The sequence below is a fragment of the Pantoea sp. X-Soil-TKNS-1279 genome (assembly GCF_059730565.1).
This window is the reverse complement of sequence record NZ_AP035948.1, coordinates 2,988,819-3,104,161: the sequence shown is the minus strand read 5'-3', so window position 1 is coordinate 3,104,161 and position 115,343 is coordinate 2,988,819. Positions and strand designations below refer to the sequence as shown.

At 55.0% G+C, this 115,343-nt stretch carries 111 protein-coding genes and 1 tRNA gene (2 of these 112 cut by a window edge); 79 read left to right on the top strand and 33 right to left on the bottom strand.

Annotated elements, in window-relative coordinates:
- On the bottom strand, positions 1-767 hold the 5' portion of the coding sequence (locus tag AC6I8N_RS14495) for an LLM class flavin-dependent oxidoreductase (RefSeq protein ID WP_497829346.1). The gene continues 322 nt to the left of window position 1, outside the view; 767 of the gene's 1,089 nt are visible here — the first part of the coding sequence; the start codon lies at positions 765-767; its stop codon lies off the left edge, out of view.
- A 192-nt stretch (positions 768-959) separates the two neighbouring features.
- Positions 960-2,150 carry a NupC/NupG family nucleoside CNT transporter gene (locus AC6I8N_RS14490; RefSeq protein WP_021186330.1) on the bottom strand — a complete coding sequence of 397 codons (1,191 nt, stop codon included), beginning with the start codon at positions 2,148-2,150 and terminating at the stop codon, positions 960-962.
- A 333-nt stretch (positions 2,151-2,483) separates the two neighbouring features.
- On the opposite strand from AC6I8N_RS14490, the gene AC6I8N_RS14485 reads away from it, so the two are divergent.
- Positions 2,484-3,764, top strand: a complete 1,281-nt coding sequence (locus AC6I8N_RS14485) for an Nramp family divalent metal transporter (protein WP_255341981.1) — start codon at positions 2,484-2,486, stop codon at positions 3,762-3,764.
- A gap of 69 nt (positions 3,765-3,833) precedes the next feature.
- On the opposite strand, the gene AC6I8N_RS14480 is transcribed toward AC6I8N_RS14485, so the two are convergent.
- Together AC6I8N_RS14480 and mgrA are read right to left on the bottom strand one after the other, a co-directional pair.
- The gene (locus AC6I8N_RS14480; protein ID WP_021186332.1) at positions 3,834-4,187 is read right to left on the bottom strand and encodes a DUF2502 domain-containing protein; all 354 of its coding nucleotides are present in this window, start codon (positions 4,185-4,187) and stop codon (positions 3,834-3,836) included.
- Positions 4,188-4,346: 159 nt separating this feature from the next.
- Positions 4,347-5,336: an L-glyceraldehyde 3-phosphate reductase gene (mgrA, locus tag AC6I8N_RS14475; protein WP_497829345.1), complete on the bottom strand. Its 990-nt coding sequence runs from the start codon at positions 5,334-5,336 to the stop codon at positions 4,347-4,349.
- Positions 5,337-5,551: 215 nt separating this feature from the next.
- On the opposite strand from mgrA, the gene AC6I8N_RS14470 reads away from it, so the two are divergent.
- On the top strand, positions 5,552-7,198 hold the full coding sequence (locus AC6I8N_RS14470) for a thiamine pyrophosphate-binding protein (protein ID WP_497829344.1): 1,647 nt from the start codon (positions 5,552-5,554) through the stop codon (positions 7,196-7,198).
- Positions 7,199-7,359: 161 nt separating this feature from the next.
- On the top strand, positions 7,360-8,325 hold the full coding sequence (gene glk, locus AC6I8N_RS14465; RefSeq protein ID WP_497829343.1) for a glucokinase: 966 nt from the start codon (positions 7,360-7,362) through the stop codon (positions 8,323-8,325).
- Positions 8,326-8,361: 36 nt separating this feature from the next.
- Here the strand turns inward: glk and AC6I8N_RS14460 are convergent, their stop codons facing one another.
- Both AC6I8N_RS14460 and AC6I8N_RS14455 read right to left on the bottom strand, forming a co-directional pair.
- Positions 8,362-9,090 (bottom strand): LytR/AlgR family response regulator transcription factor, encoded by a 729-nt coding sequence (locus tag AC6I8N_RS14460; protein WP_021186336.1) that lies wholly within the window; start codon positions 9,088-9,090, stop codon positions 8,362-8,364.
- The gene (locus AC6I8N_RS14455) at positions 9,087-10,778 is read right to left on the bottom strand and encodes a sensor histidine kinase (RefSeq protein WP_021186337.1); all 1,692 of its coding nucleotides are present in this window, start codon (positions 10,776-10,778) and stop codon (positions 9,087-9,089) included. The genes AC6I8N_RS14460 and AC6I8N_RS14455 overlap by 4 nt, the downstream gene beginning before the upstream one ends.
- A 252-nt stretch (positions 10,779-11,030) precedes the next feature.
- Here AC6I8N_RS14455 and AC6I8N_RS14450 point away from each other — a divergent pair, with 252 nt between their 5' ends.
- Both AC6I8N_RS14450 and alaC read left to right on the top strand, forming a co-directional pair.
- A complete protein-coding gene (locus tag AC6I8N_RS14450) occupies positions 11,031-11,555 on the top strand; it encodes a GNAT family N-acetyltransferase (RefSeq protein ID WP_021186338.1) in 525 nt (174 codons plus the stop codon).
- A gap of 118 nt (positions 11,556-11,673) precedes the next feature.
- Complete coding sequence (gene alaC, locus AC6I8N_RS14445) at positions 11,674-12,906, top strand: alanine transaminase (protein ID WP_497829342.1); 1,233 nt, start codon at positions 11,674-11,676, stop codon at positions 12,904-12,906.
- A 46-nt stretch (positions 12,907-12,952) separates the two neighbouring features.
- Here alaC and ypdK read toward each other — a convergent pair whose 3' ends face one another.
- From ypdK to AC6I8N_RS14430, 3 genes are all read right to left on the bottom strand, one after another.
- Entirely contained in the window at positions 12,953-13,024 is a 72-nt protein-coding gene (gene ypdK / locus AC6I8N_RS14440; RefSeq protein WP_150105822.1) for a membrane protein YpdK, read from the bottom strand.
- 201 nt (positions 13,025-13,225) lie between these two features.
- Positions 13,226-14,254: an HlyD family secretion protein gene (locus AC6I8N_RS14435; protein ID WP_021186340.1), complete on the bottom strand. Its 1,029-nt coding sequence runs from the start codon at positions 14,252-14,254 to the stop codon at positions 13,226-13,228.
- Positions 14,255-14,259: 5 nt separating this feature from the next.
- Positions 14,260-15,861, bottom strand: a complete 1,602-nt coding sequence (locus AC6I8N_RS14430; RefSeq protein ID WP_497830699.1) for an MFS transporter — start codon at positions 15,859-15,861, stop codon at positions 14,260-14,262.
- A gap of 147 nt (positions 15,862-16,008) precedes the next feature.
- Between AC6I8N_RS14430 and AC6I8N_RS14425 the strand changes: the two genes are divergently transcribed.
- The 4 genes from AC6I8N_RS14425 to AC6I8N_RS14410 all read left to right on the top strand — a co-directional run bounded on the left by AC6I8N_RS14425 (position 16,009) and on the right by AC6I8N_RS14410 (position 18,601).
- Entirely contained in the window at positions 16,009-16,794 is a 786-nt protein-coding gene (locus tag AC6I8N_RS14425; protein WP_021186342.1) for an IclR family transcriptional regulator, read from the top strand.
- Positions 16,795-16,800: 6 nt separating this feature from the next.
- Complete coding sequence (locus AC6I8N_RS14420) at positions 16,801-17,253, top strand: universal stress protein (protein WP_497829341.1); 453 nt, start codon at positions 16,801-16,803, stop codon at positions 17,251-17,253.
- Positions 17,254-17,263: 10 nt separating this feature from the next.
- On the top strand, positions 17,264-18,067 hold the full coding sequence (locus AC6I8N_RS14415) for a hypothetical protein (protein WP_208723882.1): 804 nt from the start codon (positions 17,264-17,266) through the stop codon (positions 18,065-18,067).
- A 252-nt stretch (positions 18,068-18,319) separates the two neighbouring features.
- On the top strand, positions 18,320-18,601 hold the full coding sequence (locus AC6I8N_RS14410) for a putative periplasmic lipoprotein (protein ID WP_021186345.1): 282 nt from the start codon (positions 18,320-18,322) through the stop codon (positions 18,599-18,601).
- A gap of 69 nt (positions 18,602-18,670) precedes the next feature.
- On the opposite strand, the gene AC6I8N_RS14405 is transcribed toward AC6I8N_RS14410, so the two are convergent.
- Positions 18,671-18,832, bottom strand: coding sequence for a hypothetical protein (locus AC6I8N_RS14405; RefSeq protein ID WP_200864702.1), 162 nt, complete (start codon positions 18,830-18,832; stop codon positions 18,671-18,673).
- Between the two features lie 304 nt (positions 18,833-19,136).
- On the opposite strand from AC6I8N_RS14405, the gene AC6I8N_RS14400 reads away from it, so the two are divergent.
- Positions 19,137-20,015 (top strand): SMP-30/gluconolactonase/LRE family protein, encoded by an 879-nt coding sequence (locus AC6I8N_RS14400; protein ID WP_497829340.1) that lies wholly within the window; start codon positions 19,137-19,139, stop codon positions 20,013-20,015.
- A gap of 38 nt (positions 20,016-20,053) precedes the next feature.
- Here the strand turns inward: AC6I8N_RS14400 and AC6I8N_RS14395 are convergent, their stop codons facing one another.
- Complete coding sequence (locus AC6I8N_RS14395) at positions 20,054-21,271, bottom strand: L-lactate MFS transporter (protein WP_208723884.1); 1,218 nt, start codon at positions 21,269-21,271, stop codon at positions 20,054-20,056.
- A 279-nt stretch (positions 21,272-21,550) separates the two neighbouring features.
- Between AC6I8N_RS14395 and AC6I8N_RS14390 the strand changes: the two genes are divergently transcribed.
- On the top strand, positions 21,551-21,790 hold the full coding sequence (locus tag AC6I8N_RS14390) for a hypothetical protein (protein ID WP_013509957.1): 240 nt from the start codon (positions 21,551-21,553) through the stop codon (positions 21,788-21,790).
- Positions 21,791-21,828: 38 nt separating this feature from the next.
- Here the strand turns inward: AC6I8N_RS14390 and AC6I8N_RS14385 are convergent, their stop codons facing one another.
- On the bottom strand, positions 21,829-22,728 hold the full coding sequence (locus tag AC6I8N_RS14385) for a DMT family transporter (RefSeq protein ID WP_497829339.1): 900 nt from the start codon (positions 22,726-22,728) through the stop codon (positions 21,829-21,831).
- Positions 22,729-22,907: 179 nt separating this feature from the next.
- Between AC6I8N_RS14385 and AC6I8N_RS14380 the strand changes: the two genes are divergently transcribed.
- Positions 22,908-23,777: a helix-turn-helix domain-containing protein gene (locus tag AC6I8N_RS14380; RefSeq protein ID WP_497829338.1), complete on the top strand. Its 870-nt coding sequence runs from the start codon at positions 22,908-22,910 to the stop codon at positions 23,775-23,777.
- A 190-nt stretch (positions 23,778-23,967) separates the two neighbouring features.
- The gene (locus AC6I8N_RS14375; protein WP_497829337.1) at positions 23,968-24,156 is read left to right on the top strand and encodes a hypothetical protein; all 189 of its coding nucleotides are present in this window, start codon (positions 23,968-23,970) and stop codon (positions 24,154-24,156) included.
- A 17-nt stretch (positions 24,157-24,173) separates the two neighbouring features.
- Here the strand turns inward: AC6I8N_RS14375 and AC6I8N_RS14370 are convergent.
- Positions 24,174-24,248 (bottom strand) — tRNA-Arg (locus AC6I8N_RS14370).
- A 74-nt stretch (positions 24,249-24,322) separates the two neighbouring features.
- On the bottom strand, positions 24,323-25,240 hold the full coding sequence (locus tag AC6I8N_RS14365; RefSeq protein ID WP_497829336.1) for a formate/nitrite transporter family protein: 918 nt from the start codon (positions 25,238-25,240) through the stop codon (positions 24,323-24,325).
- A 244-nt stretch (positions 25,241-25,484) separates the two neighbouring features.
- On the opposite strand from AC6I8N_RS14365, the gene ccmA reads away from it, so the two are divergent.
- Genes ccmA through mlaA form a run of 10 tightly spaced genes read left to right on the top strand, consistent with a single transcriptional unit; the run spans position 25,485 to position 33,244 of the window.
- Positions 25,485-26,099: a cytochrome c biogenesis heme-transporting ATPase CcmA gene (gene ccmA, locus AC6I8N_RS14360; protein WP_021185136.1), complete on the top strand. Its 615-nt coding sequence runs from the start codon at positions 25,485-25,487 to the stop codon at positions 26,097-26,099.
- Positions 26,099-26,758 carry a heme exporter protein CcmB gene (gene ccmB, locus AC6I8N_RS14355; RefSeq protein WP_036626878.1) on the top strand — a complete coding sequence of 220 codons (660 nt, stop codon included), beginning with the start codon at positions 26,099-26,101 and terminating at the stop codon, positions 26,756-26,758. Before ccmA ends, ccmB begins: the two co-directional genes overlap by 1 nt.
- A gap of 55 nt (positions 26,759-26,813) precedes the next feature.
- Positions 26,814-27,554 carry a heme ABC transporter permease gene (locus AC6I8N_RS14350; RefSeq protein ID WP_036626875.1) on the top strand — a complete coding sequence of 247 codons (741 nt, stop codon included), beginning with the start codon at positions 26,814-26,816 and terminating at the stop codon, positions 27,552-27,554.
- Positions 27,551-27,784: a heme exporter protein CcmD gene (gene ccmD, locus AC6I8N_RS14345; RefSeq protein ID WP_497829335.1), complete on the top strand. Its 234-nt coding sequence runs from the start codon at positions 27,551-27,553 to the stop codon at positions 27,782-27,784. Before AC6I8N_RS14350 ends, ccmD begins: the two co-directional genes overlap by 4 nt.
- Positions 27,781-28,266 carry a cytochrome c maturation protein CcmE gene (gene ccmE / locus AC6I8N_RS14340; protein WP_021185133.1) on the top strand — a complete coding sequence of 162 codons (486 nt, stop codon included), beginning with the start codon at positions 27,781-27,783 and terminating at the stop codon, positions 28,264-28,266. Before ccmD ends, ccmE begins: the two co-directional genes overlap by 4 nt.
- Entirely contained in the window at positions 28,263-30,221 is a 1,959-nt protein-coding gene (locus AC6I8N_RS14335; protein WP_021185132.1) for a heme lyase CcmF/NrfE family subunit, read from the top strand. The genes ccmE and AC6I8N_RS14335 overlap by 4 nt, the downstream gene beginning before the upstream one ends.
- A complete protein-coding gene (locus AC6I8N_RS14330; protein ID WP_013509947.1) occupies positions 30,218-30,775 on the top strand; it encodes a DsbE family thiol:disulfide interchange protein in 558 nt (185 codons plus the stop codon). Before AC6I8N_RS14335 ends, AC6I8N_RS14330 begins: the two co-directional genes overlap by 4 nt.
- Positions 30,772-31,227, top strand: a complete 456-nt coding sequence (locus AC6I8N_RS14325; RefSeq protein WP_036626831.1) for a cytochrome c-type biogenesis protein — start codon at positions 30,772-30,774, stop codon at positions 31,225-31,227. The genes AC6I8N_RS14330 and AC6I8N_RS14325 overlap by 4 nt, the downstream gene beginning before the upstream one ends.
- A complete protein-coding gene (gene ccmI / locus AC6I8N_RS14320; RefSeq protein ID WP_208723888.1) occupies positions 31,227-32,438 on the top strand; it encodes a c-type cytochrome biogenesis protein CcmI in 1,212 nt (403 codons plus the stop codon). The genes AC6I8N_RS14325 and ccmI overlap by 1 nt, the downstream gene beginning before the upstream one ends.
- 38 nt (positions 32,439-32,476) lie before the next feature.
- The gene (mlaA, locus tag AC6I8N_RS14315) at positions 32,477-33,244 is read left to right on the top strand and encodes a phospholipid-binding lipoprotein MlaA (RefSeq protein ID WP_021185130.1); all 768 of its coding nucleotides are present in this window, start codon (positions 32,477-32,479) and stop codon (positions 33,242-33,244) included.
- A gap of 100 nt (positions 33,245-33,344) precedes the next feature.
- On the opposite strand, the gene fadL is transcribed toward mlaA, so the two are convergent.
- Positions 33,345-34,625: a long-chain fatty acid transporter FadL gene (gene fadL / locus AC6I8N_RS14310; protein WP_208723889.1), complete on the bottom strand. Its 1,281-nt coding sequence runs from the start codon at positions 34,623-34,625 to the stop codon at positions 33,345-33,347.
- Between the two features lie 356 nt (positions 34,626-34,981).
- Here fadL and AC6I8N_RS14305 point away from each other — a divergent pair, with 356 nt between their 5' ends.
- The 4 genes from AC6I8N_RS14305 to sixA all read left to right on the top strand — a co-directional run bounded on the left by AC6I8N_RS14305 (position 34,982) and on the right by sixA (position 39,565).
- Positions 34,982-35,278 (top strand): YfcZ/YiiS family protein, encoded by a 297-nt coding sequence (locus tag AC6I8N_RS14305; protein ID WP_208723890.1) that lies wholly within the window; start codon positions 34,982-34,984, stop codon positions 35,276-35,278.
- 169 nt (positions 35,279-35,447) lie between these two features.
- Positions 35,448-36,758, top strand: coding sequence for an acetyl-CoA C-acyltransferase FadI (fadI, locus tag AC6I8N_RS14300; RefSeq protein WP_497829334.1), 1,311 nt, complete (start codon positions 35,448-35,450; stop codon positions 36,756-36,758).
- Entirely contained in the window at positions 36,758-38,887 is a 2,130-nt protein-coding gene (gene fadJ, locus AC6I8N_RS14295; protein WP_497829333.1) for a fatty acid oxidation complex subunit alpha FadJ, read from the top strand. Before fadI ends, fadJ begins: the two co-directional genes overlap by 1 nt.
- A gap of 195 nt (positions 38,888-39,082) precedes the next feature.
- Positions 39,083-39,565, top strand: coding sequence for a phosphohistidine phosphatase SixA (gene sixA / locus AC6I8N_RS14290; RefSeq protein WP_036626869.1), 483 nt, complete (start codon positions 39,083-39,085; stop codon positions 39,563-39,565).
- A gap of 33 nt (positions 39,566-39,598) precedes the next feature.
- Here the strand turns inward: sixA and smrB are convergent, their stop codons facing one another.
- Positions 39,599-40,147 (bottom strand): endonuclease SmrB, encoded by a 549-nt coding sequence (smrB, locus tag AC6I8N_RS14285; RefSeq protein WP_497829332.1) that lies wholly within the window; start codon positions 40,145-40,147, stop codon positions 39,599-39,601.
- Between the two features lie 159 nt (positions 40,148-40,306).
- Here smrB and prmB point away from each other — a divergent pair, with 159 nt between their 5' ends.
- The 6 genes from prmB to AC6I8N_RS14255 all read left to right on the top strand — a co-directional run bounded on the left by prmB (position 40,307) and on the right by AC6I8N_RS14255 (position 44,914).
- The gene (gene prmB, locus AC6I8N_RS14280; RefSeq protein ID WP_208723893.1) at positions 40,307-41,239 is read left to right on the top strand and encodes a 50S ribosomal protein L3 N(5)-glutamine methyltransferase; all 933 of its coding nucleotides are present in this window, start codon (positions 40,307-40,309) and stop codon (positions 41,237-41,239) included.
- 27 nt (positions 41,240-41,266) lie between these two features.
- A complete protein-coding gene (gene aroC / locus AC6I8N_RS14275; RefSeq protein ID WP_021185123.1) occupies positions 41,267-42,352 on the top strand; it encodes a chorismate synthase in 1,086 nt (361 codons plus the stop codon).
- 4 nt (positions 42,353-42,356) lie between these two features.
- Entirely contained in the window at positions 42,357-43,181 is an 825-nt protein-coding gene (mepA, locus tag AC6I8N_RS14270) for a penicillin-insensitive murein endopeptidase (protein WP_497829331.1), read from the top strand.
- 18 nt (positions 43,182-43,199) lie between these two features.
- Positions 43,200-43,997: a sulfite exporter TauE/SafE family protein gene (locus tag AC6I8N_RS14265; RefSeq protein ID WP_021185121.1), complete on the top strand. Its 798-nt coding sequence runs from the start codon at positions 43,200-43,202 to the stop codon at positions 43,995-43,997.
- Between the two features lie 67 nt (positions 43,998-44,064).
- Entirely contained in the window at positions 44,065-44,610 is a 546-nt protein-coding gene (locus AC6I8N_RS14260) for an elongation factor P hydroxylase (RefSeq protein ID WP_208723894.1), read from the top strand.
- A 22-nt stretch (positions 44,611-44,632) separates the two neighbouring features.
- Positions 44,633-44,914: a YfcL family protein gene (locus AC6I8N_RS14255; protein ID WP_036626867.1), complete on the top strand. Its 282-nt coding sequence runs from the start codon at positions 44,633-44,635 to the stop codon at positions 44,912-44,914.
- A gap of 33 nt (positions 44,915-44,947) precedes the next feature.
- On the opposite strand, the gene mnmC is transcribed toward AC6I8N_RS14255, so the two are convergent.
- On the bottom strand, positions 44,948-46,963 hold the full coding sequence (gene mnmC / locus AC6I8N_RS14250) for a bifunctional tRNA (5-methylaminomethyl-2-thiouridine)(34)-methyltransferase MnmC2/FAD-dependent 5-carboxymethylaminomethyl-2-thiouridine(34) oxidoreductase MnmC1 (RefSeq protein ID WP_497829330.1): 2,016 nt from the start codon (positions 46,961-46,963) through the stop codon (positions 44,948-44,950).
- A gap of 156 nt (positions 46,964-47,119) precedes the next feature.
- Here mnmC and fabB point away from each other — a divergent pair, with 156 nt between their 5' ends.
- Positions 47,120-48,340 (top strand): beta-ketoacyl-ACP synthase I, encoded by a 1,221-nt coding sequence (fabB, locus tag AC6I8N_RS14245; RefSeq protein ID WP_021185117.1) that lies wholly within the window; start codon positions 47,120-47,122, stop codon positions 48,338-48,340.
- A gap of 210 nt (positions 48,341-48,550) precedes the next feature.
- Positions 48,551-49,732, top strand: a complete 1,182-nt coding sequence (locus tag AC6I8N_RS14240; protein ID WP_497829329.1) for an MFS transporter — start codon at positions 48,551-48,553, stop codon at positions 49,730-49,732.
- On the opposite strand, the gene pdxR (AC6I8N_RS14235) is transcribed toward AC6I8N_RS14240, so the two are convergent.
- Entirely contained in the window at positions 49,695-51,134 is a 1,440-nt protein-coding gene (gene pdxR, locus AC6I8N_RS14235; RefSeq protein ID WP_497829328.1) for a MocR-like pyridoxine biosynthesis transcription factor PdxR, read from the bottom strand. The two genes, AC6I8N_RS14240 and pdxR (AC6I8N_RS14235), sit on opposite strands and share 38 nt — an antisense overlap.
- 86 nt (positions 51,135-51,220) lie before the next feature.
- Here pdxR (AC6I8N_RS14235) and AC6I8N_RS14230 point away from each other — a divergent pair, with 86 nt between their 5' ends.
- Positions 51,221-51,664, top strand: coding sequence for a rhodanese-like domain-containing protein (locus tag AC6I8N_RS14230; protein ID WP_497829327.1), 444 nt, complete (start codon positions 51,221-51,223; stop codon positions 51,662-51,664).
- Position 51,665: 1 nt separating this feature from the next.
- On the opposite strand, the gene flk is transcribed toward AC6I8N_RS14230, so the two are convergent.
- The 4 genes from flk to AC6I8N_RS14210 form a co-directional block, all read right to left on the bottom strand.
- Entirely contained in the window at positions 51,666-52,691 is a 1,026-nt protein-coding gene (flk, locus tag AC6I8N_RS14225; protein ID WP_497829326.1) for a flagella biosynthesis regulator Flk, read from the bottom strand.
- 106 nt (positions 52,692-52,797) lie between these two features.
- Positions 52,798-54,306: a tripartite tricarboxylate transporter permease gene (locus tag AC6I8N_RS14220; RefSeq protein WP_497830698.1), complete on the bottom strand. Its 1,509-nt coding sequence runs from the start codon at positions 54,304-54,306 to the stop codon at positions 52,798-52,800.
- Between the two features lie 12 nt (positions 54,307-54,318).
- A complete protein-coding gene (locus AC6I8N_RS14215; RefSeq protein WP_497829325.1) occupies positions 54,319-54,750 on the bottom strand; it encodes a tripartite tricarboxylate transporter TctB family protein in 432 nt (143 codons plus the stop codon).
- 9 nt (positions 54,751-54,759) lie between these two features.
- Entirely contained in the window at positions 54,760-55,737 is a 978-nt protein-coding gene (locus tag AC6I8N_RS14210; RefSeq protein ID WP_415174138.1) for a Bug family tripartite tricarboxylate transporter substrate binding protein, read from the bottom strand.
- A 120-nt stretch (positions 55,738-55,857) separates the two neighbouring features.
- On the opposite strand from AC6I8N_RS14210, the gene tctD reads away from it, so the two are divergent.
- Together tctD and AC6I8N_RS14200 are read left to right on the top strand one after the other, a co-directional pair.
- Positions 55,858-56,529 carry a transcriptional regulator TctD gene (tctD, locus tag AC6I8N_RS14205; RefSeq protein ID WP_021185110.1) on the top strand — a complete coding sequence of 224 codons (672 nt, stop codon included), beginning with the start codon at positions 55,858-55,860 and terminating at the stop codon, positions 56,527-56,529.
- Positions 56,520-57,899 (top strand): sensor histidine kinase, encoded by a 1,380-nt coding sequence (locus tag AC6I8N_RS14200; RefSeq protein ID WP_497829324.1) that lies wholly within the window; start codon positions 56,520-56,522, stop codon positions 57,897-57,899. Before tctD ends, AC6I8N_RS14200 begins: the two co-directional genes overlap by 10 nt.
- Here AC6I8N_RS14200 and AC6I8N_RS14195 read toward each other — a convergent pair.
- Complete coding sequence (locus AC6I8N_RS14195; RefSeq protein WP_208723902.1) at positions 57,886-58,791, bottom strand: DMT family transporter; 906 nt, start codon at positions 58,789-58,791, stop codon at positions 57,886-57,888. The genes AC6I8N_RS14200 and AC6I8N_RS14195 overlap by 14 nt on opposite strands.
- 95 nt (positions 58,792-58,886) lie before the next feature.
- On the opposite strand from AC6I8N_RS14195, the gene AC6I8N_RS14190 reads away from it, so the two are divergent.
- The 17 genes from AC6I8N_RS14190 (at position 58,887) to hisP (ending at position 76,521) form a co-directional block, all read left to right on the top strand.
- Entirely contained in the window at positions 58,887-59,666 is a 780-nt protein-coding gene (locus AC6I8N_RS14190; protein ID WP_497829323.1) for an AraC family transcriptional regulator, read from the top strand.
- Positions 59,667-59,718: 52 nt separating this feature from the next.
- Positions 59,719-60,852 (top strand): 4-phosphoerythronate dehydrogenase PdxB, encoded by a 1,134-nt coding sequence (pdxB, locus tag AC6I8N_RS14185; protein ID WP_415174141.1) that lies wholly within the window; start codon positions 59,719-59,721, stop codon positions 60,850-60,852.
- A gap of 86 nt (positions 60,853-60,938) precedes the next feature.
- Positions 60,939-61,949 carry an aspartate-semialdehyde dehydrogenase gene (locus AC6I8N_RS14180; protein ID WP_497829322.1) on the top strand — a complete coding sequence of 337 codons (1,011 nt, stop codon included), beginning with the start codon at positions 60,939-60,941 and terminating at the stop codon, positions 61,947-61,949.
- A complete protein-coding gene (gene truA / locus AC6I8N_RS14175; protein ID WP_021185104.1) occupies positions 61,949-62,755 on the top strand; it encodes a tRNA pseudouridine(38-40) synthase TruA in 807 nt (268 codons plus the stop codon). The genes AC6I8N_RS14180 and truA overlap by 1 nt, the downstream gene beginning before the upstream one ends.
- 33 nt (positions 62,756-62,788) lie before the next feature.
- Complete coding sequence (locus tag AC6I8N_RS14170) at positions 62,789-63,451, top strand: DedA family protein (RefSeq protein WP_021185103.1); 663 nt, start codon at positions 62,789-62,791, stop codon at positions 63,449-63,451.
- A gap of 132 nt (positions 63,452-63,583) precedes the next feature.
- Positions 63,584-64,492, top strand: a complete 909-nt coding sequence (gene accD / locus AC6I8N_RS14165; protein ID WP_013509914.1) for an acetyl-CoA carboxylase, carboxyltransferase subunit beta — start codon at positions 63,584-63,586, stop codon at positions 64,490-64,492.
- 69 nt (positions 64,493-64,561) lie between these two features.
- Positions 64,562-65,830: a bifunctional tetrahydrofolate synthase/dihydrofolate synthase gene (folC, locus tag AC6I8N_RS14160; RefSeq protein ID WP_497829321.1), complete on the top strand. Its 1,269-nt coding sequence runs from the start codon at positions 64,562-64,564 to the stop codon at positions 65,828-65,830.
- Positions 65,820-66,560: a cell division protein DedD gene (gene dedD, locus AC6I8N_RS14155; RefSeq protein WP_497829320.1), complete on the top strand. Its 741-nt coding sequence runs from the start codon at positions 65,820-65,822 to the stop codon at positions 66,558-66,560. Before folC ends, dedD begins: the two co-directional genes overlap by 11 nt.
- Positions 66,561-66,812: 252 nt before the next feature.
- A complete protein-coding gene (gene cvpA, locus AC6I8N_RS14150; RefSeq protein WP_013509911.1) occupies positions 66,813-67,298 on the top strand; it encodes a colicin V production protein in 486 nt (161 codons plus the stop codon).
- Positions 67,299-67,334: 36 nt separating this feature from the next.
- Complete coding sequence (purF, locus tag AC6I8N_RS14145) at positions 67,335-68,852, top strand: amidophosphoribosyltransferase (RefSeq protein WP_021185100.1); 1,518 nt, start codon at positions 67,335-67,337, stop codon at positions 68,850-68,852.
- A 355-nt stretch (positions 68,853-69,207) separates the two neighbouring features.
- Entirely contained in the window at positions 69,208-69,711 is a 504-nt protein-coding gene (locus AC6I8N_RS14140; protein ID WP_497830697.1) for an Ig-like domain-containing protein, read from the top strand.
- 434 nt (positions 69,712-70,145) lie between these two features.
- A complete protein-coding gene (locus AC6I8N_RS14135; protein ID WP_497829319.1) occupies positions 70,146-72,515 on the top strand; it encodes an inverse autotransporter beta domain-containing protein in 2,370 nt (789 codons plus the stop codon).
- A 121-nt stretch (positions 72,516-72,636) separates the two neighbouring features.
- Positions 72,637-73,206, top strand: a complete 570-nt coding sequence (locus tag AC6I8N_RS14130; protein WP_021185096.1) for a UbiX family flavin prenyltransferase — start codon at positions 72,637-72,639, stop codon at positions 73,204-73,206.
- A 275-nt stretch (positions 73,207-73,481) separates the two neighbouring features.
- The gene (gene argT, locus AC6I8N_RS14125) at positions 73,482-74,264 is read left to right on the top strand and encodes a lysine/arginine/ornithine ABC transporter substrate-binding protein ArgT (RefSeq protein WP_208723908.1); all 783 of its coding nucleotides are present in this window, start codon (positions 73,482-73,484) and stop codon (positions 74,262-74,264) included.
- 76 nt (positions 74,265-74,340) lie between these two features.
- Positions 74,341-75,027, top strand: a complete 687-nt coding sequence (locus AC6I8N_RS14120; RefSeq protein WP_021185094.1) for a histidine ABC transporter permease HisQ — start codon at positions 74,341-74,343, stop codon at positions 75,025-75,027.
- Positions 75,024-75,740, top strand: a complete 717-nt coding sequence (locus tag AC6I8N_RS14115) for an ABC transporter permease (RefSeq protein WP_021185093.1) — start codon at positions 75,024-75,026, stop codon at positions 75,738-75,740. Before AC6I8N_RS14120 ends, AC6I8N_RS14115 begins: the two co-directional genes overlap by 4 nt.
- 7 nt (positions 75,741-75,747) lie before the next feature.
- Positions 75,748-76,521, top strand: a complete 774-nt coding sequence (hisP, locus tag AC6I8N_RS14110; protein WP_021185092.1) for a histidine ABC transporter ATP-binding protein HisP — start codon at positions 75,748-75,750, stop codon at positions 76,519-76,521.
- A 55-nt stretch (positions 76,522-76,576) separates the two neighbouring features.
- Here hisP and AC6I8N_RS14105 read toward each other — a convergent pair whose 3' ends face one another.
- Positions 76,577-77,470, bottom strand: a complete 894-nt coding sequence (locus AC6I8N_RS14105) for a TIGR01777 family oxidoreductase (protein WP_208723909.1) — start codon at positions 77,468-77,470, stop codon at positions 76,577-76,579.
- Between the two features lie 203 nt (positions 77,471-77,673).
- On the opposite strand from AC6I8N_RS14105, the gene yfcF reads away from it, so the two are divergent.
- On the top strand, positions 77,674-78,315 hold the full coding sequence (gene yfcF / locus AC6I8N_RS14100) for a glutathione transferase (RefSeq protein WP_021185090.1): 642 nt from the start codon (positions 77,674-77,676) through the stop codon (positions 78,313-78,315).
- 111 nt (positions 78,316-78,426) lie between these two features.
- Positions 78,427-78,945, top strand: coding sequence for an NUDIX hydrolase YfcD (yfcD, locus tag AC6I8N_RS14095; protein WP_021185089.1), 519 nt, complete (start codon positions 78,427-78,429; stop codon positions 78,943-78,945).
- 29 nt (positions 78,946-78,974) lie between these two features.
- On the opposite strand, the gene AC6I8N_RS14090 is transcribed toward yfcD, so the two are convergent.
- The 4 genes from AC6I8N_RS14090 to AC6I8N_RS14075 form a co-directional block, all read right to left on the bottom strand.
- On the bottom strand, positions 78,975-79,802 hold the full coding sequence (locus AC6I8N_RS14090; protein WP_497829318.1) for an ABC transporter permease: 828 nt from the start codon (positions 79,800-79,802) through the stop codon (positions 78,975-78,977).
- 12 nt (positions 79,803-79,814) lie between these two features.
- Complete coding sequence (locus AC6I8N_RS14085) at positions 79,815-81,083, bottom strand: ABC transporter permease (RefSeq protein WP_497829317.1); 1,269 nt, start codon at positions 81,081-81,083, stop codon at positions 79,815-79,817.
- A gap of 114 nt (positions 81,084-81,197) precedes the next feature.
- On the bottom strand, positions 81,198-82,223 hold the full coding sequence (locus AC6I8N_RS14080; protein ID WP_497829316.1) for an ABC transporter substrate-binding protein: 1,026 nt from the start codon (positions 82,221-82,223) through the stop codon (positions 81,198-81,200).
- A 116-nt stretch (positions 82,224-82,339) separates the two neighbouring features.
- Positions 82,340-83,599 (bottom strand): 4-aminobutyrate--2-oxoglutarate transaminase, encoded by a 1,260-nt coding sequence (locus AC6I8N_RS14075; protein WP_208723911.1) that lies wholly within the window; start codon positions 83,597-83,599, stop codon positions 82,340-82,342.
- Positions 83,600-83,721: 122 nt separating this feature from the next.
- Between AC6I8N_RS14075 and pdxR (AC6I8N_RS14070) the strand changes: the two genes are divergently transcribed.
- Together pdxR (AC6I8N_RS14070) and AC6I8N_RS14065 are read left to right on the top strand one after the other, a co-directional pair.
- The gene (gene pdxR, locus AC6I8N_RS14070) at positions 83,722-85,218 is read left to right on the top strand and encodes a MocR-like pyridoxine biosynthesis transcription factor PdxR (protein ID WP_497829315.1); all 1,497 of its coding nucleotides are present in this window, start codon (positions 83,722-83,724) and stop codon (positions 85,216-85,218) included.
- 277 nt (positions 85,219-85,495) lie between these two features.
- Entirely contained in the window at positions 85,496-86,581 is a 1,086-nt protein-coding gene (locus AC6I8N_RS14065; RefSeq protein WP_013509895.1) for an ABC transporter ATP-binding protein, read from the top strand.
- A gap of 59 nt (positions 86,582-86,640) precedes the next feature.
- Here the strand turns inward: AC6I8N_RS14065 and pta are convergent, their stop codons facing one another.
- The gene (gene pta, locus AC6I8N_RS14060) at positions 86,641-88,785 is read right to left on the bottom strand and encodes a phosphate acetyltransferase (RefSeq protein WP_208723913.1); all 2,145 of its coding nucleotides are present in this window, start codon (positions 88,783-88,785) and stop codon (positions 86,641-86,643) included.
- Between the two features lie 69 nt (positions 88,786-88,854).
- Entirely contained in the window at positions 88,855-90,057 is a 1,203-nt protein-coding gene (ackA, locus tag AC6I8N_RS14055; RefSeq protein WP_208723914.1) for an acetate kinase, read from the bottom strand.
- A 338-nt stretch (positions 90,058-90,395) separates the two neighbouring features.
- On the opposite strand from ackA, the gene yfbV reads away from it, so the two are divergent.
- The 3 genes from yfbV to AC6I8N_RS14040 all read left to right on the top strand — a co-directional run bounded on the left by yfbV (position 90,396) and on the right by AC6I8N_RS14040 (position 92,169).
- Entirely contained in the window at positions 90,396-90,848 is a 453-nt protein-coding gene (gene yfbV / locus AC6I8N_RS14050) for a terminus macrodomain insulation protein YfbV (RefSeq protein ID WP_036626815.1), read from the top strand.
- Positions 90,849-91,000: 152 nt separating this feature from the next.
- Positions 91,001-91,495, top strand: a complete 495-nt coding sequence (locus tag AC6I8N_RS14045; protein WP_021185078.1) for a YfbU family protein — start codon at positions 91,001-91,003, stop codon at positions 91,493-91,495.
- 14 nt (positions 91,496-91,509) lie between these two features.
- Positions 91,510-92,169, top strand: coding sequence for a sugar phosphatase (locus tag AC6I8N_RS14040; protein WP_208723915.1), 660 nt, complete (start codon positions 91,510-91,512; stop codon positions 92,167-92,169).
- Positions 92,170-92,208: 39 nt separating this feature from the next.
- On the opposite strand, the gene yfbR is transcribed toward AC6I8N_RS14040, so the two are convergent.
- Both yfbR and AC6I8N_RS14030 read right to left on the bottom strand, forming a co-directional pair.
- Positions 92,209-92,808 (bottom strand): 5'-deoxynucleotidase, encoded by a 600-nt coding sequence (yfbR, locus tag AC6I8N_RS14035; RefSeq protein ID WP_021185076.1) that lies wholly within the window; start codon positions 92,806-92,808, stop codon positions 92,209-92,211.
- Positions 92,809-92,877: 69 nt separating this feature from the next.
- The gene (locus AC6I8N_RS14030; RefSeq protein ID WP_013509888.1) at positions 92,878-94,095 is read right to left on the bottom strand and encodes a pyridoxal phosphate-dependent aminotransferase; all 1,218 of its coding nucleotides are present in this window, start codon (positions 94,093-94,095) and stop codon (positions 92,878-92,880) included.
- A 966-nt stretch (positions 94,096-95,061) separates the two neighbouring features.
- On the opposite strand from AC6I8N_RS14030, the gene lrhA reads away from it, so the two are divergent.
- From lrhA to AC6I8N_RS13945, 17 genes are all read left to right on the top strand, one after another.
- Positions 95,062-95,985: a transcriptional regulator LrhA gene (lrhA, locus tag AC6I8N_RS14025; RefSeq protein WP_007889314.1), complete on the top strand. Its 924-nt coding sequence runs from the start codon at positions 95,062-95,064 to the stop codon at positions 95,983-95,985.
- A gap of 660 nt (positions 95,986-96,645) precedes the next feature.
- Positions 96,646-97,089, top strand: coding sequence for an NADH-quinone oxidoreductase subunit A (locus tag AC6I8N_RS14020; protein ID WP_021185075.1), 444 nt, complete (start codon positions 96,646-96,648; stop codon positions 97,087-97,089).
- 15 nt (positions 97,090-97,104) lie between these two features.
- Positions 97,105-97,782 (top strand): NuoB/complex I 20 kDa subunit family protein, encoded by a 678-nt coding sequence (locus AC6I8N_RS14015; RefSeq protein WP_013509885.1) that lies wholly within the window; start codon positions 97,105-97,107, stop codon positions 97,780-97,782.
- A 116-nt stretch (positions 97,783-97,898) separates the two neighbouring features.
- Positions 97,899-99,698, top strand: a complete 1,800-nt coding sequence (gene nuoC, locus AC6I8N_RS14010) for an NADH-quinone oxidoreductase subunit C/D (protein WP_021185074.1) — start codon at positions 97,899-97,901, stop codon at positions 99,696-99,698.
- Positions 99,699-99,700: 2 nt separating this feature from the next.
- Positions 99,701-100,216: an NADH-quinone oxidoreductase subunit NuoE gene (gene nuoE / locus AC6I8N_RS14005; RefSeq protein WP_497829314.1), complete on the top strand. Its 516-nt coding sequence runs from the start codon at positions 99,701-99,703 to the stop codon at positions 100,214-100,216.
- A gap of 2 nt (positions 100,217-100,218) precedes the next feature.
- Positions 100,219-101,559: an NADH-quinone oxidoreductase subunit NuoF gene (gene nuoF, locus AC6I8N_RS14000; protein ID WP_152521892.1), complete on the top strand. Its 1,341-nt coding sequence runs from the start codon at positions 100,219-100,221 to the stop codon at positions 101,557-101,559.
- 106 nt (positions 101,560-101,665) lie between these two features.
- The gene (gene nuoG / locus AC6I8N_RS13995; RefSeq protein WP_497829313.1) at positions 101,666-104,389 is read left to right on the top strand and encodes an NADH-quinone oxidoreductase subunit NuoG; all 2,724 of its coding nucleotides are present in this window, start codon (positions 101,666-101,668) and stop codon (positions 104,387-104,389) included.
- The gene (gene nuoH / locus AC6I8N_RS13990; RefSeq protein ID WP_021185071.1) at positions 104,386-105,360 is read left to right on the top strand and encodes an NADH-quinone oxidoreductase subunit NuoH; all 975 of its coding nucleotides are present in this window, start codon (positions 104,386-104,388) and stop codon (positions 105,358-105,360) included. Before nuoG ends, nuoH begins: the two co-directional genes overlap by 4 nt.
- A gap of 11 nt (positions 105,361-105,371) precedes the next feature.
- A complete protein-coding gene (gene nuoI / locus AC6I8N_RS13985; protein ID WP_013509879.1) occupies positions 105,372-105,914 on the top strand; it encodes an NADH-quinone oxidoreductase subunit NuoI in 543 nt (180 codons plus the stop codon).
- A 10-nt stretch (positions 105,915-105,924) separates the two neighbouring features.
- The gene (nuoJ, locus tag AC6I8N_RS13980) at positions 105,925-106,476 is read left to right on the top strand and encodes an NADH-quinone oxidoreductase subunit J (RefSeq protein ID WP_013509878.1); all 552 of its coding nucleotides are present in this window, start codon (positions 105,925-105,927) and stop codon (positions 106,474-106,476) included.
- Positions 106,473-106,775: an NADH-quinone oxidoreductase subunit NuoK gene (gene nuoK, locus AC6I8N_RS13975; RefSeq protein ID WP_013509877.1), complete on the top strand. Its 303-nt coding sequence runs from the start codon at positions 106,473-106,475 to the stop codon at positions 106,773-106,775. The genes nuoJ and nuoK overlap by 4 nt, the downstream gene beginning before the upstream one ends.
- Positions 106,772-108,607 (top strand): NADH-quinone oxidoreductase subunit L, encoded by a 1,836-nt coding sequence (gene nuoL, locus AC6I8N_RS13970; protein WP_021185069.1) that lies wholly within the window; start codon positions 106,772-106,774, stop codon positions 108,605-108,607. Before nuoK ends, nuoL begins: the two co-directional genes overlap by 4 nt.
- Before the next feature lie 88 nt (positions 108,608-108,695).
- Positions 108,696-110,216: an NADH-quinone oxidoreductase subunit M gene (gene nuoM / locus AC6I8N_RS13965; protein ID WP_208723919.1), complete on the top strand. Its 1,521-nt coding sequence runs from the start codon at positions 108,696-108,698 to the stop codon at positions 110,214-110,216.
- Positions 110,217-110,222: 6 nt separating this feature from the next.
- Positions 110,223-111,680, top strand: coding sequence for an NADH-quinone oxidoreductase subunit NuoN (nuoN, locus tag AC6I8N_RS13960; protein ID WP_021185067.1), 1,458 nt, complete (start codon positions 110,223-110,225; stop codon positions 111,678-111,680).
- A 122-nt stretch (positions 111,681-111,802) separates the two neighbouring features.
- Entirely contained in the window at positions 111,803-113,149 is a 1,347-nt protein-coding gene (locus AC6I8N_RS13955) for an HdeD family acid-resistance protein (protein WP_208723920.1), read from the top strand.
- A complete protein-coding gene (locus tag AC6I8N_RS13950; protein ID WP_497829312.1) occupies positions 113,146-114,258 on the top strand; it encodes an MFS transporter in 1,113 nt (370 codons plus the stop codon). Before AC6I8N_RS13955 ends, AC6I8N_RS13950 begins: the two co-directional genes overlap by 4 nt.
- Positions 114,259-114,319: 61 nt before the next feature.
- Positions 114,320-114,778: a GNAT family N-acetyltransferase gene (locus tag AC6I8N_RS13945; RefSeq protein ID WP_021185064.1), complete on the top strand. Its 459-nt coding sequence runs from the start codon at positions 114,320-114,322 to the stop codon at positions 114,776-114,778.
- 50 nt (positions 114,779-114,828) lie between these two features.
- Here AC6I8N_RS13945 and AC6I8N_RS13940 read toward each other — a convergent pair whose 3' ends face one another.
- On the bottom strand, positions 114,829-115,343 hold the final stretch of the coding sequence (locus tag AC6I8N_RS13940) for a glucan biosynthesis protein D (RefSeq protein WP_208723922.1). The gene runs 1,144 nt beyond the window's last position; the window shows 515 of its 1,659 coding nt (coding positions 1,145-1,659); its start codon lies beyond the right edge, outside the window — the gene reads right to left on this strand; it ends in the stop codon at positions 114,829-114,831.

Genomic DNA, 115,343 nt, shown 5'->3' with positions numbered 1-115,343 from the left:
CCGCTTTCCGCCAGTTGTTTCCCGGCCGTTTCGCGAATGTACTCGGCACGTTCCCAGGCCTCTTTTTCGGTGCTACCGAGGATGGGGCGGAAAGAAATGTTGAAATCAATTTCCCGCCCCTGTTTTGCGGCGGCAGCACGAACGCTGCGCACCGTCTCTTCTGCGCCTTTCAACGGTTCGCCCCACAAGGCGAACACATCGGCATGGCGTGCCGCGACATCAATCGCTTCTGCTGACGAACCGCCAAAATAGATCGGCAGCTTTTTCTGCAACGGCTTAATCGCGGAGAACGCCTGCTCGGCCTGGTAGAACGTTCCCTGGTGATTGTAGGGTTGCGTCGATTCCAGACTCTGCTTCAGCACCGTCAGAAATTCATCGGTACGCGCGTAGCGTTCGGCTTTATTGAGGAAATCACCATCGCGGCGTTGTTCACTGTCGCTGCCGCCGCTGATGATATGCACTGCCAGACGGCCATCGGTGAGGTGATCGAGCGAAGCCAGTTTGCGCGCGGCAAGGGTGGGTGCCACAAAACCTGGGCGATGGGCCAGCAGGAATTTCAGCGTCGAAGTATGGGCGGCGGCATGGGCGGTGACGAGAAAACCGTCCGGTTGATCGGACCAGTAACCGACCAGGATGCGGTCAAACCCGGCGTCTTCATGGGCGCGGGCGAAGCGGGCGATGTAGTCTTTATCAAATAACGGGCCGCTGGCTGGAATGATTTCGGAGGCGAGGCGGTGGCCAATCATGCCAAGAAACTGAATGCTCATAGTGTTCTCCTGATGTGAAGTCATGGAGAAAAGCTACGGGCGCGGGCGGTGGCAATGGAAATTCAATATTGTGCAAAGGTTTTGCGTTTTGATGTGAAGCAGCGTCGGGGGCGGAGAGCGGGGTAAAAAAAAGAGATATAACGGATAGGAATAATAAAGAAGAGAAGGGCGAGCCGAAGCCCGCCCTTAACATCAGAAGCCCAGCACCAGACCGGCAATCGCAGCGGAAAGCACGCTTACCAGGGTCGAGCCGTACAGCAGTTTCAGACCGAAGCGGGACACCACGTTGCCCTGTTCTTCGTTCAGACCTTTAATCGCTCCTGCCACAATCCCGATAGAGGAGAAGTTAGCAAAGGAGACAAGGAACACCGACAGAATACCTTCCGCGTGCGGTGACAGCTGACCGGCAATTTTTTGCAGATCCATCATCGCCACGAATTCGTTAGAAACCAGTTTGGTCGCCATGATGCTGCCAACCTGCAACGCTTCGTTGGAAGGCACGCCCATCACCCAGGCAAACGGATAGAAGACATAACCCAGCACGCCCTGGAAGCTGATGCCGAAGATCACATCAAACAGCGCATTCAGGCCGGAAATCAGGGCGATAAAACCGATCAACATCGCCGCAACGATAATCGCCACACGGAAACCGGCAAGGATGTATTCGCCCAGCATTTCGAAGAAGCTCTGACCTTTGTGCAAGTCCTGCAATTGCAGATCTTCTTCGCTATCGACGCGGTACGGGTTAATCAGCGACAGCACGATAAAGGTACTGAACATGTTCAGTACCAGCGCGGCAACCACATATTTGGGTTGCAGCATGGTCATGTAAGCGCCAACGATCGACATAGACACTGTGGACATCGCGGTAGCCGCCATGGTGTACATGCGGCGCTGTGACATTTTGCCGAGGATATCCTTATAGGCGATAAAGTTTTCTGATTGTCCCAGAATCAGAGAGCTGACGGCGTTAAAGGATTCCAGTTTGCCCATGCCATTGATTTTTGACAGTACGGTACCGATGCCACGAATCACCCACGGCAGGATGCGGAAATGTTGCAAAATACCGATCAGGGCGGAGATAAACACAATCGGGCACAGCACATTCAGGAAGAAGAAGGCGAGGCCTTTTTCATTCATATTGCCGAACACGAAGTTAGTCCCTTCGGCGGCGTACTTGAGCAGATGGTCAAACAGGCCTGCAAACCCTTTCACGAAGCCAAGACCCGCTTCAGAGTTCAGGAAGAACCAGGCCAACAGAACTTCAATCACCAGAAGCTGAACGATATAGCGGATACGGATGCTTTTACGATCGTGACTGACCAATAAGGCCAGCACGGCTACCACCACCAATGCCAAAAGAAAGTGCAAAATATGGGACATGTCGGCTCCAAATTTGAGGAGGGTTGTATTTTGCTGCGTATTCTATGTAACGCGTTACTTAAAAACGAGATCTAAACCACATTATAAGTATTAACTATCGACATATTTTTAAGATTAGTCTCAACCATCACAACTTCTTCACACACTTGTTACAACAAAAATAACCACAAAGTCATTGTCTATAAAATGAGCCGAGGGTAGATTAATTCCTGTTGCACACATTTTGGCAAAACCTGGCTTCACCGCAATGTATAGCAAAGGCTATACTTTATAGCACTATCTATTAAAGCGATAACTATAACCATATTTCACTTGCCGCGCCTGCCCCGTAACCTGTTCGGGTCAACAAGCGTTAAGACAGGGTCAAAAACTATGTCAGAAAGCCGCACCGCTGAGCGCGCCGCTCGCGGAGCCAGAAAGATAAAACTTGCCTTGCTGGGACCGGCCTTCATCGCGGCGATCGGTTATATCGATCCCGGCAATTTCGCCACCAATATTCAGGCGGGGGCTGCGTACGGCTACAAACTGCTGTGGGTGGTGGTCTGGGCGAATATCATGGCAATGCTGATTCAGCTCATGTCAGCCAAGCTGGGTATCGCTACCGGCAAAAATCTCGCGGAACATATTCGCGATCGCTTCCCACGTCCGGCGGTATGGTTTTACTGGGTACAAGCCGAAATCATCGCTATGGCGACCGACCTGGCCGAATTTATCGGTGCCGCGCTGGGCTTTAAGTTGTTGCTTGGTATCTCGCTTTTCCAGGGGGCGGTGCTGACCGGTATCGCGACCTTCCTGATTCTAATGCTGCAAAATCGTGGACAAAAGCCCCTCGAATTGGTTATTGGCGGGTTGCTGCTGTTTGTGGCCGCGGCATATATTGTTGAGTTGTTCTTCTCCCAGCCCAAGGTCAGCGAGCTGATTACCGGCATGGCGCTGCCATCCTTGCCGACGGCGGATGCGGTATTCCTTGCTGCCGGCGTACTCGGTGCCACCATTATGCCGCATGTGATTTATCTGCATTCGGCGCTGACGCAATACGGTAATCAGGGCACCAAAGGACAGCGTTACTCCTCCACCAAACTGGATGTGGCGATTGCCATGACTATTGCCGGGTTTGTTAATCTGGCAATGATGGCAACCGCAGCGGCAGCGTTTCATTTCAGTGGCCATACTGGCATTGCCGATCTGGATCAGGCGTATCTGACGCTGCAACCGTTGTTAAGCCATGCTGCGGCGACGGTATTTGGTCTGAGTCTGGTGGCAGCAGGGTTGTCTTCAACGGTGGTGGGAACCCTGGCCGGGCAGGTGGTCATGCAGGGCTTTATCCGTTTCCAGATTCCGCTGTGGCTACGTCGCGCCATTACCATGCTGCCTTCTTTTATTGTGATTTGGGCTGGCTGGGATCCGACACGCATTCTGGTGTTTAGTCAGGTGCTGCTGAGCTTCGGTATCGCACTGGCGTTAGTGCCGCTGCTGTTCTTTACCGGCAACCGTGAGCTGATGGGGGCTGAGATGGTTAACTCACGTCTGATGCAAACCGTCGGTTGGGTGATTGTCGGGTTAGTGGTGGCGCTGAATATTTATCTGCTGGTCGGGCAGGCGCTGGGATTATAAAAAAGGTGTGCAGATGCACACCTTTTTGTTGTAGCGGCGCGATTTATTGCGCAGAGGAATAAGCCGAAATTAGTAACGGTCGCGACCGTGGTCATGGCCGTGACCATGTCCATGATGGTCATGACGATGCTCATAACGCCAGCGCTCATGACGGCGACGTTCCTGCTCGCGTTTCCACGCCTCATGTCGACGCCACTCCTCATGACGCCACCAACGATGATCGTGATAACGATAGCGATCATTCCACCAACGCGGTTCGCGCCAGCGGCCTCCATCCCAGTAGTAACCTCGATGATCGCGATCGCCTAAATGCAGGGTGATGCCAGGGGCCAGATTAATGGTGGCACTACTGGCATGGGCTGTGTGTAGTGCCAGTGGGGACAGCGTTGCCAGCAAAGCGGCAAACAAAATTCCACGTTTCATAATTCTCCTTTCCGGCAGCTTATCGATTGCTACCGTTGCGCTAGTCTGCCAGATCGGACCAAAAAGTCCTTAAGACGTAGTCTGAATGCATTGAGGATAATCTGAAATAAGAGTTTTCTGCCGGAAGGGAAGCCCGGCCTTGGCCGGGCGGGAAAGCGGTTACATCAGAATCGCGTTGATGGCCTCTAACTCTGCTTCGCTCAGCGCAGGCTGGCTCAGCATGGCAACGGCATCATCAATTTGCGCAGTTTTACTGGCACCAATCAATACTGAGGTGACGCGGGTATCACGCAGCACCCAGCTCAGCGCCATCTGCGCCAGTTTCTGGTCACGCTGCTGTGCAATGCTTTGCAATGCACGGACCTTGGCCATTTTTTCCTGTGTCAGTTGGTCTTCACGCAGGAATTTGCTGCCGCTGGCCACCCTTGAATCCTCGGGAATACCTTGCAGATAACGGTCAGTCAGAACGCCGCCAGCCAGTGGTGAGAAGGCGATGCAGCCGACGCCATTGTCGCCCAATACATCCAGCAACCCTTGTTCCGGCGCGCGCTCAAACATCGAGTAGCGTGGCTGGTGAATCAGGCAGGGCGTACCGAGATCGCGTAGAATGGCAATCGCTTCAGCGGCGCGCTCTGCCGGGTAATTTGAGATGGCGGCATACAGCGCTTTGCCCTGGCGCACCACCTGATCCAGCGCCCGCATGGTTTCTTCCAGCGGGGTTTCCGGGTCCGGGCGATGGTGATAAAAGATATCCACGTATTCCAACCCCATGCGTTTCAGGCTTTGATCGAGGCTGGAAATCAGATACTTGCGCGAACCCCAGTCACCATAGGGGCCATCCCACATGGTGTAACCGGCTTTGGTGGAGATTAACAACTCATCACGATAGCCACGGAAATCCTCCCGCAGAATGCGCCCAAAATTCTCTTCAGCCGATCCCGGCGGCGGTCCGTAGTTATTTGCCAGGTCAAAATGCGTGATGCCGCAATCAAAAGCGTGGCGCAGCAGTTCGCGGCTGTTATCAACCCGGGTGCTGTCGCCAAAGTTGTGCCACAAGCCAAGCGAAATCGCTGGAAGTTTCAGGCCACTACGACCACTGCGGCGATATTGCATCTGTTGATAACGTTCGGGATGGGGAAAAACACTCATGCAGCGTTCCTGTCTCAAAAGGGGAGAAAGTGTCATCAGCATAGCAGTGTATGCGTTTACACTAATGGCAAACGCGTCGGCGATCGCAACTTACGGATTTTTCCGTCATCGTAACGTTCTGTTGCCAGATCATTCTGAGAAATGATGTTGAAAATCTAACCAATTCAGCCGCATCGCTAATACTCCAGATATAACCCACCAAGGAGTCGCTGCGCATGAAAACCCTCAAAGTTGGCGAGTTTTTGTTGATGCGTTTACAGCAAGCGGGGATCCGGCACCTGTTTGGCGTGCCGGGGGATTACAATTTACAGTTTCTCGATAGCGTCATTGCGCATCCCGATATCACCTGGGTCGGCTGCGCTAACGAGCTGAATGCGGCCTATGCGGCGGATGGTTATGGCCGTTGTAACGGCGCTGCCGCCTTGCTGACCACTTTCGGTGTTGGCGAGTTAAGTGCGATCAACGGTATCGCTGGCAGTTACGCCGAATATGTACCGGTGATTCATATCGTGGGCGCACCGGCCAGCCAGGTACAGAGCCAGGGGGATTGTGTCCATCATTCTCTGGGCGATGGCGATTTCCGTCACTTCAGCCGTATGGCGCAGGAGGTGAGTGCGGCGAGCGCGGTGCTGACCGCAGAGAATGCGGTACAGGAAATCGATCGCGTGATGGGTGAAGCCCTGTATCAGCACCGCCCTGGTTATTTGCTGTTGGCGGTCGATGTTGCTCAGGCCGAGGTCACCTTACCGCTACCATCCTCTGCCATCACGTCGCTTCCTTCCGCGGTAGATGCCTTTGCGACAGCGGCGGAAGCTATGCTGTCATCGGCTCAACATGTGGCGCTGCTGGCCGATTTCCTTGCCGCGCGCTGGCAACTGCAATCCCCCCTGGCTGCCCTGCGTCAGCTGCGTGCCATTCCTGCCGCCACCCTGTTGATGGGCAAAGGCGTGCTGGATGAGCAGCAGCCAGGCTTTGTCGGCACCTATGCCGGGGAGGGCAGTACGCCAGCGGTGCGGGCGGCCATAGAAGAAACTGACGTGACTGTCTGCGTCGGTGTTCGTTTCACCGATACCTTAACCGCCGGTTTTACCCAGCAGCTCCCCACAGAAAAACTTATCGACCTGCAACCGTTCCATGCTGTGGTTGCTGGGGAAACCTTCTCGCCCTTAAGCATGGCAGAAGCGCTGGGCGTGCTGGAATCTTTGTTCCGACGTTATGGCGAACGTTGGGCTATCGGTGGCATGGCGACACGGGAAGATACATCGGATGATGATGCTTTCATCAGTCAGCACGCCTTCTGGCAGGCAATGCAGCGTTTCCTGCTGCCAGGTGATATTATCCTTGCCGATCAAGGCACTGCCGCCTTTGGTGCCGCCGCTTTACGCCTCCCCGAGGATGCGCAATTACTGGTTCAGCCGCTCTGGGGTTCGATTGGCTATACTTTACCCGCCGCCTTTGGTGCGCAAACCGCGCAGCCGCAACGGCGGGTAATTCTCATCATCGGCGACGGTTCGGCGCAGTTAACCATCCAGGAGCTGGGATCCATGCAGCGCGATGGTCAGCAACCGATTATTTTTCTTCTCAATAATGAAGGTTATACCGTCGAACGCGCGATTCATGGCGCGCATCAGCGTTACAACGACATTGCGCAGTGGAACTGGACTGCGCTGCCGCAGGCGCTCAGTCTGACGGGAGAAGCGCAAAGCTGGCGCGTCAGCGAAACGGTGCAACTGGAGGCGGTGATGGCACGGCTGGCGAATAATCAGCGTTTGTCGCTGGTGGAAGTGGTGCTGGATAAAGAAGATATCCCACCATTGCTGCGTAAAGTGACTGCCTCGCTGCATCAGCGCAACGGCGGCTGAATTCGGACAGTTGCCTCTGTGCAGTCCAGCCACTGCATGGCAGGATGTGGTCGCACCTGAGTGATTACGCCCATCTGACGCACTGATGGGCGTTGTTGTTTTATTGGCAGGCTTTTATAGTGTCCTGCAATTATTTATGACCCAAGCGGAGCAGCAGAAGAATGACAAAATACGCCCTGGTCGGCGATGTGGGCGGCACCAATGCCCGTCTCGCCCTGTGTGAGGTGGAAACCGGTGCCATCTCCCAGGCCAAAACATTCTCAACAGCAGACTATGACAATCTCGAAGCGGTGATTCGTCACTATCTGGATGAGCAGAAGCAGGATATTAAAGATGGCTGCATCGCCATTGCCTGCCCGATCACCGGCGATTGGGTCGAAATGACCAACCATGACTGGGCTTTCTCCACGAAGCAGATGAAAGAAAGCCTGGGTTTTACTCATCTTGAGATCATCAATGATTTCACTGCCATCTCAATGGCGGTGCCGATGCTGGCGGAAAGTGATGTGATTCAGTTTGGCGGCAAAGCCCCGGTGAAAGATAAGCCGATCGCTATTTACGGCGCGGGCACCGGCCTCGGCGTAAGCCATCTGGTGCATGTCGATAAGCGCTGGGTCAGTCTGCCGGGCGAGGGCGGCCATGTTGATTTCGCGCCGAACAGCGAAGAAGAGGGCGAGATTCTGGAAGTGCTGCGCGCGGAACTGGGCCATGTTTCAGCGGAACGTGTACTGTCCGGTTCCGGGCTGGTTAATCTTTATCGCGCTATCGTCAAATCGGATCAGCGCGAGCCGGAAAATCTGAAACCTAAAGACGTGACCGAACGCGCGCTGAAAGACAGCTGCATCGATTGCCGCCGCGCATTGTCGTTGTTCTGCGTCATCATGGGACGTTTTGGCGGCAACCTTGCGCTGAATCTCGGCACCTTTGGCGGCGTGTATATCGCCGGTGGTATTGTGCCGCGTTTCCTCGACTTCTTTAAAGCCTCCGGCTTCCGCGCCGCGTTTGAAGATAAGGGCCGCTTTCGCGACTATCTGATTGATATCCCCGTGTTTATGATTACGCACGATCAGCCGGGCTTGCTTGGTGCAGGTGCGCATCTGCGTCAGACACTGGGTCGCGTGCTGTAATTTCCCGCCGGCGAGTGGCCTCCAGCGCTGCTCGCCTTATAAGCGCATCAGTTGCCGAAACGCTTTCACCTTGCTACGACTCACCGGCACCTGCGCATCCAAATCGCGTAATTTCACCAGATAAGTATTGTTAAACCAGGGTTCTATCTCGCGGATTTTACTCAGGTTGACGCAGTATGAACGGTGGCAGCGAAAGAAAGCTGTCTCGGGTAAGCGGCTGCAAAACTCGCTGATGGTCATCGACATCACATACGCTTCGCGTCGCGTATACACGAACGTCAGTTTCTCGTGGGCTTCGACATAATAAATATCGTTAATATCGGTGACGATGATGCGCTCATCCTTCACCAGATTTACCGTCTGCGGGGCAATAGCCTGCGGGCTGCTGGCGGGGGACTGCTGCTGTTGCCAGCTCGCCTCCAGCTTGTTAAGCATGGTGATGATGCGTGATTCGTGATACGGCTTCAGAATGTAGTCAAAAGCCTCCAGCTCGAAGGCTTCTACCGCATGCTCTTTCCACGCGGTAATAAACACAATTAACGGCTTATGGGCGAATTGATTGATGTTTTGCGCCAACAACATGCCATCCAGCGAGGGGATATTGATGTCGAGGAAAATGACATCGACCCGATGGTTTTGCAGATACTTCAGGACTTCCAGTCCGTCATCAAAACAGGCTTCGATGGTGATCTGGCTGTGATGCTGAATCATCCAGCTCAGTTCCTGCTGTGCCAGAAACTCGTCTTCGACAATAATGGCTTTCACGCTGAAGTCTCCGTCACGCTGGCCTGTGTTGCTGGTAGTCGATGGCCATGTTTGCTGAGAGTAAAGGAGATTTCGGTGCCAGGTTGATGGCGCTCTATGGTCAATCCCTGGCCGGAGAGCAACTTCACCCGATGATGTACATTCAACAGGCCGATTTTATTACCGGGCATCTCATCCCGCGCCACGCGTGCCATTACCTCTTCACTGATTCCGGCTCCGGTATCACGTACCGCCACCCGCACCCGATCACCGAGATCTTTGACGCTGAGAGTCACCACGCCTTTGCCGCGACAGGGCTGGATGCCGTGCACGATGGCATTCTCGACCAGCGGCTGAATCAGCAGACTGGGCAAGGTAAAATGCAGGTCTTCGTCGATGTCATAGATCATCGATAGCTTGTCACCAAAGCGTGCCTGTTCGATGGCAATGTAATCCTTCACCTGCCACAGCTCTTTTTTGATATCGATTGGCTCGTCGTCATTCAGTTCCAGGTTGTAACGCAAATAGCGCGACAGATTAATTACCAACTGGCGTGCGGTATCCGGGTTCATTCGAATCGATGCTGAAATGGCGTTCAGGGCGTTAAACAGGAAATGTGGATTGATCTTGCTTTGTAAGGCACGCAGTTCAGCTTTGTTTGCCATCTCACGCAGTTGCTCGGCGCGGGACACTTCCAACTGGGTAGAGATGATTTGCGACAGCCCCACGGCCATCTCTTTTAGCGATCCGGTGATCCGGTGGGCGCGGCGATAATAGATTTTTAGCGTGCCGGTGACTTCCCCTTTTTCCCAAAGGGGAATAACCAGCATCGAGTGAATATCCTTGGTACGGTGCGCTTCGTCATTATTCTTGATGATGATTTTACCGCTGGTGATCGCCTGCGCGGTGGTCGGGCTGAGGCCGTCGTCGCCATTCTGATAGTTTTGCGCACCGTAGCCGACGTAGGCGAGAATCTGTTTGGTATTGGTGATCGCCACGGCGTCAGCATTGATTTCACAACGAATGATGTCGCATACCTGATGCAACGAGTGGCTGTTAATCTGGCGGAACAACGGCAGCGTCTTGTTGGCAATTTCCAGCGCCAGCTTGGCCTGTCGCGCGGCAATCGCCTCTTTTTCACCTTCGACACTCTGCACCAGCAACACAATCAAACCGATGCTGGAAGCGCCGAGGATCATCGGCAGCGCAATCTCGGAAACAATATCCAGGCCGAGTGACATCGGTCTTGCCCACAGCACAATCAGCAGCATGGTGAGGGTTTCACATAACATGCCGCCGAGAATACCGGCGCGCCAACGCTGTTCCTTGCTCACCCGACGATTAATCGCCCCCGAGGCGATACCGGCAATGATGCTGGTAATCAGGCAGGGAATCGAGGTAATGCCATGAATATCAATCAGAAAACGATGCAGTCCGGCAATCACCCCGGTGGCGATGCCGACCCACGGGCCAAACAAAATGCCACCTGACATTACGGCAATCACGCGCACGTTAAGCAGTGAACCATCGACATCAATACCTGACCAGGTGCTGAACAGGGCAAACAGCGAAAAAATCGCGGTCACCACCACTTTTTCCTGACGCGAGTGTTCATCTTTCTGTAGTAACTGGCGAAATGCGCGCGTCCGGGTGAGAAAGAACAGGCAAATCAGCATCAGCGCGGCGCGGTCAAATACCGCCAGCAGCATGTCAAAGTGAGAAGGCACAGGCATCTCGTCAGTAACCAGAGGGTAGGGTTATGATAAAAAATGTGATCGCGATCCGCCAGCGTCCTGACCGGCCTCAGACACTTCTTATGGCCAGGATCAATTTTTATCGTGTAAAACGCAAAAAGAGGAAAAGTTGAGTAGTAAAAAGAGGATTAGCTTTTCCCTGCGCTGAGACTGGTTGTCACCGGTGCGGTTTGTTATGTTGGCCTAAGCCTTTTTCGGAGCGCAGCCATGCAATTAGTCACAGCCCGTTTGACCCTCAACCGCCTCCAGCCGGAAGACTGGCAGATTTTCAAAGCGGTACATGAAGATGCCGCAACCATGACCTGGGTAAGTGAAATCCCCGATGAAGAGGATATCCGTCAGCGGTTTACGGAACGCCTTGCTCCCTGGCAGGTCAGCAGTTTTCACATGTTGTGCATGGTGGCCCGTTTGCGTGAAACCGGCGAAGCGATAGGCCTGTTTGGTTGCAACCCGGAGTGGGAACCCTATCGCCAGGCCGAGGTCGGCTACATGATGCTGCATCGTTTTACCGGACAGGGGTATGGCAGCGAGGCGCTGGGTGCGCTTTGTACGTTTTTGCTGCAAGCCGAATTTCATAAGCTGAAAGCACTGGTGGTGGAGGGGAATTGGCCATCAAGACGCATTCTGGAGAAGAATGATTTTGTGCTGGAGGGGACGCTACGGGATAATTATCTGTTAAACGGCCAATGGGTGAACGATTGGGTGCTGGGGCGTCTGAATCAGCAAAAATAAAAATATTATCTTCGGCTCTCGACAATCCTGTTATCACCGCGTTATGTTCTTGGTTCGGTCACAGCAGTGACCCACGTCGCTCGGACGGTCCGGGCGCTAACGTACTCCAGAGGACATCATGGCTGATAACAGCACACCCCGTCGTTTTTCTCGTATTGACCGCCTTCCCCCTTACGTTTTTAACATCACCGCTGAATTGAAGATGGCTGCGCGTCGGCGCGGCGAAGACATCATCGATTTTTCGATGGGGAACCCGGATGGCGCGACGCCGCCGCATATCGTAGAAAAACTGTGCCAGGTGGCCCAACGCGAGGACACTCACGGCTACTCCACCTCGAAAGGGATCCCGCGCCTGCGTCGCGCGATTTCACGCTGGTATGCTGACCGTTATCAGGTGGATATCGATCCTGAATCTGAAGCCATTGTCACTATCGGTTCGAAAGAGGGACTGGCGCATTTGATGCTGGCAACCCTCGACCACGGCGACACCGTGTTGGTGCCTAACCCCAGCTACCCTATTCATATTTACGGCGCGGTGATTGCCGGGGCGCAGGTCCGTTCTGTGCCGCTGGTGGCGGGCGTCGATTTCTTTAACGAGCTGGAACGCGCCATTCGTGAAAGCTACCCGAAACCGAAGATGATGATCCTCGGTTTCCCGTCCAACCCGACTGCGCAATGCGTGGAACTGGATTTCTTCGAACGCGTGATTGCGCTGGCGAAGCAGTACAACGTGTTGGTGATCCACGACCTGGCCTATGCCGACATTGTCTACGATGGCTGGAAAGCGCCGTCGATCATGCAGGTGCCGGGTGCACGCGATGTCGCGGTTGAGTTTTTCACCCTGTCGAAAAGCTACAACATGGCGGGCTGGCGTATCGGTTTTATGGTCGGCAATAAAGAGTTGGTTTCGGCGCTGGCGCGTATCAAGAGTTACCACGATTACGGCACCTTTACGCCGTTGCAGGTGGCAGCAATCGCTGCGCTGGAAGGGGATCAGCAATGTGTACGCGATATCGCCGAGCAGTACAAACGTCGTCGTGATGTGCTGGTGAAAGGGCTGCACGAAGCGGGATGGATGGTCGAGATGCCCAAAGCCTCGATGTACGTCTGGGCGAAAATTCCTGACCATTACGCGCATCTTGGTTCGCTGGAGTTTGCCAAACGTTTATTGCAGGAGGCCAAAGTGTGCGTGTCGCCAGGTATCGGCTTTGGTGACTACGGTGACACCCATGTGCGTTTTGCGCTGATTGAGAACAGCGATCGTATTCGTCAGGCGGTGCGGGGAATTAAAGCGATGTTCCGTACCGACGGGATTTTGCCCGGAACCGTGAAAACCACAGAAGAAGAATAGCCTTCCGTTTCAGGGGCGACAATCCCGTCGCCCCTTCCTGGTGATACTAGAGCATCAGCATGAAGGTGCCGACCCAGATTAACAGGAAAAAAGAGATTCCCATCAAAGCGTATTTCACACTACAACTCCTCTGAGCGTTTACGACGATGGTGATCCCAGACCAGCGTAACGCGACAGAATAAGAGAAAGGTGGAGTTCATCACCGCTACACGCTTTCATCTCAGGTCGTTCAGAGCAAACTCAGAACAGGATCGAACGCTAATTTACGCGTAATTTTTCCGAAAAGAAATAGATCCATTCTGAGATATTTATCACGTTTTTAGTGCACTTCAATTTCCGGGATCGCCGACATGCCAACGCGTAATTGCGCCAGATCGGCCTGGTTGGGATCCAGCACGATTTTCACCGGCAGGCGTTGCACCACCTTGGTGTAGTTGCCTGTCGCGTTATCGGGTGAAATGGCGGAAAAGGTCGCTCCCGTGGCGGGCGCAATACTGTCAACATGGCCGGAAAATGTCTTGCCCGGCAGGGCATCCACCCGCACCAACACCTTTTGCCCCTCACGCACATCCGTCAACTGCGTTTCCAGATAGTTGGCGGTGATATAGGTTTGCTGCAACGGTACCACCGCCAGCAAACGGGTTCCCGCCGTAACATAGGCCCCGAGTCGCACCGAACGTTGTCCCACCATGCCATCGACCGGGGCGACGATACGGGTGTAGGACAGATTAAGCTGTGCCTGATCGACGCTGGCTTGTGCGGCGGTGACATCCGCTTCTGCCTGACGCAATGCTGCCTGCAAAACACCAACTTCCTTCACGGCGGCAGCCAGCGCCGCTTCGCTCTGGCGTACGGTGGCGGCAGCGGAGCGCTGAGTAGATGTGGCTTTTTGCTGCTCATCAGCGGCGATGGTGCCACTTTTATACAGGCTGTCGTAACGCGCCGCACTCTGACCGGCATACTGAGCTGAAGCCTGGCTGGCGGCCAGTGTCGCTTTTGCCTGGTCAATGGTGGATTGCTGTTGCTCCAGTTGCGCCTGGCTGCTCAGACGCTTGGCTTCACTGACCTGTAAATTGGCTTTGGCGGTTTCCAGCGCGACGCGATAGTCACGGTCGTCGAGCGTCGCCAGCAGTTCACCCGCTTTGACGCGCTGGTTATCCTGCACATTAACGCTGGCGATATAGCCGGAGACTTTCGGCGCAACCAGCGTGTAATCCGCATTGACGTAAGCATCATCCGTTCGGTGATCATTGCCGGTCATCGACGACCAGACGAAAAAGGCCATGATCAGCAACACCAGCAGTAAGGCGCTCAGCAGCACCGTTCTTTTCAGAGCAAAAGCACGCATATCAGTTATCTCGACGTGTTTGTAACAGGTTGAATCAGAGTTTGTGGCGGCCAGACACGTTTTGGCAGCCAGGCGGTGAGCAGCAGAAGCAGTGCGGCGAAACCGATCAGCATCACATAGCTATCACTCAAACTGAGCACCATCGCCTGATGCTTCAGCAACGTGGCGAAACCGCTCAGGTTTTCACTGCTGCTGGCGCTGCCATCCGGCAAAAGCGGGAAGCTGCTGCTCGCCTGTGCACTGGTGGGTGCGGTCATCAACCACGAACGGCTGGCGGCGTTACCCACCAGGATATTGGAATGAAACTGTTCGCGGTGGCTGATAAACCACTCCACCAGCGTACTGGCGGCGACGCTGGAGAAGCCGCGCACGGTATTAAACATCGCGGAGGCAAAAGGACCTTCCGGCGGGGCAACGACGCTGGTGGCGCTCATTAACACCGGCAAAATCACCATTGGCTGACCAAAAGCCTGCAAAATTTGTATCAGCCAGAAATTTTGTCGCCCCCAGTCGGTGGTGATTTGCATCCCGAGCAGGCAGGAGGTCACCAGCAATGCCACGCCTGCGGTCAGCATCCAGCGGCAGTCAATCCAGCGGATATTCAGCAGCGCGGCAATCAACGGTGCGATTAACAACTGTGGTAAACCCACCGTCAGTGCCAGCGGGGCAAATTGCAGGGTACGGAAACCCTCGATCTGGCCAAAGTAAGCCGAAGGTAGAGCTGAACCGGAAAGCGACAGAATCAGTACCCCGGCCAGTGCCAGCAGACCGTGCGCGAGGTTGTGGCGTTGCAGCATCTGCAACTTGAACAATGGCAACGGGTGAAACCATTCATTAATAAAGAACACAATCAGCAATGCCGCGGCGCTAAATAATAGCGCGACGATTAATGGCGAGCTGAGCCAGTCCAATCGTTCACCCTGTGTCAGTGCGAGGATCAGCAACGCGATACCGCTGCAACCGGTCAGCATGCCGAACAGATCCATTTGCTGGAAACGCTCGAAACGCAGTGGGTCCTGGGGCAGGCCCCAGCTAATCAGCAGCATGGCTACCAGCATAGCGGGCACCACTTGCCAGAACACGAACATCCAACTGACGTCGTCGGTCCAGAAAGCAGCCAATGAGGCGGCAAGATTGGGGCCGAAGGTTGCCGTCAGCGCGTAAGCGCCTAGGCCATAAAGTTTGATCGGCGGAGGCAAGAAACGTAACGCGACCGTCATCAGTAACGGGGGCAGAGCGCCACCAAACAGCCCCTGGATAACGCGCAGAGTGATAAATAAGGTGGCATTGGGCAGCAGCGGCAGCAGAATGCCGGTGATCATGAAGCCTGCCGAGACGGTAAGCGCAAAACGGCGCAGCGAGAAGGTGACGGCAAACCAGGGCGCAATCATCATGGCGGCCACTTCGGCGGCCTGGTAAGCAGAAATGATCCAGCTACCCTGATCGTAACTGATGCCAATGGCCGCACGGATATCCGCCAGAGCAATATCGGTGACGCGATCGTTTAAACCGGCGGTCAGGGCGGCAATCAGCACACCCACCAGACCGAGCGCAAGGCGCAGGGTAAAAGGATGGGGTGCCGGGGCCGCTGCGGGCTGGGCATTCATAGCAGGTTTCTCGTTATGTTGATGCAGTGTATTGCGATGTGATACAGCTCGCATATTACATCCCGGTATGTTGTATTGCAATGTGATACAGGGTGTAAAAGTGCGGTTAATCGCGCTAAAGTAGGGCAGGCCACAAAGGATCGCACTATGGTTGAACTTCCCTCCTGCCGTGAGGATGAAAAAGCGGGCGGCATTCAGGTCATTGCCCGCGCGGCAAAAATTCTAAATGCATTGGGTGAGCATCCCGGCGGTATGAGCCTGGGGGAGATTGCTCAGGCGGTGGATTTACCCCGTTCGACGGTGCAACGTATTGTCGCCGCGTTGGATAATGCGCAACTGGTACGCAGCAGTGGCGCAGGCGGATTACGCCTCGGTCCGGCGCTGCTGAAGCTGATCTCCAGCGTGCACAGTGACGTGGTTGAAGTGGTGCGTCCTTTTCTTGAACGACTTTCCGCAGAGACGAATGAAACTGTCTCACTGGCACGCGCCAGTGGTACGCAACTGGCTATCGTCCATTATGTGGTGGCGTCACGCGAACTGCGTGTGGTGCCGCGCATGGGGCTGAATCTGCCGCTCTACAGCACCTCGGGCGGTCGCGCCTTACTGGCGCTGGAGAGCGATGAAGATGTCAGGGTAATTGTCGGCGAAGCCTATAAAGAGCTGACGGAGATGACCATCAAAACGCTGCCGCAGTTGCTGGAGTTGATTGGTGAAGTGCGCAAAACCGGCTTCTCCTACGATCGTGGTGAGACGCTGGAGGGCATCTCAACCATGGCGGTGGCGATCGACACTTTATTTGGCCGCTTCTCTATTTCACTGCTGGTGCCGACAGCGCGTTTTCGTAAACACGAGGCGCGTTATTGTGAGGAAATCCTGAAGTGTAAAGAGGCGCTGACCCGCGAAATTGGCAAAATGACCGCTGTTGAAGGATAACCGCAGATGAAAACCTTGTTGATGGCCATTGATAACTCTCCAGTGGCGGAAAAAGTGATCGCTCTGACGATTGAACAGGCGCTTGCGCACCAGGCGCAGGTAGTGGTGCTGTGTTGCATCGACCCGGCCTATTCTTCCTGCAACCAGCCGATTGAGATTGATGCCGGTGAAGATCCGGATGATTTTCTGGTGGCAAAGGATGAACAAAATACCGCTGAAATGGTGGTGCGCCATGCGCTGGCACCGATTATACGCGCCGGAGTGACAGCAAAAGGGGTGATTCTGGCCGGGGAAGCGGCGGAAACCATTGTTGCCCAGTCGGCTGCCGTGCAGGCCAGCATGATTATCATGGGACGACGCCATCTTTCGCCGTTCAACCGCCTGCTGAAAGGCTCGGTCAGCGCCGCCGTGATTGAACGCGCCAACTGTCCGGTTCTGATTGACGTACGCAAGGATTAATAACCGCTCCATGCTCTCGCTTTTCATTATTACGCTGGTGGCATTCGGGCTGCTGGCGCTGATCATTATTGTGCTGTTGCGTACCACCGCATTGCGTCTCTGGCAGGGTGTGCTGCTATTTCTGTTACCGGTGTTGCTGGCCAATCTGCTGTGGTTTAGCTGGCTGCATCCACGCCAGCAGCGGCAGGCGCTGGCGACTGAAGTCGCTAATCAACTCAGCGAGGCACCGGGTTATCGGCTGTTGAAAACCCAGGAACCCGTGTTGTGGCAGCTCCTGAATCGTGAGTTGTTGCATAAACGTCTGGCCGGGGTGCCACCGGAAGAAGCGTTGGGCGAGATGCGTGGCTGGCTATTCGATTTAGTGAATCAACGTCTGGTCCGTGCCAGTGATACCGCCATCCTCAATTACATTCGCGTTTCCGTCGAGGAGATGCAGGCGCTGCAACAACAGAATGCACAAAGCTGCTTCCGGTTTCTTTACCCGCAGGTGAATGGCGGTGTCAATTTACAGCAATTGCTGCCACCTCAACTGAATCAGCGTGATGCGCAGGCATTGGACGAATTGCTGGCGCAAAGTACCGGAGATGAGCAACCGCTGGATAATCAGGCGGCGCAGCGTGATTTGCAGAAAGTGGTGGAGACGTTGTACAGCAAATGGGGTGACCGTCTGCAACAACTTAATATGCCTGCGGATACCACGGTCGATCGTTCGGCGATGTGCGCGATGTCGATTGACCTCTACAACGGCATTCTCGCATTGCCTGACAAACAAGCGGCTAATCTTCTGCGTAAAATGGTCAGTCTTACCGGATAGCGGGCAAAAAAAAGCCCGCTCAGCACGGGCAATAAGGTCACAATCAGTCAGTCTCTTACGTTATTCACCTGGTGTGGCGGGGACTTCGTTTTGTCTGAGAAAAGTATGTCACTGCAGAAGTGATAAGAATAGCCGTTTGGTTTTATCAATTTAATTGGTAAAATCTTTTTTTGTTCAGATATTTCGTTCCCCATTCCTATAGCCAGACGCAGCGCTGCTTTTTACACTGCGGTGCTAAATGAGGACATCACAATGAAAAATGGGTTAATGGGTGCCATCGCGCTGTTATTATTGTCTGGCTGTAGTGTCAGTCACCCAGGAGGATTTGAGCGTGTAGATGAAGATCCCAGCTCAAATACTGTTCAGTATCGTTACGATCCGCAGACATTTAATAAAGATGCCATGGCAGTAGATTTGGCTGAATATTGCAGCAAGCGTGGATTTGATAAAGTTGAAGCGTTACCCGCCCAGGATAGTCATATTCCAGGATTAAAGAAAGCCTGGTATCAATGCAATTACGCAGTGAAAAGTTAAAAAAGAAGGGCGGGAAATTTTCCCGCCCTTTTTCTTTTTTATTATTTGCTGTGTGTTAGCTTTGCCCGCTTACCAGTGTCTGCCTGGTCCTGGCCCATGATGCCAGCCACCGTGCCAGCCCCCATGTGGCGGTCCCCAGCCAGGTCCACGTCCGTGACCACCATCAATAATACAACCACTCAGCATGGCAACGACGGCAACGACAGACGCAACTTTAATTAGTTTTTTCATGGAGAGTCCTCCTCTTTTCCAATGAGGCCAGATTACAGTGGAAAAGTGGAGCGAAGATGCAGCGAATGTAGAGTTATTTTTGGATCTATTTCTGAATATTTCAATTTGCAGAGAGGATTGTCAGGAAGGAATATAAACCAATCGGAATAAGCTGAATGCCTGATGATAATAACGCGATTAGTCTGAAAAGCAAGTCTAAATAATATCTGTTCTCAGTTAAAATAGATGACGTTAGCGGTGCGATTTATCGCGCAGGTTTCTGAAATACAGGTTACAGTCGGGACAGCATAAATAAGGAGCAATCATGGCGCGTGAAGTGAGAAATGTACTGGCCTTGCAGGCAGAGTTGGCTGAGTGTCCTTTATGGTCAACACGCGAACAGGTGCTGTGGTGTGTGGATATTCTGGCACCTGCCATTCATCGTTTCGATCCCGTCAGTGGTGAGTTGCATACGTTTCCTCAACAGGAAGAGGTGGGTTGTATCGGGCTGCGTGAGCAGGGCGGCTTAATTGCGGCGCTGCGCAGTGGCGTCTGGCTGCTGGATCAACAGGGTAAAGCCCAGCGTAAGCTGGCAGATAATCCGGGGATTGCAGCGAAGAGTCGCTTCAACGACGGGCGTGTCGACCCCTGGGGGAATTTCTGGTGCGGCAGCCTGTGGGAGCCACAGGATAAAAATGGTGGGCTACTGTGCCGCGTTACCCCTGATGGTGTATTAGCGGTGATGGCTGAGGACGTGAAAATTTCCAACGGTCTGGCGTTCTCACCGGATCGCCAATGGATGTATCACAGCGATACCCCCAATGAAGTGCTGTATCGCTACCCACTGAATGTCCAAAACGGCGAACCTGGCGAGCGTCAGCGTTTTCGTCAGTTTGATGCCAAAGGGGGATTGCCGGATGGTGCTGCGGTGGACAGCGAAGGTTACTACTGGTCTGCGCTATTTGACGGTGGTCGGGTGGTGCGTATTGATCCGCTGACAGCGGAGATCGTCGATGAGATTACGTTGCCGGTGCGCTGGCCGACGATGGTCGCGTTTGGCGGTGCTGATTTGAAAACCCTGTATATCACCTCATCGCGTGAACATCGAACCGCCGAGGAGCTGACACGTTATCCGCAGTCGGGCGATATTTTTGCTGTGGAGGTGGACGTGGCGGGAATAGCGGAGCCGTTATTTAAAGGATAAAAACATGCCGTGCCCGAAAGCACGGCATGGCCTGGAACTTAACTGCGATGTAGTACCGGCTCCTGTACATTGTGGCGTTGCGGCAGGCGGATGCTGAGTGACAGGAACAATGAAATCACCAGCAAGGTCATAATCAGGCTGAAGGTGATAGTGAAGCCACCAAACACCGATGCCACCAGTGATCCCAGCACGCTACCGATACCAAAACCCAGATAAATCAGGCCGTAATTTTTGGTCAGGTTGTTCAGGCCGAAGAAATCGCTGACCAGTGACGGGAAGACGGTGATGGTGCCGCCAAAGCTGAATGCCACGCAGGCCAGGGAAATAAAGAAGGTGGATTCATTCATGTGGGTGAAAAGCAAAATGCTCATCCCTGCCAGTGAAACCACCTGTGCCAGCGAAATCACCCGGATACGCGCCATTTTATCGGACAGCACACCCAACACCAGACGACCACTCAGGTTAGCGATAGCAATCACCGTCACCGCATTCGCCGCAGTTTGTGTGCTGAGATGAACCAGACCCTCGCCAATATCTTTCGCCACGCCAATCACATACAAACCGCTCATGCAGGCAGTGAGGAACATCAGCGCCAGCATCCAGTATTGTGGTAAACGGATGGACTGCGCCAGCGTGTAATCTTTGCTTTGCACGGCGGAGGTGCTGCTGCTCTGCTGGACCGGTGCATCACGCATCAGCAGTGCGCCGAGGATGATCATGGTCATTGCCAGCACCCCCCAAATCACGAAGGTGTTTTCCAGCCCCTGGCTGTTGAGCAGCGCACCGCAGATAAATTTAAAGCCCAGGCTACCCAAACCGTAGGCACCGATGGCACAGGCGGAGATCACCCCTTTACGTTCCGGGAACCATTTTACGCAGTTGGATAAGGTCATCAGATAACCGGCACCATCAGCCAGCCCGACCAGTACCCCTGCGCTGAGGTACAGCATCATCAGGTTATCCGCATGGGCGGTTAACCAGAAACCCAGCGCCATCAATACACCGGCACCAATGGTGACATTACGTACGCCGAAGCGTTCCTGTAATTTACCGGCCAGCGATGAAGCAATCGCCAGGCCGAGGCTCAGTAAACCAAACGAGAACGCGACCTGACTGACCGGGGCATCAAGCTTATGCGCCAGTTGGCCGTTAAACAGGCTCCAGGTGTAGACCGAACCTAACGCAAATTGAGTCAAAATGGTGCCAGCCAGGGTGAGCCAGCGGGTGCGTTGATAATTTGATGTGGTGGTTTGCATATTTTTCTCTCCCATCCGGGAATTCGGAAACTGAAGCGATGGTAATCCGCTCGCGCGTAGGCGTGGGGAGAAAGGGCGTGAGAGGCTGTAGCGACGGAATGAAATGCAGTGAAACCGGTATGAATGGCATTGCGCTACTTGCTAGCACGTATTGCGTGTCAGCGCGTGAAAGATTGTTGCATCAGGTGGTGATATGTAACCAGATGCGTCTCAGGCCGTGTATGGGCTGCAAACTAAGAAAATTTTGCCATGCTTAAAGCTCACCAAACAGGAGGAAATATGAAAGACCGAGCATATGAATCCGCGTCGAGTGAGGATGAAGTTTGCTGCATCATCGGTCAGGCGGTGATCGAGTTAAGCGATGAACATCAACCAGTGAATAAATCCACGCTGTCGTTGAAACTACTGGCAATGGCCGATCGCGACAGAGACGATGAGCGCATACTGCTTTACTGGATCGCCAGAAAAGCGATCAATCAACCTCACCAGCTCAATATCGGCGTGCAGGGCTGGCGCTAAGAGGACCAGAGAGCGGGCGCAATGCCCGCTCTCGTGCATCAGGCCAGACGCAGGCGTTTTGCGGTCGGCCAGCGTAGGAACATCACCATATTTCCCGCCAGAATCATCACCAGGCCGACAATCGCGTTGCTATGCCATTGATAACCTTCATACAGGGTGGATAACGTTAACGCCACCAGCGGGAACAGTAGCGTGCTGTAGGCGGCCTGACTGGCCCCGATTCGTCCCACCAGGGTGAAATACGCACCAAATCCCAGTACCGAACCAAAAATCGCCAGATAGCTCATGGAACCCAACCATTGCAGATTGAGTGCCGGGGCCAGTGAATCACCGTTTAGCGTGGCCAGCACCGCCATGATCAGCGCGCCATAAAGCATTGCATAGCTATTGGTGGTCAGAACATCACGCTGACGACGCTGGTGGCGCGTCGAAATCATATTGCCAAAGGAGAACCCCAGCGTGCCAAGCGCGCTCAAACCCACACCCCACAACAATTGTGGCGCTGGATGCGCAGCGCGGATATCGCCCCAGAATAGCGCAACGATGCCACCTAACCCGAGAATCGCGGCAGGTAACAGACGAAAGGGGGGACGCTGACGGAAGAAGAACCAGCTATTCAGGGCATTATAAAGCACCGCCATCGAAAAAATCACCGACTCCAGACCACTGCTAATCCATGCTGCGGCATGATAAAAACAGACGAAATTGAAGCCAAACACACAACAACCCTGCAAAACACAGAACAGGTGATCCTGCGCATCCAGTTTTTTCAGGCGACGAATCAGTTTCAATACCACCAGCATCACCAGCGAAGCCAGCAAAAAGCGCCAGAACACCGCCACCAGGACCGGCGTATCAGCGGCTTCCTGCTGTAAAAAAATTGCTATCCAGGTGGTGCCCCAGATTAAAACCACCGCCAGATATAACACCAGGTTCATATGCTCTCTCCACAACAGATTTGCGGCGAGTGTGACGTCCTTTGTGGTGGTTGGCTTGCATTCTCTTGCGCCACAATTGCAAAATCTTGCGCTTTTTACCTCTGCGTCCCAATGTGGCCTGTTTTCTGTCCGTCTGAATCCGTAAACTAAGCGCTATTGCCCAGCGAGTGATGTTGACCATGCCTGATTACCAGACTTTTACTATGCTTCAGCGCCATAAAGCGCAGCTGCGTGACAGCGTGCGGCTGAGCAGCGGCATCAAGCTGGCAGCCTGGTTCAACAGCGGCGATCGCGTGACCAATCTGAGTAATCACCACACCCTCAGCCTCTACACTGCGGATGGTTATGATACCTGGCACAAAACCCAGCATGGTTGGCGTAATGGCGGTGGCCCTGATCGTTTTTGTCTGATGCCTTCCGGCACCGAATCGGTGTGGGATATTCGTGCAGACCTGTCGTTTGTGCATCTTTACTGCACCGATCAACACCTGCGGCAGATGGCTGAACAAATCTGGGATCGCAGTCCGGCCCGACTTAATTTGCATGAGAAGGTATTCTCGGCGGATGATCGCATCACTCAACTTTATCGTCATTTCCTGCTCAGCACCGACTGGCAACAACCAGCCAACCAGTTGATGCTCAGCAGCGCATCAACATTATTAATGACGCATTTGTTGCAGCATTACAGCGATGTGCAATGGCAAGCACCGCAGGTACGTGGTGGGCTGGCCCCGGTAGTGCTACGTCGTATTCTGGCTTATATCGATGCGCATCTGGATCAACCGCTCACGCTGGCACACCTCGCGGCTGAGGCGGTGTTGAGTGAGTTCCATTTCGCGCGCATGTTCCGTGCCAGCGTCGGGGAGGCACCACACCAATATGTGATGCGCCGACGCATGGACGAAGCCCTGACCTTGCTCAGGCACACGGCGTTACCGCTGACCGAGATTGCACTGCGCTGTGGTTTCCACTCCTCCAGTCACTTCAGTAACCGGTTTCGCCAGTTACATGGGGTGACGCCTTCGGCGTGGCGGCAGACGCAGGGGTGAGATCTGTCACCCGTTGAGATCGTTCTGCAACGTCATGCAATGCCCTGCTTTTCCTGAGAGACCCTACGCATTTTGTGATTCTGGTCAGTGAATTAGCATGATTTTCAATGCTGAGTAGTTAAAATGGTTTTGCTAACATGGTGTGATTATCACTTATTTCACAGTAAGTTCTTATGCGAGGAAGCCCAATATGGAAATTCGTGTGTCAAAGTTGGAACAGGATCTGAGCGAAATGAAAACCGATCTGGCGGTTATTAAGTCAAACCACACAACGCGTAGTGATCTTCTTGAGGAAATCGGTAAACAAACAAAATGGTTAATGGCGAGCATGGCTGCGATTGCCGGAGTGTCTCTGGCGCTGGCGCGTTGGTTGTTTTGAAGGGGTAACACCAGACATGGCGTTCCCTGCAGGGATCGAACCTGCAACTAGCCCTTAGGAGGGGCTCGTTATATCCATTTAACTAAGGGAACGTCGGCGCGCAGTATACCCCAGCAGCTACGCAAATTTAACCGCCTGTTTCCCGTTTGCTTAATATCTCAACAAATTAGCGTGATTTCTCACACTTCGCCTGGCGTTTTTGCTCGGCACGGGCTTTGGCTTTTGCCGCCTCGCTCATATCGTTGCGAATCTGCGCATGGCTGATCAAAGCAAAAATCAGCGTTCCGCCGGTAATATTGCCAAGCAACGTCGGCAGGGCGAATGGCCAGAGGAATTCATGCCAGGGAATACGGCCGGCAAACACCAGATACAGCACCTCCACTGAACCAACCACGATGTGGGCTAAGTCACCGAGTGCCACCAGCCAGGTCATCATCACGATCACCACGATTTTCGCGGCACCGGCATAGGGAAACATCCATACCATGGTGGCAATGATCCAGCCGGAAATCACCGCATTAGCGAACATCTCTCCCGGCGGGTTTGCCATTACTTTTTCACTGATCACGGTGAAAGCCTGACGGGTTGCCTCATCAAAGATCGGCATATAATTAAACGCCAGCGCACCCAGTGCCGTCCCGATCAAATTACCCGACAGCACCAGCCCCCAGAAGCGCAGTAGCAGCAAAATATTCCCTGACGTGGGTTTGTGCATCACGGGCAGCACAGCTGTCACGGTGTTTTCAGTGAACAACTGCTGACGCGCCATAATTACGATAACAAAACCAAAGGTATAGCCAAGATTTTCCAGTAAAAATCCTCCAGGTACGCCCTCCAGATGGACCTGGAAAATCCCCTTCGCCATCAGAGAGGCGCCCATCGACATCCCAGCTGCAATCGCTGACCACAGCAGCGCCATACCGTCACGCTCTAGTTCCTTTTCCCCGTCCTGACGTATCTCTTCATGGATGGCAGCGGCTCGTGAGGGTAACGCCTCCTCATCGACTTCAATCTCTGTGCCTTGCGTTTTTTCTTCGCTTTCAACGTCATTACTCTCTTGAGAAACCGATGGCGAACGCTTCATATTTTCCTCCGGTGATAATGCCATTGCGTAATAAGCGTAGCCGTTTTGCGCAAGCTTGATTTGTTACGTGGATTCAATTTAAGAGTAACAAGATTTTAACTGTGGTGGTTTTTTGAGCGATTTATTGATCTGAACCACCCGTTTACCCCGTTTGGGGTAGGTGTGACATGGCTCACAGACTACGGCCCACAGATTCATTGTGGTATTATCCCGGCCTAATTTCATTGCCGCGATTCCCCCTTTTATGCTCGAAGTCATTAATCTCGCATGCGTTCGCGATGAGCGTACCCTGTTCAACGGGCTGAGCTTTCGTGTCGAAGCAGGCGACATCGTGCAAATTGAGGGGCCAAATGGCGCAGGTAAAACTTCACTATTGCGCTTACTGGCCGGATTGAGCCGGGCGGAAGAGGGTGACGTGCTGTGGCAGGCGCAGCCGATTCGTCAGCAGCGGGAAATATGGCATCAAAATCTGCTTTATCTGGGCCATCACCCGGGAGTGAAATCGGTACTCTCACCATTAGAGAATTTGCATTTCTGGCATGGCGACAGCCACAGTGACGCGATTTTCCAGGCTCTGGAGCAGGTTGATTTGCTGGGATATGAAGAGGTACCAGTGGCACAGCTTTCTGCTGGTCAGCAGCGACGCGTCGCATTGGCTCGCCTGTGGCTCAGTCCGGCAACCTTGTGGATTCTTGATGAGCCGTTGACGGCCATCGACAAAGCTGGCGTGGAAAAATTGATGGCGCGTTTTGCGCAGCATGCCGATAACGGAGGCGCGGTGATTTTAACCACCCATCAGGATTTGCCAGACAGCGCAGAGCGGGTTCGTAAAATTCGTCTGGTATCGGAGTGGGCATGATGCTGGGCCGTGTGATTCAGCGTGAGCTGAAAATTGCCTTCCGCAGTGGTGCGGAAGTGATTAACCCGCTGTGGTTTTTCCTGATTGTCATTACGCTGTTCCCGCTGGGTATTGGCCCTGATCCGCAGCAACTGGCACGCATTGCCCCCGGTATCGCCTGGGTGGCTGCGTTGCTGGCGTCGTTACTGGCGCTGGAGCGTCTGTTTCGCGATGACTTTCTGGACGGTTCGCTGGAGCAGCTGTTGTTACTGCCAACGCCATTGCCAGTCACGGTTCTGGGCAAAGTGATCGCTCACTGGCTGATTACCGGACTGCCGTTGATTTTATTGTCGCCGCTGGCGGCACTGCTGTTGTCGCTCGACTTTGCCGGGTGGCGGGCAATGGCGCTGACCCTGTTGCTGGGAACGCCAACCCTGAGTTTTCTTGGGGCTATCGGCACCGGCCTGACCGTGGGTTTGCGGCGCGGCGGGGTGTTATTGAGTTTGCTGGTATTGCCATTGGCGATCCCGGTGTTGATTTTTGCCAGCGCAGCGATTGATGCCGCCGGACAGGGCCTGCCGATTGGCGGTTATCTGGCGATCCTCGGTGCCATGCTGGCAGGCAGCGCTACGCTGTCCCCGTTTGCTACGGCGGCGGCGCTGCGTATTAGTCTGCATTAAATCGTGCATCCACAGAGATGCCGAAATCTCTCTTCTTATATTGTGAGCTATGCAAATGTGGAAATGGTTACACCAGTGGGCAAAGCCTGAAAAGCTGTATCGGCTTTGTGGTCGCTTAATTCCCTGGTTCGCGGTACTTGGGGTCGCCACCTTGTTGTTGGGTTGGGTGTGGGGCTTTGGTTTTGCGCCAGCGGATTATCAGCAGGGCGATAGCTTCCGCATCATGTACATCCATGTACCGGCAGCAATGTGGTCAATGGGCGTCTATGCCTCGATGGCGATTGCCGCGTTTATCGGTCTGGTGTGGCAGATGAAAATGGCTGACCTGGTATCGGCAGCGATGGCACCGGTTGGCGCTGTGTTCACCTTTATCGCGCTGGTCACGGGTTCCGCCTGGGGCAAGCCGATGTGGGGCACCTGGTGGATTTGGGATGCCCGCCTGACGTCTGAACTGGTATTGCTGTTCCTTTATATGGGTGTCATCGCCCTCTATCACGCCTTTGATGACCGTCGCACTGCCGGTCGTGCTGCTGGAATTTTAATTCTGGTTGGTGTGATTAACCTGCCGATTATTCACTTCTCGGTGCAGTGGTGGAACACCCTGCATCAGGGGTCGTCCGGCATTCTGCAACAGGCGATTGCGCCGAGCATGCGTACCCCGCTGCGTTGGGCGATCCTCGGTTATCTACTGGTATTCATCTCGCTGACGCTGATGCGTCTGCGCAATATGATTTTGTTTACTGAACGTCATCGTCCCTGGGCGATTGAGGTCGCACAGGGAGGGCGCAAATCATGATGCCAGCTTTCTCTTCCTGGCAGGATTTCTTTGCCATGGGCGGCTATGCCTTTTATGTCTGGCTCGCCGTGGTCTTCACGCTGATTCCGCTGATCGGTCTGGTGCTGCACACCGTGCTGTTCCGCCGTCGCCTGCTGGCGGAAATTCGCCAGCGTCAATCCAGGGAGCGTCGCATCCGTGCGGCTAAATCGAAAAAAGCCGCCAGTGAAGCGGCAGGAGAATCTGTGTGAATATCCGTCGTCGTAACCGCCTCTATGTGGTGGTAGCGGTGTTGGTGGGCTTGGGCCTTGCCACTACGCTGGTGATGTATGCGCTGCGTTCCAACATCGATCTGTTCTACACCCCGAGCGAAATTCTGTACGGCAAGGGCGAAAATCACCAGAAACCCGAGCCAGGCCAGCGTTTGCGCGTTGGTGGCATGGTGATGCCGGGAAGCGTCAAGCGCGATCCCAAAACCCTCGCTGTCTCATTCAAACTGTATGACGCCAACGGCGTGGTGAGCGTCAGCTATGAAGGCATTCTGCCGGACCTGTTCCGCGAAGGGCAGGGTGTGGTGGCACAAGGGGTGCTGGAGGACGGCAACCTGGTGAATGCCAAAGAAGTGCTGGCGAAGCACGATGAAAAATATACGCCGCCGGAAATTCAGGACGCGATGAAGAAAAATCACACAGGACCTGCGGCCAACTATCAGCAGGCAGGTGCCCAATCATGATGCCAGAAATTGGCAGTTTTCTGCTCTGCCTGGCGCTGGGACTGGCGCTGCTGTTAAGTATTTATCCGCTATGGGGCGCGGTGCGTCAGGATGCACGTTTAATGGCGTTGGCGCGCCCGCTGACGGTCGGGATGTTTGCCTGTATCGCAGCGGCGTTTTTGCTGTTGGTGCACGCGTTTATCGTGAACGATTTTACCGTGGCTTACGTCGCAACCAACTCCAACACCTTGCTGCCGGTTTATTATCGCATCGCCGCGACATGGGGCGCACACGAAGGGTCGCTGCTGTTGTGGGTGCTGCTGTTGAGTAGCTGGACGTTGGCGGTGGCGATTTTCAGTCGCGGCATGCCGCAGGATGCGCTGGCGCGCGTGCTGTCGGTGATGGGGATGATTAACCTCGGCTTCCTACTGTTTATCACCCTGACATCGAACCCGTTTACCCGTACCTTGCCTAACTTCCCGATAGACGGCAGTGACCTCAATCCGATGTTGCAGGATATCGGCCTGATCTTCCATCCGCCGCTACTGTATATGGGTTATGTCGGCTTCTCCGTTGCCTTTGCGTTTGCCATCGCCTCACTGATGGCGGGGCGTCTCGATACCGCATGGGCGCGCTGGTCACGTCCGTGGACTACGGCCGCCTGGGTGTTTCTGACCATCGGCATCGTGCTGGGTTCGGCCTGGGCATATTACGAACTCGGCTGGGGCGGCTGGTGGTTCTGGGACCCGGTCGAAAATGCTTCCTTTATGCCGTGGCTGGCAGGCACAGCGTTGATGCACTCGCTGGCGGTAACGGAAAAGCGCGGCAGCTTTAAATCCTGGACGGTGCTGCTGGCGATTACCGCATTCTCGCTGAGCTTGCTCGGCACCTTCCTCGTGCGTTCCGGCGTGCTGGTATCGGTGCACTCGTTTGCCTCCGATCCGGCGCGCGGCATGTTTATTCTCGCTTTCCTGGTGATCGTGATTGGTAGCTCGCTGTTGCTGTACGCAATTAAAGGCGGTCAGGTACGCAGCCGGGTGCAAAACGAAGCCTGGTCACGCGAATCGTTCCTGCTGGGTAACAACGTACTGTTGATTGCCGCCATGCTGGTGGTTCTGCTGGGTACCCTGCTGCCGCTGGTGCATAAGCAACTGGGGCTGGGCAGCATTTCGGTCGGCGAACCTTTCTTTAATACCATGTTCACCTGGCTGATGGCGCCGTTCGCGCTGATGCTCGGCATCGGCCCGTTGGTGCGCTGGCGACGTGATGAGCCGCAGAAACTGTGGAAACGTCTCGGCATCGCCTTACTGGTGACGCTGATCCTCTCCATCGCGCTGCCGTGGTTGTTGCAAGATCGTATTGAAGCGATGACGGTGATTGGCTTGCTGATGTCGATCTGGGTGATCCTGCTGACATTAATGGAGCTGCACGAACGCGCCACCCATCGTCATACTTTCTTCAAAGGTTTGCGCCATCTGACGCGCAGCCATTGGGGTATGGTGCTTGGTCATCTCGGTGTGGCAGTGACGGTGATTGGTATCGCCTTCAGTACCCAGTACAGCGTCGAGCGCGATGTGCGGATGAAGTCGGGCGATAATATTGATATCCACAATTACCACTTCATCTTCCGTGACGTGCATAACCTGCAAGGGCCGAACTACAGCGGTGGCGTGGCGATTATCGACGTGACACGCAACGGTAAGCCGGAAGCGGTGCTGCACGCGGAGAAACGCTTCTATACCGCCGCGCGTACCATGATGACCGAAGCGGCGATCAGCGGTGGCTTTACCCGCGATCTCTATGCGGCGTTGGGCGAAGAGCTGGATGACGGCTCCTGGGCAGTGCGGATTTACTACAAACCTTTCGTGCGCTGGATCTGGTTCGGCGGCGTGTTTATGGCGGTGGGTGGCCTGCTGTGTCTGCTCGACCCGCGTTATCGTTCGCGCAAAAAAGCGCAACGGGAGGAGCAGGCATGAACAAGAAAATTCTTTTTATCCCGCTGGTGTTGTTTCTGCTGCTGGCGGCGGCGCTGCTGTGGCAGTTGACGCGCAATGCCAATGGCGACGATCCGACGTTGCTGGAGTCGGCGCTGATTGGCAAACCGGTGCCGGTGTTCAAACTCGAAGCGCTCGACAAACCAGGCAAAATATACGACCAACAGGTGCTGACCGATGGCAAACCGATTTTGCTGAACGTCTGGGCCACCTGGTGTCCGACCTGCCGCGCGGAGCACGAATATCTCAACACGCTGGCGGAAAAAGGCATTCGCGTGGTGGGCCTCAACTATAAAGACGATCGCACCAAAGCGGTGACCTGGCTGAATACGCTGGGGAATCCTTATGCGCTGAGCCTGTATGACGGTGATGGCATGCTGGGTCTGGATCTCGGCGTCTACGGTGCGCCAGAAACCTTCCTGATTGATGGCAAAGGCATTATTCGTTATCGCCATGCCGGTGATATGAACGAGCGTGTCTGGCAGCAGGAAGTGAAACCGCTGTGGGATAAATACAGCAAGGGGGCAGGGGCGTGAAACGGCTGCTTCTTTTGCTCGCAGGCGTGTTGTTGAGCACCAGCCTGTGGGCGGCGATTGATACTTACCAGTTCGATTCGGTGCAGCAGGAGGAGCAGTATCGCGATCTGACCGGTTCGCTACGCTGCCCGAAATGCCAGAACAACAGCATCGCTGACTCCAACGCGATGATTGCTGCGGATATGCGTCTCAAAGTTTATGAACTGATGAAGCAGGGGCAGAGCCGCCAGCAAATTATTGATTATATGGTGGCGCGTTATGGCAATTTCGTCACTTACGAACCGCCGGTGACGCCATCAACCCTGATCCTGTGGGTCGGCCCGGCTCTGTTTGTGGTGCTCGGTGGCCTGATCATTATCCTGCGCAGTCGCCAGCGTAAAACGCGCAGCGAACTGGATGACAACGAACAACAACGCCTTGCGGCGATTCTGAAGCGTGACGGGAAGCCGTAATGAGTGGATTCTGGATTACCCTGATAATTTTACTGGCGGCAGCCACGGTGCTGTTTCTGAGCGCAGGCTGGCGTCAGCGTGTGGCGAGTAATGGCGATCGCGATCGCCTGAACACCGACTTTTATCAGCAGCGCCTGCGCGAGCTGGAGCGTGATGAAGATGAAGGTGTGGTGGCAGAGCGACCCGAGATGGTACGCGAGCTGCAACAAACGTTGCTGACCGATGTGCCGCAACAGGATGAGGTGCGCAGCCATCAAAGCAGCCGCTGGGTCCTGCTCCCCGGTGTCGGTTTGTTGATCGTGGTTTCACTCGGCATGTACCTGAAAACCGGTGGATTGGCGCAACTGGCGGGCTGGACCTCGGTACAACAAGAATATCCGGCGTTACGTGCGCGCGTGATGGATCCGCAGGCGAAACCGTTGACGATGGAAGAACTGGCGCGTCTGCAACTTGGGCTGCGTACCTCGCTGCAATCCGATCCGCAAAACCTCAATGACTGGACCATGTTGGGCCGACTTGGCATGGTGCTGAATAACGCCACCGATGCCAGTCAGGCATTCGAACGTGCGTTGCAACTGGCTCCGAATAATCTGGAACTGCAACAGGATTACGCAGAAGTGCTGACGCGCTCCAGCGATCCACAGGATAATCGTCAGGCCAGCATGTTGCTGCGTGACCTGCTGAAGCGCGATCACAGCAATGTCCGTACCCTGAGTTTGCTGGCGTTCAACGCTTTTGAGCAGCAGCAATATGATGAGGCGATTGGTGCCTGGCAGACAATGCTGAAATTGTTACCGGCGGGGGACCATCGTATTGCGATGATCGAGCGCAGCATTGAACAAGCAAAAACCGATGCGGGACAGCAAAATAGCCACCTGGCATTGGCGGTAAGTTTAACGCCCCAGGCAGAAAAAATGTTACCGCAAGGCGGAGTGTTGTATATTTCTGTGACTGACGGTGTATCACCGGTGCCTGTGGCAGTGAAGCGTTTACCGCTCAGCCACTTCCCGTTATCGCTCACGCTGGATGACAGTAACGCTATGATGCCAGACCGTTTATTGTCGGCGCAGCATCAGGTGCAGGTCCGGGTGCGTGTCTCGCGCGATGGTAGCGCCAATCCGCAGTCTGGAGACTGGTTTGGTTTAAGCGCAGTGACGCCCTGGGACGGTCATCAGCAACTGGCTGTAGAGATTAATCAGCAGCAGCCCTGAAGCGATACACCCTAAAACTGCACGCACAGGGAGAGAATATGAATTACCGCCTGACCGGTCTGGCGCTGGCCAGTGTATTGCTGGTGGGATGCGCCAGCTCCAAACCGGCTGACAACGATCAACCTGCGCAGCGCAGCGATCCGTTTGAAGGCTTTAACCGCACGATGTTTAATTTCAACTACAACGTGCTGGATCCGTATGTCGTGCGTCCGGTGGCGGTGGCCTGGCGCGATTATGTGCCGGTGCCTGCGCGCACTGGGATCAGCAATGTGCTCAGTAACCTTGATGAACCGGCGAGTATGGTCAACGCCTTCCTGACCGGCGAGCCGCGTCGTGCGATGATCCATTTCACCCGTTTCTTCCTGAACTCGACGTTAGGATTGGGTGGTTTTATCGACGTAGCGGGCAAAGCTAACCCTGAGCTGGCGCGTGAAGAGCCGCACCGTTTTGGTAGTACGCTGGGCCGTTATGGCGTCGGTTATGGACCTTATGTGGAACTGCCTGCTTACGGTAGTTTTACCCTGCGTCAGGATGGCGGGGACTATGTTGATACCCTCTATCCAGTGCTGGGTTGGCTGACCTGGCCAATGTCGATAGGTAAATGGACGCTGGAAGGGGTGGAAACCCGTGCGCAGTTGCTGGATAGCGATGCTATTCTGCGTCAGCAACAGGATCCTTATGCGTTTATCCGCAACGCTTATTTCCAGCGTAATGATTTCCTGGCCCGTGGCGGTAAGCTGAAGCCAGAAGAAAACCCGAATGCTAAAGCGATTCAGGGCGATCTCAACGAGATTGATGCGGAATAAATGAAAAGAAGGCGGCTGATTTAGCCGCCTTCTTATTTGTAACGGCGCGATTTATCGCGCCGCTACGAACGGGGTGCACAACAATGTACACCCGTATTCATCAGAACTTATAGTTAAAGCCTGCTGCATAAAGCATCGCTTTCCCTTCCGATCTAAAGGTGTAGTCACCTTCTTTAATCGTTACGTTCTGGCCGTGCATGTAGGAAATACCAATATCCACTGACGCATCCTTGTTGAACGCATAGGACGCACCGGCGCTCAGCCACAGACGGTCCTGGTCCGGGATCGAGATAGAACGTTTATCTGCCGGTACCGGGCTGTCATCAAAGGCGATACCGCCACGGAAGGTCCAGTTATCGTCGTAGAAATAGGTGGTACCCAGCGCGATACGATAGGCGTCGTGGAAGCCTTCATCTTTATAGAACAGGGTCTGACCATTGTTGGTGGCTTTCAGCTCCTGGAACTGGCTCCAGCTGGTGTAGGTCAGGCTATAGTGCACCGCCCATTGTGGCGCAACTTTATGCCAGCCAGACACTTCCCACATTTCCGGCAGATTGAGTGTCAGCGAACCTGGGATCGTCGATCCCCCAGTGGCATACGGCAGACCTAAACCCATCGCCTGGTTAATGGCGTTAACAGAGGTCGGCAGGTCACTTTTGTAATCGCCATCAAAGTCGATTTTCACTTCAGAACGATAGGTAAAGCCAAAGCGGTTGTTTTTATCCACTTCATACAGGATACCAGCGTTCCAGCCATAGCCCCATTCGTCGCCTTTCAGATGGGCAATTTGGGTATTAGCCGGAAGACCCAGCGCAGCACCTGATTCACCGGCGTAACGTTCGATTTTCGCTTTGGCATACACCGCATCAAAACCGATACCAAAACTGAAATGTTCATTCAGACGATAAGCGGTGCTGATATTAAAATTACCGGTGGTTAAATCGGTAGTACCGCCGTAAGCGCCTGCGGTGTAACCGTTATTAAATTCTGTCGCCAGGCCATAGTTAGAGGTGACCGAAGCCCCCACCCACCACTGATCGTTAATCGGGTGCACATAGTGGATATTGGGAATCCACTGGTTCGGGGCGATGTTTTTGGCGTCGAGGCTACGGCCCGTTGGGCTGGTGCCGCTAATATTCACATCCGGGTCGATATACACCGCACCAATTGAAAACTCGGGGCGGTCCATCAACGCCATGGTTGCAGGGTTGCGGCTGGCGGAGGCGGCGGTATCACCCATTGCGCCTTCACCTGAATAGGCACGGCCTAATCCGATTGCTGAAAATTCATTAAGTTGAAAGCCAGCAGCGTAAACATGAGAAGAGACGAGCGCGACTGCAGCTGCCACAGCTGACTTTGCAAACAGGTTCTTATGGTTCATGACCACAACCTCATCAATTATTATTAAACGTTGTTACATCGCGTAACAAGGGACGGCGGATTGTAGGGACTGACGACAGAGACACATATCAGACCAGTGCGACGAGTATAGGTCGGACCTGTGTATTTGTTGCAATAATGTTTTTAAAATATTTCCAATTTGATCGATAAAATCAGATCTGCTTAACAAAATCCTTGCCGTTACGTTCCAGCATAGCGAGTCAAATTTGTTTTGGATCAATTTTTAGTGTGATATTCGTCACTTAGCAGGTTGAGCGTGGCGACGGTAAGGCTTCAGGCGTAAACTTTGTGGCAGAAAAAATTCCTTTTTGTCTGTTTTATCGTCAGGAGAAAGCCATGACTGATGCCATTAATAAATGCAGCGCCAACGAAACCGCAGCCTGCTGCTGCGTTGATGTGGGGACTGTTGTCGACAACACCGATTGCACTGCCAGCTGGTCTGGATTGTTTGCCGACCGCCATGCGGCTGAAGCGATGCTGAAGCACCTGAGTGAGCGGGCGCGTCAGGTTGAATCCGAGCCGTGCGATATCCGCCCACAACTGGAGAATGAAGCCGAAGGCGTGCGCCTGAATATCGACTTCATCTTCGCCTGTCAGGCAGAATCCCTGATCTTCCAGCTCGGTCTGCGCTAATCCCCCCAACTGCCGGACTTGGTTCCGGCAGTGTTTGTTAATTTCGTGTTTCTCCTCGCACTTTTTTCCTCTGCATATTGGCGACTTACGCGCTCCTGGTTAACACTGATGATCAGGTCAGACCTCTTTGGGCAATGACGCCCCGGTCGAATAGCACAGGTGACAGGCAATGAGCAAAGCGCAGCCGCTGCTGACGCGTCAGGGCGAACGCATCGCCATAACCCACGGACTCCGTACCCCGTTTGCCCGCCAGGCGAGTGATTTTCATGGTATCCCGGCGCTGGAGTTGGGACGGATGGTGGTGAGCGAATTAATGGCCCGCAGCGAATTGCCGGTGGAGGTTATCGACCAACTGGTGTTCGGCCAGGTGGTGCAAATGCCGGAAGCACCCAATATCGCCCGTGAAATCGTGTTGAGTAGTGGATTGAGCGTGCATACCGATGCGTACAGCGTCAGCCGGGCCTGTGCCACCAGTTTTCAGGCAGTGGCAAATGTGGCGGAAAGTCTGATGGCGGGTAGCATTGATGCCGGTATCGCTGGCGGCGCGGATTCCTCTTCGGTATTGCCGATTGGCGTCAGTAAAACCCTGGCGCGCGCGCTGGTTGATCTGAACAAAGCGCGTCGCTTCAGCCAGAAACTGCAAATTTTACGTCGCCTGCGCCCGCGTGACCTGTTGCCGGTGCCACCGGCGGTGGCTGAGTATTCCACCGGACTGCGCATGGGGGACACCGCCGAGCAGATGGCGAAAACGCACGGCATCACCCGCGAGCAGCAGGATGCGTTAGCCCTGCGTTCACACCAGCGTGCGGCGCGTGCCTGGCAATCTGGTGTGCTGGCGCAGGAAGTGATGCCTGCCTTTGTGCCGCCGTGGAAAGCCCCGATCGAGCAGGATAACAACGTCCGTTTTAACGCCAGCGCTGCTGACTATGCGCGGCTGCGTCCGGCGTTTGACCGTCAGCATGGCACAGTAACCGCCGCCAACAGCACGCCGCTCACCGACGGTGCAGCCGCCGTGATTCTGATGCGTGAAGGGCGTGCGCGTGAGTTGGGGATCACTCCGCTTGGGTATCTGCGCAGCTATGCGTTTAGCGCCATTGATGTCTGGCAGGATATGTTGCTGGGACCGGCCTATGCCTCGCCGCTGGCGCTGGAGCGTGCCGGTATTGGCCTCAACGACCTGACCCTGATTGATATGCATGAAGCTTTCGCCGCACAAACCCTGGCAAATTTGAAAATGTTTAATGATGAACGCTTTGCGCGCGAGGTGTTAAACCGTCCGCATGCGCTAGGTGAGGTGAATGAAGAACGTTTTAACGTGTTGGGGGGATCGATCGCCTATGGTCATCCCTTCGCCGCGACCGGCGCGCGGATGATCACCCAGACGTTACAGGAATTACGGCGACGCGGTGGCGGGATGGGACTGGTGACCGCCTGTGCAGCGGGTGGCTTAGGCACCGCAATGGTACTGGAGGCCGAATAATGCATGATTCTGCATTCCACCTGCATATGCGCCTCGATCACATTGGCGTGATCACCATTGATGTACCGGGCGAGAAGATGAACACCCTGAAAGCTGAATTTGTGCCGCAAATTCAGGCGGTGCTGGCAGAAGCCCGCCGCGATCCCGAGCTGGTCGGGCTGGTGTTGATCTCCGGTAAACGTGACAATTTTATCGCTGGCGCCGATATCAGCATGATTGACCGCTGTCAGACGGCGGATGACGCCGAAGCGCTGGCTCGGCAGGGACAAGAAGTGATGGCGGCTATTGCGGCGCTGCCGTTTCCTGTCGTGGCGGCGATTCACGGTGCCTGCCTGGGGGGCGGACTGGAGTTGGCGCTGGCGTGTGACGCACGTATCTGCTCGCTGGATGACAAAACCCGTTTGGGTCTGCCGGAAGTTCAGTTGGGATTGCTGCCCGGTTCTGGCGGTACGCAACGTTTGCCACGGTTAATGGGTCTTCAGCAGGCACTGCCGTTGATCCTGACCGGGAAACAACTGCGGGCGAAGCAGGCGTTAAAGCTGGGGCTGGTTGATGACGCGGTCCCGCAATCCATTCTGCTGGAAACCGCCATTGCGCGAGTGCTGAAGGGGAAAAAGACGCTGCGAACGCTGCCATGCCGTGATCGACTGTTGCAAGGGCCAATTGCTCGACAAGTGGTGTTCGCGCTGGCAAAACGTCAGACCGACAGCAAAACCCACGGCAACTATCCGGCTGTCGAGCGTATTTTACAGGTGGTGCGTACCGGGCTGGAGCAAGGTAGCAGCGCCGGTCATGAAGCAGAAGCGCGTGCCTTTGGACAACTGGCGATGACCCGCGAATCGGTCGCGCTGCGCAGTTTATTCTTTGCCTCCACGGCGATAAAGAAAGAAGCCTTTGCTGATGCTGAACCGCGCGAGCTTCAGCATATCGGCGTGCTCGGTGGCGGGCTGATGGGCGGTGGTATCGCCAGCGTCACGGCGTTGAATGCCGGATTGCCGGTACGTATTCGCGATATTAACCTCAGCGGCATTAATCATGCGTTGCAATATAGCTGGGATCGCCTGACGCAGCGCCTGAAACGCCGCCAGATCAAGGCGGCTCAACGTCAGCAACAGATGGCGTTAATTAGCGGAACGCAGGATTATCAGGGATTTGCCCGGCGAGACCTGGTGATTGAGGCGGTATTTGAAGATCTGGCGTTGAAGCAGCAGATGGTGGCAGAAATTGAAAGCCATTGTCAGCCGTATACCATTTTTGCTTCCAACACCTCATCGCTGCCGATTGGCGACATTGCTGCCAAAGCCCAGCGCCCGGAGAACGTGATCGGTCTGCATTTTTTCAGTCCGGTAGACAAAATGCCGCTGGTGGAGGTGATCCCGCATGCAACCACCTCGGCAGCAACCCTGGCGACTACCGTGCAGCTGGCGCGCCAGCAGGGTAAAACCGCCGTGGTGGTGGCGGATAAACCGGGCTTCTACGTCAACCGTATTCTGGCACCCTATATAAATGAAGCGATGCGTTGTCTGCTGGAAGGCGAACCAATTGAACATATTGATCAAGCGCTGGTGAAGTTCGGCTTTCCGGTGGGGCCGTTGCAGTTGCTGGATGAGGTGGGGATTGACGTTGGCAGCAAAATCAGCCCGATTCTGCAACAGGCATATGGCGATCGTTTTAGCGCGCCGGAGGCCGTCGCGGCGATTCTGGCTGACGATCGCAAAGGACGTAAAAACGGCAAAGGCTTCTATTTATATCAGCGCGCACGTTTCCCGATGAAACGCAAAGCCGATCCGTCGCTTTACACGCTGCTCGGCATCAAACCGCAGGCCAGGCAAAGTGAAGGGCAAATCGCCACGCGCTGCGTCATGATGATGCTGAATGAGGCCGCTCGCTGTCTGAACGAAGCGGTGATTCGCAGCGCGCGTGATGGCGACATTGCCGCTGTGTTTGGCATTGGTTTTCCGCCGTTCCTGGGCGGCCCCTTCCGTTATATGGACACGCTGGGTGCCCCAGAAATGGTCAATACATTAAACGCCTTAATGCAGCAGCACGGTGATCGTTTCGCACCTTGTGACACCCTGATGACAGCGGTACAAGAGCAAACGAAATTTTACACTTCTGCACAAATCTGAATAGGCTTACAGATTCAGCGGGTTAGAAAGACGGTTCGGATAAGGCTTATGCGGTAGCATTCTGAGATATGCTTATTTAATAAACAACCGGTTGACTATACTGAAGCCATTGCGGTAAAACACAGCGTTCATTCGCAGAATGAAGCGTCTGGTGCTGTGGTACCGGATGATATCGACAAACAACAGCGGTGCTTTATGCAAGTTTTTATCATGCGTCATGGCGATGCGGCTCTGGAAGCAGCAAGTGATTCAGTCAGACCACTTACGCTTTGCGGATGTGACGAATCACGCCAGATGGCGAGCTGGCTCAACGGCCAGGCGCTGGATATCGAACGGGTGCTGGTCAGCCCCTATCTGCGTGCCGGGCAAACCCTGGCAACGGTACGCGAAGCCCTGACGCTGCCGGAAGGGCAGGACGTGTTGCCAGAGTTGACGCCGGGTGGCGATCCGGGGCTGGTGGCCTGCTATTTACAGGCGCTGGCGAACGAAGGGGTGAAATCGGTACTGGTGATTTCGCATCTGCCGCTGGTGGGTTATCTGGTTTCCGAGTTGTGCCCGCAGGAAACGCCACCGATGTTCGCAACCTCCGCCATTGCCTGCGTCAATTTTGACCCGGCAACCTGCGAAGGTAAGCTGGAGTGGCAGGTCAGTCCCTCGAAACTGGCCAAAGCGATGTAATCCCGCTATGGGCCGCTGCGGCGGCCCCATCCCTCAAGGCAATTCTGGTGGTTGCCACTCTTCCACTTCAATCAATACCAGCAAGGCTGCATCGCCACCGAACAATTTTGGTGCCTGATGAAACGCCATCACCCACGGATGTTGTGCCAGCCACAGCGGCGTTTGCTGCTTGAGGATGTGTTTGCCGTGCCCGGTCATCACGCTGGCGCAAAACAGGTGCTCGCGCCGACAGGCGGCGATTAGCGCACCCAGCTCCTGCTTGGCTTGCATCTGGGTTAAGCCGTGCAGATCGAGAAAGATCTCCGGGGTGTAGTCGCCACGCCGCAGTTTTTTCAACTCATAATGGCTGACATCGGCGCGCACGTAACGCACCGGCCCGTCGCTGGACAGCAGCGGCTGAAACTCGTCGGAGAAATAATGGCTATTATCGGCCTGTTCGGAAAGCAGCCTTTTCAGCGGAACTTCACGCGTTTTCGCCACCGGTTTATGCACGATGGTGTCCTGTTTCAGCTTGCGTGTTCCGGTCATTAACTGGCGGAACAGCGCCTGATCGTCCTGGCTTAGCGGCGTCTTTTTACTCATGTCTCAATTGGTATCTTCAGGAATGGCGGGGGGTTCTGAGGTCCTACCTTACCTTTAAGTGTTAACAAATGTCAGCTTTTTCGCCTCGCCGCGCTGAATTCTGCCCGGCTTCGTGGCAAACTATCGGCCGATTGATTTTATGGCCTGCTGGAGGGCTACGTGGACAAAATTTTCGTCGATGAGGCAGTCAACGAACTGCACACCATTCAGGATATGCTGCGCTGGGCCGTCAGCCGTTTTTCTGCGGCCGGTATCTGGTACGGTCACGGCACAGACAACCCCTGGGACGAAGCGGTACAACTGGTCCTGCCCACCCTCTGGCTGCCGCTGGATATCCCGGAAGATATGCGCCATGCGCGCCTGACTGCCAGCGAGCGTCATCGTATCGTTGAACGCGTAATTCGCCGCGTTAACGAGCGCATTCCGGTGGCCTACCTCACTAACAAAGCCTGGTTCTGCGGCCATGAATTTTACGTTGACGAGCGCGTGCTGGTGCCACGTTCGCCGATTGGCGAATTGATTGACAACCGTTTTGCCGGATTGATCGCCGAAAACCCAAACCATATCCTTGATATGTGTACCGGTAGCGGTTGTATCGCCATTGCCTGCGCTTATGCTTTCCCGGAAGCCGAGGTGGATGCCGTTGATATCTCCACCGATGCACTGGCGGTCGCAGAGCAGAATATCGAAGAACATGGTTTGCTGAACCACGTCACCCCGATTCGTGCCGACCTGTTCCGTGGCCTGCCAGAGGTGAAATACGATCTGATCGTCACCAACCCGCCTTACGTCGATGCCGAAGATATGGATGACTTGCCGGGTGAATATCGTCACGAACCGGAACTGGGGCTGGCCGCAGGTAGCGATGGCCTGAAGCTGGTGCGTCGTATCCTCGCCTGTGCGCCAAATTACCTGAGCGAGCAGGGCGTGCTGATTTGCGAAGTGGGCAACAGCATGGTGCATATGATCGAACAGTATCCCGATGTGCCTTTCACCTGGCTGGAGTTCGACAACGGTGGCGACGGCGTATTTATGCTGACTCGTCAGCAAATCGTTGACGCGCAGCATCATTTCTCATTCTTTAAAGACTAAAAGCGAACAACGCAACAAGGATTCAGCATGGCCGGAAACAGCATCGGACAATTTTTTCGAGTAACCACGTTTGGCGAGTCGCACGGTATTGCGTTGGGCTGTATTGTCGATGGCGTACCGCCGGGCATCCCTCTGACCGAAGCCGATATTCAACACGATCTCGATCGTCGTCGTCCTGGCACCTCGCGTTATACCACCCAACGCCGCGAGCCGGATCAGGTGAAAATTTTGTCAGGCGTGTTTGAAGGTGTGACCACCGGCACTTCAATTGGCCTGCTGATTGAGAACACCGACCAGCGTTCCCAGGATTACAGCGCCATCAAAGATCTGTTCCGTCCCGGCCATGCAGATTACACCTACGAGCAAAAATACGGCCTGCGTGATTACCGTGGTGGTGGCCGTTCCTCGGCACGCGAAACTGCGATGCGCGTGGCGGCGGGTGCCATCGCCAAAAAATATCTACAGATGAAACACGGCATTCAGGTGCGTGGTTATCTGGCGCAGATTGGCGATGTGGCTTGTGAGCTGAAGGATTGGAGCATTGTCGAAGAAAACCCGTTTTTCTGCCCGGATGCTGACAAGCTGGAAGCGCTGGATGAACTGATGCGTGCGCTGAAAAAAGAGGGTGACTCCATTGGTGCCAAAGTGACGGTGATGGCAGAGAATGTCCCACCGGGCCTCGGTGAGCCAGTGTTTGACCGCCTCGATGCTGACCTGGCCCATGCGCTGATGAGCATCAACGCCGTGAAAGGCGTTGAGATTGGCGACGGTTTTGCGGTAGTGAACCAGCGTGGCAGCCAGCATCGCGATGAAATCCGTGCTAACGGTTTCCAGAGCAACCATGCGGGCGGTATTCTCGGCGGTATCAGCAGCGGCCAGACCATCAGCGCGAATCTGGCGATGAAACCGACTTCGAGCATCACCGTACCGGGTAAAACCATCACCCGTGACGGCGAAGAAGTTGAGATGATCACCAAAGGTCGTCACGATCCCTGCGTCGGTATCCGCGCGGTGCCGATCGCTGAAGCGATGATGGCGATCGTGCTGATGGATCATCTGCTGCGCCAGCGTGCGCAGTGTGCTGACGTTAACTCCACTGTTCCACGCTGGTAAATCGATGCGTCGTCTGCTGCTTACCCTTGCCGCGCTGCTGTGTACCGCCGCCGTCAATGCTGCCACACCGTGGCAGCAAATTTATCAACCGATTAGCGGTGCGCCACAGTCAATTGGCAGTTTTGCCAATGGCTGCATCGTGGGTGCCCAACAACTGCCGTTGAACTCGCCCGATTACCAGGTGATGCGTCAGGACCAGCGCCGCTATTTTGGTCATCCTGATTTGATCGCCTTTATTCAGCGTCTCAGCAACCAGGTGCATCAACTGCAACTGGGGCAGGTGTTGATTGGGGATATGGGTATGGCGGCAGGTGGACGTTTTAGCAGCGGTCACGCCAGCCACCAAACCGGGCTGGATGTCGATATCTGGCTGCAACTGCCACGCAATCGCTGGACGGCGCAGCAATTGTTAAAACCACAACCTCTCGACCTGGTCGCCCCGGATGGCAAGCAGGTGGTGGCACGTCATTGGCAGCCGCAGATCGATAGCCTGATCAAACTGGCGGCGAAAGATGATGAAGTGACACGTATCTTCGTCAATCCGGCGATCAAAAAGCAGCTTTGCGCCGATGCAGGAAGCGATCGCGGCTGGCTGAATAAAGTGCGTCCGTGGTTTGCGCATCGCGCACATATGCATGTCCGACTGCGCTGCCCGCCGGGGAGTCTGGAGTGTCAGGATCAACCTGCGCCGCCTCCGGGAGACGGTTGTGGTGCGGAACTGGAAAGCTGGTTCCTGCCGAAACAGCCAGGCACCACGGCCCCGGTCAAAAAAGAACCGCCACCGCTGCCCGCTTCGTGTCAGGCATTGTTGGATAACCATCTGTTATAACAGGGATGTAACAATATTATGGAATGGTTTGTAGCCAGCCCTCTGGTGCTGGTGGTGTTATTTGGTGTCTCGGTGCTGGCGGCTTTTATTGATTCCATTGCCGGTGGGGGGGGCCTGTTGACCCTGCCGTCACTGCTGGCGGCCGGACTTTCCCCGGCCCAGGCGTTAGCCACCAATAAGCTGCAATCGGTCGGCGGCTCTTTCTCCGCCAGCCTGTACTTTGTGCGTCGTGGGGTAATTAACCTTCGAGCGCAGCGGTTGAATATCGCCATGACCTTTATTGGCGCGATTTGCGGTGCGGTGCTGATCCAGCATATCAAGGCCGATATTCTGCGCCAGGTACTGCCGCTACTGTTGATCAGCATTGGCCTATGGTTCCTGCTGATGCCGCGTATTGGTGAGCAGGATCGTGCGCAGCGTCTGCACGGTTTGGCTTATGCGCTGGTGGGCGGGGGCTGTGTCGGTTTTTACGATGGCTTCTTCGGTCCCGGTGCCGGTTCCTTTTACGCGCTGGCTTTCGTCACCCTGTGTGGTTTTAATCTGGCTAAAGCGACCGCGCACGCCAAAATCCTCAATTTCACCTCCAACTTCGGCAGCCTGCTGTTCTTCATGTTTGGTGGCAAGGTGGTGTGGGGCACCGGCCTGATTATGCTGCTGGGTGCATTTTGCGGTGCCAGACTCGGCGCGCGTCTGGTGCTGAGCCGTGGTCAGAAACTGATCCGCCCGATGGTGGTGACGGTCTCTGCGGTGATGAGCGCCAAACTGTTATGGGATAGTCACGGCAGCGCATTGCTGGCATGGATGGCCACCCTGTGATCAAACACTCGTCAATACCGGCAGCCGATGCGACAATGACGCCGGTTTTCAACAGAACAATGACATCATGAGTACAACACACCATTACGAGCAGCTGATTAGCGTGTTCGATAGCTGCTTTCAGGACGAGTTTCAGACGCGTCTGGTTAAAGGCGACGACGAACCCATTTATCTTCCGGCAGATGAAACCTCACCGTGGCATCGCATCGTCTTTGCGCACGGTTTTTACGCCAGCGGCATGCATGAAATTTCCCACTGGTGTATCGCCGGTGAGGCGCGGCGTAAACTGGTGGATTTCGGTTACTGGTATTGCCCGGACGGGCGTGATGCGCAGACGCAAAACCAGTTTGAATCGGTGGAGATTAAGCCGCAGGCGCTGGAGTGGATGTTTTGTATGGCGGCAGGCTTTCCCTTCAACGTAAGTTGTGACAATCTCGAAGGAGATTGTGAGCCAGATCGCATTGCGTTTCAGCGGAAGGTGCATACCCAGGTGATGACCTACCTTGAGCAAGGCATTCCGGCGCGCCCGGCACGGTTTATTCAGGCATTACGAGATTATTACGGCACCCCTGCGCTGACTGCGGCACAGTTTCCCTGGCCGGAAGATCTGTGACCATTAATGAAGGAAAATTGAGATGATCGTAGAATTTGAGTCACGCATTCTGGCGCTGATTGACGATATGGTGGATCACGCCAGTGACGACGAATTGTTTGCTGGCGGTTATCTGCGTGGACACCTGACGTTGGCGGTGGCCGAAATTGAACAAAGTGGCGAGCACACGCCGGAAGCGCTACAGATTCAGGTCACTAACAGCCTACAAAAAGCCATCGCCGCCGGTGAGCTGTCACCACGCGACCAGGCGCTGGTAGTGGGTATGTGGGAAAACTTGTTTAACCAGGCGCGTCAGACCGTCTAAGCCGCTTCCGTAACAGCGCGATAAATCGTGCTGTTACGGGCGTCCTGCCTTCTTCCCTTTCAGCAGTTTCCTCACCCAGTAGCGATTCGGATTCAATGCCGCCAGGGTAGTAACATCCAGCGGCTGCGGCTCGCCACTCATTTGTGCCGCCAGCACTTCTGCGGCCAGCGGTGCGCTGCACAAACCGCGCGACCCCAACGCCCCCAGTACAAACAATCCCGGGTACAACGGCGCGGTGGCGATAGTTTCCCCGCGTGCCCGCTGTTCTGCCAGCGTGGCGTACTGCGTTAGGGTGGCGTCATAGTCCGGCGCGCTACCGACCATCGGCAGATGGTCACGCGTGGCACATCGAACGCCGATACGCGCCTCGCTGCCGCTGACGTCGACTTTTTCAGGCCAGTCGGCGCCAGGCAGGCAATTGATCAGTCGCTGACGATTCTCCAACTGGTCATCGGCACGGTAATCCGTCGCGGTATCGCCACGATGGTAGCTGGCTCCGATACAGTGGGTCGCATAATTTGGACTGACCGGCGTGAGATAACCGTCATAGCACAACACGCTGCGTAATGCGCCTAACGCCGGGTGGCTCGGCACATGGCTGACCTGGCCCGCCACCGGATATACCGGTAGATCCTGGCTCTGCTCGATATCCAGCAACGCGTGACCATTTGCCAGCACCACCTGTTGATGCCGGACATCGTGCTGTTCAGCAAAACTCAGTGTCCAGCCGTCACCCTGCGATGTCAGCCGGGTCACACGATGCAGCCAGTGCACGCGTAATCCCAGCGTTTGCGCGTATTCAAGCAGGTTGCTGGTCAATTCTGACGGCGACAGCCAGCCACCGAGTGGGTAGTAAATGCCGCCCATTCCCAGCTCAACGCCTGCCAGCGCTTCTGCTGCTTCTTTATTAACACCGTAAGCGATGTCGTGCGGTAGCCCCATACTCAGCATCTGAGCGATTTTGTCAGCGCTTTTCTCGTCCCAACCGAGTTGCAGCACGCCGCTCCAGTCATGTTCGAACGCCACCGGCAGTGCATCATAGATACGGCGGGCAAAGCTGAATGCAGCGGGGAAAAAGTTAGCCAGCGCCGGATCATGCTGATTGAGCAGCGGATACAGCGCTCCCTGACGATTACCCGATGCACCCAGCGCGGCCGCGGCATCGGCACAATAAAGGGTGACGTGCCAGCCACGGCGCAACAGCGCCAGCGCCAGTACCGCGCTGGCGACGCCACCGCCAATCAACGCCACCTCCTGGCCCGCCGCCTGCGGGCGTGCATACCAGGGCTGGCGCTGGGGCAGGGCGGGGGCATCAGGGAGTTGGCCGGTCAGCATCTCGCGTTTATGACCAAAACCTTTGCGTTTGCTGACGTGAAAACCCGCTTCCTGCAAACCGCGACGCACAAAACCGGCCGAGGTGAAGGTCGCCAGCGTACCGCCAGGACGTGCCATGCGTGCCATCGCGGCAAATAATCCTGCTGTCCACATCTCCGGATTCTTCGCCGGGGCGAAGCCATCGAGGAACCACGCATCTACCTGACGATGCAGACTGTCATCAAAGGTATCAATTAGCGCGTTAATATCGCCTAACCACAGGTCCAGGGTGACCTCACCGCCGCCAAACAGCAGACGCTGGCAACCCGGCAATGGCGCGGGCCATTGCTGCTGCAACAGTTCGGCCCAGGGGTGAAGTTCTGGCCAGTGCGCATGCGCTGCGACCAGATCCTGCTGCGTCAGCGGGAATTTCTCACAGCTGATAAAGTGCAGGCGTTTCAGGCGGGCTGTTGGGTGCTGGCGGCGAAAATGGTCGAAGGCTTGCCATAAGGTCAGGAAGTTAAGCCCGGTGCCAAAGCCGCTTTCCGCCACGATAAACAGGTCGCGGTCGTGATCGTGGAAGCGTTTCGGCAGGCCATTGCCATCGAGAAACACATAGCGTGTCTCCTCCAGACCATTGTCGTTGGAGAAATAAACGTCGTCGAAGGCTTGCGAAACAGGTGTACCCTGTTCGTTCCAGTTCAGTTGTGCGTGTTCAACCGGGGATAACTTCAAGAGAAAGGCTCATTTTTCAGGCAGTGGCGTGATTTTAGCGAGTGCCGTCACATGACGCAAATTTACAAAAGGAAATGGCTGATCGGACTTGTTCGGCTTACAACTGTAAGCTAGAGTGCACGTCAATCCAAAAGAAGTGGAATGAGGACTATTTGAATGAAACGTGCAGTGATTACTGGCCTGGGTATCGTTTCCAGCATTGGTAATAACCAGCAAGAGGTGCTGGCATCTCTGCGTGAAGGCCGTTCTGGCATTACTTTCTCCGAAGAGATGAAAGAAGCCGGTATGCGCAGCCACGTATGGGGTAATGTAAAACTGGATACGAACGGGCTTATCGATCGCAAAATCGTGCGTTTTATGAGTGATGCCTCTATTTACGCTTACCTTTCTATGGCCGAAGCGATCAAAGATTCTGGCCTGACCGAAGAGCAGTATCAGAGCAACCCACGCGTGGGCCTGATCGCCGGTTCTGGCGGCGGTTCTCCGCGTTTCCAGGTCTTCGGTGCTGACGCGATGCGTAGCCCGCGTGGCCTGAAAGCCGTTGGCCCGTACGTGGTGACCAAAGCGATGGCCTCTGGCGTTTCCGCTTGTCTGGCAACACCGTTCAAAATCCACGGCGTTAACTACTCAATCAGCTCCGCCTGTGCTACCTCGGCACACTGCATCGGTAACGCGGTTGAGCAGATTCAATTGGGCAAACAGGATGTGGTATTTGCTGGCGGCGGCGAAGAACTGAGCTGGGAAATGGCCTGTGAGTTCGATGCGATGGGCGCACTCTCCACCAAATACAACGAAACCCCGGAAAAAGCCTCTCGTACTTATGATGCGAACCGTGATGGTTTCGTTATCGCTGGCGGCGGCGGTATGGTGGTGGTTGAAGAGCTGGAGCACGCACTGGCGCGTGGCGCGCATATCTATGCCGAAATCGTTGGCTACGGCGCAACCTCCGATGGCGCGGATATGGTCGCACCGTCAGGTGAAGGCGCAGTGCGCTGCATGAAGATGGCGATGCAGGGTCTTGATACCCCGATCGACTACCTCAACAGCCACGGTACTTCTACCCCGGTTGGTGATGTGAAAGAGCTGGGTGCGATTCGCGAAGTGTTCGGTGATAACACGCCGTACATCTCCGCTACCAAAGCCATGACCGGTCACTCACTGGGTGCGGCGGGCGTACAGGAAGCGATCTACACCCTGCTGATGCTGGAGCACAGCTTCATCGCACCAAGCATTAACGTGGAAGAGCTGGATGACGCGGCGAAAGGCATGAACATCGTTACTCAGCCGACGGAAAAAGCGTTGACCACCGTGATGTCCAACAGCTTCGGCTTTGGTGGCACCAACGCCACCCTGACGATGCGTAAATATCACGCATAAGATTCAGTACCAGAATTCCACGAGGGCCGGTTAATCCGGCCCTCGTTGTTTTGACATTCTCCGTTTCGCTTGCCACAATCTCTCCCCTCATCGCGTAATACGTAAGCGTTCACGTTAACCAACGCACCCGTTTCTGTTAATCACAGAAGGCGTGCGTGTGTCTGGTTTTCGCCTGCATGGCACGTCTCAGAACAAGGAGTTACGTCCATTATGTCTACTGCTGCCGATGCGCAGACGCAATCTGTGTTTCCTTTAGCCTGCACCTCCTTTGCGGTGTTTCTCACTTATCTGACGGCGGGGCTCGCGCTGCCGGTCATCCCGCTTTTTGTCCACCAGGAGCTGGGCATGAACAACGTCATGGTTGGTGTGGCGGTGGGGATTCAGTTCTTTGCCACCTTGCTGACACGCAGTTTTGCCGGACGGCGGGCCGATCAGCACGGTGCTAAGCTCACTACCCAACATGGCATGATCGCCATTGCGCTGGTCGGCGTGGCCTATCTGGCGGCAGCGCTGTTGCCGGTGTCGCCGTGGGCAAAGTTTGGCCTGTTGGCGATTGGCCGTCTGCTTCTCGGTTTTGGTGAAAGCCTGCTGCTGACGGGAAATCTCACCTGGGGCATGGGGTTGGTTGGCAGTCGGCGATCCGGACTGGTGATGTCGTGGAATGGTATGGCGATTTATGGGTCGCTGGCCGCCGGTGCGCCGCTTGGGTTGCTGGTTCATCAATACGCCGGATTTGCTGCCCTGGGGGGGGTGGCGCTGTTGTTGCCGTTACTGGCGCTGGCATTAAATAGCTGGATCGCCCCAGTACCGGTAATGGGCGGTGAACGACCTTCGCTGTTTAGTGTGGTGAAAACCATCTTTCAGCCTGGCCTGGCGCTGGCGTTGCAGGGCACCGGCTTTGCGGTGATCGGCACCTTTACCTCGTTGTACTTTGCCGCCCAGCAGTGGGGCAATGCCGGTCTGGCACTCACCGCTTTTGGTTGTGCTTTTGTGCTGGTACGGGTGTTCTTTGGCGGCCTGCCGGACCGCCACGGCGGAACGCGGGTGGCGATGGTTTCGCTGTTGGTTGAAGCCGCGGGTCTGACGCTGTTGGCACTGGCCGGACAGGGCTGGGTAGCCCTGCTGGGCGCTGCGTTAACTGGCAGCGGTTGTTCGCTGATCTTCCCGGCACTGGGTGTTGAGGTGATAAAACGCGTCTCACCGCAGATTCGCGGTACCGCGCTGGGTGGTTTCTCTGCGTTCCAGGATATCGCTTACGGGGCCAGCGGTCCGTTGACCGGTTTGCTGGCAACGGCGCTGGGCTATGGCTCGGTCTATGCGGCGGGTGCCTGTTGTGCGGTGCTGGGTATCGTGGTCACCTGGCGTTTTGCCCGCAGCGCGACAGCAGCGTAACCAGCTTGTCACAGGCGCTGACGATCTCACCGGGCGTCAGCGCGGCAAAACCCAATATCCAACCCGGCTGCCGTGTCTGTCCGGCATAGAGCGGGGACAGGCGCGGCAGCAACAATCCCTGTGCTTGTCCCTGAGCGGTTAATGCTGCTTCATCCCCCTGCAATAACCGCACCGTCAGTTGTAAACCGCCCGCTGCTGGCAACGGTGTCAGCCAGGGGGCGCAGCGTGTGGTGAGTTGTTGCAACAGCACATCACGACGGCTGTGGTACAACTGACGCATCAGGCGCAAATGGCTGGCGAAATGTCCCTGCTGGATAAATTCGGCGGTGATCGCCTGCGGCAGCAACGCGCTGTGTCCATCCAATACGCTACGCGCGCGGCCCAGCGCATCCACCAATGCAGGAGGCACCACCATCCACGCCAGACGCAGCGAAGGAAACAAGGTTTTGGAAAAGGTGCCAAGGCTGATTACCCGGCTATCCGCTTCCAGCCCCTGTAACGCGGGCTGAGGGCGTTCGTCGTAGTGAAATTCGCTGTCATAATCATCCTCAATCAACCAGCTATCCTGCTGACGCGCCCAGGCCAGCCATGCAAGGCGACGCGCCAGACTCATCGGTGTCCCGGTCGGATAATGGTGTGACGGGGTGAGATAGACCAGCTTTGCGCTGCCCTCGAGTGGCACGGCTCCGGCTTCATCCAACGGCATCGCCCGACAGCGGGCTCCGGCAGCGAGAAACGCATTCCGAGCACCGGGATAGCCCGGCTCCTCCAGCCAGACATCGTCGCCGCTATCCAGAAACATCAATGCCAGCAGTTGCAGCGCCTGTTGTGAGCTGGTCAGAATCAACACCTGTTCGGCGCTACAGCGTACTCCGCGTGACAGCGCCAGATAATCGGCCAGTGCCTGCCGCAGAGGCGCATAACCGCAGGGATCGCCATAGCTCATGACTTTGCTGGCGAGTGAACGTTGCACGCTGGCGCTGATACGCCGCCACTGCGTATGCGGAAAGGCGCGTAATTCCGGTGAACCAGCGGCAAAAGCGTGGGGAAAGGGCGGGTCCTGACAACCCCCGGTCGCCAGCACCTGGTTGCCGCGCGCCGAGAAACGCAGGCCGTTGCGCGGCTGGACGGTCGGTGCGCGCTGTGGCATGGCAATCGCGACAAACGTACCGCGTCCACTATGGCGTTGCAGATAACCTTCACTCTCCAGTTGGGCATAGGCGGCTTCGACCGTCACCCTGGAGAGGCCGAGGTCAGTAGCGAGCTGGCGGCTGGAAGGGACTTTCTGGCCATAGCGCAGATGACCGCTGGCAATTGCCTGACGCAGCGTGCCACATAACCGGTCGCGCAGACCGCCCTGGCTTTGATAGCTGAACAGGGTCAGCAAAGGTGAAGAGGTCATTGTGGTCTTATCATCTGATGAAAAGTGGTATCAATATGCAGACCACTTTGCCTTACACTGAAGGAAATTCAAAGCAGGAGAATACGATGTCATCTGTCTTAGCCTTCCCCCCGGCCAGCCCCTCTGCCAGCCTGGCGTATCTGCAACATAAGCTGGCGTATTACACCGACGCCTGGGACTTAGCCGAAGATATGGCGAATGGTTGTGAGGCGATCGTGGTGCTTGATGCCCGATCGGATGCGGTGTATCAGGCCGGACATCTTTGTGGCGCGATCTCGTTCCCGCACCGCACGATCAACGCCGCCACCACCGCGCATCTGGATCGGCAAAAAGTCTACATCACCTATTGCGACGGCATTGGCTGCAATGGCTCGACCAGGGCGGCGCTGAAGCTCGCGGCATTAGGCTTTCAGGTGAAGGAACTGATTGGCGGGCTGGATTTCTGGAAGCGTGATGGTCACCCGATGGCATGGGGCAGTGCGCCGGGCGAATGGCCTGCGGCGGCACCGGCTGCATCGTGCGGCTGTTAAATCACAGAAAAACCCATAGCAGGAAAATAAACACCACCAGCGCCAGGCTCAGGGTCAACGCTGGGCGCTGCGCCAGCGGCGCAGGCAGTTGGCTAACCCACGGCGCCCAGATCGGTTGAGGGCGCAGTTCGCTGCCAGCCAGCGGCAGTTCCAGGTTTTTCTCGGCGCGACGGCTGAACAGCAGGTTCAGTAAGTCCTGTGTTTGCGCTGGGGTCAGTACCATCTGCGGTGTGGCCTGGAAACGTTGTTGGCTGTAATCCTCCAGCAGGCGTTGTTCGCTGGGGGTTAACGGCTGTTTGAGCGAGCTTTCCAGCATGTGCAGCGTTGGCGCGCTCTGTTGGCTCAACGTTTGCCGCACCTGTAAATATTGCGTCAGCAGTGGGAAGTGACGTGACGGGATCGGGTCGCCACTCTTCAGATTCACCAGCTTCAGCACGTCTTCCAGCACTTTAACCGGCGATTCGCCGGTACTGGCGGCAAGACGCGTTACTTGCTGATTCAGCGCCTGATGCTCAGCCGGCAGCAGGGTGCGATCGCTGCTGCGCGTTTGTTGCGGCTGCGGGATGGCCATCTGACCGTTTTGCAACATGGTCAGCACCTGACGCAATTGATCCGGCGACAACGCACTCAGCACCGTCTGATTAAACTGCTGGCGGATAAAGTCGCTCACCGCCTGACGGTTATTACCCTGCGGCAGTTTTTCCAGCAATTGCTGCAACAGCTGGCGTGTGGCGTGGCTGTCCTGCACTTGCGTCAGGCGGCTGTTGAGATGCTGCTCAGCAGCGGGAAAATGGCGCGATTGCAGTTCCGCATCATTCTTTACGCCAACTTCATGCCGGACGCCAGCCCACAGTTCCGGGGCTTTCAGGGTGCTGAGCGACATGATACGCACAATCAGACGTTCCAGTGTGGTGCGCTGGGCAGGGCTTAATGGCTGCTCGCCAGCAGGGCCACCGGGACGGCCAGTTGCGTTGGTGAGAGGGGAACGATCGCCCGCGGGCACACCGGGACCGCTAATAGGTTGCATGGCGGAATCCTTGAAAACCGAGTCAGATCCGGGTGCGCCGGAAAAACGAGGCCATATGATAGCAAATGCCCCCGGGAAATCCACGGGGGCAGCAGAGGGCAGGGAATTATTTTACCTCGACCAGTTTCACACGTTTACGTCTCCAGCGTTTCCAGATGGGGGGAACGATCAGCACCGCCACGGCCAACACCAGCAGCACTTTGCAGATCAGGCTTTCCCACAGAATCGGCAGGTTGCCGTTGCTGATCGACAACGCGCGTCGCAGGTTTTGCTCCAGCATCTCCCCCAGCACAAAGCCAAGGATCAACGGTGACATCGGGAAATCCATCTTGCGCAGGATGTAACCAAAAATCCCCAGCCCCACCATCAACAGTAAGTCAAAGGTGGTACTGTGCACCGCATAGACGCCCACCGCGGAAATCGCCGCAATCGTCGGTACCAAAAACCACAGCGGAATGGTCAGCATACGCGCGAACAGGTTAATCATCGGGATGTTCATAATCAGCAACATCACGTTGCCAATCAGCAGCGCGGCGATCAATCCCCAGACAATATCCGGCTGCTCGGTGAACATCGCCGGACCGGGGGTGATGTTGTACAACGTCAGCGCGCCGACCATCACCGCCGTGGTGCCGGAACCGGGAATGCCCAGCGTCAGCATCGGGATAAACGAACCGCAGGCCGAGGCGTTATTGGCCGCTTCCGGGGCGGCCACGCCGCGAATGTCCCCTTTACCAAACTGATCGCTGCCGCTGATCTTTTTCTCGGTCATGTAGGCGATGGCGCTGGCAATGGTTGCTCCGGCACCGGGTAACACGCCGACAAAGAAGCCGATAAAAGAGGCACGCAGGGTCGCTCCGGTCGACATCGCCGCCTCTTTCATGTTGAACAGCATCCGGCCGCTGGCGCGCACCATCTTCTGACCGCTGCTGGTGGATTCCAGCATTAGCAGAATTTCGCTCACCGAGAACAGGCCAATCACCACCACCACGAACTGAATACCGTCGGAGAGATGCACGCTGTCGAAGGTGAAGCGATAGACGCCGGTGTTGGCATCAACACCCACCGTTGCCATTCCCAATCCCATCAACGCGGCGAGGAACGACTTCAGTGGGTTGTGGCTCATCATGCTGCCGAGGCAGGCGATAGCGAACACCATCAAGGCGAAATACTCCGCCGGACCAAAGGCCAGCGACCAGTTTGCCAGCAAAGGGGCGAACAGGATGATGCCGATGATGGCGATGGTGGAGCCAATAAACGAACTGACGGCCGAAATCGACAGCGCCACCCCGGCTTTGCCCTGTTGTGCCATGGGATAGCCATCCAGCGCGGTCATAATCGCTCCGGCATCGCCCGGCACATTTAGCAGAATCGACGAAATGCGACCGCCGTATTCACAGCCGATATACACCGTCGCCAGCAGGATCAGCGCCGATTCCGCCGGTAAGTGCAGGGCAAATGCCAATGGCATCAGAATTGCCACGCCGTTAATTGGCCCAAGTCCCGGCAGCAGTCCGACAATGGTGCCGATAAAGCAGCCGAACAGGGCGATCATCAGGTTTTCCGGCGTCATGGCGACGGCGAAACCCTGCATCAGAAAAGACCAGGTATCCATCATAATCTCCCGTTAACTGAACCAACTGCCGACCGGCAGCGTGACATCCAGCAGATGATCGAAGGCGTAAAACAGTGCGATGCCCATCACGCCACCAGAAATCACCGCTGCCCACCAGCGTGCGCCAAACAGCAGACCGATGCCGAAGGTCAATAGGGTGGTGCAGAGGGCAAACCCCATACGTTCAAACAGCCAGCCATACAGCATCAACATCAGGCACAACACGATAAGTTTTCTCAGTGTGGCTGGCGCGGGCCAATGTATGGCATCCGGTTGGCGCAACAGCATCAACACCGAACAAAAGGCCATCAGGCCAAGCAGCAGCATCGGGAAGGGGCGGGGCCCGACCGGTTCGTAGCTGTATTCGCTTTGAATCTGCCAGGCGATAAACAGCCCGGCGATACACAGCAACAGCCAGACGGAGGCAAAAATACGATCGCTCATATTGCCCCCTTACTTCGCCAGACCGAACGATTTAGCCTGTTCACGATAGGTGGCGACCTGTTTTTTTACATACGCGTCTAACTCGCTGCCAAACATGTTGAACTCAAACAGGCCGCGCATATCACGCTGCTGCTGGAACTCTTTGGTGGTCACCAGCTTTTTGAACGCATCCTCCCACCATTGATAATCGGCATCGCTCACTTTTGGCCCCAGGTAGTAACCACGGATAATCGGCCATTCAACGTTGAAGCCCTGTTCTTTGGCGGTGGGGATTTGCGCCAGTTCGCCCGGCAAACGTTTGTCAGCCATCACGGCCAGAACACGCATTTTTCCCCCCTGCAAATGGGGTACCATTTCGCTCATATCGCCGGAGACCACCTGGATATGGTTGCCGAGCAACGCCGTAACGGGTTCACCGCCGCCTTCAAAAGCGACATAACGCATTTTGCGGGGATCGATACCAGCTTCACGCGCCAGCAGCGCGGTTTTCATCCAGTCCTGGCTACCAATGGAGGCACCAGCGCCTACCACCACTTTGGTAGGGTCCTGTTTCATTGCTTCCATCAATTCACCGAGGGTTTTCCACGGCGCATCGTCGCGCACTGCGACCATGCCGTAATCAGTGCCAATCGCCGCCAACCATTTCACGTCGTCCACCGAATAACGACCAAACTTGCCTTGTGACAGGTTAAGCAGAGAACCCCCTGAGTAGGCGACAAGGGTGCCCGCTTCTGCCGGACGCTGGGCAATGATGGCATTGTAGGCGACGGCACCCACGCCACCAGGCATATAGGTCACGCGCATCGGTGTGGTGATTTGCCCGGTTTCTTGCAGGGACACCTGCAACAATTTGCAGGTCAGATCAAAACCACCACCCGGTTTCGCGGGGGCGATACATTCAGTGCGTTCTGGTGCAGCGGCAAAAACTGACGACATTGACAAGACCAGCAGGCCTGCGGTGAGGCTGGTGCGAATAGTATTTTTCATTGGTCGCTCCATAGTAAGTTTCAGAGTGTGATACCCGCCGAAGAATCGCGGTTAATGAATTGTTAAGGCCCGAGCCTTTCATTTACCTTTCATTCATCGGGAAAAATGGCGGGGTGTGACATGCGTCTCTTACTGGTGGAAGACACGGTTGAGCTGGCGGGTTGGTTGCAAAAAGCGCTGACGCAAAAAGGATTTGCGGTTGATTGGGTCGCCGATGGCGTGGCGGCAGATCATGTTCTGCAAACCGAAGAGTATGCGTTGGTGGTGCTGGATGTGACGTTGCCGCGGATGAATGGTCTGGAAGTCCTGGCGCGTTTGCGTCGACGTGAGCAGAAAGTGCCGGTTCTGCTGCTGACTGCCCGTAGCGCGTTGGCGCAACGGGTTCAGGGTTTGAATGCCGGTGCAGATGATTATCTCACCAAACCTTTTGAGCTGGATGAGCTGGAGGCGCGCTTGCGCGCTTTGCTGCGGCGCGGCCAGGGGCAGTTAGCGCAATCACAGGTGATTGGTCAGTTGGAGCGGGATAACCAGGGCTGCTTCATGTTGAACCGTAAACCGCTACGCCTGACGCCGCGCGAAGCGAGTGTGCTTACGACCCTGATGCGCCGACCGGGTCATCCGGTATCCCGCCAACATCTGTATGAACAGACCTTTACGCTGTGTGATGAAGCCAGTCAGGAGTCGATTGAGTTATATGTCCATCGGGTACGAAAAAAACTGGCGGGCAGCGATGTGGCGATCGTGACGCTGCGCGGATTAGGTTACAGCCTTGAGTGCCAGCAATGCGGTTGATCCACTCGTTACGCGGCGAGTTGTTGTTGTGGCTGGGGGTCCCGCTGTTGCTGCTGTGGGGATTATCGGTCTACACCCATTATCAAAGCGCGTTGCATGCTGCGAATCAGGCTTACGACCGATCCCTGCTGGCCTCGGCACGGACCGTTGCGGAACGCTTGGAAGTGCGGGAAAAGCGTATTCGCGTCGATGTCCCCTGGGTGGTGCTGGATAGCTTTGAACGCAATATGAATGACCAGTTGTTCTATCAGGTGATCTCGCCAGAGGGGGAGACGCTGTCCGGTTACGATGATCTACCCCCGTTACCCGCGACGGCCCCGCGATCGGACGCCTTTCCGGCGTTGGTGCATTTCTATGACGCGCGTTATCACCTGCAACCGATTCGTGTTGCTGCCCTGTGGCAACCGGTTAGTGACGAGGGCGTGCAGGGCATGGCGCTGGTGCTGGTGGCGGAGACGCTCAATTCACGCCATGCCTTTGCGGAAGGCTTGCTACGTACGGCGTTGATCAGCCAAAGTATTCTGGTGCTGATAACCTTGCTGTTGGCGGGGTGGCTGCTGCGCAAAGTGTTGCGGCCGCTGCGGCGCTTGTCGCGACTGGTGTTGCGGCGTGCTCCCGGTGAACTGACGCCGCTGCCGTCGCTGCTGCCGTGGTCGGAGCTACAACCGCTAATCATCGCCTTCAACCGTCATCTGGAGCGTTTACGCGGCCTGCTGGCACGCCAGGAACGCTTCAGCGCTGATGTTTCACACCAATTACGCACCCCGCTGACCATTCTGAAAACGCAGTTGGGGGTGGCGTTGAACAGTGACGATCCACAGCAATGGCGCGAAAGCCTGCAAGGCATGCGGCACACGCTGGATGACACCGTTCAGTTAACCGACCGGTTGTTGCAACTGGCGCAGATCAAGGCGCGCCACGGTGAAGATAAAGCGATGGCGCGTGTTGATCTGGCGGCGATTGTGCAGCAGGCGTGTTTTAGCGGCTATGCGGCGGCGCGGCATAAACAGATCGATCTGGGGTATGAAGGGGCCAGTCAGCTCGAGGTACAGGGCGACGTGTTGCTGCTGGCGGAGTTGTGCGCCAATTTACTGGATAATGCCATCAAGTACACACCGGCGCACGGCACCGTCACGGCAAGAATCAGTGCGATGGGGCTGGAGATTGAAGACAGCGGTCCGGGGATTGAGGAAGCGTATCAGCAGCAGGCGCTGCAACCGTTTTCCCGGTTGGATCATGGTCAGCAGCAGCCTGGTGCGGGGATCGGGCTGGCGCTGGTGAAGGATATCTGCACCTGGCACGGGGCGCAGTTGACTCTGGATCGTAGCCCGCAGTTGGGCGGGCTACGGGTGACCATCAGTTTCCGCTGACGGGGGGCGTAACGGCGCGGGCGCGGCGCAGTGGCGTACGCAGGCGTTGTGCCAGAATCACCCCCACCAGCGTCATGCCGCCGCCAATCCAGTGATACGCATGCAGTTGTTCATGCAGGAACAACACGGCAATGATGGCGGTAAACACCGGCACAAAATTCATAAAGATGCTGGTGGTACTGGCGCCCAGACGCTGCACGCCGAGGATCCACAGGAAGGGGGCGATGATCGACGCGAACAGCCCGGCAAACAGCACCAGTGGGATATTGTGCGTGTTGAGTGACACATCGGGCGCGCGCAGAAAACCGGGCAACAGCAACAACACACCAAAGAAAATCTGCACATACAGGCTTTGCCAGGTGGGCAACGGGATTGCCCAACGTTTGGTGAGCACACCGTACAACGCGTATGAGGTTGACGCCGCCAGCATCATTAACTCCCCGTTGCCGAGGCGCTGATTCAGCAGTTGCGCCGGATTTCCGGCGCTTACCAGCCACACCAGACCGACAAACGACAACAGCCCGCCAAACAAAATGCCGCGCGTCGGTGCCAGGCGCAACACCACCAGGCTGAGCAGAATGGTCAGCAGTGGAATAGTCGCGCCCAGAATCCCCATCATGACCGCCGACACGCTGTGCGCCGCATAATAGGCAAGGCTTTGATACAGCACCATGCCGAGCAGGCCGAGGATCAGTAAACGCCCGCTACTGGCAACAATCTGGCGACGATGACGCCAGACCCCCGGTAGCGCAAACGGGGTCAACACCGCCAGCGCCAGAATCCAGCGATAAAACGAGATCGCGGCAGGATCGATGCTACCGGCGGAGAGTTTGCTCACGATGGTGTTGATTGACCAAATCAACACCGCCACCAGCGGAAACAGAAAGTTCATCGTACAGCTCCTGAAAGTAAACGCGAACAGTTTACGTTTGACCGGTTTAGAACAGATAACTAAAATCGGACAAAAATCATTAATGACCGGACAGAATGAATTTACAGGTTGAGTATCAGCCACCCGTCGATGCCTCGCAGCTGCGCTACTTTATGCGTTTCGAACAGGCCAATGCTAAAACCGAATATCTGCCGCACGCCCACGCCTGGGGACAGGTGATTTTCGTTAAAAGCCATGTACTGGAGATGGAGGTGGAAGGGGAACGCCTGCTGACGCCAGCAGATATGCCGATCTGGATCCCTTCGGGCCAGCGCCACAGCAGCTATAACCATCGTCAGTCGCTGTTCCGCACCTTCAATCTGGCGGCGGATTTGTGCGACGGCTTACCCCAACAGGCCTGCCTGCTCAATGTTGATGCCATTGTTCATGCCATTATGGACGAGTTTGCCCGGCGTGAGCTGGAGCAGCCGCACAGTGCAGCAGACTGGCGTTTGTGTGAGGTTTTAGTGGATCGGCTACGTCTTGCGCCGGTACATAATAGTTACCTGCCTGGCTCGAATGACAAACTGCTCGCCCCGATCCTGCACGCCTTGCAGGCACACCCCGGTGATAACACCACGCTGGCACAATGGGCGAAGCGCGTGTTTACCACCGAGCGTACGCTGGCGCGACGTTGTCAGCAGCAGCTGAATATGTCGTTTAGCGAGTGGCGGCAGCGCCTGCGTTTTTTACGCACTATCACCCTGCTGGAGCAGGGCATCAGCGTGCAGGCCATCGCCCATGAGCTGGGCTACAGCTCCGCTTCGGCGCTGATTGTGATGTTTCAGCATCAGGCGGGCACAACACCGGATCGCTATCGCAGCCGGTTAGGTTAATCAAAGGCTTTGTGCCAGAATATGGCCCTTGCGAATTTACAGGACAGCCGTGGTGAAAATTCTCGTCGATGAAAATATGCCGTACGCCCGTGAACTCTTTAGCCGCACCGGTGAGGTGCTGGCGGTGCCGGGGCGTCCGTTACCGGAAGCCGAACTGGCGGATGCCAGCGGGTTGATGGTGCGCTCGGTCACGAAAGTTAATGCCGCGCTGCTGGCAGGAACACCGGTGAAATTTGTTGGCACTGCGACGGCAGGCACCGACCATATCGATGAGGCCTCACTGGCTGATGCAGGAATCGCGTTCTCGGCAGCACCGGGCTGCAACGCCATCGCGGTGGTGGAATATGTCTTCTCCTCGCTGTTGTTGCTGGCGGAACGTGATGGTTTTGCGCTGCGCGATCGTACCGTGGGGATTGTCGGTGTCGGTAATGTCGGTGGCCGCCTGCACAAACGTTTACAGGCCTGGGGGGTGAAAACCCTGTTGTGCGATCCGCCGCGTGCCGATCGTGGCGATGCGGAAGATTTTTGCTCGCTGGATGAGGTGGTGGCACAGGCGGATATCCTGACCTTCCACACGCCATTGTTTAAAGACGGTCCGTATAAAAGCTGGCATCTGGCCGATACTGCGCTATTGATGGCGCTGAAACCCAACACCATCCTGATCAATGCCTGCCGTGGTCCGGTGGTGGATAACGCCGCGCTGCTGGAAGTATTGAAAGTACGCCAGGATCTCAGCGTGGTGCTGGATGTGTGGGAGCCGGAACCGGAGCTGTCGCTGGACCTGCTGGATAAAGTTGATATCGCCACCGCCCATATCGCCGGTTATACCCTGGAAGGGAAGGCACGCGGTACCACGCAGGTGTTTGAAGCCTGGTGCGCATTCCTCGGTCAGCCGCAACAGGTGCCGTTGGATAGCCTGCTGCCTGCGCCAGAGTTTGGTCGCATTACCTTACATGGCAAGCTCGATCAGCCGACGCTGAAACGTCTGGTGCACCTGGTGTATGATGTGCGCCGCGATGATGCGCCGCTGCGTAAAGTGGCTGCGCTACCAGGTGAGTTTGACCGCCTGCGTAAGCAATATGAGGAGCGCCGCGAATGGTCGTCGTTGCAGGTGATCTGCGATGATGCAGAGGCGGCAGCGATGCTGAATCAACTCGGTTTCCGTGCCAGTTTGCAGCACAGTTAACCTGACCCTGGCGGGATAAATCTTAATTCCTGGGCGGTGAAGATCACCGCCTTCTGTTTTTATGTCATTGTCTGGAGTAAACCAACATGTCTGACGGCTGGAATATTGCGCTATTGGGCGCGACAGGCGCAGTAGGGAACGCTGTACTGGAACTGCTGGCGGAACGCCAGTTCCCGGTTGGTGAGATATATCTGCTGGCGAGCGAGAACAGCGCAGGCGAAACTCTGCGTTTCGCGGGGCGTTCGGTGCGGGTACAAGATGCGGCGGAATTTGACTGGTCGCAGGCGCAACTGGCCTTTTTCGCTGCCGGTCGCAGCGCCTCGGCGCGTTACGCCGAAGAAGCCGCCAGCCAGGGCTGTCTGGTGATCGACAGCAGCGATCTGTTCGCGCTGGAGCCGGATGTGCCATTGGTGGTGCCGGATGTGAATCCCCAGGTGCTGGCGGATTACCGCAACCGCAACATCATCTGTGTGGCGGATAGCCTGGTCAGCCAGCTGTTAAGCGCCATCAAACCGCTGGTGGATGCTGCCGGTCTGGGGCGTTTGCAGGTAACAAACCTGATGTCAGTCTCCAGCGATGGTAAGAGCGCGGTGGATGCGCTGGCGGGCGAGAGCGCGCGTTTGCTGAACGGCGTACCGGCGGATGAACATTATTATGGTCGTCAGCTGGCGTTTAACCTGCTGCCACAGCAGGTGGACAGCAACGGCAGCGTGGAGAGCGAACGTCGTCTGGTGGATCAGGTGCGCAAAGTGTTACAGGACGAAGGCTTACCGATTGCGGTGAGCAGCGTGCAAGCCCCGGTATTTTACGGCAATGCGCAGATCGTCCATGTGGAAAATCTGCGCCCCTTGTCTGCTGAAGAAGCGCGAGATGAACTGGCGCGTGCCGAGGATATCCGTCTGAGCGACGAAGGCGATTATCCGACTCAGGTGCAGGATGCGTCCGGCAACGGCGAATTGAGCGTTGGCTGCGTGCGTAACGATTACGGTATCCCTGAGCTGCTGCAATTCTGGTCAGTGGCTGACAACATCCGCTTTGGCGGCGCGCTGATGGCGGTCAAAACCGCTGAGAAGCTGGTGCAGGAGTATTTGTATTAATGTTGTCTGAAGGTAACACGCATAAGCTGGCGCTGGGTATTGAGTACGACGGCAGCCGTTATTATGGCTGGCAGCGGCAGCAGGAAGTGCGCAGCGTGCAGGAAAAGCTGGAAAAAGCGCTGTCGAAAGTCGCTAACCATCCGGTTAGCGTGTTTTGCGCCGGACGTACCGATGCTGGGGTACATGGCACCGGGCAGGTGGTGCATTTTGAAACCACTTCTCAGCGTGCCGAGGGTGCCTGGACGTTGGGCGTCAATGCCAACCTGCCGCCGGATATCGCCGTGCGTTGGGTTAAAGCGGTGCCGGATGAGTTTCATGCTCGTTTCAGCGCTACAGCGCGTCGCTACCGTTATGTTATTTATAACCAGCGGCTGCGTCCGGCGATTTTGGGCAGCGGCGTGACGCACTTTTATCATCCGCTGGATGCAGAAAAAATGCAGCGCGCCGGACAATGCCTGCTGGGCGAAAATGATTTCACCTCATTTCGCGCCGTGCAGTGTCAGTCACGTACCCCGTGGCGTAATGTGATGCATCTTAACGTTACGCGTCAGGGACCGTACGTGATTGTGGATATCAAAGCGAATGCGTTTGTACACCATATGGTGCGCAACATCGTTGGCAGCCTGATGGAAATTGGCTGCGGTAATCAGCCTGAAACCTGGATGGCAACGTTGTTGGCCGCGAAAGATCGCACCCTTGCCGCAGCGACCGCCAGAGCCGAGGGGTTGTATCTGGTGGCGGTGGATTATCCGTCCCACTTTGCGTTACCTCAGCCTGCGCTGGGACCACTGTTCCTCGCGGATTAATTGTTACTCGAAGGATGTAAGGAGCCTGGCTTTATGGAGTTCATCCATTTTATCGTCGATTTTATTCTGCATATTGATGTGCATTTGGCCGAACTGGTGGCGCAGTACGGTATCTGGATTTATGCCATTTTGTTCCTGATTCTGTTCTGCGAAACTGGTCTGGTGGTCACGCCGTTCCTGCCGGGTGATTCTTTGCTGTTTGTTGCTGGCGCATTGGCGGCACTGCCGAGTAATGACCTCAATGTGCATATGATGGTGGCCCTGATGGTGATTGCGGCCATTCTCGGAGATGCCGTTAACTACACCATTGGTCGTCTGTTTGGCGAGAAGCTGTTCAGCAATCCCAATTCAAAGATTTTCCGCCGCAGCTATCTGGATAAGACCCATGCGTTCTACGAGCGCCACGGTGGTAAAACCATAATACTTGCGCGCTTTGTACCAATCGTGCGAACCTTTGCCCCCTTTGTGGCAGGGATGGGACACATGTCCTATCGTCACTTCGCGCTCTTTAACGTTGCGGGTGCGCTGCTGTGGGTGTTGTTGTTCTCTTACGCCGGTTACCTGTTTGGTGATTTGCCGGTGGTGCAGGAGAACCTGAAACTGCTGATCGTCGCGATTATCGTGGTGTCGATCCTGCCAGGCGTGATTGAAGTCTGGCGTCATCGTCGTCAGGCACGTCAGCAGAAATCCCAGTAAGCCCAAAACCAGATTTTTATCCACAGCGAGAAGCGGTTGTGGTTTAATGAGCGACATTTACGGCCTGCTGAAGGTGATTTCAGCAGCAATGAGAAGACTGGACCAGGTCGGTTTTAAACAGAAAGGTCATCAATGAGCTGGATTGAACGCATACTTAACAAAAGCAATATTACGCCGACGCGCCGCGCCAACATCCCGGAAGGGGTCTGGACCAAGTGCGACAGCTGTGGCCAGGTGCTGTATCGCGCCGAGCTGGAGCGTAATCTTGAGGTCTGCCCGAAGTGCGACCATCACATGCGCATGCACGCCCGTGAGCGCCTGCATAGCCTGCTGGATGAAGGAACGCTGGTAGAATTAGGTAGCGAGCTGGAACCCAAGGATCTGTTGAAGTTCCGTGACTCGAAGAAGTACAAAGATCGTCTGGCGGCGGCTCAGAAAGAGACCGACGAGAAAGACGCTCTGATCGTCATGAAAGGCCAACTGCACGGTATGCCGATCGTGGCTGCGGCGTTTGAGTTCTCCTTTATGGGCGGCTCAATGGGTTCAGTGGTTGGTGCGCGTTTTGTGCGTGCGGTTGAGCAGGCGCTGGAAGATAATTGCCCGCTGATCTGCTTCTCCGCCAGTGGCGGTGCGCGTATGCAGGAAGCGCTGATGTCACTGATGCAGATGGCGAAAACCAGTGCCGCACTGGCGAAAATGCAGGAACGCGGTCTGCCGTATATCTCGGTACTGACTGACCCGACCATGGGTGGCGTTTCTGCCAGCTTCGCGATGCTGGGCGATCTCAACGTGGCGGAACCGAAAGCGTTGATCGGTTTTGCCGGTCCGCGTGTTATCGAACAAACCGTGCGTGAAAAACTGCCGCCGGGCTTCCAGCGCAGTGAATTCCTGATCGAAAAAGGCGCGATCGATATGATCATCCGTCGTCCGGAGATGCGCTTTAAGCTGGCCAGCCTGCTGGCGAAAATGATGAACCTGCCAGCGCCGCTGCAGGATGGTGATCAGCCGATTGCGGCTGAGCCGGAGAGCAACGAGGCCTGACAGGCAACGGAAAGGCGCAGAAATGCGCCTTTTCACCAATGCACCGTATAAAGTTAGTTAACGGGACACATGGACACTCTTCACCTTCCCCAAGCCACGTCGCCTTTAGCTACGTGGCTTCATTATCTTGAACACCTGCATTCTCAGCCCATTGAACTGGGGCTGGATCGTATTCAACGCGTCGCTTCACGTCTTGACCTGCTCAAACCCGCGCCATTTGTTTTCACCGTTGCCGGGACTAACGGCAAAGGCACCACCTGCCGTACGCTGGAAACCCTGTTGATGGCGGCGGGATACCGCGTGGGCGTCTACAGCTCACCGCATCTGGTGCGCTACACCGAGCGGGTGCGCGTCCAGGGCGCGGAGCTGGATGAAGCGTTACACAGCGCCAGCTTTGCCGAGATTGAAGCCGGACGTGGCGATATTTCCCTGACCTACTTCGAATTCGGTACCTTATCGGCACTTAATCTGTTTCGTGCTGCCGGGCTTGATGTGGTGATCCTTGAAGTCGGTCTCGGTGGGCGACTGGATGCCACCAATATCGTTGATGCGGATGTCGCCGTTATCACCAGCATCGCACTGGATCATACCGACTGGTTGGGACCGGACCGCGAAAGCATTGGCCGCGAGAAAGCAGGCGTGTTTCGTGGTGGGAAACCCGCAGTGGTGGGTGAGCCCGATATGCCGCACACCATTGCCGAGGTTGCAGCAGAGAAGGGCGCGCTGTTGTTGCAGCGTAACCGTGACTGGCAATGGCAGCAGCAGGGCGAGAGCTGGAGTTTGCAGGATGCGCAGGGCGAATTGCGCGATCTTCCCCTGCCACAGGTGCCGCTCCCCAATGCCGCCACCGCGCTTATTGCGTTGCGCGCCTCGGGTTTATCGGTAAGCGAAGCGATCATTCGCCAGCATCTGCCGCTGGCGATTTTACCAGGTCGTTTTCAGACGGTGAGCACCTCGCCGCGTGTGATCCTCGATGTGGCGCATAATCCCCATGCCGCTTATTATCTGGCCTCACGTCTGGCTGAATTGCCGCGTACCGGTAAGGTTCATGCAGTGGTCGGGATGCTGCATGATAAAGATATCGCCGGGACACTGGCGGCGCTGGCACCACAGGTGGATAGCTGGTACTGCGCACCGCTTGACGGCCCGCGTGGTGCGACGGCGGAGCAGTTGATTGCTCACCTGGCAAGCGGTGAGGCATTTGCGACCGTAGACTCAGCATGGCAGGCTGCGCGTCAGCAGGCTCGGCCCGAGGATGTGATTCTGGTGTGTGGTTCTTTCCACACCGTAGCACAGGTAATGGAATCGATGGCAGCGGAGAACGGCAGTGGCAAGTAAGTTTCAGAACCGTTTAGTGGGCACGGTAATCCTGGTGGCGGTTGGCGTCATCGTGTTACCAGGCCTGCTGGATGGCAAGAAAAAGCACTACAAAGAGGAATTCGCTGCAATTCCGCTGGTGCCAAAACCGGATGATCAGCAGGACAGTGAGATGGTGCCCCCGGTGACGCAGTCGCTGCCAGCCCAGCCGCCGGAAGGCGCAGGTGCGGCGCAAAGCGAAGCCAGTGGTAAAACCACCACCCCGGTCGAGTCTGGCAGCGCGCAGCCAGTGGAGAACAACGAACCCGCGGTAGTGACACCTCCGCCAGTGCACCAGAGTGCGCCGGTGCAGACTGCGAAACCGAAACCGGTCGAGCAACCTAAGCCGAAACCGGTGGAGCAGCCGAAACCAAAACCGGTTGAACCGAAGCCGGTCGAGCAGCCGAAGCCAGTAGAAACCGCTAAACCGGTTGAAACGCCGAAGCAGAGCGAAGCGGCAGCCCCGGCGGGCCAGGCTTATGTGGTCCAGCTCGGTGCGTTGAAAAACGCGGCTAAAGTGAATGAGATCGTCGCGCAGTTGCGTCTGTCGGGATATCGCGCATTTACCGTGCCATCCACGCCGGTTCAGGGGCAAATTACCCGCATTTACGTCGGGCCTGATGCCTCAAAAGCGAAGATGCAAGCCGCGCTGGGTGAACTGAAAAACCTCTCCGGACTCGGTGGAGTGGTGAAACCCTACAGCACGCGCTAAACCGTTGATAAGCCGCGCCGATGGCTGAAAAAGGCGCGGCATAGCACGGAGTGTTCACCGTGTTGTTGGCTTAAAAATTACTATATTTCAGTGGATTACAGCACTGAATTGTCTCAGGGCGAGGAAAGTTTTTTTCATCGCCCTTTTTATGGATGCAGAACCGGAAAACCCTACGCAAACGTTTTCTTTTTCTGTTAGAATGCGCCCCGAACTGGATGCAGGGGTGCAATCGCGCTGGCGCTGGAAGAGTTCATGATCTGGATTGATTACGTCATTATTGCGGTAGTTGGTTTTTCGGCCCTGGTCAGCCTGGTTCGTGGGTTTGTCCGGGAAGCCTTATCTCTCGTTACCTGGGGATGCGCGTTTTTTGTCGCCAGTCACTACTACGCCTACCTTGCAGTCTGGTTTACAGGTTTTGACGACGAACTGGTTCGCAACGGTATCGCTATCGCGGTGCTCTTCGTTGCCACCCTGATTGTGGGTGCCATCGTGAACTATGTGATCGGCACGCTGGTTGAAAAGACCGGTCTGTCGGGAACCGACAGGGTGTTGGGGGTCTGTTTCGGGGCGTTGCGTGGCGTGCTGATCGTTGCCGCTATTCTCTTCTTCCTCGATACATTCACCGGCTTCTCGAAAAGCCCGGACTGGCAGCAGTCCCAACTCATTCCCCAGTTCAGTTACATCATCAGGTGGTTCTTCGACTATCTGAAAAGCACGTCCAGTTTTTTACCCCGGTGACGCCATCGGGAGTGCGGCTAATGAGGAAATGACAACATGTGCGGTATTGTTGGTATCACCGGTTTTATGCCAGTAAACCAGTCGATCTATGACGCGTTAACGGTGCTACAGCACCGCGGGCAGGATGCCGCCGGCATTTGTACCATCGATGCGCTGAACTGCTTTCGTCTGCGCAAAGCCAACGGGCTGGTGAGCGATGTCTTCGAAGCACGCCACATGCAGCGTTTGCAGGGCAACATCGGGATTGGTCATGTACGCTACCCGACAGCAGGCAGCTCCAGCGCCTCTGAAGCGCAGCCTTTCTATGTGAACTCCCCTTACGGCATTACACTGGCGCACAACGGCAACCTGACTAACGCACACGAGCTGCGTAAACAGCTGTTCGAAGTGGGTCGCCGTCACGTCAACACCACCTCAGATTCCGAAATCCTGCTGAACATTTTTGCGCAGGAGCTGGACCGTTTTCAGCATTACCCGCTGGAAGCTGACAACATTTTTGCCGCAGTGGCTGCGGTGCACCAGCAGGTGCGCGGGGCTTACGCGGTAGTTTCGATGATTATCGGTCACGGTATGGTGGCCTTCCGCGACCCGAACGGTATCCGTCCGTTGGTACTGGGTAAACGCGTGATTGCTGATGGTCGCACCGAGTATATGGTCGCGTCCGAGAGCGTCGCGCTGGATACGCTGGGCTTTGAATTTATTCGTGACGTAGCGCCGGGCGAAGCGGTGTACATCACCGAGCAGGGCCAACTCTCGACCCGCCAGTGTGCTGAGAACCCGAAAAGTAATCCGTGTCTGTTCGAGTACGTTTACTTTGCGCGTCCGGATTCCTTCCTTGATAAGATCTCGGTCTACAGCGCGCGCGTCCGTATGGGCACCAAGCTGGGTGAGAAAATTGCGCGTGAATGGGAAGATCTCGACATCGACGTGGTGATTCCGATTCCGGAAACCTCAACCGATGTGGCGTTGGAAATCGCCCGTATTCTCGACAAACCGTATCGCCAGGGTTTTGTGAAAAACCGTTACGTGGGCCGTACCTTTATTATGCCGGGTCAGCATCTGCGCCGTAGCGCGGTGCGTCGTAAGCTGAACGCCAACCGTGCCGAGTTCCGTGACAAAAACGTGTTGCTGGTGGATGACTCCATCGTGCGCGGTACCACCTCTGAGCAGATTATCGAGATGGCGCGTGAAGCGGGTGCCAAGCGTGTCTATCTGGCTTCAGCCGCACCGGAAATTCGTTTCCCGAACGTCTACGGTATCGACATGCCGAGCGCAACTGAGCTTATCGCTCACGGTCGTGAAGTGGAAGAGATTCGCCAGCTGATCAAAGCTGACGCGCTGATTTTCCAGGATTTGGACGATTTGATTGAAGCGGTTCGCGAAGAAAACCCGGATATCGCTCAGTTCGAGTGTTCGGTGTTTAACGGTGTTTATGTCACCAAAGACGTTGACCAACGTTATCTGGACTACCTCCAGTCACTGCGTAACGACGATGCAAAAGCCATTGCACGTCAGACTGAGGTTGAAGGTCTGGAACTGCATAACGAAGGTTAAGTTTTATTGCCCGTTTTTAATTGATGATTAAAAACGGGCATATTCTGCAAATAATTTCACTGCTAACATTTCTCACCGCTCTCCCGGGCGTTTAGTTGCCGCCTGTCCGACTATTTATTCTTAATTGCAGTAGTAAAAAACTGATAAGCCTTGATTGGGAAGTGACTAATTCCTGATTATTCTTTTTTCTTGCCCTGATTTTTAGTGATTGATTTAATTGAAAAGCATACATTAATTTAAACATGTCATTTTCATATTGTTAATAACTCAGAAGGAAACAGGTTTTATTTTCAGTTTCTTATCAGGGTTGTTATGCCTTGTACAGGTACAAATCACGGTAGAAAAAACGGAGTAGATTCCTGAGCTGCCGGGCCAGCCGGATGCCGGACAGACCACTTTGACCCTCATCAATGGGCAACTTGTGGCCAATGGTACAAGTAAAACCGAGTTGGTGGTCGAGCTGAAAGATAAAGACGGCAAGCTTATTAGTGGCAATGCCGGTAATTTGCGTCTGGACGCGCAGATGCAGAATAAACTGACCTGTGCAGCTAATAGCGGTGTGACTGTCGGCAAATTCCGTGAAGAAGGTATAGGGCGTTACGTGGTGGATCTGACCGCAGGTACTGAAGCCGGTGTAGTAATGCTGACGATGTATCATGGCAGCACGCAATTGGGTCAGCTGGAACTGACGTTGAAGGCGAAAAGATCTGAGACGGGAGATGTTGCACAAATTAACTTCACTTCTATTGAAAACTTCTCCTTTAAGGCAACCACTCCGGTGCTTGCCTTTTTTCTGTTAAGTAGCAATGAGGATATCCTGATTTTTGTTATTATTTTATTAATGAAAAAGAAAAAATAAAATTATCGCCCATTGCATTATTATCAGCCTCGAAAAGTTAATTTTATTGTGACCTGTTGGCGACTTCTTGTAGTAGATCATTTTTCCACTGGTTTTTTTCTTGATAAATATATTAATGGTTCAGGTTTCAGGAGTGTGATATCGGGAAATCAGGAAATGAATTTCAGGATGAACTCATCATGAATTTCTGTGAAAAATCTCATTACCGTTTTTTGTGAGTTGAATAGAGAATGCCCGGCGAAAAAAGCACAGGAGGAAATTATTTTGCCCCTTGCTTAATGATTACAAGCGTCTTCACTTTGCTGGGTTATTTATAAATGAGATTTAAGAAGTTCAAGCATTCCGCTATTTATACGGCGATTTTTTTGCAACTCGCGGTTTCAACTGTTGGTGTCACCGGAGTTGCTCATGCAAGGAGCACGCAATATCAGGATATGGCGGTTGAATCTACCGTACTCCAGCCTGGTGAGAGCGTGGCGGATATTGCCCGCAAAAATAACCTGATGGTTGATCATCTCTGGGAAATTAACTCCTTTGAATGGAGTGACAAAGCGGCTTTCCTGGCGGCAGGTGCCGGTCAAACCATCTGGATTCCGGCAGCTCCGGCCGTAAAAGCCTCCACGTTGCCGCTGGCGCACGCCACCGTACAGGCACCAAAAACCGATAAGGCGGATGTCAAAGCCAACGACAGAACCACCGATGCCCGCCAGTTCGGCCAGGACCAACTGAACTCGTTGGCCAGCAAACAGGCGGAAGCGTGGCTCAATGGCTTTGGCGGCTCTTCTCGTGTCGCCATCAGCTCGGCGAAAAATTTTGCAAAATACAACTATGCCGGTGATGTGCTGCTGCCGCTGTGGAACAGTCGTGAAGATTTCATGATTTTCAGCCAGTTAGGTGTGCGTCACGCGGATGACCGCACCACCGGCAACGTCGGTGTTGGCGCGCGTTATTTTGCTGATGGCTGGATGCTGGGTAATAACGTCTTTTTTGATAACGATTTCAGCGGCAATAACCGCCGTATCGGTATCGGTGCTGAAGTCGGGACTGATGCCATGCGGCTGAACGCCAACGGCTATTTCAAACTCAATGGCTGGCATGATTCGCGGTTTATCGCCGACCATGACGAACGTCCAGCCAATGGCTGGGATATTGAGCTGTCCAGTTGGTTGCCGGTCTATCCGCAGCTCGGTGCGAAAGTAAAATATGAACAATATTATGGTGATAATGTTGCACTGATCAGCCGTGATCGTCTCCAGCGTAATCCATCGGTCGCGACTGTCGGGGTAAACTGGACACCGGTTCCGTTGGTCACGATTGATGCGGGACATCGCATGAGTATGCAGCGCGGAGAGGACACCACCTTAGGGCTGAACCTGAACTGGAATTTTGGCCGCTCTCTGGACTGGCATCTGTCACCAGAAGCCGTAGCCGCACAGCGCAGTCTGGCCGGTTCGCGCTACGATCTGGTGTCGCGTAATAACCAGATCGTGATGGACTATCGCGAGCAGACGGTGATCACCTTCTCGCTGGCAAGTGCGATTCAGGGCGTTGAAGGCACGCAACATTCTCTTGGCGTGAGCGTCTGGGCTAAGCATGGTCTGGACAAAATTGTCTGGGATGACGCGGTCTTGGTCGCAGCGGGCGGAAAAGTTGTCGGTACTGGCGCCAATTCGGCGCTGGTGTTGCCAGCTTATAAGGAGGGTGCGGATAACCACTATACCCTGAGCGCTATCGCTTATGACAGCAAAGGGAAAGCCTCGCCACGCGCCCAGGTACAGATTACGGTAGAAAAAGCGGAGCAAACTCAGCCTGAACAGCCCGATGCGTTAAGATCCACCCTGAAACTGGGTGCTGATGAGTTGATTGCTAACGGTACTGACCACACCCATGCGGTGGTTGATCTGAAAGACAAAAATGGCAATCCGGTCAGTAACGAAACGGGTAATCTGCGTCTGGAAGCCACGTTGCTGGATACAAAAATGCGTGCCAGTTCCCGTGTGACCATCGGCCAGTTCCGTGAATTAGGTAAGGTGCAGGGCAACTACGTGGTGGATCTGACCGCAGGTCATGAAGACGGTATCGTGACGTTGACGTTGTATCACGGCAACCAACAGTTGGGACAACCGCAAACCCTGAAGTTAAAGGCCAAAGAAGCGGAAGTGGTTAAGGTGACCAACCTGGCATTTGTCAGCAAGGAAAACAAATTTGTCGCAGGCAGCAATGCCACCTTTACGGTGAAAGCCACGGATATTAATGGCAAACCGGTTAAGGATGCGATCATCACCTTCACTGACCAAAATGGCAAAACTATCGCTGCGGCGAATGACGGGAAAACTGATGCACAGGGTAACGTGTCAGCAACGCTGGTAGAGAAAAAAGCGGGTAACTACAGCGTAACCGTGCGTGTTGCGGGTGAGAAAAAACCGGTAGCAATGAAGCGTTTTACCGTCATAGCCGATGTCAATTCGGCTCAGATTTGGAAAAGCCAAACCACAGACGGAAAAATTAAAGCCGGGTCGGTTCAGATGAGTAAACCGGCTGGCTTTACCATCACGCTGCGCGATCGCTTCGAAAACCCGATTATTGGCGAGAAAGTGTCTGTGCTGGCGGTAGAAGATACCGCAGGGAAATTGGTCAATATCCAACTTCTCAACCAGAACAAGACCGATATAAAAGGTAACGTAAGCGGCTCTGCGGCGATTGCTACTCCGCACTATAAAACAACCACTTATACATTGAAGGTGATGATCAATGGCAAACGTGTTGACGGTCCGAAACCTAAAATTATGTTTGTTCGCTGTTAATCAGCCCACGTCATTAAAGATGTTTTGATCCTGCAAGGTAATCGCTTCGGCGATTACCTTTTTTTGTTTTCTTTTCTCGCTGCGGGTTATGATTAGGGTTTACCTGCATAGCAAGATCATTATGAAACGACTCATCATTGGTATTTCCGGTGCCAGCGGCGCCATCTACGGCGTGCGACTGTTACAGGTGCTGCAACCGCTGGCAGAGGTGGAAACCCATCTGGTGATGAGCCAGGCGGCACGGCAGACGCTGGCGCTGGAAACAGATTTTAATCTGCGCGATGTGCAGGCGCTGGCCAATGTGGTGCATGATGTGCGCGATATCGCCGCCAGTATCTCGTCCGGTTCTTTCAAGACCCTTGGCATGGCGATTCTGCCGTGTTCAATGAAAACCCTGTCCGGCATTGTGCACAGCTACAGCGATAGCCTGCTGACGCGTGCCGCCGATGTGGTGCTGAAAGAACAGCGCAAACTGGTGCTGTGTGTGCGTGAAACACCGCTCCATGTTGGACATTTGCGTATGATGACCACCGCCGCAGAACTGGGTGCGGTGATTATGCCACCGGTACCGGCTTTTTATCATCGTCCACAAAATATCGGAGAACTGGTGGATCAAACGGTCAACCGTGTGCTGGATCAGTTCGATATTGAGTTGCCACAGGATCTGTTTACCCGCTGGCAAGGCGCTTAAATGGTGCAGTTGCGCACAAAATTGGTGCAAAATATCGCGTCCGATCACTCTTCGTGCATTTCATGCACCAAAAGTTAACAATGTCGCTTTTTCCTGCTCACTTCGCTGTTATATTTCCCTCACAAACTAAGTGCTTGCGCCCCTGGTGGACGCAGTATTTAGTGCGCCTGTACAGCGTTTCGCCAATTTGCATAACTGGCATGAAACATGCACATTAATCAGCGCAAACACATCACGCAGCACATAACAAAAAGCACTTCACTTGAGGGTTACCTATGAAAAAGCGAGTTCTGGCTCTTTCTCTGATGCTGGCCATGTCCAGCGCCGCGAGCGTGTTCGCGGCGGTACCGCATACGCTACGCATCGGGACTGACCCGACTTACCCGCCGTTTGAATCAAAAAACGCGCAAGGACAGTTAGTGGGTTTTGATATTGATTTGGCTAACGAAATCTGTAAACGCATCAAAACCAAATGTACCTATGTAGAAAGTGATTTCGATGCACTGATCCCGTCGCTGAAAGCGAAGAAGATTGATGCCATCATCTCTTCTCTCTCCATTACTGAAAAACGACAGGAAGAGATTGCTTTCTCTGAAAAACTCTATGCGGCCAACGCCCGTCTGGTGGCACCGAAAGGTTCAACCATTCAGCCGACGGTTGAATCGCTGAAAGGCAAAAACATCGGCCTGTTGCAGGGCACCACCCAGGAAACCTACGCTAACGAATATTGGCGCCCGAAAGGTGTAACGGTCACGCCGTACGCCAACCAGGACCTGGTCTACCAGGACCTGAACGCGGGTCGCATTGATGCGGCGTTCCAGGATGAAGTGCAGGCGAGCGAAGGCTTCCTGAAGCAGCCGGTTGGTAAAAACTACGCGTTTGCTGGCCCGGCAGTAAAAGATGACAAAATCTTTGGTGTTGGCACCGGTATGGGCCTGCGTAAAGATGATGCAGACCTGAAAGCCGCTATCGATAAAGCCTTCGATGCGATGCGTAAAGACGGTACTTACGACAAGATTGCGAAGAAATATTTTGATTTTAATGTTTACGGTGACTGAGTAAAACCTGTCGACCAGACTGCCCGCCGCGTGCGGGCAGTGCTTCGTTAATTACCCCCACGACAGGATCAAATTCATGCTGTATGGCTATTCTGACGTCATTCTGAAAGGCACCCTGGTCACGCTGGAACTGGCGCTCAGTTCAGTGTTGCTGGCCGTTGTGCTCGGTTTAATTGGCGCTGGCGCCAAACTTTCCCGCAGCCGCCCTCTGGCGATGCTGTTCGAAGGCTACACCACGTTGATCCGTGGCGTGCCGGATCTGGTGCTGATGCTGCTGATTTTCTACGGTTTGCAGATCGCCCTGAATGCCCTGACTGATGCGCTGGGTGTGGCGCAGTTCGATATCGACCCGATGGTGGCCGGTATAATCACGCTGGGCTTTATCTACGGTGCCTATTTCACCGAAACCTTTCGTGGTGCCTTCCTCGCAGTGCCGAAAGGGCAGATTGAGGCCGCTACCGCCTTTGGCTTTACCGGTTCGCAAACCTTCCGCCGCATTCTGTTTCCGGCGATGATGCGCTTTGCGCTGCCGGGTATTGGCAACAACTGGCAGGTAATCCTGAAGGCGACGGCGCTGGTGTCGCTGCTGGGCCTGGAAGATGTGGTGAAAGCCACCCAATTGGCCGGTAAAAGTACCTGGCAACCGTTCTACTTCGCGATTGTTGCCGGAGTGATTTATCTGGTGTTTACCACGCTGTCGAATGGCGTGTTGTGGTGGCTTGAACGCCGCTACTCGGTAGGTGTGAAAAGGGCAGAGCTATGATCGATATTATTCACGAGTATTGGAAATCCCTGCTCTGGACCGATGGTTACCGTTTTACCGGTGTCGCCATTACCCTGTGGCTGTTGATTATTTCGGTGGCGATCGGCGGTTGCCTTGCGGTGCTGCTGGCAATTGCCCGCGTGTCGCCTAATCGCTTCGTCTCCACCCCGGTGTGGTTGTTCACTTACATCTTCCGTGGTACGCCGCTGTATGTGCAGCTGCTGGTGTTCTACTCCGGTATGTATACGTTGGAAGTGGTGAAGGGCACCGAATTGCTTAATGCTTTTTTCCGCAGCGGTCTTAACTGTACTTTGCTGGCGTTTACCCTCAACACCTGTGCTTATACCACCGAGATTTTTGCCGGCGCGATTCGTGCCGTGCCGCACGGAGAAATTGAAGCGGCGCGTGCCTATGGCTTCTCCACCTTTAAATTGTATCGTTGCATCATTCTGCCGTCGGCGCTGCGCACTGCGCTGCCTGCGTATAGCAATGAAGTGATCCTGATGCTGCACTCCACCGCGCTGGCGTTCACCGCCACGGTGCCCGATCTGTTGAAAATCGCGCGTGATATTAACTCGGCGACCTATCAGCCGTTTGTTGCGTTTGGCATTGCCGCAGTGCTGTATCTGATTATCTCTTACGTGCTGATTAGCTTGTTCCGTATGGCGGAGCGCCGCTGGCTAGCGCATGTGAAACCCTCTTCATCGCATTGAGTAACCTATGTCTGAAAATAAATTAAGCGTTACCGAACTGCATAAGCGTTACGGTGAACATGAAGTCCTGAAAGGTGTGTCATTACAGGCAGATGCCGGGGACGTTATCAGTATTATTGGCTCGTCAGGTTCCGGGAAAAGTACTTTTCTGCGCTGCATTAACTTCCTCGAAAAACCGAGTGAAGGCACCATTGCCGTCAATAATGAGCAGATCAATCTGGTACGCGATACCGATGGTCAGTTAAAGGTGTCGAACAAAGAGCAGCTGCGTTCCTTGCGTACCCGCCTGACTATGGTGTTCCAGCACTTCAACCTGTGGAGCCATATGACGGTGCTGGAAAACGTCATGGAAGCACCGATCCAGGTTTTAGGATTGAGCAAAGCAGAAGCGCGTGAACGTGCCATTAAGTATCTCGATAAAGTCGGTATTGACGAGCGCGCCCGTGCGAAATACCCAGTGCATCTTTCTGGCGGTCAGCAGCAGCGTGTGTCCATCGCCCGTGCGCTGGCAATGGAACCTGAAGTGTTGTTGTTTGACGAACCAACCTCAGCCCTCGATCCTGAGCTGGTTGGCGAAGTGCTGCGCATCATGCAGAAGCTGGCTGAAGAGGGTAAAACCATGGTGGTGGTGACGCACGAAATGGAGTTTGCCCGTCATGTCTCCAGCCATGTGATTTTCCTGCATCAGGGTAAAATTGAGGAACAGGGCGCGCCGGATGAGGTGTTTAACAATCCGAAAAGCCCACGCCTGCAACAATTCCTGAAGGGTTCATTGAAATAATCGATCCCCCTGGTAGCTGCGCGATAAATCGCGCCGCTACCAGGGGTTATTATCTTTACGCCGCCGTATCCTCCAGCGCCTCCTGCAAGTCATACCAACGGAAGCCAAATCCCGACTCTTCCAGTCGTTTCGGCAACACATGCTGGCCGCCCAGTACCAAAACCGCAGACTCGCCCATCATTAGTTTGATGGCGCTGGCAGGCGTGCGCATAAAAGCGGGGCGATGCATCACATGACCCAGCGTGGCGGCAAACTGTTCGTTGCGCACAGCGTAGGGGGAGACCAGGTTAAAGGGGCCCTGTAACGGATTATCAATCAGCCACCAGATAGCGTTGACCAAATCATCAATATGAATCCACGGCAGATACTGCTTACCGCTACCAATCGGGCCGCCAACGCCGAGTTTAAACGGCAACTTCATCTTCGCCAGTGCACCGCCTTCTTTCGCCAGCACCACGCCAGTTCGCAGCAGGCATACTCGGGTACGTTCACTCTGAGCTGCCTGGGCCAGTTGTTCCCAGCGGGCACACAGTGTATGCGTGAATTCTTCGTGTCCTGGATCATCCTCTGTAAGTACCAGATCGCCGGTATCACCATAGAATCCGGTTGCTGAACCGGAGATCAAAAATTTCGGTGGCTGGCTGCTGGCATTGATGAGAGCGACGATTCGTTCAGTAATCTGCCAGCGACTTTCACACAGCCGCTGTTTTTGTTCGGCGGTCCAGCGTTTATCAGCAATGGGTTCACCGGCAAGGTTAATCACGCCATCCACCCCATTTAAATCCTGCTGTTGCGCCAGACCGGACCAGATAGCGACGCGCGGATCCAGCTTTTCGCGCGCGGCGGCGACGTCGCGCGTGACCACGCTGACCTGCTGACCCAGTTGCAGCAGACGCGGGATCAGATGGCGACCAATTAAACCGGTGCCGCCAGTAATAAGCAGATGCATGTTGAGCCTCCTGGTGCTTGTTATGTGCTCAGTTTCAGCATAGAAGAGAAGCGTATAACTGGCGTGACCGCGCCGACGCTTACGATGAAAAATCCGCAGTCTTAACTGGTCTTACCGCCCCAGCAACTGGCCTGACTGCCATTGCCTAATGCGCGAAAAATCGGTAAACATGAAGCACTCCTGATGCATATCCGAGGCAGCCGATGAATTACCCGAACATGACGTTGTGGTCCGATGCTTCTTTCTTTAGCCCTTATGCCATGTCGGTCTACGTAGCACTGACCGAAAAGGGCATCCCGTTCACCCTGAAACGCGTTGACCTGTCGCGTAATGCGCAATGGGATGATGAGTATCGTGCGTTGTCACTTACCTGCCGGGTGCCAACCTTGCAGATTGACGATTTGATCCTGAATGAGTCCTCGGCGATTGCCGAATATCTTGAGGAGCGTTTTCCGGCACCGGAATATGAACGCCTGTACCCGCGCGATCGTGAAAAGCGCGCCCATGCGCGTGAGATTCAGGCGTGGTTGCGCAGCGATTTCATGGCGCTGCGTCAGGAACGTCCGACCGAAGTGTTATTTGCGGGCGAACGTTTTGCGCCGCTGACACCGGCGGGTGAGCAGGCAGCCGAAAAGCTGATCAGCGCGGTGCTGCGTCTGTTGCCGGATGGGCAGCAGAATCTGTTTGGTGAATGGTCAATTGCCGATACCGATCTGGCGGTGATGATTAACCGTCTGGCACTGCACGGCGATCCATTACCGGTGAAGTTACAGCACTATGCCGAGTTCCAATGGCAGCGCGCTTCCGTGCAGCTGTGGCTGGCTGAATCAGGTAAACAGCGCTAAGCACGAAGAGGTCTTGCGATGGGGAAAAGAACCCTTTACCTTACCGCTCACTCTAATAAAGAACAGTAAACAGGCGCGTGCCCGGCACGCCTAAACAGAAAAGGGTTACGGATGGTGGATCAACCTGCAGCTGACGGTATCGAATGGGTAGATATCGTTAACGAAGAGAATGAAGTGATTGCACAGGCCAGCCGCGCACAGATGCGTGCACAATGCCTGCGTCATCGCGCCACCTATATCGTGGTGCACGACGGCATGGGAAAAATTCTGGTGCAACGTCGTACTGAAATCAAAGACTTCATGCCAGGCAAGCTTGATGCTACCGCGGGTGGCGTGGTGCAGAGTGGTGAGGATATGCTGGAATCGGCGCGGCGCGAAGCGGAAGAAGAGCTGGGTATCGCTGCGGTCCCGTTTGCTGAGCACGGCAAATTCTACTTCGAAGATGAACATTGCCGCGTCTGGGGCGGTTTGTTTAGCTGCGTCTCGCACGGTCCTTTTGCTATGCAGGAAGAGGAAGTGGATGAAGTATTCTGGATGACGCCGGAAGAGATCACCGCGCGTTGTGACGAGTTCACCGATGATTCACTGAAAGCCTTGTCGTTGTGGCTAAGTCGCAACAGCGACGCATAAAATAAAGGCGCCAACTGGCGCCTTTTGCATTAATGGGCTGGATGCGACTGACGCATCCGCTCACCCCGTCGCCGTAAGATCTCCATGACAATCAGCAGCACCAGCGACGCTCCAATCATCAGCGTTGCCGCTGCGGCAATGGTTGGATCAAGGTTTTCACGGATCCCCGCGAACATCTGAATCGGTAGCGTGCGCTGGCTTGGACTGGCGAGGAACAGTGTCACCACCACTTCATCGAATGAGGCGGCAAAGGCAAACAGCGCCCCCGAAAATACCCCCGGCGCAATCAGCGGCAGGGTGACTTTGCGAAAAGTCAGCAGCGGTGATGCCCCAAGGCTGGCAGCCGCGCGTGACAGATTGGTGTCATAGCTTTTCAGCACCGCGACCACGGTAATCACTACAAAGGGCACGCCGAGCAAAGTATGCGCCAGTACCAGACCGAGATAGCTGTTCAGCAATGACAGTCGGGCAAAGAAGAAAAACATCCCCACCGCGATGATTACCACGGGCGCCACCATCGGCGAAATGATGATCGCCATGACCAGACCTTTACCACGAAACTCACCCCTCACCAGACCCATCGATGCCAGCACGCCAAGGACGGTGGCGAGTAACGTCGCCAGCGGCGCTATCAACAAACTGTTACCCAGCGCGCCCAGCCACTCCTGTGAATGGAAGAAGGTTTGATACCAGCGCAGAGAAAAGCCGCTCAGTGGATAGCTGAGGAACGAGCTGGTATTAAACGACAGCGGCACAATCACCAGAATCGGCAGGATCAAAAACAGCAACACCGCCGCGCCATAGAAGTTGAAGAATGCGCCCCACAGGCGCAGCAGAGTAGAACCTTGTTGTTTCATCTTCGCCACTCCTTAACGCGCCGCCGCTTCAGCGGGGGTACGGGTAACACGAACATAGACGATGTACAGCAGCATCACGATGATCAGCAACTGGCTGCCGAGTGCAGCGGCCATGCCCCAGTTCATGGTGCTGTTCGTAAAGAAGGCCACAAAGTAGCTGACCATCTGGTCGTCGGGACCGCCGAGTAGCGCCGGGGTAACGTAATAACCAATCGCCATCATAAATACCAGCAGCGCACCGGCGGTGATACCCGCGAAGGTTTGCGGCACATACACGCGCCAGAAAGCGAGAAACGGATGCGCCCCAAGGGAGATGGCGGCACGCATATAACTGGGTGAAATGCCTTTCATCACTGCATACAGCGGCAGCACAATAAACGGCAGCAGAATATGGGTCATCGAGATATAGACACCGAGGCGGTTAAACACCAGCGTCAGCGGATGATCGATCAGGCCAACCCCCATCAGCGCCCGGTTGATCAGCCCGCCCGATTGCAGCAGCACAATCCAACTGGCGGTACGGACAATCAGCGAGGTCCAGAACGGCAGCAGCACCAGAATCATCAACAGGTTGGCACGGCCTGACGGCTGCTTCGCCAGCCAGTAAGCGAGGGGATAGCCGATACCGACACACAACAGGGTCACCACCGTCGCCATCCATAAGGTGCGCAGCAGTACATTTACGTACAGCGCCTGGTCAGCGGGTTGGCTGACGATAGCACCGGTTTTGGCATCGACTTTACGGTCAAAGGCCGACAGCAGATACAGGCTGGTCAGAGGTTTGGCGGCACGTTGCAGCGTGCGCCAGGTGGTGATATCTCCCCACAGCGGCTGTTTGGCAATCAGGGTGTTCTTCACATCAACACCATCGGCCGGTGCCTGACGTGGAACGGCCAGGATCAGGCGACGATAGCTGGCATCTTCGTAGCTGAGACGCTTCGCCACACTGGCGATTTGTCCCTGATCGCGCGCGGCGATTAACTCTTTCGCCAGCAGGGCATAAAGGTGCTCGTCCGGTAATGCATCCCCCGACCATGCCTGTAAGGCTTTGCTGGTTTGCGGCAACGCCTCTGGCAGTTCCGGGTTATTGATGCTTTGGCTGAGGATCGAACCAATCGGGAAGAGGAAGCAGACCACCACGAACACCAGCAACGGCGCAATAAGCAGCAGCGAACGCCGGGTTTTGGCAAACTCACTGCGGTTCAGGCGCTGGCGCAGTGTCGGTTCGTGCGCGTTGGGCGCCGATTGTGCTGGGGTATCCAACACGGGATTTTGGCTCATGGCCGGACTCCTTACTGATATTTCTGCACTCATTCGTAGCGGCGCGATTTATCGCGCAATGCTGTGCGTCGTGCCGGAAAAAACGCGCGATAAATCGCGCCGCTACGGGACTACTTACTTCGCGGCCCAGCTGTTAAAACGCTGTTCCAGCTCTTCGCCATGCTCCAGCCAGAAATTGGCATCTACCTGTACCGATTTCGCCAGGTTATCCGGCGCGGTTGGCAGTTGCTTCAGACGGGCAGGTTCCAGCAGCGATCCGGCTTTAATATTGGTCGGACCGTAAGGGATATTTTCGGCGTAGACTTTCTGGTTTTCCGGCTGGTTAGCAAAGGCGATAAACTTTTCCGCCAGTGCCTTATGTTGCGAACCTTTGACGATGGCCCAGTTGTCCAGGTCATACAGGCCGCCGTCCCAGACGATTTTGAAGTTGTGACCTTCAGCCTGCGCGGTCCCAACGCGGCCGTTGTAAGCGGAAGCCATCACCACGTCGCCCGATACCAGCCATTGCAACGGCTGCGCACCGGATTCCCACCACTGAATATTCGGTTTCAGCTCATCCAGTTTTTTGAAGGCACGATCAACACCGGCCGGGGTCGCCAGCACTTTGTAGACATCTTCACGCTTCACGCCATCGGCCATCAGCGCGATTTCAAGGGTATATTTGGCGCTCTTACGTAGCGCGCGTTTACCCGGGAATTTCTTCACATCCCAGAAGTCAGCCCAGCTGGTCGGCGCGGTTTTCAGTTTGTCGGCGTCATAGGTCAGTACGGTCGACCAGACAAAAATCCCGGCACCGCATTCGCTTACGCTCCCGGGAATAAAATCACTTTTTTTCCCTAGCTTGTTCCAGTCGAGAGTTTCGAACAGCCCTTCCTCGCAACCGCGCAGCACTTCCGGCGTTTCCAGCTCCACCACATCCCAGCCAACCTGTTTGGTTTCAACCATCGCGCGGATACGTGCCATCTCGCCGTTGTACTCGCCCGCGTCAATGGTGCCAAGGCCAGCGGCTGTGAACGGTTTATAGAATGCTTTGTCCTGGGCGTCTTTATTGGTGCCACCAAAAGAGATCACAGTCAGGGTTTCTGCCTGTGCTTGCAGTGCTATGGTAGCGAAAATGAGTACAGCTAACTTTTTAACCATCCCACAACTCCTGAATTATTATTGATGTGCAGGCGAACCTGCGTGGTGTTTGCAATGCAGCTTTTATGCCAGGTAACCGGCGCAGCGCTGGAACGGAGCGATGCGCCGGGGGAGACTTAGTGTTTTGCCAGAATGCCGGTCAGCAGTTGCAAGGCGCTGTCGAACTGCGCGTCCGGAATGGTGAGCGGATAGAGGAAGCGGATCACGTTGCCGTATACACCGCAGGTCAGCAGAATCAACCCCTGAGCCAGCGCCTGTTGCTGGATGGAACGAGCGATATCGGCAGACGGCTTGCCAGCCGCATCGTTAAATTCTGCGGCGATCATCGAACCACGGCCACGTACGTCAACCAGTGCGCGACAACCGGCACCCTGTAAGGTTTCGGTAAGTTTTGCGCCGAGCTGATTGGCACGCTGGCACAGCTGTTCTTCATCGATAACGTCGAGCACCGCGTGTGCCGCAGCAATCGCTGGTGGGCTGCCGGCGTAGGTGCCGCCCAGGCCACCCGGTTGCGGGGCATCCATCACTTCGGCGCGACCGGCCACCGCTGACAGCGGCATGCCGCCTGCCAGGCTCTTCGCCATGGTGATCAGGTCGGGTTTGACGTCGTAGTATTCACAGGCGAACAGTTTACCGGTGCGAGCAAACCCACTCTGAATCTCGTCGGCAATCAGCAGAATTCCGTGCTGGTCACACAGCTTGCGCAGCGCGCTGACAAACTCTGGCGGCGCGACGTTGAAGCCGCCTTCGCCCTGAATCGGTTCGAAAATAATTGCCGCTACCTGCTGTGGGCTGATATCGCATTTGAAAATCGCTTCGAGGCTTTCCAGTGCTGCGGCAACGCTGTGGCCATGCAGTGCGTTGGGATAGCGGGCGTGGAATACCGAGCTGGCAAACGGGCCGAAACCGGTTTTGTAAGGCACCACTTTGCCGGTCAGGGTCATGGTCATATGGGTACGTCCATGAAACGCACCGGTGAAGGCGATGATACCCGGACGTCCGGTGGCAGCGCGGGCAATCTTCACCGCGTTTTCCACCGCTTCTGCGCCGGTGGAGAAGAATGTGGTTTTGGCCGGACCGGCCACCGGTACACGTTCGTTCAAACGCTCGGCCAGACTGATGTAATTCTCGTACGGGATGACCTGGAATGCGGTGTGAGTGAAGCAATCCAGTTGCTGCTTCACTGCTGCCATCACTTTAGGATGGCGGTGACCGGTGTTCAGCACCGCGATGCCAGCGCTGAAATCGGTGTATTCGCGGCCCTGATGATCCCAGAGCGTGGCGTTTTCCGCTTTCACGGCATAGAAATCGCACATCACACCGACCCCACGCGGGGTGGCGTTTAAACGACGTGCCTGTAATTCGCTGTTACTCATAGCTCAACCTCATCATGTGATTCGCCGGCTGATTTCACGCCGGAAAACTGCCCTGCTTGCTTTTTAGCGTTTTCAGGGTTTTATAATCCAGAGCCAGTTTTTTTTATTTTGAGGTACCAATTTTGCGCAGCTTACTGGGTGACCTGCTGTTTCAGCGTTTAAATCAGCTTTCCGGCGGCCCGTTGGCGAAGCGCCTGTACGATGTTTTGCAGGGGGCGATTCAGGAAGGGGCCATTGCCACCGGCGTGCGTTTACCCGCCAGCCGTGACCTGGCGCGCGAGCTGTCGGTATCACGTAATACCGTGCTGGCGGCCTATGAAAAACTGCAATCTGAAGGGTATCTGGAGACGCGAACCGGAAGTGGTACCTTCGTCACCCTTGTGTTGCCTGAAGAGAGCCCGGAAGTGGCACCTGCACCCGCCATCAAACCGCGTGCGATGAGCAACATCCGCTTGTCACGGCGCGGTACGCGGCTGCTGTCGCAAAGTGGGGCCGGGGCGTTCCAGTGGGGGGCGTTTATGCCGGGGGTGCCGGATGTCAGCTACATGCCACACGACATCTGGCGCAAAATCCAGTTGCGTATCAGCCGTCGTTTGCCGGTGGAATCCCTGAGCTACGCCAACCACGGTGGTTGCGTTGAGCTGCAACAGGCGTTGGCTGAGTACCTGCGGGTGATCCGTTCGGTCAACTGCACGGCAGAGCAGGTGCTGGTGACAGCCGGGACGCATCAGTCGCTCGATTTGCTGGCGAAGATGCTGTGCGATCCCGGCGATAGCGCGCTGGTGGAAGAACCGGGCTATTGGGGCATTCGCAATGTGCTGGCGGTTAACGGTATCGAGCTGATCCCCACCGAGGTGGACGAGCAGGGGTTGGTGCTGCCGCCGGAGCAGAGTGACCGACCTGCTCCGCGCCTGATTTGCGTGACGCCATCGCACCAGTATCCGCTTGGGGCGGTGATGAGCCTGCAACGCCGGCATGAGTTATTAAATCGCGCCAAAAGTACCGGTAGCTGGGTGGTTGAGGATGATTACGACGGCGAGTTTCGCTTTGCGGGTAGCCCGATTCCTGCGCTTCAGGGGTTGTCCCCGGATGCGCCGGTGATTTATCTCGGTACTTTCAGCAAGACGCTCTATCCGGGTATCCGCCTGAGTTACATGGTGGTCCCTAAACCGCTGGCGGCCCGCATGAAAATGGCCCATTCGGAGTTGTATCGTGGCGGCTACGGTCTGGTGCAACTGACGCTGGCGGAGTTTATTCGCGAAGGGCATTACGCTGCGCACGTCAGGCGCATGCGGCAGATTTACAGTCGCCGCCGCGCGGCGCTGGTGGCGTTGATCAGCGAAACGCTGGGCGCGTCCTGGGTGGTGCATCACAGCAACGCCGGACTGCACCTGATTCTCGGATTGCCGGAAAGTATCGACGATGTGGCCTTCAGCGCGGAGTTGGAGCAGAACGGCGTGTTAACGCGCCCGTTGTCGTCGTATTACCAGCGCGGCACGCTGCGTCGCGGGTTGCTGCTGGGCTACGCCTGTGTTGACGAAACGCAGATGGCCACCGCCTTCGCGCCGATTCTGCAACGGTTGCAACATCACCTTAAAACCACGCCTGTTGCTCAGTGATCCGATGTTGCCCTGACACGGTGCAGGGCACGTTATCAGTGCAGTTGAGTTATTTTTAACATTTTCGCAACTTTCATTTTAAAAAGACAATAGAAAACAATAGCCTGCGATTTTTGATTCAGGCTAATTTTGTAGTTGAATTGTCAAATTTCTCTTGTGTTCCTGAAATGCGATGTGGTAGTGCTAAAAAAAGAGCCGCCAGCATGTGCATTTTCAATTTGTTCATGCAGGAACCGTGCCTGGATTACATTTCCTTCACGCATTACGAGAGAACGTCATGAGAAATTTCGTTAGTTTCAGGAACATAAAAAAGAGTTACGACGGCGATAAGCTGGTGGTGCGTAACCTCAATCTTGACGTGGAGGAAGGGGAGTTTCTCACGCTGCTTGGTCCATCCGGTTCGGGTAAAACCACCAGTCTGATGATGCTGGCGGGGTTTGAAACGCCGACTGATGGCGAGATTCTGTTGCGTGATAAACCGTTGCATACGTTGCCGCCGCACCAGCGCGATATTGGTATGGTGTTCCAGAATTATGCGCTGTTCCCGCATATGACCGTGGCGGAGAACCTCGCGTTTCCGCTGTCAATCCGGCGTATGAACAAAGCGGATATCAAATCCCGTGTGGATCGCATCCTTGACATGATCAAGCTCACCTCGCTGGCGGATCGTTACCCGGCGCAAATGTCCGGTGGACAACAGCAACGCGTGGCCCTGGCGCGCGCCCTGGTGTTTGAGCCGAAGCTGGTGTTGATGGATGAACCCCTCGGTGCGCTGGACAAACAATTGCGTGAACATATGCAGATGGAGATCAAACAGTTACACGATATGCTCGGCCTGACGATCGTCTATGTGACGCACGATCAAAGCGAAGCAATGACCATGTCCGATCGGGTAGCGGTGTTTAACGACGGTATGATCCAGCAGATGGACAGCCCGGATAAACTTTACGAGCAGCCGGAGAACGCCTTCGTTGCACAGTTTATCGGCGAAAACAACAGCTTGCTGGCAACGCAGGTGGCGCAGAACGGTGATTTCTATCAGGTTAAACTGGATGACGGTACACAACTGGATGCGTTAAAAGTGCGTCCCAGTTCACCGGGTAAAAAGATCCAGCTCAGCATTCGTCCGGAGCGCGTCAACGTCAATGCACCGGAGCAGGGCGATCAGATCGTGCAGGCGCAGATCCAGCAGTTTATTTATCTTGGCGACCATGTGCGGATGTTGACCAGCGTAGCAGGTCAGGGGAATTTTATGGTGAAACTGTCGCCATCGAAGATGGACAAGAGTTGGCAGCCGGGTGCACAGGTGACGCTGTCGTGGCAGCCGCAGCATCTGCGTGCGCTGGATGTGATGTTGCAATAATGCAGTAATGCGCGATTTATCGCGCAAAAAAAGGCGTCCCACGGGACGCCTTTAGCGTTTTAACCTTCAGCCTGCTGTGACTGAATCGCCGTCAGCGCGATGGTGTAGACGATATCATCTACCAGCGCACCGCGTGACAGGTCGTTCACCGGCTTACGCATCCCCTGCAACATCGGCCCGATGGAGATCAGGTCAGCGGAACGCTGTACCGCTTTGTAGGTGGTGTTACCGGTGTTGAGATCCGGGAAGATAAACACAGTCGCACGGCCCGCAACTTGCGAGTTCGGCGCTTTGGATTTCGCCACGTCTTCCATGATGGCGGCGTCATACTGCAACGGACCGTCGATCACCAGATCCGGACGTTTTTCCTGCGCGATACGGGTCGCTTCACGCACTTTCTCTACATCGCTGCCGGCACCAGAGTTACCGGTGGAGTAGGAGATCATTGCCACGCGCGGATCGATACCGAAGGCTTTGGCCGAGTCGGCAGACTGAATCGCGATTTCTGCCAGCTGTTCCGGGTTCGGATCCGGGTTGATAGCGCAGTCGCCATACACCAGCACCTGCTCCGGCAACAGCATAAAGAACACCGAGGAAACCAGTGAGCTGTTCGGCGCGGTTTTGATCAACTGCAACGGCGGACGGATGGTGTTAGCGGTGGTGTGTACGGCACCGGATACCAGGCCGTCGACTTCGCCACTTTCCAGCATCATGGTGCCGAGCACCACGTTATCTTCCAGTTGCTCCTGCGCGACCACTTCGGTCATGCCTTTGCTCTTACGCAGTTCGACCAGGCGTGGCACGTAGTTCCCACGGACCACTTCCGGATCAACAATCTCGATACCTTTACCCAGTTCAACACCCTGTGCCGCAGCAACGCGTTGGATCTCGTCAGGATTACCCAGCAGCACGCAGGTGGCGATGCCTCGTTCGGCACAGATTGCGGCCGCTTTCACGGTACGCGGTTCGTCGCCTTCCGGCAGTACGATGCGTTTGCCCGCTTTGCGTGCCAGCTCGGTCAACTGGTAGCGGAATGCTGGCGGTGACAGACGACGGCTGCGCTCTGACGTCGCCGTCAGCGACTCGATCCAGTCGTTGTTGATGTAGCTGGCAACGTACTCCTGAACTTTTTCGATGCGCTGGGTATCGTCAGCCGGAACCTCAAGGTTAAAGCTTTGCAGGCTGAGCGAGGTTTGCCAGGTGTTGGTTTTCACCATAAAGACCGGCAGGCCAGTCTGGAAGGCGCGTTCGCACAGACGACCAATACGTTCATCGATCTGATAACCGCCGGTCAGCAGAATGGCACCGATTTCTACGCCATTCATCGCGGCCAGGCAGGCTGCAACCAGCACATCCGGGCGGTCTGCCGAGGTCACCAGCAGGGAGCCCGGACGGAAATGTTCCAGCATATGCGGGATGCTGCGGGCGCAGAAGGTGACGGATTTCACCCGACGGGTGTGGATGTCGCCTTCATTGATGATGTCAGCGTTCAGGTGACGGGACATATCAATTGCACGCGTAGCGATCAGATCAAAGCTCCACGGCACGCAACCCAACACCGGTAGCGGGCTGTCAGCAAACAGCTGCTTCGGATCGATGTTGGCGATGCTGGCTTTGGAGGAGTCGTCAAAGATCTCTGACAGGTCAGGACGCGTACGGCCTTGTTCATCGACCGGGGCGTTCAGTTTATTGATGATCACGCCAGTGATGTTTTTGTTCTTGCTGCCGCCAAAGCTGCTTTGCGTCAGTTCGATACGTTCTTTCAGCTGCGCCGGTGAATCGTTGCCCAGTGCGGTCACAAACACGATTTCCGCATTCAGGGTCTTGGCGATTTCATAGTTCAGCGCAGAGGCAAACTGATGTTTGCGCGTCGGCACCAGACCTTCAACCAGCACCACTTCCGCGTCTTTGGTGTTTTCATGGTAGCGGGCGATGATCTCTTCCATCAGCACATCCTGCTGGTTAGAACCGAGCAGCGACTCAACGCGTGACATCAGCAGCGGTTCGGCGGCTGGGATGGCGGAGTTCTTACGAATGATGGTGGTGGTCTGGTCTGGCGTATCGCCGCCAGCGCGCGGCTGGGCGATAGGCTTAAATACGCTCAGGCGCACGCCTTTGCGTTCCATCGCACGGATCACGCCGAGGCTGACGCTGGTCAGGCCGACGCTGGTGCCGGTAGGAATGAGCATAATTGTACGAGACACGTTATATCCTCTCTGGTATTGCAATGGCTCAAAACAACTCCGTCAGCCTGAGCTGACGGAGAGAAGCATTTATGCGGTAAGACGCGCAGCGTCCTGGGCGATGACCAACTCTTCGTTGGTCGGGATGACCAGTGCCGGGCGAGTCCCTTCTTTGTTAATGAAGCCAGACTTGCCGAAACGCGCGGCCAGGTTACGTTCGTGATCCACTTCGAAGCCGATCAACCCCAGTTTCTGCAATGACAGTTCGCGTACCATCGCGGCATTCTCACCGATACCGCCGGTGAACACCACGGCGTCGAGGCGGCCTTCCATCAGGGAGGTGTAGCCACCGATATACTTCGCCAGACGATGACAGAACACGTCCATAGCGCGTTTAGCATCTTCTTTGGTGGTGTAGTTATCTTCGACATAACGGCAGTCGCTGGTGACTTCGGTCAGACCCAGCAGGCCGGACTCTTTGGTCAGCAGTTTGTTGATGGCATCCACGCTCATGCCGAGGGTGTCGTGCAGGAAGAATACGATCGCCGGATCGATGTCACCGCTACGGGTACCCATCACCAGACCTTCCAGCGGCGTCAGACCCATTGAGGTATCAACGCACACGCCGTTGCGAATGGCCGAAACAGAACCGCCATTGCCAAGGTGGCAAGTGATCACATTCAGTTCTGTTACCGGTTTATCCAGCATTTTGGCCGCTTCCTGAGTCACATAATAATGACTGGTACCATGCGCGCCATAACGACGTACGCCGTGCTCTTTATACAGTTTGTAGGGCAGGGCGTAGAGATAAGATTCTTCAGGCATTGTCTGATGGAAAGCTGTATCAAAAACCGCCACATTCTTGTCAGACAGATGCGGGAAGTTTTTCATCGCTTCGTCGATACCAATCAGGTGTGCCGGATTGTGCAGCGGAGCAAAGGAAGAAGCGTCTTTGATCCCCTGGATTACGGATTCATCAATCACAACGGATTGGGTCAGCTGTTCGCCGCCATGCACGATGCGATGACCGATTGCAGCGATTTGTGCCGACAGCTCTGGTTTTTGTGCCAGAATAGTTTTAACAATGAAGTTGAGGGCTTCGCTATGCGCGGCACCCGCACCCAGAGGGGCTTCCTGTTTGCTACCTTCCAGTTTCCACTTAATGCGTGCTTCGGGCAGATGGAAGCATTCAGCCAGACCGGAGAGATATTCGTCGCCGCTGGCGGGGTTGAGGATGGCAAACTTGAGTGAGGAGCTGCCGCAGTTCAGAACCAGAACTAACTTCGTCGACATGGAAGTACCTATTGGTTAAATAGTGGCGAAAAATAACGCGATCAGACTAACAGCGTAGCCCATGAAAGCTGGTAAATTAATGATTAACATCATGCGGTAGTCAAAAAGAGACCGTTCCGCAAAAAATTTTGGTAATTTTACGCGAATTTTTGAAATCCGCTTAGCGAAACATGGCTCTAAACTGTTCTTTAATTGAGCAGTAGCTTCCGGTAATGTTGCTAAAACGGCGTCAGAATACTCAGTGTCACCCTTAAAGACAAAAACTTTTGAAGGATGTCACGTAAAGTTGTGTAGTTATCAGTTTATTTTAAATGTTGTAAGAATAGTTGAGGTCTATCATGGCGAATGACACGGGCAATCCTGGCTGGTTCGGCTTATTTCAGCGCGGACAGCATTACATGAAGACCTGGCCGGCTGATAAACGCCTGGCACCTGTTTTTCCTGAAAATCGGGTAGTGACGGCAACGCGTTTTTCTATTCGTTTTATGCCGCCATTGGCTATCTTCACCCTGACCTGGCAAATCGCGATGGGTGGGCAACTGGGACCAGCCGTTGCGACAGCATTATTCGCCTGTAGCCTGCCAATGCAGGGGCTGTGGTGGCTGGGCAAACGTTCGATGACACCGCTTCCGCCAACCTTACTGCAATGGTTCCATGAAGTGCGCGCCAAACTGGAAGAGGCCGGACAGGCGATTGCCCCGGTGGAAGGAAAGCCGACCTATCAGGCGCTGGCGGATGTGTTAAAACGCGCGTTCAAGCAACTCGATCGTACCTTTCTTGACGATCTTTGATCGCAGCGTCTTTTTAACTGCGACAGAATTTGCCGCTTATCCGGGGTCAAATCAAAGAAAAGTGGTGCGGACATACCCGCATTACTTCCGTTGTGCAATCATTTCTCCATTGGTTTAAATTTTAAACGGTCGCAATGACCCCGGAGAACATCATGGAAATGACCCACGCACAGCGGCTTATCCTGTCGAATCAATACAAAATGATGGCGATGCTTGAGCCGGATAATGCCGAGCGCTATCGTCGTTATCAAACCATCATCGAACGCGGCTATGGCCTGCAACTGCGCGAACTGGATAAAGAGTTTGGCGAGCTGAGTGAAGCAACTTGCCGCACCCTGATCGATATCATGGAGATGCACCATGCGTTGCATGTCTCCTGGTCCAATCTCAAAGAGGGGGCACAGATCGAGGAGCGTCGCCTTGCCTTTCTTGGCTTTGATGCCGCGACGGAAGCGCGCTATCTCGGCTATGTGCGTTTTATGGTTAACACCGAAGGGCGTTATACCCATTTCGATTCCGGTACCCACGGTTTTAATGCGCAAACGCCGATGTGGGAAAAATATCAACGGATGTTGGCGTTGTGGCACACTTGCCCCCGCCAGTACCATTTAAGCGCGAATGAGATTGCGCAAATTCTCAATGCCTGAAGAAGGAGTAGCGAGTGACGTACAGAGGTTTTCTGTTTGATTTGGATGGCACGCTGGTGGATTCACTGCCTGCCGTAGAGCGTGCGTGGACACAATGGGGCGCACGTCATGGGTTTACGGCAGACGTCATTCTGAACTTCATTCATGGCAAACAGGCAATAACGTCGTTACGTCATTTTATGGCGGGCCAGAGCGAGGAAGCGATTCAGGCGGAGTTTTTGCGTCTGGAAAGCATTGAAGCGTCAGATACTGATGGCGTTCAAGCCTTACCTGGCGCGCAGGTGCTACTGGCAACGCTGAACGAGCTGCAAATTCCGTGGGCAATCGTGACTTCGGGTTCGATTCCGGTTGCTCATGCGCGCCACAAAGCCGCCGGTCTGCCTGCGCCCGCGGTCTTTATCACGGCTGAGAATGTTAAACGCGGCAAGCCGGAGCCGGACGCCTATCTGCTGGGAGCTGAGAAACTGGGGTTGAGCGCGCGTGAATGCGTAGTAGTGGAAGATGCGCCTGCGGGCGTGCTGGCGGGACTGAATGCCGGAAGCGCGGTGATCGCCGTGAATGCCCCAGCCGATACTCCACGTCTCAGCGATGTAACTTTTTCGCTGACTACGCTGGAAGCGTTGGTGGTCACCGGTGATGGGAAGGGCGGTTTTACCCTGTCGCTGAAAGCATAATTCGCAACGGCGCGATTTACCGCGCCGTGAATCACGCCGCTACAGCGGCGTTTCCTGCGAAATCTCGTCCAGTGACAGGCTAAAGCTGGGAATGAACACCTCGACAAAGTAATCCATTTCTGGCGAACGGCGTTGCGCCAGGGTTTTTTCAAGACGCGCTTTTGCCAGCAGGAATTCGTTGTTCCCGGCTGACAACTCCTCAAGACACTTCACGTACGCGCACAAGGCATCGGCTTGCTTCACCACCGCCTGTTCCGCTTCGCTGTGCAGATGTTCGTCCAGTAATGGGCGGTAAGCATCCTGCAATTCAGGAGGCAGCATCTCAATCAGCTTTTGCTGTGCAATTTTCTCTATCTTCTTATATTCATGAGCGATTTGCGCGTTGTAGTACTTCACTGGAGTTGGCAGATCACCGGTCAGCACTTCACTGGCATCATGATAAAGCGCCAGCATCGCAATGCGTTCAGCATTGAGATTACCGTTAAATTTTTTGTTCTTAATGATCGCCAGCGCATGAGCAACCATCGCCACCTGAAGGCTGTGTTCAGAGACGTTTTCAGTGCGCACGTTGCGCATCAGCGGCCAGCGGTTGATCAGTTTGAGACGGGAGAGATGGGCGAAAAAATGGCTTCGGGTCATGAGCGGTTCCTGTCGTACAACGGGGAGAGAGGACTCTCCCCGAAATACCACAACTATACGCGTCTGCGGTTACTGACGATACCCTTGCAGGAAGCGACCAAACTTGCTGATGGCCATTTCCAGATCGTCAACGCGTGGCAGGGTCACGATACGCACATGATCCGGCCACGGCCAGTTGAACGCAGTACCCTGAACCAACAGTACTTTTTCCTGTAGCAGGAAATCGAGCACCATTTTCTGGTCGTCGAACAGGTTGAACTTTTTCGCATCAATACGCGGGAACATATAAAGCGCACCCTGCGGTTTCACACAGCTGACGCCGGGAATGTCATTGATTAATTCCCAGGCGCGCTGACGCTGTTCATATAACCGTCCACCTGGTGCGATAAACTCACTGATGCTCTGGTAGCCACCCAACGCCGTCTGGATTGCGTGTTGCGCCGGTACGTTGGCACACAGGCGCATTGACGCCAGCATCTCCAGACCTTCGATATAGCCTTTGGCATGCTTTTTGGGGCCGTTCAGCACCATCCAGCCCTGACGGAAACCGGCAACGCGATAGGTTTTTGACAGGCCGTTAAAGGTAACGGTCAGCAGGTCCGGTGCCAGCGCAGCAATAGAATGATGCTGGGCTTCGTCGTACAAAATCTTGTCGTAGATCTCATCGGCAAAGATGATCAAATTATGCTGACGCGCAATCTCGACAATCTCCAGCAGCAGTTCTTTGCTGTAGACCGCACCGGTCGGGTTGTTCGGGTTGATGATCACAATACCACGCGTGCGCGGCGTGATTTTGCTGCGGATATCATCCAGGTCCGGGAACCAATCCGAAGACTCGTCACACAGATAATGAACCGCTTTACCACTGGAAAGCGAAACCGCTGCTGTCCATAACGGGTAATCAGGTGCGGGCACCAGCATTTCATCGCCGCTGTTCAGCAATGCCTGCATGGCTTGCACGATCAGTTCCGAAACGCCATTACCTATATAGATATCTTCAACGGTCATATCGCGCATTTCGCGCGCCTGGTAATGCTGCATGATCGCTTTGCGCGCCGAGTAGAGACCTTTGGAGTCACAATACCCTTGTGCGCTGGGCAGGTTGCGGATCACATCAACCAGGATTTCATCGGGGGCTTCAAAACCAAACGGGGCAGGATTGCCAATGTTGAGTTTGAGAACTTTGTTGCCTTCTTCTTCGAGACGTTTCGCCTCTTTCAGTACCGGCCCACGGATGTCATAGCAGACATTATCCAGCTTACCGGATTTATCAATTTGAAAATTCATCGCTACCGCCTTAACGGGCAGAGTCCATTTAACCTGCCACAAAAAACAAACCCGCCCAATTTACTCCTCTCCCCGTAACAAAAGAAGGGTCACCTCAGGTTTTGGCGTGTTTGGCAATTTTTCGAGCTAGTCCTGGGGGAAAAGATATCTTAGACTAATTAAGGTGGTTAAATTGTCCAACAAAGTAAAGAAAGTTGAAATTTAATGCTGGTTGCGTTGAGGTGGTCTGTAAACACCTTAATCCAGATGATGAGGGTGTGATTAAAAAAAATTTATTCACAACTGCGGGATTGGATTATTAGCGACAGGATGAAATAGTTAAAAAATATTTGTCAGAAGATGAATAGTTAACCGTTATTGGCCCATCCTCTGCTGGCGTTAGAAAATGCACCTCATTCTCATCGAGTTTCAGTGGGCTAATTCAAAGATGGGCCTGGTTCAGATAGCCGCTGGCGGCCTGCGATAAAGAGCATTTACGCTGAAACTTAAGCTTTCCCTGACAAGTTTAGGAACCAGGAGGGCTTAAAAAATGAGCAGCATTGTGGCAGGATGTGCTGGAAAGGGGTTTTGGTCAAAAATTACAAGGTTTCTGATAAAAACATTTCCCTTTCTGGTGCAAAAATGATTAAGTATAATTTATTATTTGATGCAGTTTACCTCTTCGCATCATCATAACACGCAGTTATCATTTTTTGATCCGCAGCTCCTTTTTGCGGAAAACCAGGCAACTACACAGCTTCCTGCATTTGCGCGATTTACGCTTTCGGCCCGAGAAGTTGTTCTGTCTTATTGACGCCGCTGCTCTGTTTTCAGAGTGACGTAATCGTTGGTATCCGCCTGACACAGTTTTTCATGACAGTCTCCACACAGGGCTGTCATTAAGCACCATTACCTCTTATCCCAATGATGAGTAAGGTAATACACCAGGGTAGTAGTTTGTAAAAAATCTTATAAGTGAAGAAAAACATGACTAATGCAAATCGTCCGATACTGAATCTCGACCTCGATCTGCTGAGAACTTTCGTCGCCGTTGCTGACCTGAACACCTTTGCAGCTGCGGCTGCGGCGGTGTGCAGAACGCAATCAGCAGTAAGCCAGCAGATGCAGCGTCTGGAACAATTGGTAGGTAAAGAGCTGTTTGCCAGACATGGACGTAATAAATTGCTGACGGAGCATGGCATCCAACTGCTGGGCTACGCCAGAAAGATCCTTCGTTTCAACGACGAAGCTTGTACCTCTCTGATGTACAGCAATATTCAGGGCGTGCTGACCATTGGCGCTTCTGATGATACTTCCGACACCATCCTGCCATTCCTGCTTAATCGCGTAACCTCGGTCTATCCGAAACTGGCGATTGATGTTCGCGTGAAGCGCAATCCATTTATGATGGAAATGCTGAACCAGGGCGAAGTAGATTTGGTGGTGACCACCTCCAGTCCGGGTAACTTCACCCATCAGGTACTGCGCACGTCGCCGACCTTGTGGTATTGCGCGGCTGACTACATCTTCCAGCGCGGCGAAGCGATTCCTCTGGTGCTGTTGGATGAGCCCAGCCCGTATCGCGATATGGCGATTGACCATCTGAACGAAGCGGGTATCCCGTGGCGTATCTCTTACGTCGCTTCCACTCTGGCTGCGGTCCGTGCTGCGGTTAAAGCCGGGCTTGGGGTCACGGCGCGTCCGGTTGAGATGATGAGTCCGGAGCTGCGCGTGATGGGAGCGGCTGAAGGTTTGCCCGTGTTGCCGGATACGCAATATCTGCTGTGCCGTAACCCGGACAGCGATAACGAGTTGGCGCTGGCGATTTTCAATGCTATGCAATCCACTAACGATCCGTACAACCTGAGTGCGAATCCGGATGGTACGCTGCTGCTGGATGATGAAGAGTAATAACAATTTGAGCCGATAATCGTTCTCAAATAGAACATCGGCCAATTGTTAAAACATCGATAAATAAGCCTTAGCCTGGTTTTTACCGGCTAAGGCTTTTTTTGTGTCATTTTTGTTGGGTATATCAGACGAAATTAGCACCAAATTATTCCCAGTCTTCCAAAAAAATGAAATGCATTCCATTTTTATGTTAAGTGGAACGCTTTTATCATTTCGTGCCATCTTCTCCTGGGCGTTTGCCTGTCCCTTTTGCCGATTTTTACAGCAAAAAGCACTGTTATGTGTTCTGGATCAAAAAAATAGCCCTGAAAAGGACAAGGAAATCCGGTTAATTCCTGTCAAAATATGATTGTTAAATGCACGATCCATGCATGTGAATTCCCGCTACACTGAAATTAACCTCACAAACTGAAGCGATTTAGCTGGCGCAACGGGCCTTGTATGTTAATAATATGCTGCGGATGTAAAATAATGTTTGGATACTTTTGTCAAAGTTGACAAAAGGTTATAGAAAGGAGTAAAAAACCCCATAAAATTGCTGCTTAATTGATAATGACAGCAAAGTTTATAAGGTTTTTTATCCTTCCCTTGAATCGATGTGGTGTGTTTGCTGCGACAGTGCAGGATGCCAGCGCCACTTTTGATGAGTAAGCAAAGAGTATGTCGACAACCACTGAAGTGATCGCTCATCACTGGGCATTTATTGTATTTATTGTTATCGCGTTCGGTCTTTGTGCCTTCATGTTGACCGGTGGCTGGTTGTTAGGTGGACGTGCCCGGGCGCGCTACAAAAACACCCCGTTTGAATCGGGTATCGACTCGGTCGGTGACACCCATATTCGCCTCTCCGCAAAATTCTATCTGGTTGCGATGTTCTTCGTAATTTTCGACGTCGAAGCCCTCTTTTTATACGCATGGTCGACCTCCATCCGCGAAAGCGGCTGGGTCGGCTTTGTCGAAGCCGCAATTTTCATTTTGGTGCTGCTGGCAGGCCTGGTTTACCTGGTTCGCATCGGTGCGCTGGATTGGGCGCCTGCGCGTCGTCGCGTTGTCGTCAAATCAATCCCGATCAGTCACAGCCACACCAATCCTCATAAGCAGTAAAAGCGAGGCAATAAGATGGACTACACGCTGACACGCGTAGACCCAAACGGGGGCGATAACGATCGCTATCCGCTGCAAAAACAGGAGATTGTCGCCGATCCTCTGGAGCAGCATGTTCACCGCAGCGTCTACATGGGCAAACTTGAGCATGCCCTGCACGACATGGTGAACTGGGGACGTAAAAACTCTCTCTGGCCGTATAACTTCGGCCTTTCCTGTTGCTACGTGGAAATGACCACGTCATTTACTGCGGTGCATGACGTGGCGCGTTTTGGTGCGGAAGTTATGCGTGCCTCCCCGCGTCAGGCTGACTTCATGGTGATTGCCGGTACGCCCTTTACCAAGATGGCACCCGTGATTCAGCGTTTGTATGACCAGATGCTGGAACCCAAATGGGTGATCTCGATGGGAGCCTGTGCCAACTCCGGCGGCATGTATGACATCTATTCAGTGGTGCAGGGCGTGGATAAATTCCTGCCGGTGGATGTGTACATTCCGGGCTGCCCGCCGCGTCCGGAAGCTTACATGCAGGCGCTGCTGCTGTTACGCGAGTCCATCGGTAAAGAGCGTCGTCCTCTCTCGTGGGTGGTGGGTGATCAGGGTGTGTATCGCGCCAATATGCAGTCGGAACGCGAAAGAAAACGCGGTGAACGCATTGCCGTCACCAACCTGAGAACACCCGACGAAGTTTAAGCTACCCGTACACGGATGGAGCCACGGCCGCAGCAGAACACCACAATTTAATGTGTGCCGCCATCCTGACGCCTTCTTTTGAGTGCCTGATTACAGGCCGGAATGGTGAGTAACGTATGACAGATTTAACCACGCAAGATCTCGCTCAGCCTGCATGGCAAACCCGGGATCACCTGGACGACCCGGTGATCGGCGAGCTGCGTAACCGTTTTGGGCCGGACGCCTTTACCGTTCAGGCTACCCGCACCGGCATCCCGGTGGTTTGGGTGAAGCGTGAACAATTGCTGGAAATTGTTGAATTCCTTCGTAAGCTGCCGAAGCCTTACGTCATGCTTTATGATTTGCATGGCATGGATGAGCGTTTACGTACCAACCGCGCTGGGTTACCTGCCGCGGATTTTTCCGTTTTCTATCATCTGCTATCTATTGAACGCAATCGCGACATCATGCTCAAGGTCGCGTTGTCTGAAAACGATATGCATTTGCCAACCATCACCAAAATTTTCCCGAATGCCAACTGGTATGAGCGCGAAACCTGGGAAATGTTTGGTATGACTTTTGATGGTCACCCGCACCTGACGCGCATCATGATGCCGCAGACGTGGGAAGGGCACCCGCTGCGTAAGGACTATCCGGCGCGCGCGACTGAGTTTGACCCCTTCACGCTGACCAAGCAAAAAGAAGACCTTGAGATGGAGTCGCTGACCTTCAAGCCAGAAGAGTGGGGCATGAAGCGCAGCACCGCCAATGAGGACTTCATGTTCCTCAACCTGGGTCCGAACCACCCGTCTGCACACGGTGCGTTCCGCATCATTCTGCAACTCGACGGTGAAGAGATTGTCGATTGCGTCCCGGATGTCGGTTATCACCACCGTGGTGCCGAGAAGATGGGTGAGCGTCAGTCCTGGCACAGCTATATTCCGTACACCGACCGTATCGAATACCTCGGCGGTTGCGTTAATGAAATGCCGTATGTGCTGGCGGTCGAAAAACTGGCGGGTATCACCGTGCCGGATCGCGTCAATGTGATTCGCGTGATGCTGTCAGAGCTGTTCCGCATCAACAGCCACCTGCTCTATATCTCGACCTTTATTCAGGACGTCGGCGCGATGACGCCGGTGTTCTTTGCCTTTACCGACCGTCAGAAAATCTATGACGTGGTGGAAGCCATCACCGGTTTCCGTATGCACCCGGCATGGTTCCGTATTGGTGGTGTAGCGCACGATCTGCCGAAAGGTTGGGAACGTCTGCTGCGTGACTTCCTCGACTGGATGCCTAAGCGTCTGAAAGAGTACGACAAAGCCGCGCTGCGTAACCGCGTGTTGATGGGGCGTTCACAGGGCGTTGCCGCGTACAACATGGATGAAGCGTTGGCCTGGGGCACCACCGGTGCGGGTCTGCGCGCGACCGGTCTTGATTTTGACGTGCGTAAATGGCGCCCCTATTCAGGTTATGAACACTTCGATTTTGAGATTCCGGTCGGTGCGGGCATCAGCGATGCCTACACCCGCGTGATGCTGAAAATGGAAGAAATGTGGCAGTCGCTGCGTATTCTGGAGCAATGCCTGAAAAATATGCCGGAAGGGCCGTTCAAGGCGGATCACCCGCTGACCACGCCGCCGCCAAAAGAGCGCACGCTACAACACATTGAAACCCTGATTACTCACTTCCTACAGGTTTCCTGGGGGCCGGTAATGCCGGCCAACGAATCCTTCCAGATGATCGAGGCGACCAAAGGGATCAACAGTTACTACCTGACCAGCGACGGCAGCACCATGAGCTACCGCACCCGTGTGCGTACGCCGAGCTTCCCGCATCTGCAACAGATCCCGTCGGTGATCCGTGGCAGCTTGGTATCCGACCTGATCGTTTACCTCGGTAGTATCGATTTTGTTATGTCAGACGTGGACCGCTAATTATGCACGATCAAAAAATTGCCATCCAAACGATCGACCCTAATGAGGTCTTTGTGCTGAGCGAGGCAGAACACCACGCGATTGAGCACGAAAAATACCATTACGAAGATGCGCGCGCGGCTTCGATTGAAGCCCTGAAGATCGTGCAGAAACAGCGTGGCTGGGTCCCCGATGGCGCGATTAACGCCATTGCTGAAGTGCTGGGAATTCCGGCCAGTGACGTGGAAGGTGTCGCGACCTTCTACAGCCAGATTTATCGCCAGCCAGTGGGCCGTCATGTGATTCGCTACTGCGACAGCGTGGTGTGCCATATCACCGGTTATCAGGGTATTCAGGCCGCTTTAGAACAAAACCTGCATATCAAACCGGGCCAGACTACGCCGGACGGTCGCTTTACGCTGCTGCCGACTTGCTGCCTGGGTAACTGTGATAAAGGCCCAACCATGATGGTGGATGAAGACACCCACGTTCATCTGACGCCGGAAGGTATCGCCACTTTACTGGAGCAGTATCAATGACCATCAAACAGATCATTCGTACTGCGGAAACGCATCCTCTGACCTGGCGTCTGCGTGATGACAAACAGCCGGTGTGGATTGATGAATATCGCAGCAAAAACGGTTACGTCGGTGCCGAAAAAGCGCTGAAAGGTATGAGCCAGGACGAAATCGTCGCAGCCGTAAAAGACTCCGGTCTGAAAGGTCGCGGCGGTGCAGGTTTTAACACCGGTCTGAAATGGAGCCTGATGCCGAAAGACGAATCCATGAACATCCGTTACTTGCTGTGTAACGCCGATGAAATGGAGCCGGGCACCTATAAAGACCGCCTGCTGATGGAACAAATGCCGCACCAGTTGGTGGAAGGTATGTTGATCAGCGCCTTTGCGTTGAAAGCTTACCGTGGCTACATCTTCCTGCGTGGTGAATACATCGAAGCAGCGGCTAACCTGCGTAAAGCGATTGCCGAAGCCACCGAAGCGGGCTTTATCGGTAAAAACATCCTCGGCACCGGCTTTGATTTCGAGCTGTTCGTGCATACCGGGGCAGGCCGCTACATTTGTGGTGAAGAGACAGCGTTAATCAACTCACTGGAAGGACGTCGCGCTAACCCGCGTTCCAAGCCACCGTTCCCGGCCAGCGCCGGTGTGTGGGGCAAACCGACCTGTGTTAACAACGTTGAGACGCTGTCAAACGTGCCTGCCATCTTCCTCAATGGGGTGGATTGGTACAAGAACATCTCAAAAAGTGAAGATACCGGCACCAAAATGATGGGCTTCTCAGGCCGCGTGAAAAATCCGGGTGTCTGGGAATTGCCGTTCGGTACTACCGCGCGTGAAATCCTCGAAGACTATGCAGGTGGCATGCGCGATGGCCTGAAGTTCAAAGCCTGGCAGCCAGGTGGCGCAGGGACCGACTTCCTCACTGATCAGCATCTCGACCTGCCGATGGAATTTGCCAGCATTGGTAAAGCCGGTAGTCGTCTGGGAACCGCGCTGGCGATGGCGGTGGATCATGAGATCAACATGGTCTCGCTGGTGCGCAATCTGGAAGAGTTCTTTGCTCGCGAATCCTGCGGCTGGTGTACGCCATGCCGTGATGGTTTGCCGTGGAGCGTGAAGATCCTGCGTGCACTGGAGCAAAAGCAAGGCCAGCCGGGTGATATCGAAACCCTGCAACAACTTTGCCGTCAGCTTGGCCCAGGTAAAACCTTCTGTGCGCATGCGCCGGGTGCCGTCGAGCCGCTGCAAAGCGCGATTAAATATTTCCGTGAAGAGTTTGAAGCCGGCATTGCGCCGCAGGTGTTTGGCAATACCCGCGCTATTGGCGGTATTCAGCCCAACCTGCTGAAAGCGCGCTGGTAATCAGCCGCCGTACACGGATAACCCTGTGGCGAGAGCATCGCGGCGGGGGAAAGAAAGAGATGTTTAACGCTCGTCTCAGGACGGGCCTTACGGAAGCATATTCACTATGGCTACAATCCATGTAGACGGTAAAGAGTATGATGTGAACGGGGCGGACAACCTGCTACAGGCTTGTCTCTCCCTGGGCCTTGATATTCCTTATTTTTGCTGGCATCCCGCGCTGGGAAGCGTAGGTGCCTGCCGCCAGTGTGCGGTAAAGCAATTCCAGAATGCCGAAGATACTCGCGGCCGCCTTGTTATGTCCTGCATGACACCGGCGTCGGACGGCACTTTTATTTCCATCGACGATGGCGAAGCGAAAGAGTTTCGTGAAAGCGTGGTGGAATGGCTGATGACCAACCACCCGCATGACTGCCCGGTGTGTGAAGAGGGGGGTAACTGCCACCTTCAGGATATGACGGTGATGACGGGCCATAGCTTCCGTCGCTATCGCTTCACCAAACGCACCCACCAAAATCAGGATCTCGGCCCGTTCATTTCGCATGAAATGAACCGCTGTATCGCCTGTTACCGCTGCGTGCGTTACTACAAAGATTATGCCGACGGCAAAGACCTTGGTGTCTACGGCGCACACGACAACGTCTACTTCGGTCGCCCGGAAGATGGCACGCTGGAGAGCGAATTCTCCGGTAACCTGGTCGAAATTTGTCCGACCGGGGTGTTCACCGATAAAACTCACTCCGAACGCTACAACCGTAAATGGGACATGCAGTTTGCTCCGAGCATCTGCCAGCAGTGCAGCGTCGGTTGTAACACCAGCCCGGGTGAACGTTATGGTGAATTGCGTCGCATTGAAAACCGTTACAACGGCACGGTAAACCATTATTTTCTGTGTGACCGTGGTCGTTTTGGTTATGGCTACGTCAACCGCAAAGATCGTCCTCGTCATCCGGTACAGTTGCGCGGTAATGACTGGGTCACGCTGAATGCCGAACAGGCGGTGAACGCGGCGGCAGATGTGCTGCGTCAGGCGAAAAAAGTCATTGGTATTGGTTCACCGCGCGCCAGCATTGAAAGCAACTTTGCGCTGCGTGAGCTGGTGGGTGCAGAAAACTTCTCCACCGGTATGCCCGCTGGTGAGCAGACGCGTCTTGAGCTGATGCTGAAAGTGCTGCGTGAAGGCGGCATCTACACTCCGTCTCTGCGTGAAATTGAAAGCTACGATGCGGTGCTGGTGCTGGGTGAAGATCTCACTCAGGTAGGTGCGCGTGTCGCACTGTCCGTGCGTCAGGCAGTTAAAGGTAAAGCCCGCGAAATGGCGGCGGCGCAGAAAGTCGCTGACTGGCAGATTGCGGCGATCCTGAACATTGGTCAGCACGCCAAACATCCGTTGTTTGTGACCAACGTTGATGAAACCCGTCTGGATGATATCGCGGCATGGAGCTACCGTGCACCGGTGGAAGACCAGGCGCGTCTTGGTTTTGCTATCGCGCATGCGCTGGACGAATCCGCGCCAGCCCCAGGCAACTTTGACAAAGCTCTCGACGGCAAGCTGGACGTCGTGGTACAGGCGCTGGCAGGGGCGAAAAAGCCGCTGATTATCTCCGGTACCCACTCGGGCAGCACCGCCATGATTGAAGCGGCGGCTAACGTCGCGAAAGCGCTAAAAGCGCGCGGCGCGGATGTCGGCATTACCTTGCTGGCGTCAGCGGCAAACAGCATCGGTCTTGGATTGATGGGGGGTGCATCGCTGGACAGCGCGCTGGATCAACTGAGCAAAGGCGAAGCGGACACTCTGGTGGTGCTGGAAAACGACCTTTACCGCCACGCGCCAAAAGCGACGGTGGACGCCGCGCTGGCTCAGGCAGCCAACGTGATTGTGGTCGATCATCAACGCACCAGCACGCTGGAAAAAGCCAACCTGGTGTTCTCTGGTGCCAGCTTTGCGGAAAGCGACGGCACCTCGATCAACCACGAAGGCCGCGCACAGCGTTTCTTCCAGGTTTTCGATCCGGCCTACTACGACAACAGCGTGGTGATGCTGGAGAGCTGGCGCTGGCTGCACTCGCTGCACAGCACGGTTGAAAGCCGTCAGATTGACTGGACGCTGCTTGATCATGTGATTGATGCTGCGGTGGCTGCTCTGCCTCAACTGAAAGGTATCAAGGACGCGGCACCGGATGCCAGCTTCCGTATTCGTGGACAAAAACTGGCGCGTTCACCGCATCGTTACAGCGGCCGTACCGCCGCGCGTGCCAACATCAGCGTGCACGAACCGCGTCAGCCGCAAGATAAAGACACCATGTTCGCCTTCTCGATGGAGGGTAACAACCAGCCGGGAGCGGCCCGTTCGCAGATCCCGTTTGCCTGGGCGCCAGGCTGGAACTCCCCGCAGGCATGGAACAAATTCCAGGCCGAAGTGGGCGGTAAGCTGCGTAATGGTGATCCGGGTGTGCGTCTGTTTGAAGCTACTGAAGGTGCATTGCCGTGGTTCAGCGCGATTCCGGACAGCTTCGTTAGTGGCAGCCAGTGGCGTGTCGCCCCTTACTATCAACTGTTTGGTAGCGAGGAGATGACCCAGCGTTCTCCTGTGTTCCAGAAACGTATGGCTCCGGCCACGCTGGTCATTAACCCGGCCGATGCGGAAAAACTGGGCGTCAACAATGGTGCCGCCGTTGAGCTGGTGTGTGCCGGTGAAACGCTGCGTCTGCCGGTGCGCTTCTCCAGTGCGTTGCAGGCGGGGCAGGTAGGTCTGCCGCTGGGTATGCCGGGCGTGCCGCCGTTCCTCTCCGGTGCGCAAATTGACAAATTGCAGGAGGCGGCGCAATGAGCTGGCTGACACCGGACGTTATTGACATCCTGATTAGCATCGTCAAAGCCATCGTCATCTTGCTGGTGGTGGTGGCCTGCGGTGCCTTTATGAGTTTTGCCGAGCGTCGTCTGCTCGGCCTCTGGCAGAACCGTTACGGACCAAACCGCGTAGGTTGGGGCGGTTCGCTGCAATTAGCAGCGGATATGCTGAAAATGTTCTTTAAAGAGGACTGGGTTCCGCCCTTTACCGACCGCTTTATCTTTACTCTGGCCCCGGTGATTGCGTTTGTTTCGCTGCTGTTGGCTTTCGCCATCGTACCGGTATCGCCTACCTGGATGGTCACCGACCTGAACATCGGTCTATTGTTCTTCCTGATGATGGCCGGTCTGGCGGTGTATGCGGTGCTGTTCGCGGGCTGGTCGAGTAACAACAAATACTCGCTGCTCGGCGCGATGCGTGCTTCCGCGCAGACCCTGAGCTACGAAGTGTTCCTCGGCCTGTCGCTGATGGGCGTGGTGGCACAGGCAGGTTCCTTCAATCTGAACGCTATCGTCGAAAGTCAGGCGCATTTGTGGAACATCATTCCGCAATTCTTTGGCTTCCTGACCTTCTGTATCGCGGGCGTTGCGGTGTGTCACCGTCACCCGTTTGACCAGCCGGAAGCAGAACAGGAACTGGCCGATGGTTACCACATCGAATACGCCGGGATGAAGTTCGGTCTGTTTTTCGTGGGTGAATACGTGGCGATCACCACCGTATCAGCGCTGATTGTGACGCTGTTCTTCGGTGGCTGGCACGGACCGTTCCTGCCGCCGTTCATCTGGTTCGCTATTAAGACCGCGTTCTTCATGATGATGTTTATCCTGATTCGTGCTGCGCTTCCGCGTCCACGCTATGACCAGGTGCTGTCGTTCGGCTGGAAAGTGTGTCTGCCGTTGACGCTGTTGAACCTGCTGGCGACCGCCGCAGTGATTCTGTCTGCGCAGTAAGGGGTTTTGAGATGACTTTAAAAGATATTGTCGTTGGCTTCGGCACGACAGTGCGCAGTATCTGGATGATAGGCATGCATGCCTTCGCCAAACGCGAAACCCAGATGTACCCGGAAGAGCCGGTCTACCTGCCGCCGCGCTACCGTGGTCGTATCGTGCTGACGCGCGACCCGGACGGTGAAGAGCGTTGCGTTGCCTGTAACCTGTGTGCGGTAGCTTGTCCGGTAGGCTGTATTTCGCTGCAAAAAGCCGAAATGCAGGATGGTCGCTGGTATCCGGAATTCTTCCGCATCAACTTTTCACGCTGCATCTTCTGTGGTCTGTGCGAAGAAGCCTGTCCGACCACCGCTATCCAGCTGACCCCGGATTTCGAACTGGGTGAGTTTAAGCGTCAGGATCTGGTGTACGAAAAACAGGATCTGTTGATCTCCGGTCCGGGTAAATATCCGGAGTACAACTTCTACCGCATGGCGGGTATGGCAATTGACGGCAAAGGCAAAGGCGACGCGGAAAACGAAGCCAAACCGATCGACGTCAAAGGCTTGTTACCTTAAGGAGCCAGCTATGGAATTTGCGTTTTATCTTTGCGGTCTGGTGGCGGTGTTGACGACGCTACGCGTCATCACCCACACCAACCCGGTGCATGCACTGCTGTACCTGATTGTTTCGTTGCTGTCGATTGCTGGCGTGTTCTTCTCAATGGGCGCGTACTTTGCCGGGGCGCTGGAAATTATCGTCTACGCCGGTGCCATTATGGTGCTGTTCGTGTTCGTGGTGATGATGCTGAACCTTGGCAAATCCCAGCAGGATCAGGAGCGTGAGTGGCTGAAGCCGTCGCTGTGGATTGGTCCTGGCATCGTATCTCTGCTGCTGCTGGTGGTGATGATTTATGCCATCAGCACCGCGCACGATCAGGGCATTGATGGCACTGTCATTGACGCCAAAGCCGTGGGTATCAGCCTGTTTGGTCCTTACGTACTGGCGGTGGAGCTGGCATCCATGTTGCTGCTGGCCGGTCTGGTTGTTGCCTTCCATATTGGACGTGAAGAGCGTCAGGGCGAGGTGCTCAGCAATCGCCCGGCTGAGGCGCAAGGGAATAAGGAGGAGCACGCATGATCCCGTTACAACACGGCCTGATTCTGGCTGCTGTGCTGTTTGTTCTCGGCCTGACCTCACTGGTGCTGCGCCGTAACCTGCTGTTTATGTTGATTGGTCTGGAGATCATGATCAACGCCGCCGCGCTGGCGCTGGTGGTCGCAGGGAGCTACTGGGGGCAAGCCGACGGCCAGGTGATGTATATCCTGGCAATCAGCCTCGCGGCGGCGGAAGCCAGTATCGGTCTGGCGCTGCTGCTCCAGCTCTATCGTCGTCGTCAGACGCTGAACATTGACACTGTGAGCGAGATGCGCGGATGAATCTTCTCTACTTAACTGTTTTATTTCCGCTGATTGGCTTCCTGCTGTTGGCATTTTCCCGTGGTCGCTGGTCGGAGAACCTGTCTGCCGCTGTGGGGATGGGATCAGTCGGTCTGGCTGCCCTGACCACGATTTTTGTCGGCATGGATTTCTTCAGCCAGGGACAGCAACCGTTCACTCAGGCGCTGTGGACCTGGATGCAGGTTGGTCACTTTGACATCAAGGTCAATCTGGTGCTGGATGGCCTGTCGCTGACCATGCTGTCAGTGGTGACCGGTGTGGGTTTCTTCATCCACATGTTCGCGTCCTGGTACATGCGTGGTGAAGAGGGCTACTCACGCTTCTTCGCCTACACCAACCTGTTTATCGCCAGCATGGTGGTTCTGGTACTGGCCGATAACCTGATGCTGATGTACCTCGGCTGGGAAGGGGTGGGGCTGTGTTCCTACCTGCTGATTGGTTTCTACTACAGCAACCCGGAAAACGGCAAAGCGGCGATGAAAGCCTTCATCATTACCCGTGTGGGTGATGTGTTCCTCGCGCTGGCGTTGTTCATTCTCTACAACGAACTTGGCACGCTGAACTTCCGCGAGCTGATGGAGTTGGCTCCGGCGCACTTCGCCGCCGACAACCATATGCTGCAATGGGCAACCTTGCTGCTGCTGGGTGGTGCGGTTGGTAAATCTGCCCAGTTGCCGTTGCAAACGTGGCTGGCGGATGCGATGGCCGGTCCGACGCCGGTTTCAGCGCTGATCCACGCCGCGACGATGGTTACTGCGGGTGTCTACCTGATTGCCCGTACGCATGGCCTGTTCCTGCTGACGCCTGACGTGCTGCATCTGGTCGGTATTGTGGGTGCCATCACCCTGGTGCTGGCGGGCTTTGCTGCGCTGGTGCAAACCGACATCAAACGCGTGCTGGCATACTCTACCATGAGCCAGATTGGCTACATGTTCCTGGCGCTTGGCGTACAGGCGTGGGATGCGGCGATTTTCCACCTGATGACCCACGCGTTCTTCAAAGCGTTGCTGTTCCTGTCATCCGGTTCGGTAATTCTGGCCTGCCATCACGAACAGAACATCTTCAAGATGGGCGGCCTGCGTAAGAGCATCCCGCTGGTGTATACCTGCTTCCTCGTGGGGGGGGCCGCACTGGCTGCGCTGCCGCTGATTACCGCAGGTTTCTACAGTAAAGATGAAATCCTGTTTGGTGCGCTGGCGAATGGTCACATCAATCTGATGGTGGCGGGTCTGGTGGGTGCGTTCCTGACCTCAATCTATACGTTCCGCATGATTTTCATCGTGTTCCACGGTGAAGAGAAAATCCATGCTCATGCCGGTAAAGGTATTACTCATCATCTGCCGCTGATTGTGCTGCTGGTGTTGTCCACCTTCATTGGTGCGTTGATTACACCGCCGCTGGCGGGAGTGTTGCCGCAGAACGAATTTGGTGAAGGCGGCAAAGTGGCACTGGAAATCACCTCTGGCGTGGTGGCGATCGTCGGCATTCTGATTGCTGCTGCGTTGTGGCTGGGCAAACGTCAGCTGGTTACCAGCGTTGCCAACAGTGCGCCGGGCCGTTTCTTCGGCACCTGGTGGTTTGCCGCCTGGGGCTTCGATTGGTTATACGACAAAGTGTTCGTTAAACCTTTCCTCGGCATTGCGTGGCTACTGCATCGTGATCCGCTGAACTCGCTGATGAATTTGCCAGCCCTGATTTCGCGCATTGGCAACAAAGGTCTGGTGGTCAGCGAAAACGGTTATCTGCGCTGGTACGTGGCGTCGATGAGCGTCGGTGCCGTGGTAGTGCTGGCGCTGCTGCTGGTGATCTAACAAGATTGATGGGCGGGGTGAGGGTTTCTTCACCCCAGTCGAGAAAGTAAAAATTGCCTGATAAAGGCAGAAAAAAGGGAAGTATGCCGTGTTATTACCTTGGCTAATAATCATACCTTTTCTCGGTGGCTTGCTGTGCTGGCTGGCTGAGCGCCTTGGCGCGAAGGTGCCGCGTTGGATAGCCCTGATCACTATGGCACTGACGCTGGTGATTTCGTTGCAACTCTGGTTGCAGGGTGGCTATTCACTGACGCAGGCGGCTGGCATGCCGCAGTGGCAATCCACCTTCTCCGTACCGTGGATTCCGCGTTTTGGCATCAATTTCCATCTGGCGATTGATGGTCTGTCGCTGCTGATGGTGGTGCTGACCGGTCTGCTCGGCCTGATGGCGGTGCTCTGTTCGTGGAATGAAATTGAGAAGTATCAGGGCTTTTTCCACCTCAACCTGATGTGGATCCTCGGTGGCGTGATTGGTGTGTTCCTCTCCATCGACATGTTCCTGTTCTTCTTCTTCTGGGAAATGATGCTGGTGCCGATGTACTTCCTCATCGCGCTCTGGGGTCACAAAGCGTCAGACGGTAAAACCCGTATCACGGCAGCGACCAAGTTCTTCATCTACACCCAGGCATCCGGTCTGGTGATGCTGATTGCTATCCTGGCGCTGGTGTTTGTGCACTACAACGCGACCGGCGTCTGGACCTTCAGCTACGAAGAGCTGCTGAAAACCCCGATGTCCCACACCGTGGAATATCTGCTGATGCTGGGCTTCTTTATCGCCTTCGCCGTCAAAATGCCGGTGGTGCCGTTACACGGCTGGCTGCCAGATGCGCACAGCCAGGCACCTACCGCAGGTTCGGTTGACCTCGCCGGGATTCTGTTGAAAACCGCAGCCTATGGTCTGCTGCGTTTCAGCCTGCCGTTGTTCCCGCACGCGTCGGCAGAATTTGCTCCGATTGCCATGTGGCTCGGCGTGATTGGTATCTTTTACGGTGCCTGGATGGCGTTCGCGCAGACCGATATCAAACGTCTGATCGCTTATACCTCCATTTCGCACATGGGCTTTGTGCTGATTGCCATCTACACCGGCAGCCAGTTGGCGTTCCAGGGTGCGGTGGTACAGATGATTGCCCACGGCCTGTCCGCCGCGGCGCTGTTTATCCTGTGCGGCCAACTTTATGAACGCCTGCATACCCGTGATATGCGTCAGATGGGTGGCCTGTGGTCACGTATCAAATGGATTCCGGGCCTGTCGTTGTTCTTTGCCGTGGCTAACCTCGGGATGCCGGGCACCGGTAACTTTGCCGGGGAATTTATGATTCTGACTGGCAGCTTCCAGGTGGTGCCGGTGATTATCGTGATTGCCACCTTTGGTCTGGTATTTGCCTCGGTGTACTCGCTGGTGATGATGCAGCGCGCGTACTACGGCGAAGCCAAATCACAGGCCCCACTGCCAGGGATGTCACCGCGTGAGTTCATTATGATTATGGTTTTGGTGGTGTTGCTGGTTCTGCTGGGGGTTTATCCGCAGCCGATTCTTGATACCTCCCATGCTGCAATGAGCAATATTCAGCAGTGGTTTACCGCTTCAATTTCAACTACAAGGCCGTAATTCGCCATGACAATAACTCCTCAACAATTGATCGCGTTACTGCCGCTGTTGATCGTCGGATTGACGGTGGTGGTTGTGATGCTGTCCATTGCATGGCGACGCAACCATTTTGTAAATGCCACGCTGACGGTCATTGGTCTTAACCTGGCGCTGCTTTCTCTGTGGTTTGTTGCCCATGTCGGGGCAATGGATGTGACGCCGATGCTGCGCGTTGATGGTTACTCCATCTTCTACACCGGACTGGTGATGCTGGCGAGTCTGGCGACTTGTACTTTCGCCTACCCGTGGCTGGCCGGTTTCCCGGACAACAAGGATGAGTTCTATCTGCTGGTGCTGATTGCCGCGCTGGGCGGTATTGTGCTGGCCAGCGCTAACCATCTGTCGGCGCTGTTCATCGGTATTGAACTGCTGTCTCTGCCGCTGTTTGGTTTGATTGGTTACGCCTTCCGCCAGAAACGTTCGCTGGAAGCGGCACTGAAATACACCATCCTGTCAGCCGCAGCCTCATCGTTCCTGTTGTTTGGTATCGCATTGATTTACGCGGATTCCGGCAGCCTGAGCTTTGTGCAGTTGGGTAAAAGCTTGAATGACAGCATGATGCAGCAGCCGCTGCTGCTGGTCGGCCTCGGGATGATGATTATCGGTCTTGGCTTCAAACTGTCGCTGGTGCCGTTCCATCTGTGGACGCCGGATGTCTATCAAGGCGCACCCGCTCCGGTATCCACTTTCCTTGCGACTGCCAGCAAAATCGCTATCTTTGGCGTGATCATGCGTCTGTTCATGTACGCGCCGGTGACCGACAGCGAAGCGGTACGTACCGTGTTGGGTGTGATTGCCTTTGTTTCGATTCTGTTCGGTAACCTGATGGCGATTTCGCAGAGCAACATCAAACGTCTGCTCGGTTACTCCTCCATCGCTCACCTCGGTTATCTGCTGGTGGCGTTGATTGCGGTGAAAACGCATCAGCTGTCGCTGGAAACCGCTGGCGTCTATCTGGCCGGTTACCTGTTCAGCAGCCTTGGCGCGTTCGGTGTGGTCAGCCTGATGTCCAGCCCTTACCGTGGCCCGGATGCCGATACTCTGTACTCCTACCGTGGCCTGTTCTGGCATCGTCCGATTCTGTCGGCGGTGATGACCATCATGATGCTGTCACTGGCCGGTATCCCGATGACACTGGGCTTTATTGGTAAGTTCTACGTGATCGCTTCCGGTGTGAACGCCCATCTGTGGTGGCTGACGGGTGCGGTGGTGGCAGGTAGCGCCATCGGCCTGTACTACTATCTGCGCGTGACTGTCAGCCTGTACCTCAGCCCGCCAGAGCTGCATACCCGCGATACGCCAGCGAATTGGGCATTCACCGCCGGTGGTGTGGTGGTACTGATTTCCGCGATTCTGGTGTTGCTGCTGGGGGTTTATCCGCAGCCGCTAATCACGCTGGTACAGATGGCTCAGCCGCTGATGTAACCTTCGTGTTGTTGCTTCAGACAAATCAGGCCTGCGGGCCTGATTTTTTTTGCCCGCTATCTGACAATTTTGCCGCGTATTGCTAGTTTTTAAGCAGTGTTCACTCGTCGCGCAGAGGCCTTGTGATCAAGTTGATATTTTTGCTCACCGGTGCTCAGGTGATCCGCAGACGCTGGTACTGGCTGGCTTTAGTGGGTTCGGCCTTGCTGATTTTGTCTGCATTAATCCTCTATGACATCAGTAGCGACGGCCTGCTTTCGGTGCCGCTGGATCTGCTGGCGATATTTTTTATCATCGAAGGTCTGGTGCAGATGACATTCGCGTTTATCCGCGAAATGCGTATTGACGGGCTGACCCTGCTGAAAGCGCTGGGATTATGGTTTATCGGTTTTCTGATCCTCAATATTCCCCAGGACAACAATGATGTTTCGGCGGTGCTGTTTGGCATCGCGTTTATGGTCGATGGCCTGTTTCGTATTGCTGCAGCTGTGGTATTGCGTGGCTGGCGCTGGCGTAAGCAGTGCCTGACCGGGGTTGTCGAGTGGTTTATCAGCATTCTGATCCTCAGCGACTGGCCGTTTCATCATCATATCGCCGTGCCCTTATGTTTCGCGTTGTTGTTGCTGAGTATCGGCACCACGCTGCTACAAATGGCGCGACAGGCGAATTTGTTGACGGATAACAGCACCGTCACCACGCTACCGCTGTTTAAAGTCGGGGGATTGCGACAATGGCACAGCAGCCAATACGTCCATCCGCCATTTCCCCACCGACCACCCACTCAGCCATTGAAAGTCTATGTCTGGACCCCATTGGGATCAGGCAGGCTGCGCGAGAGTTACCAGCTAATCAATCGTTATATTGCCGCCGTCGATCAACATGGCGTGATATCAACCGGCCATGCGGCGATGGAAGCAGGCGAGGATCTGTATATCAGCCACTATCCGCTGGATGATATTGATCGCGACAGCAGTAACTTCCGCGCGGTGCTGCGTTCCGGGGAACACAATGATGTAGCCGGACGTTTCCTTGCCTCCCTTACGCTGGAGGTCGCTGACTGGTGCGCCCCTGATAAACAAATTCTGTTTACCCATTATAATTTCAAGGCATTACATAATTTCTGGCACAGTTACCGCCTGGACAGTACCTACAACCTGACCGCGCGCAACTGTTCTTCCGCCGTGATTCAGGCATTAGATGTCGCGATTGAGGGCGTCCTCGCCAGAAAACCCTATGCCGGATTGCGACTGTTCAGCGATCCCAACTTTTGGTTATTGGGGGTCGTACGCGGCAGGGCGGAGGAGATGACCTGGACGCCTGGCCTGGTGCTGGATTATGTCCGGTTGCTGCACCGTGTCATTGAGCCACAGCCCAGCTCGCTCTGGCCGGTTCGTTTGTGGCGTAGCCTGTGCTTACGCCATGCGTTATGGCAGCAAAAACGGACGCCATCGCGCAGTGTGATCAAATGACGCGAAACAGCGTAATGATCCTTGTCGCGATCACTATCTTTGGTCTGACTTATGGTTTAAGCGCACCACTGATTGCACTCAGGCTCTCGGCGGCTGGCTATAGTGAAACGCTGATTGGCATCAATGCGGCAATGCATGCGGCAGGTGTGCTGATTATCGCCCCTGCCTTGCCAGCACTTTGCCGCCGTTTTTCGCCGCAAGCATTGCTGATCACCGCACTGCTGGCCTCAATGCTGCTGTTAATCTTTTTTCCTTTGTTACCCATTGCCAGCAGCTTCTTGTTGCGATTGCTGCTCGGTATGGCTTCCGAAGTGATTCTGGTGGTCACGGAAACCTGGCTCAATCAACAATGCGTGGAAAGCAATCGCGCGAAGATGTTGGCAACCTACACCGCGATGTTATCGGCAGGGTTTGCGCTTGGTCCTTTTATCTTGACCTTGCAGGGCAGCGGGGATGGCGCGTTTATTACCGGGGCCGCCTTGTCTGCCATTGCCGCGCTGGCGCTGCTCGGCAGCGGTAAACTGCGTTTCAGTGCGGAACAGGGGGTGTCACGGAGTTTCTCACGCTGGTTGCGATTGTTACCTCTGGCACTGTCGGCGACCATCCTCAACGCGGCTCTTGAAGCGGCTGGTATGAATCTGCTGGCACTTTACGCCATCAATCTTGGCTGGTCTGAAGCGCAGGCAACATCCTTAATCACCATTTTACTGGTCGGTGCAATCCTGTTGCAGTTGCCGATCGGTTGGCTGGCCGATCGTATGGATCGCCATCATCTGATTGTCTGGCTGGCTGCGTTGTCGACCCTGGGGGCGCTTGCCTGGCCGCTGGCGTTGCAATCGTTGTGGCTGGCGCGGTTGCTGTTGTTCTGCTGGGGCGGGGTATTTGTCGGCATTTATACGGTGATCATCACGCTGGTGGGGCAGCGCTTTCAGGGGGCGGAACTGGCGGCAGCCTATGCGGTGCTGTCGGTGGCGTGGGGTATTGGCGCCTTTGTTGGCCCGGCATTGGGGGGATTAGCGATGTCACTCACGCTGCATGGCCTGCCGTGGATGGCGGCGCTATTGTGCGCCTTCTTTACCGGTTTCGCCTTACAACAACGACGTTGTTGATTTATTTTTCGGCTTCATAAAACCTGCGCGATAAATCGCGCCGCTATGGAAGGAAATGATCATGGATATTAACTGGCTGGATATTCATCACCGCGATTTAACGGTGCCACAACTTTATGCGTTGCTGGCGTTGCGCAGTGAAGTCTTTGTAGTGGAACAAAATTGTCCCTATCTCGATGTCGATGGACAGGATCTGGTAGCGGAAAATCGCCATCTACTGGGCATGCTGGGTGACGAATTGGTGGCGTATGCACGTATTTTATCGCCTACTGATGCGCAAAGTCCGGTGAAGATTGGGCGGGTGATTGTTTCCAGTCGCGCCAGGGGAATCAATCTCGGCAATCGCTTGATGACGCAGGCTTTGCAGAGCTGCCAGCAGCACTGGCCGCAGCATTCGCCGTTCCTCTCAGCGCAGGCGCATCTGCAATCGTTCTATGCCGGGCATGGCTTTGTGGCGGTGAGTGATATCTATCTCGAAGACGATATCCCGCATATTGATATGTCGCGCACAACTTCGTAGCGGCGCGATTGCCAAAAAATAATGGCGAGGTTCTCACCTCGCCATGTTTATCAGCCCGGCGTCATCTGCCGATCGTCAACGTATTTACGCTGATCCGGCGCTGGCGGGAAGTATTGATACAGCCAGGTTTCGCTCAGTGTCTCGTCTTTGGTACGCAGGAACAGACGCATATCCACCGGCTTAGTGGAATCGCTGTTGGGGTACCAGTCAAACAGAATGCGGTAGCCATCGATCGGCTCCACATACAAAATCTCGACCTGCTTGATGGTGCCCGCTGACACGGTAATCACCGGTTCGATCCCCTTCGGTGCAGCGGCTTTGAGATCGCCCCCGACGAAATCGATGGCAAAGCGACGGCTCCACTGCTCCGGGAAGTGCTCGCCTGGCGCCCAACCTTCCGGGAAACCGCCAATGCCGGTGCGGGTGGCATCCACACGCGCCAGACCGCTGCGAACCGGTGGCAAGCCGCTCCAGTAAAGTTTGTACTGGAAGTTGAACTCGCTACCGGCTTTCACCGGTTTTTCCGGTTGCCAGAAGCACACCACGTTATCCAGCGTTTCGCCGG

Coding starts and splice junctions, on each gene's coding strand:
- AC6I8N_RS14230 (WP_497829327.1), top strand. CDS start 51,221: ATGTCATCTGTCTTAGCCTTCCCCCCGGCCAGCCCCTCTGCCAGCCTG.
- AC6I8N_RS14480 (WP_021186332.1), bottom strand. CDS start 4,187: ATGAAACGTGGAATTTTGTTTGCCGCTTTGCTGGCAACGCTGTCCCCA.
- AC6I8N_RS14120 (WP_021185094.1), top strand. CDS start 74,341: ATGCTGTATGGCTATTCTGACGTCATTCTGAAAGGCACCCTGGTCACG.
- AC6I8N_RS14335 (WP_021185132.1), top strand. CDS start 28,263: ATGATGCCAGAAATTGGCAGTTTTCTGCTCTGCCTGGCGCTGGGACTG.
- AC6I8N_RS14240 (WP_497829329.1), top strand. CDS start 48,551: ATGTCTACTGCTGCCGATGCGCAGACGCAATCTGTGTTTCCTTTAGCC.
- AC6I8N_RS14015 (WP_013509885.1), top strand. CDS start 97,105: ATGGACTACACGCTGACACGCGTAGACCCAAACGGGGGCGATAACGAT.
- AC6I8N_RS14435 (WP_021186340.1), bottom strand. CDS start 14,254: ATGCGTGCTTTTGCTCTGAAAAGAACGGTGCTGCTGAGCGCCTTACTG.
- AC6I8N_RS14430 (WP_497830699.1), bottom strand. CDS start 15,861: ATGAATGCCCAGCCCGCAGCGGCCCCGGCACCCCATCCTTTTACCCTG.
- nuoK (WP_013509877.1), top strand. CDS start 106,473: ATGATCCCGTTACAACACGGCCTGATTCTGGCTGCTGTGCTGTTTGTT.
- ccmD (WP_497829335.1), top strand. CDS start 27,551: ATGATGCCAGCTTTCTCTTCCTGGCAGGATTTCTTTGCCATGGGCGGC.
- yfcD (WP_021185089.1), top strand. CDS start 78,427: ATGGTGGATCAACCTGCAGCTGACGGTATCGAATGGGTAGATATCGTT.
- aroC (WP_021185123.1), top strand. CDS start 41,267: ATGGCCGGAAACAGCATCGGACAATTTTTTCGAGTAACCACGTTTGGC.
- sixA (WP_036626869.1), top strand. CDS start 39,083: ATGCAAGTTTTTATCATGCGTCATGGCGATGCGGCTCTGGAAGCAGCA.
- nuoJ (WP_013509878.1), top strand. CDS start 105,925: ATGGAATTTGCGTTTTATCTTTGCGGTCTGGTGGCGGTGTTGACGACG.
- AC6I8N_RS14330 (WP_013509947.1), top strand. CDS start 30,218: ATGAACAAGAAAATTCTTTTTATCCCGCTGGTGTTGTTTCTGCTGCTG.
- AC6I8N_RS14470 (WP_497829344.1), top strand. CDS start 5,552: ATGAAAACCCTCAAAGTTGGCGAGTTTTTGTTGATGCGTTTACAGCAA.
- AC6I8N_RS14105 (WP_208723909.1), bottom strand. CDS start 77,470: ATGCATCTGCTTATTACTGGCGGCACCGGTTTAATTGGTCGCCATCTG.
- cvpA (WP_013509911.1), top strand. CDS start 66,813: ATGATCTGGATTGATTACGTCATTATTGCGGTAGTTGGTTTTTCGGCC.
- fadI (WP_497829334.1), top strand. CDS start 35,448: ATGAGCAAAGCGCAGCCGCTGCTGACGCGTCAGGGCGAACGCATCGCC.
- AC6I8N_RS14385 (WP_497829339.1), bottom strand. CDS start 22,728: ATGAACCTGGTGTTATATCTGGCGGTGGTTTTAATCTGGGGCACCACC.
- fabB (WP_021185117.1), top strand. CDS start 47,120: ATGAAACGTGCAGTGATTACTGGCCTGGGTATCGTTTCCAGCATTGGT.
- smrB (WP_497829332.1), bottom strand. CDS start 40,147: ATGAGTAAAAAGACGCCGCTAAGCCAGGACGATCAGGCGCTGTTCCGC.
- flk (WP_497829326.1), bottom strand. CDS start 52,691: ATGCAACCTATTAGCGGTCCCGGTGTGCCCGCGGGCGATCGTTCCCCT.
- yfbR (WP_021185076.1), bottom strand. CDS start 92,808: ATGACCCGAAGCCATTTTTTCGCCCATCTCTCCCGTCTCAAACTGATC.
- AC6I8N_RS14195 (WP_208723902.1), bottom strand. CDS start 58,791: ATGAACTTTCTGTTTCCGCTGGTGGCGGTGTTGATTTGGTCAATCAAC.
- AC6I8N_RS14365 (WP_497829336.1), bottom strand. CDS start 25,240: ATGAAGCGTTCGCCATCGGTTTCTCAAGAGAGTAATGACGTTGAAAGC.
- AC6I8N_RS13950 (WP_497829312.1), top strand. CDS start 113,146: ATGACGCGAAACAGCGTAATGATCCTTGTCGCGATCACTATCTTTGGT.
- AC6I8N_RS13945 (WP_021185064.1), top strand. CDS start 114,320: ATGGATATTAACTGGCTGGATATTCATCACCGCGATTTAACGGTGCCA.
- AC6I8N_RS14065 (WP_013509895.1), top strand. CDS start 85,496: ATGAGAAATTTCGTTAGTTTCAGGAACATAAAAAAGAGTTACGACGGC.
- AC6I8N_RS14380 (WP_497829338.1), top strand. CDS start 22,908: ATGCCTGATTACCAGACTTTTACTATGCTTCAGCGCCATAAAGCGCAG.
- ccmA (WP_021185136.1), top strand. CDS start 25,485: ATGCTCGAAGTCATTAATCTCGCATGCGTTCGCGATGAGCGTACCCTG.
- AC6I8N_RS14410 (WP_021186345.1), top strand. CDS start 18,320: ATGAAAAATGGGTTAATGGGTGCCATCGCGCTGTTATTATTGTCTGGC.
- AC6I8N_RS14350 (WP_036626875.1), top strand. CDS start 26,814: ATGTGGAAATGGTTACACCAGTGGGCAAAGCCTGAAAAGCTGTATCGG.
- AC6I8N_RS14255 (WP_036626867.1), top strand. CDS start 44,633: ATGATCGTAGAATTTGAGTCACGCATTCTGGCGCTGATTGACGATATG.
- AC6I8N_RS14455 (WP_021186337.1), bottom strand. CDS start 10,778: ATGCTGCTGGCGGTATTTGACCGCGCCGCGCTGATGCTGATTTGCCTG.
- AC6I8N_RS14305 (WP_208723890.1), top strand. CDS start 34,982: ATGACTGATGCCATTAATAAATGCAGCGCCAACGAAACCGCAGCCTGC.
- AC6I8N_RS14045 (WP_021185078.1), top strand. CDS start 91,001: ATGGAAATGACCCACGCACAGCGGCTTATCCTGTCGAATCAATACAAA.
- AC6I8N_RS14020 (WP_021185075.1), top strand. CDS start 96,646: ATGTCGACAACCACTGAAGTGATCGCTCATCACTGGGCATTTATTGTA.
- folC (WP_497829321.1), top strand. CDS start 64,562: ATGGACACTCTTCACCTTCCCCAAGCCACGTCGCCTTTAGCTACGTGG.
- nuoN (WP_021185067.1), top strand. CDS start 110,223: ATGACAATAACTCCTCAACAATTGATCGCGTTACTGCCGCTGTTGATC.
- nuoG (WP_497829313.1), top strand. CDS start 101,666: ATGGCTACAATCCATGTAGACGGTAAAGAGTATGATGTGAACGGGGCG.
- AC6I8N_RS14180 (WP_497829322.1), top strand. CDS start 60,939: ATGTCTGACGGCTGGAATATTGCGCTATTGGGCGCGACAGGCGCAGTA.
- yfbV (WP_036626815.1), top strand. CDS start 90,396: ATGGCGAATGACACGGGCAATCCTGGCTGGTTCGGCTTATTTCAGCGC.
- pdxR (WP_497829328.1), bottom strand. CDS start 51,134: ATGACCTCTTCACCTTTGCTGACCCTGTTCAGCTATCAAAGCCAGGGC.
- ackA (WP_208723914.1), bottom strand. CDS start 90,057: ATGTCGACGAAGTTAGTTCTGGTTCTGAACTGCGGCAGCTCCTCACTC.
- AC6I8N_RS14090 (WP_497829318.1), bottom strand. CDS start 79,802: ATGAAACAACAAGGTTCTACTCTGCTGCGCCTGTGGGGCGCATTCTTC.
- ccmB (WP_036626878.1), top strand. CDS start 26,099: ATGCTGGGCCGTGTGATTCAGCGTGAGCTGAAAATTGCCTTCCGCAGT.
- nuoH (WP_021185071.1), top strand. CDS start 104,386: ATGAGCTGGCTGACACCGGACGTTATTGACATCCTGATTAGCATCGTC.
- AC6I8N_RS14130 (WP_021185096.1), top strand. CDS start 72,637: ATGAAACGACTCATCATTGGTATTTCCGGTGCCAGCGGCGCCATCTAC.
- AC6I8N_RS14425 (WP_021186342.1), top strand. CDS start 16,009: ATGGTTGAACTTCCCTCCTGCCGTGAGGATGAAAAAGCGGGCGGCATT.
- alaC (WP_497829342.1), top strand. CDS start 11,674: ATGGCTGATAACAGCACACCCCGTCGTTTTTCTCGTATTGACCGCCTT.
- AC6I8N_RS14085 (WP_497829317.1), bottom strand. CDS start 81,083: ATGAGCCAAAATCCCGTGTTGGATACCCCAGCACAATCGGCGCCCAAC.
- yfcF (WP_021185090.1), top strand. CDS start 77,674: ATGAATTACCCGAACATGACGTTGTGGTCCGATGCTTCTTTCTTTAGC.
- AC6I8N_RS14080 (WP_497829316.1), bottom strand. CDS start 82,223: ATGGTTAAAAAGTTAGCTGTACTCATTTTCGCTACCATAGCACTGCAA.
- mlaA (WP_021185130.1), top strand. CDS start 32,477: ATGAATTACCGCCTGACCGGTCTGGCGCTGGCCAGTGTATTGCTGGTG.
- AC6I8N_RS14405 (WP_200864702.1), bottom strand. CDS start 18,832: ATGAAAAAACTAATTAAAGTTGCGTCTGTCGTTGCCGTCGTTGCCATG.
- AC6I8N_RS14415 (WP_208723882.1), top strand. CDS start 17,264: ATGCTCTCGCTTTTCATTATTACGCTGGTGGCATTCGGGCTGCTGGCG.
- AC6I8N_RS14210 (WP_415174138.1), bottom strand. CDS start 55,737: ATGAAAAATACTATTCGCACCAGCCTCACCGCAGGCCTGCTGGTCTTG.
- AC6I8N_RS14170 (WP_021185103.1), top strand. CDS start 62,789: ATGGAGTTCATCCATTTTATCGTCGATTTTATTCTGCATATTGATGTG.
- nuoE (WP_497829314.1), top strand. CDS start 99,701: ATGCACGATCAAAAAATTGCCATCCAAACGATCGACCCTAATGAGGTC.
- truA (WP_021185104.1), top strand. CDS start 61,949: ATGTTGTCTGAAGGTAACACGCATAAGCTGGCGCTGGGTATTGAGTAC.
- AC6I8N_RS14390 (WP_013509957.1), top strand. CDS start 21,551: ATGAAAGACCGAGCATATGAATCCGCGTCGAGTGAGGATGAAGTTTGC.
- hisP (WP_021185092.1), top strand. CDS start 75,748: ATGTCTGAAAATAAATTAAGCGTTACCGAACTGCATAAGCGTTACGGT.
- fadJ (WP_497829333.1), top strand. CDS start 36,758: ATGCATGATTCTGCATTCCACCTGCATATGCGCCTCGATCACATTGGC.
- AC6I8N_RS14490 (WP_021186330.1), bottom strand. CDS start 2,150: ATGTCCCATATTTTGCACTTTCTTTTGGCATTGGTGGTGGTAGCCGTG.
- AC6I8N_RS14190 (WP_497829323.1), top strand. CDS start 58,887: ATGAATTTACAGGTTGAGTATCAGCCACCCGTCGATGCCTCGCAGCTG.
- accD (WP_013509914.1), top strand. CDS start 63,584: ATGAGCTGGATTGAACGCATACTTAACAAAAGCAATATTACGCCGACG.
- AC6I8N_RS14265 (WP_021185121.1), top strand. CDS start 43,200: ATGGAATGGTTTGTAGCCAGCCCTCTGGTGCTGGTGGTGTTATTTGGT.
- AC6I8N_RS14420 (WP_497829341.1), top strand. CDS start 16,801: ATGAAAACCTTGTTGATGGCCATTGATAACTCTCCAGTGGCGGAAAAA.
- fadL (WP_208723889.1), bottom strand. CDS start 34,625: ATGAACCATAAGAACCTGTTTGCAAAGTCAGCTGTGGCAGCTGCAGTC.
- lrhA (WP_007889314.1), top strand. CDS start 95,062: ATGACTAATGCAAATCGTCCGATACTGAATCTCGACCTCGATCTGCTG.
- purF (WP_021185100.1), top strand. CDS start 67,335: ATGTGCGGTATTGTTGGTATCACCGGTTTTATGCCAGTAAACCAGTCG.
- AC6I8N_RS14200 (WP_497829324.1), top strand. CDS start 56,520: ATGCGGTTGATCCACTCGTTACGCGGCGAGTTGTTGTTGTGGCTGGGG.
- AC6I8N_RS14400 (WP_497829340.1), top strand. CDS start 19,137: ATGGCGCGTGAAGTGAGAAATGTACTGGCCTTGCAGGCAGAGTTGGCT.
- glk (WP_497829343.1), top strand. CDS start 7,360: ATGACAAAATACGCCCTGGTCGGCGATGTGGGCGGCACCAATGCCCGT.
- AC6I8N_RS14450 (WP_021186338.1), top strand. CDS start 11,031: ATGCAATTAGTCACAGCCCGTTTGACCCTCAACCGCCTCCAGCCGGAA.
- tctD (WP_021185110.1), top strand. CDS start 55,858: ATGCGTCTCTTACTGGTGGAAGACACGGTTGAGCTGGCGGGTTGGTTG.
- mgrA (WP_497829345.1), bottom strand. CDS start 5,336: ATGAGTGTTTTTCCCCATCCCGAACGTTATCAACAGATGCAATATCGC.
- nuoI (WP_013509879.1), top strand. CDS start 105,372: ATGACTTTAAAAGATATTGTCGTTGGCTTCGGCACGACAGTGCGCAGT.
- mepA (WP_497829331.1), top strand. CDS start 42,357: ATGCGTCGTCTGCTGCTTACCCTTGCCGCGCTGCTGTGTACCGCCGCC.
- AC6I8N_RS14375 (WP_497829337.1), top strand. CDS start 23,968: ATGGAAATTCGTGTGTCAAAGTTGGAACAGGATCTGAGCGAAATGAAA.
- nuoL (WP_021185069.1), top strand. CDS start 106,772: ATGAATCTTCTCTACTTAACTGTTTTATTTCCGCTGATTGGCTTCCTG.
- AC6I8N_RS14260 (WP_208723894.1), top strand. CDS start 44,065: ATGAGTACAACACACCATTACGAGCAGCTGATTAGCGTGTTCGATAGC.
- AC6I8N_RS14220 (WP_497830698.1), bottom strand. CDS start 54,306: ATGGATACCTGGTCTTTTCTGATGCAGGGTTTCGCCGTCGCCATGACG.
- AC6I8N_RS14030 (WP_013509888.1), bottom strand. CDS start 94,095: ATGAATTTTCAAATTGATAAATCCGGTAAGCTGGATAATGTCTGCTAT.
- AC6I8N_RS14135 (WP_497829319.1), top strand. CDS start 70,146: ATGGCGGTTGAATCTACCGTACTCCAGCCTGGTGAGAGCGTGGCGGAT.
- nuoC (WP_021185074.1), top strand. CDS start 97,899: ATGACAGATTTAACCACGCAAGATCTCGCTCAGCCTGCATGGCAAACC.
- AC6I8N_RS14215 (WP_497829325.1), bottom strand. CDS start 54,750: ATGAGCGATCGTATTTTTGCCTCCGTCTGGCTGTTGCTGTGTATCGCC.
- AC6I8N_RS14075 (WP_208723911.1), bottom strand. CDS start 83,599: ATGAGTAACAGCGAATTACAGGCACGTCGTTTAAACGCCACCCCGCGT.
- AC6I8N_RS14115 (WP_021185093.1), top strand. CDS start 75,024: ATGATCGATATTATTCACGAGTATTGGAAATCCCTGCTCTGGACCGAT.
- ccmI (WP_208723888.1), top strand. CDS start 31,227: ATGAGTGGATTCTGGATTACCCTGATAATTTTACTGGCGGCAGCCACG.
- AC6I8N_RS14395 (WP_208723884.1), bottom strand. CDS start 21,271: ATGCAAACCACCACATCAAATTATCAACGCACCCGCTGGCTCACCCTG.
- argT (WP_208723908.1), top strand. CDS start 73,482: ATGAAAAAGCGAGTTCTGGCTCTTTCTCTGATGCTGGCCATGTCCAGC.